Below are 98,526 nucleotides of genomic sequence, written 5' to 3' on the forward strand. Positions count from 1 at the left end.
CCGCACATCGGCCGGGCACGGATCGTCCGACGGGATCCGACCCGCTGATGGAGCCGGATCGTCCGACGGGCCCCGGCGGGTCGGCAGGCCCCGATTGTTCGACGACGAGACTCGACCGGCCGCCGCGACCCCCCGGGGGGCCACCGGGCAGCCGGGTCCGGTCCGGCCGGAGCAGGCGCCGGAGGAGTCCGAGCGCCTCGCACGGGCGGCCCTCACCCGCATCGAGGAGCCGGGCGACGAACTCGTCGGAAGGTGGCTGGCCGCGCATGGAGCATGCGCGGTGGTGGCGGCGCTGAGCGGGAGCGGTCCACCGCTCAGCGGCGCGGGAGAGCGACGATGGGCGGGGCTGAAGCTGCGGGCCGCCCGGGCGCGGCCGCATGCGGACCTGGCCGCCATCGCCGCGAGCGGCGGCCGTTTCGTCTGCCCCGGGGACTCCGAATGGCCCCGCCAGCTTGACGACTTGGGCCAGGCCGCGCCCTTCGGGCTGTGGCTGAAGGGCGAACCCTCCCTCCGGTTGTGGGCGCTGCGCTCGGTGGCCGTCGTCGGTGCGCGCGCGTGTACCGAGTACGGCGCGCACTGCGCCGCCGCGCTCGGTGCGGGGCTCGCCGAACGGGGATGGACCGTGGTGTCGGGTGCCGCCTACGGCATCGACGCCGCTGCCCATCGCGGGGCTCTGGCCGTCCGGGGACCCACCGCGGGGGTTCTCGCCTGCGGGGCCGATGTCGCCTACCCGCCGGGCAACCAGGAACTGATCCGCGCGGTGGGTGAGCGCGGCCTGCTGATCGCGGAGCTGCCGCCCGGTGACCACCCCACCCGCAGCAGATTCGTGCTGCGGAACCGGGTGATCGCCGCGCTCACCCGGGGAACGGTCGTGGTGGAGGCTGCCCTGCGCAGCGGAGCGCTGGTCACGGCCCGCCGCGCCCTGGGGCTGGGGCGGCAACTGATGGGCGTGCCTGGCCCGGTCACCTCCGGACTCTCCCAGGGGGTCCACGAACTTCTGCGCGGCGAGGCCACGGTGGTCACCGACGCCGACGAAGTGATCGAACAGGTGGGGATGGTCGGCGAGCTGGCTCCGGAGCGCCGGGCACCGGCCGTGCCGAGGGACGCGCTGAGTCCCGGCGCGGCGCGGGTCCTGGAAGCGCTTCCCGGCCGGGGAACGGGCGAGCTCGCCCGCATCGCGTGTTCCGCGGGTGTCCCGCCGGGTGAAGTGCTCGCACGCCTCCACGAACTGCGGGCCCTCGGCTTCGTTGAACGCGACGGTGAGTGCTGGCAGTTGACCGCGCTGGGCAAGGGGCACCCCATCGGGTGATGATGCGGTCCTTGACCTGGGGCTATCGGGTGAAAGGGTGAGCTGTGCGCGCTCGCCGGGGCGGCACGGGTCCCGCGGGCCGGGCCACCCCGGCCCCGTGCCCGGTCATCCGCGCCGCGTCCGCCTCCAGCACCGCCGGACAACCGGCGAAAGGAGCATGCCGACGCAGGGAAGAAAACAAGACGTCGCTTACCGCGACGTCACGGTCACGCTACGCTCACACCATCTCGCAACCAGACTCACGCTTCTGCACCGACAGACCACCACTACCCAGCAGAACGGCTCAAGGCGACGTATGCCTCAGCACATCTCCGGGCCCGACCGCACCGCCGCAGCCGCGCGCGTCGTGGTCGACGACGATACGCCCAGGACTGCGCCCAGCTCGCTGGATGAACTCTGGCGGTCCTACAAGGCCACAGCGGACAGCGGGCTGCGCGAACAGCTCATCCTGCACTATTCGCCGCTGGTCAAGTACGTCGCGGGCAGGGTCAGCGTCGGTCTGCCGTCCAATGTCGAGCAGGCCGACTTCGTCTCCTCCGGGATCTTCGGACTCATCGACGCCATCGAGAAGTTCGACCCCTCCCGCTCCATCAAGTTCGAGACCTACGCCATCACCCGCATCCGGGGCGCGATGATCGACGAACTGCGGGCGCTGGACTGGATCCCGCGGTCGGTACGGCAGAAGGCCCGCGCCGTGGAGCGTGCCTACGCCACTCTCGAGGCCCGGCTCCGGCGCAGCCCCTCCGAGTCGGAAGTCGCCGAGGAGATGGGGATCGAGACGGAAGAACTGCACGGCGTCTTCAGCCAGTTGTCCCTGGCCAACGTGGTGGCTCTGGAGGAACTGCTGCACGTCGGGGGGGACGGCGGCGACCGGCTGAGCCTGATGGACACGCTGGAGGACACCGCGGCTGACAACCCCGTCGAGGTCGCCGAGGACCGGGAGCTGCGGCGCCTGCTGGCGCGGGCCATCAACACCCTCCCCGAACGGGAGAAGACAGTGGTGACCCTCTACTACTACGAAGGTCTCACCCTCGCCGAGATCGGCCAGGTGCTCGGTGTCACGGAGAGCAGGGTCAGCCAGATCCACACCAAATCGGTTCTGCAGCTCCGTGCCAAGCTCGCCGACGCGGGGCGCTGACCCAGTCGGTCGCGCGGGACCCGTGCAACTTTCGACCGCCGCTCCGTAAGCTGGGGGCGTGCCCAGGATTCGAGCGGCCTCCGTGGCCGAGCACCGGACGATGCAGCGCGCGGCCCTGCTGGACGCCGCCAGGTCACTGCTGTCCGAGGGCGGTACGGAAGCCCTGACCTTCCCCGCCCTCGCGCAGCGCACCGGCTTGGCTCGCTCCTCCGTCTACGAGTACTTCCGCTCCCGCGCCGCGGTCGTCGAAGAGCTGTGCGCTGCCGACTTCCCGGTGTGGGCAGCCGAGGTCGAGTCGGCCATGCGGGCCGCACCGACGCCCGAGGGCAAGGTCGAGGCATATGTCCGCAGGCAGTTGGCCCTGGTCGGGGACCGCCGTCACCGCGCCGTCGTCGCGATCTCCGCAGGCGAACTCGACGCGGGGGCGCGCGAGCGGATCCGCGCCGCACACGGCGGGCTGATCTCGATGGTCGTCGAGGCGCTCGGCGAGCTCGGCCACGCCCAGCCCCGTCTCGTCGCCGTGCTGCTGCAGGGCGTCGTGGACGCGGGGGTGCGCCGTATCGAGCTCGGGGCCGCCGAGGACCCGGAGCAGATCGCCGAGGCCGCCGTCTCCATGGCGCTGAACGGCGTCGGGGGCTGACGGCGGGGAGGTGGTCGGCAGCAGGCGGACCTTCCGCCTCCCGGCAGTCGGCCGATCGGCCACCGCCTGCGGCACCCGCCCCGTTCCGCTGTCCGCCGTCTCCCGGCGCTGCGGTCCGCTGTCTTCGACCGGTACCGGCACTCCGCGGACCGGCAGCAGCCGGGAGGGTCCGCCCAGGAGCGCCGCGGGCAGCAGGGAGAGCGGGTCGAGATAGCGCTTGTCCCGCAGCAGCCCCCAGTGCAGGCAGGTGCGCGGACAGTGAGTGCCGCGCAGGAGCGTGCCCACGCGCTGGCCGGCCCGCACCCGCTCGCCCTCGCGCACGGAGGGCCGCACCGGCTGGTACGTCGTCCGCAACGGAGGCCGCCCCGAGCTGTTGAGCTCGATGGAGACCACCCACCGCCCCGCGACCCGGCCGGCGAACGACACCCGGCCCGCCGCCACCGCGCGCACCGGCCGCCCGGCGTCGGAGGCGAGGTCGACCCCGCGGTGGCCCGCCGCCCACGGTTCGGGCGGTGGATCCCAGCCGCGCAGCACCCGCGGCCGGCGGGCGCCGTCCCTTCCCCGGACCGGCCAGGCCCGCCCGGTCACGGGGAGGTCCGCTTCCCGGCCCTGGGGATCGCGGTCCCCGGACGCGTGGCTCGGCCCGCTCCCCTCTCCCGCGGGCTCACGGGCGTCCTCGGCGGCGGACAGCGCCGCCGCCGAGGACGCGGCGGGTGCGACCGCGGTGCCCGTGCGGGGAAGGGGGCTCAGCCAGACCAGCAGTCCCAGCAGCACGACGGCTCGCGCCGCCGCGTGTGCGACGGGGCGAGCCGCTCTCCGCTGCCGCGGAGTGCGGGAGCGGGAAGGCCGGGAGGTCGGGAGCGCGCGGCGCGAGCCGTCGCCCGGGGAGGGCCGCTGTTCCATGGAAGAACGGTGGCCCGGTTCGCCGTCGCGCGGGGATCATGGTCCGCAGCTGTGGACAACCGGTCGGCTGTGCACAGCTCCGTCACCCGGACGAGGGGGATCCGGGCTGCACCGGAGATGAGGGGATCCGGGCGGCTCGGGAGCGGCTGCGAAGCCGTTCCGCGCTCGTCACCCGTGCGGGGGGTCTGTCTGCGCCGGCGGCAGTCCGGTTCCCCCGGTTCCGTGCCCCGCGCCCCACCGCGGGGCCCTGGTGCCAGGCGCCCGCGCTACGGCCCCCCGACCCCGGCGGGCGCGGGGCCCCTTCGCGGTCCCGTACACTGCTGATGCGGCCCGGGCGACCGGGCTGACTTCGCACGCCCCGCCACCCTCACCCGGTGGCCGCGCATCTCGGTCCCAGGAACGGTCCCGGTCTCCGCACCGGAACCCTCCGGGCGGCGCGTCGGGGGCGTCAGGCAAGCGGGGGCGTCCGGCCTCCGCTGACGACAACCGAGTACACCAAGGAGAACGGCCATGGCCGTCGTCACGATGCGGGAGCTGCTGGAGAGCGGCGTCCACTTCGGGCACCAGACCCGCCGCTGGAACCCGAAGATGAAGCGCTTCATCTTCACCGAGCGCAATGGCATCTACATCATCGACCTGCTCCAGTCGCTGTCGTACATCGACCGCGCCTACGAGTTCGTCAAGGAGACCGTCGCCCACGGCGGCTCCATCATGTTCGTCGGCACCAAGAAGCAGGCCCAGGAGGCCATCGCCGAGCAGGCCACCCGCGTGGGCATGCCCTACGTGAACCAGCGCTGGCTCGGCGGCATGCTCACCAACTTCTCGACGGTCTACAAGCGGCTGCAGCGCCTCAAGGAGCTGGAGCAGATCGACTTCGAGGACGTGGCCGCATCCGGCCTCACCAAGAAGGAGCTGCTGGTCCTCTCCCGCGAGAAGGCCAAGCTGGAGAAGACCCTCGGTGGTATCCGCGAGATGCAGAAGGTGCCCAGCGCCGTCTGGATCGTGGACACCAAGAAGGAGCACATCGCCGTCGGCGAGGCGCGCAAGCTCAACATCCCGGTGGTGGCGATCCTCGACACCAACTGCGACCCCGACGAGGTCGACTACAAGATCCCGGGTAACGACGACGCGATCCGCTCCGTCACGCTGCTGACCCGCGTGATCGCCGACGCCGTGGCCGAGGGCCTCATCGCCCGTTCGTCCGGCGGCTCCGGCGAGGGCAAGGGCGAGAAGGCCGCCGGTGAGCCGCTGGCCGAGTGGGAGCGTGACCTTCTCGAGGGCGAGAAGGCCGCCGAGAAGCCCGCCGCCGAGGCTGAGCCCGCCGAGGCCGAGAAGCCCGCCGAGACCGAGGCGCAGCCCGCCGCCGAGGGCGCCGAGGGTGCCGAGGCCGAGGTCGCCGAGGGCGAGCAGGCGGCGACTCCCGCCGAGCAGCAGGGCTGACCCACGGGCCACGTGGAGCACGTGGGCCCACAGGTGCGCGGTGGGACGGCGGGGGCCGGGTGCCCCCGCCGTCCAGCCGTGAGCTGAGCCGGTCCCGTGTGACTCCGAACCAACCTCACCGACTTTCCGAGAAGAGATTCACAGACCATGGCGAACTACACCGCCGCCGACGTCAAGAAGCTCCGGGAGCTCACCGGCGCCGGCATGATGGACTGCAAGAAGGCGCTGGACGAGGCCGAGGGCAACGTCGACAAGGCCGTCGAGGTCCTGCGCGTCAAGGGCCAGAAGGGCGTGGCCAAGCGCGAGAGCCGCACCGCCGAGAACGGCGCGGTCATCACCCGCATCGCCGCCGACAGCGCCACCGGTGTGCTGGTCGAGCTCAAGTGCGAGACGGACTTCGTCGCCAAGGGTGAGAAGTTCCTCGCCGCCGCCGAGGCCATCGCCGCGCACATCGAGGCCACCTCCCCGGCCGACATCGACGCGCTGCTCGCCTCCGAGATCGAGTCCGGCAAGACCGTGCAGGCGTACGTCGACGAGGCCAACGCCGGCCTCGGCGAGAAGATCGTGCTGGACCGCTTCGCGCAGTTCTCCGGCGCCTTCGTCGGCTCCTACCTGCACCGCACCAGCCCGGACCTGCCTCCGCAGGTCGGCGTGCTGGTCGAGCTGGACGCCGCGAACGAGGAGATCGCCAAGGATGTCGCGCAGCACATCGCCGCCTTCGCCCCGGCGTACCTGACCCGCGAGGACATCCCGGAGGAGACGGTCGCCAACGAGCGCCGTATCGCCGAGGAGACCGCCCGCGAGGAGGGTAAGCCCGAGGCCGCTCTGCCGAAGATCATCGAGGGCCGGGTCAACGGCTTCTTCAAGGAGAACACCCTCCTGGACCAGCCCTTCGCCAAGGACAACAAGAAGTCCGTGCAGAAGGTCCTGGACGAGGCCGGTGTCTCGCTGAAGCGCTTCGCCCGCTTCCGCGTCGGCGCCTGAGGACCCCGTTACCGACGCGCCCCGCAGGCCGGTTCTGCTCGCTCGGGGGTGGAGCACACCGGGTAGCGCGCACGGAACCGGCACGGGCCCGATAAGGTCGGGCACAGGGCAGTTGTGACGAGGAGGCCATTGCCGCAGAGGGAACCGCGAGGATCCGACGGCAATGGCCTCTTTCGTATGTGCACGAGGAGATCTCCATGAGCAGCAATGACACCGACAACGACAGCGACGGCCGGCGGCGCTTCCTGCTGAAGCTCTCCGGCGAGGCGTTCGCCGGTGGCGGCGGACTCGGTGTCGATCCCGACGTCGTGCACAAGATGGCCCGGGAGATCGCCTCGGTCGTCCAGGACGGGGCCGAGATGGCCGTCGTCATCGGCGGCGGCAACTTCTTCCGGGGCGCCGAGCTCCAGCAGCGCGGCATGGACCGCGCGCGCTCGGACTACATGGGCATGCTCGGCACCGTGATGAACTGCCTGGCACTCCAGGACTTCCTGGAGAAGGAGGGCATCGACTCGCGGGTGCAGACCGCCATCACGATGGGGCAGGTCGCCGAGCCCTACATCCCGCTCCGCGCCATCCGCCACCTGGAGAAGGGCCGCGTCGTCATCTTCGGCGCCGGTATGGGGATGCCCTATTTCTCCACCGACACCACGGCCGCCCAGCGTGCTCTGGAGATCAACGCCGAGGTGATGCTCATGGGCAAGAACGGTGTGGACGGCGTCTACGACGCCGACCCGGCGCGCAACCCCGCGGCGGTGAAGTTCGACGCGCTCGAGTACGGCGAGGTCATCACCCGCGATCTCAAGGTCGCCGACATGACCGCGATCACGCTCTGCAGGGACAACAAGCTGCCGATCCTCGTCTTCGAGCTGCTGGCCGAAGGCAATATCGGCCGCGCCGTCAAGGGTGAGAAGATCGGCACCCTGGTCAGCAACCAGGGCACCCGGCCCTGACCGGCCCCCACTCCGGCTTCGGACCCGGCACCGGCCCGGTCGGCGGATCCGCGGATGCGGCCGGACACCCGGGTACCGGTCGGGTGGCGTCGGCGGCAACACCGTCACGCCGGAACGGCACGGTACGGGGATGGACAACAGCCTGCCGGTCGGACACCGTGCAGGCAGCAGGGCATCGCGGGGGCCGGGGCGGCCCGCGGGGCGGCCGTCAGCTCACAGCCCCGGATGAAGCAGTCAGGCTCATTCATCGAACCAGGAGCACGTGGTGATCGAAGAGACCCTCCTCGAAGCCGAGGAAAAGATGGAGAAGGCGGTCGTCGTCGCCAAGGAGGACTTCGCCGCTATCCGCACCGGCCGTGCGCACCCGGCGATGTTCAACAAGATCGTGGCCGAGTACTACGGCACGATGACGCCGATCAACCAGCTCGCGTCGTTCTCCGTACCGGAGCCCCGGATGGCGGTGGTCACCCCGTTCGACAAGAGCTCGCTGCGCAACATCGAACAGGCCATCCGCGACTCGGATCTGGGCGTCAACCCGTCGAACGACGGCCATATCATCCGGGTGACGTTCCCCGAGCTGACCGAGGAACGCCGCCGGGAGTACATCAAGGTCGCCAAGGCCAAGGGCGAGGACGCCAAGATCTCCATCCGGAGCATCCGGCGCAAGGCCAAGGAAGCCATGGACAAGGCCATCAAGGACGGCGAGGTCGGTGAGGACGAGGGCCGCAGGGGCGAGAAGGAACTCGACGACACCACCTCCAAGTACGTCGCACAGGTGGACGAGCTGCTCAAGCACAAGGAGTCCGAGCTGCTCGAGGTCTGAGCCCACCGTCCCAAGGTCCGAGGTCGAAGGCTGCTATCTGTGAACGACTCATCCTGGGGAGCACCGCAACCGGACGCGGGCTACTGGGGCCCTCCCGAGCAGGGCTCCGCCGCTCCCGCGGCGATGCCCCGCCCGGGCGATGGTCCGGTGTCCGCCCACGACGTGAGCGTCCCCGTGCACGATGTGGGCGGCGAGGCGTCGCAGACTCGGCGTATGCCCATTGCACCCGACCCCGGGAGCCCCGGTGACGCCGGAGACGGCCGTACCGGCCGGCGCGGCCCCGATGACCCCCGACCCACGGATCCCGCCAATCCCTCCGGCGGTGCGCGGCACGGCCAGGACGGGCCGGAACCGCCGCACACCCCACGGCAGCCCGAAGCGCCCGCAGCTGCGGAGGGGGGCAGGAAGCGCGCCGGGCGGGACCTGCCCGCGGCGATAGGGGTCGGTCTGGGCCTCGGCGCCGTCATTCTGGCTGCACTGTTCTTCTACAAGCCGGCCTTCCTCGGCGTCATCGTGCTGGCGGTCGTCGTCGGGCTCTGGGAACTGACCTCCCGGCTGCGGGAGCGCAAGGAGATCCAGGTCCCGCTGGTGCCGCTGGCGCTCGGCGGTGCGGCCATGACGGTCGCCGGCTATCTGCGGGGCGCGGAGGGCGCCTGGATCGCCATGGCGCTCACGGCGCTGGCCGTGCTGGCCTGGCGCATGACGCAGCCTGCGGCCGACTACCTGCGGGATGTGACGGCGGCCCTCTTCGCCGCTTTCTACGTGCCCTTCCTCGCCACCTTCGTCGCCCTGATGCTGGCGGCGGACGACGGACCCTGGCGGGTGCTCACGTTCCTGATCCTCACCGTGGTCAGCGACACCGGCGCCTACGCGGTGGGCTGGCGGTTCGGGCGGCACAAGCTGGCCCCCCGGATCAGTCCCGGCAAGACGCGGGAGGGACTGGTCGGCGCGGTGGCCTTCGCCATGGCGGCGGGTGCCCTGTGCACGCAGTTCCTGATCGACGACGGGCGCTGGTGGCAGGGCCTGCTGCTGGGCCTCGCGGTCGCGGTCAGCGCCACCCTGGGCGATCTGGGCGAGTCGATGATGAAGCGCGACCTGGGCATCAAGGACATGGGAACCCTGCTGCCCGGGCACGGCGGCATCATGGACCGGCTCGACTCGCTGCTCCCGACCGCGCCGGTGGTCTGGCTGCTGCTGGTGGTCTTCGTCGGCGCGGGCTGAGACCGCCCCGGCCCGGGAGGTCCCGCGAGCGTCCGCACTCGCGGGACGTGGAGCACAGGTGTCACACCGGAGAATGCGGAACCCGTTGACCCCCGGGTCGGCGAGGTCCGTCCGGGGACGTCGCCCTGGCCCACGTCGGCGGGCAGTCGCGCCGAGTTCCCGGAGGCGCGCGGTCAGGTCCGCCCGGCGGGCGGCAGAGCCGGTGGCGAGATCACGTGCACCCGGTTCTTCCCCGTCCTGGCTTCGGGGACGCGCAGGACGTCCACGCAGAGGGCGACGGGGCAGGGGTGACTGAAGCCGGGGGTCGACGTCGGCCACCTCCGGACCGTCATCCGCCACGGACCAGCCGAGCGCCTCCGCCCAGAAGCGGCCGAGCGCCGAGTTGTCCCGGGCCTTCATCGCAATCTGCACCAGCCGCGTCGCCATGCGCTGACCCAGGCCGGTCCTGTCCGGGGTCCTCGGCCTCTTCTCCCGACCGCCCGGCCTCCACCACCTCCGCACCCCGGGGGCGGCTCTCGGGCCGGGTGGTGCCGACCGGCGACGCCGGCCGACGACCGGGGGCGGCCGGCCCCTGCCCCGCTGACCAGCGGCACGCCAAGATGATCTGCGACACTGGTACGGCTATGCCTGCACCCGGAGAACTCACGTTCGTCGCCCCGCGCGGCGCCAAGAAGCCGCCCCGCCACCTTGCCGACCTCGCTCCCGAGGAGCGCCGTGCGGCGGTCGTGGAGCTCGGCGAGAAGCCCTTCCGCGCCAAGCAGCTCTCGCAGCACTACTTCTCGCGGCTGGCGCACGACCCGCAGCAGTGGACCGACATCCCGGCCGCTGCCCGCGAGAAGCTGGCGTCCGGGCTGTTGCCCGACCTGATGAGTGTGGTGCGGCACATCAGCTGCGACGACGACGCCACGCGCAAGACGCTGTGGCGGCTGCACGACGGGACGCTCGTGGAGTCCGTCCTGATGCGGTACCCGGACCGGGTCACCATGTGCATCAGCTCGCAGGCCGGCTGCGGGATGAACTGTCCGTTCTGCGCCACGGGCCAGGCCGGTCTGGACCGGAACCTGAGCACCGCGGAGATCGTCCACCAGATCGTCGACGGGATGCGCGCCCTGCGGGACGGCGAGGTGCCCGGCGGGCCGGCGCGGCTGTCGAACATCGTCTTCATGGGGATGGGCGAGCCGCTGGCCAACTACAAGCGGGTGGTCGGTGCCATCCGGCGGCTGACCGACCCCGAGCCGGACGGCCTCGGGCTGTCCCAGCGCGGCATCACCGTCTCCACGGTCGGTCTCGTGCCCGCGATGCTGCGCTTCGCCGACGAGGGTTTCAAATGCCGGCTGGCGCTCTCCCTGCACGCGCCCGACGACGAACTGCGGGACACCCTGGTGCCGGTCAACACCCGGTGGAAGGTGCGAGAGGTGCTCGACGCCGCCTGGGAGTACGCGGCCAGGTCCGGGCGCCGGGTCTCCATCGAGTACGCGTTGATCAAGGACATCAATGACCAGGCGTGGCGTGCCGATCTGCTGGGCCGGCTACTCAAGGGCAAGCGGGTGCACGTCAATCTCATCCCGCTCAACCCGACGCCCGGCTCCAAGTGGACGGCCTCCCGTCCCGAGGACGAGGCCGCGTTCGTGCGGACGCTGGAGTCGCACGGTGTACCCGTGACCGTACGGGACACCCGGGGTCAGGAGATCGACGGTGCGTGCGGCCAGCTCGCGGCAACCGAACGCTGACGCCTGACTGGTAGTGTTCGAACGGGCCGCCCGGTGCGGCCCGCACAACCGAACAGCCGACAGGGGAGCGCTCACAGCGCTGAGAGTGCGGCCGTACGCCCCGTATGTGTCGCAGACCCTCGAACCTCGCCCGGGTCATGCCGGGTAGGAAGTCGATGCACTGATGAAAAAGCACGCACGGCGGGCTGCCGCCGTAACCACCGCTGTCCTCACCCTCGCAGTTCTGGCCACCGCATGCGGCGGCTCGGACGACAGCGCGGACTCCAAGACGGTCACTCTCGTCACCCACGACTCGTTCGCCGTCTCGAAGTCCGTGCTGAAGGACTTCGAGAAGCGCAGCGGCTACAAGGTCGAGGTGCTGCGCGGCGGCGACGCGGGTGCCGCCGTGAACCAGGCCGTGCTCAACAAGGGCAACCCGCAGGGCGACGTCTTCTTCGGCGTCGACAACACGCTGCTCTCCCGCCCGCTGGACAAGGGCGTCTTCGCCCCCTACGAGGCCGAGGGCCTGGCGAAGGTGCCCGAGCGGCTGCAGGCGGACTCGGAGAAGCACCGGGTCACCCCGGTGGACACCGGCGACGTGTGCGTCAACTACGACCGCCGGTGGTTCGCCGACAAGAAGCTCGACCCGCCGCGTACCCTGCAGGACCTGGCGAAGCCCCGCTACAAGGACCTGCTGGTGACCGAGGACGCCGCCAACTCCTCTCCCGGCCTGGCGTTCCTGCTGGCGAGCGTCGCCGAGTTCGGCGAGGACGGCTGGCAGGACTACTGGAAGAAGCTGCGCGCCAACGGGGCCGAGGTCGCCGGGAGCTGGGAGCAGGCCTACAACGACCGCTTCAGCGGCTCCCGCGAGGGCAAGGGCAAGGGCGACAAGCCGCTGGTCGTCTCCTACGCCTCCAGCCCGCCCGCCGAGGTCATGGGCGAGAAGAACCCGCCCGAGCAGGCACCGACGGGCGTGGCCAAGGGGACCTGCTTCCGGCAGACCGAGTACGCCGGGCTGCTCCGCGGCGCGAAGAACACCGAGGGCGGGCAGGCGCTGCTGGACTTCCTGCTCAGCAAGCGGTTCCAGGAGGACCTGCCGCTGAAGATGTTCGTCAACCCGGTCCGCGAGGACGCCCGGCTGCCGGAGCTGTTCACCAAGTACGGCGAGACCGTGGACGACCCCGCCACCGTCGCCCCGCGGAAGATCGCGGAACACCGCGAGCAGTGGATCAAGACGTGGACGTCGCTCGCCGTGAAGTAGCCGCCCGCGACGCCGCGGCCCGGGCCCTCCCGGACTCTCCGGAGGGGCCGGTGACTCCCGGCGCCCCGGACGGCCCCACCGCGCGACCGTCCGCCGCCGCGAACCGCGGCGGCGGCACCGGCGTGCGGCTCGCACTGATGGCCGTCCCGGCGGCGTTCTTCGCGCTCTTCTTCGGCTACCCGGTGGCCGCGATCGTCTTCCGGGGGCTGCACGAGGGCGGCAGCTGGCAGTCCGGCCGGATCGTCCAGGTGCTCGGCGATCCCGACATCCTCCGGGTGCTCTGGTTCACGCTGTGGCAGGCCGGGGTCTCCACCGTGCTCACTCTCGCGCTGGCCCTTCCCGGCGCCTACGTGTTCGCGCGGTTCGACTTTCCGGGCAAGCGGCTGCTGCGCGCCGTGGTGACGGTGCCGTTCGTGCTGCCGACAGTCGTCGTCGGCTCCGCCTTCCTCGCGCTGGCCGGGCGTGGGGGAGCACTGGACGTCTGGTTCGGGGTACGGCTGGACACCAGCGTGTGGGCGATCCTGCTCGCGCACGTTTTCTTCAACTACGCGGTTGTCGTGCGCACCGTCGGCAGCCTGTGGTCGCAGCTCGACCCGCGCCAGGAGGAGGCCGCACGCGTTTTGGGCGCCGGCCGGTTCACCGCCTGGCGGCGGGTCACCCTGCCCGCGCTGGCGCCGTCCGTGGCGGCCGCCGCGCTGATCGTCTTCCTGTTCACCTTCACCAGCTTCGGCGTCATCCAGGTCCTGGGCGGGCCGCGATACGCCACGCTGGAGGTCGAGATCTACCGGCAGACCGCCACCCTGCTGGACCTGCCGACCGCCGCCGTGCTGACGCTCACCCAACTCGCCGCCGTCGCCGCCCTGCTGGCCGTGCACGCCTGGGCGCTGCGCAAGCGCGAGAGCGCGCTCAGCCTCGTACCCGCGGAGCACACCGCCCGCCGTCCGGCAAGGCCCGGACAGTGGACGACGGTGGGCACCGTGCTGGGCGTGATGCTCGTGCTGACGGTCGTCCCGCTGCTCGTGCTGGTCCAGCGGGCACTCGACGGACCCGACGGATACGGCCTCGGCTTCTTCCGCGCGCTGGGCGCCCACTCCGACAGCGCGACCTTCGTCGTCGCGCCCGTCGAGGCCATCGGCAACTCACTGGCCTACGCCGCCGTGGCGACGGCCATCGCCCTGGTGGTGGGCGGGCTGGCCGCCGCCGCCCTCACCCGGCGGGCCGGTCGGCTGGTGCGGGGCTTCGACGCGCTGCTGATGCTCCCGCTGGGCACCTCCGCCGTCACCGTCGGCTTCGGCTTCCTCGTCGCGCTGGACGAGCCGCCGCTGGATCTGCGGTCGAGCTGGATCCTGGTGCCGCTGGCCCAGGCACTGGTCGGCGTGCCGTTCGTCATCCGCACCATGCTGCCGGTGCTGCGTGCCGTGGACGTGCGGCTGCGCGAGACCGCGGCCGTGCTGGGCGCCTCCCCGCTGCGGGCCTGGCGGGAGGTCGACTTCCCGCTGGTGCGCCGCGCGCTCCTGGTAGCCGCCGGGTTCGCCTTCACCGTCTCGCTGGGCGAGTTCGGCGCGACCGTGTTCATCGCCCGGCCCGACGCGCCCACCCTGCCGGTCGCGGTGGCCCGGATGCTGGGGCGGGCCGGGGAGGCACATTACGGCCAGGCCATGGCCTTGAGCACGCTTCTCATGCTCGTCTGCGCGGGGGTACTGCTCGCGCTGGAGCGGGTGCGAACCGACGGCCGGAGGGAGTTGTAGATGCTGCGGCTGGACGGAGTGACCGTGAGCTTCGGCGAGCGGACCGCGCTGGACGCGGTCGACCTGGAGGTGGCCGCACACGAGACGGTCTGCGTCCTGGGGCCCAGCGGCAGCGGCAAGTCCACCCTCCTGCGCGTCGTCGCGGGGCTGCAGGAGGTCCGCAGCGGCCGGGTGCTGCTGTCGGGGCAGGACCAGACCGGCGTGCCGCCGCACCGGCGGGGCGTCGGCCTGATGTTCCAGGACCACCAGCTCTTCCCGCAGCGCGACGTCGCCGGAAACATCGGCTTCGGACCGCGTATGCACCGCATGGGCCGCGCCGAGGCCGACCGCCGGGTCGCCGAACTGCTGGACCTGGTGGGGCTGCCGGGCGCGGGGCGACGGGCGGTGACCGCGCTCTCCGGCGGCGAGCAGCAGCGGGTCGCGCTGGCCCGCGCGCTGGCTCCGGAGCCGAGGCTGCTGATGCTGGACGAGCCGCTGGGCCAGCTCGACCGCGGACTGCGCGAGCGCCTCGTCGTCGAGCTGCGCGGCCTGTTCCGCAGGCTGGGTACGACGGTGCTCGCCGTCACCCACGACCATGGGGAGGCGTTCGCGCTCGCCGACCGGGTCGTGGTGATGGAGCGTGGCCGCATCGCCCAGGCGGGCACCCCGCTGGAGGTCTGGCAGCGCCCCGCCTCCGAGTTCGTCGCCCGCTTCCTGGGCTTCGACAACATCACCCCGGCCACCGTCGACGGCACAACCGCGGACACGGTCTGGGGGCAGCTGCCCGTTCCGGACGGCACCCCGCGGGGCGGCGGCCACGTGCTCGTGCGCCCCGGCGGTGTGCTGCTGCGCGAGCCTGGGGAGGGGCTGCGCTGCACGGTGGAGGCGCGCACGTTCCGCGGCGGGGACGCCTCCACGGTCACCGTGCTGCTGCGTCCGGACGCGGGACCGCCTCTGGAGGCCGCCTGCACGCTGCGGGACGCGCCGCAGGAGGGAGCCGAGGTGGGGGTCGTCTTCGACCCGCGGGAGGTGGTCGCCCTGGGGGCCCCGCACGGCGCTCCGGACGCACGCCACACCCCCGCGCCGCGGAAGGCGAGCCCGGGACGCGGCCCTTCGCCCGGCTCGGGCCGGACCCGGTAGCCGCAGGAGCGGTCAGCCCGGAGGCACCGCCGTGAACAGCCCGGCAGCCGCCACGAGCGGCGCGCACACCGCCGCTACGGCAGCGGCCCGCAGCAGCGCCACACCCCGGCCCAGTTGCCGCGGCGCCCCGAGCCGGTCCAGGAGCTCCCGCACAGGGGCACGGGCGCGCCGGACCCGGGCGAGCGCCGCCAGCCCGGCCGCGACCGCGCAGCATCCGGTCAGGGCTGCGGCGAGCCCCACCAGCGGGCCCGGAGCGGGCACCCCCGCCCCGGTCAGGTGGGCCCGGAAGACCGCCAGCAGCGCCGCGGCCACCGCGCTCAGCGCACCCAGCGGGCGCCCGACGAAGGCCGCTTCGCGGACCAAGGAGCGGCCGGCCAGCAGCCGCACCGGGCCCGGTCGCGCGGCGCCCAGCAGATGACCGCTCAACGCCACCAGCCCGGGGCCGGCCACCACCAGGCCCACTGCGACGAGGGCCCACCCGGCGGCGAACGGCGAGCCCGCCCCGGCGCCGGGGGATTCCGCCGGGTCCCAGGCGCCGCGGCCGGTGCCGCGCGCCGCATGCGCCGCCAGCAGCAGGCCCGCAGCGCCGGTCAGCAGGCCGGAGACTGTGTGCAGGGCGCTGCGCAGCAGTCCGGCGCGGCGCGAGGTGCCCGTACCGTCCCGCCGCCGGGCCGCGTCCCGGCGGCTGTCCGCGAAGCGCCGGGTGTCCGGGGGCGCGGGTGCGGCGGCGCCGGGCCGGGCACCCCAGGCGGCCGCGAGGGCGGCCACCACCGGGAGCGCGCTCAGCAGCGTCACGGCGGCGGGGACGGGGAGCGGGGGACCCTGCAGCGGCAGCAGGGCCGACGGGCGGGGCAGGTTCAGTACCGACAGCGAGCCGCTCGCGCTCTCGACGCCTCCCCGTACGGTCAGCAGCAGCGTCAGCGCGCTGCCCGCCAGGCCGGGTACCGCTGCGGTGCGTGCGGCCAGCAGCGGCAGCCGGGCGGGCCCCAGCCCGGCGGCGTGCAGGCCGAGCCGGGTCTCGGCCCGCGGTTCGGTGCGCCCGAGGACCGCGGCCAGGTGCGCGGTGGCGGCGAGCGGGATCAGGCACCACAGCAGTCGCATCAGGACGGCCGCCCGGTGGCCGGGGTGCTCCAGGGCGTAGGAGAGCGCGGCGAGCAGCAGCAGGCCGCCGCCGGCGGAGGCGCACACCAGCAGCAGGCGGAGCAGCAGCGCCGCGGGCGTCGCGGTGAGCGTCAGACGGAGAGTGAGCACGCTGCCGCGCCTTCCGGTCCTGCGGACACTGCGGCCGGCCCGCCGGGCGCGGGGGTGCGTGCCCGGCGGCCGTCGGCGAGGGCGACGATGCGGTCGGCGAGCGCGGCACCGGTCGCCTCCGCGGTGCGTGCCGCCTGGTCGAGTGCGAAGTCGTGCCCGGCGAGGAGGACCGTGATGCCCTGCGAGCGGGCGGCGGCGCTGAGCGCCCGCAGCACCTGGGCGCGGTCGGTCTGGTGCAGCGGTGCCGTGGGCTCGTCGGCGAAGAGCACCGTGGGGGAGTGGACCAGCGCCCGGGCCACGGCGATGCGCTGGCGCTGGGCCTGGCGGAGCGTGGGCGGTCGCTTTCCGGCGCAGTCCGCGACGTCCAGCCGCTCCAGCCAGGAGCATGCCGTGCTGCGAGCCGTGCGGTATCCGTCGCCCTGCAGCAGGAGGGGGAGCGCGGCGTTCTCCCAGGCGGTCAGTTCGGGGATGAGACGCGGGGTGCTGTCGATCCAGCCGAAGCGGTGCAGCCGCAGCCGCTCGCGCGCTGCCCGGCCGAGGGTGTGCACGGGAGCGCTGTTGAACCACACCTCGCCCTGGTCCGGCAGCACCTGGCCGGACATGCAGCGCAGCAGTGTGGTCTTCCCGCTGCCCCGCGGCCCTGTGACGGCGAGGATCTCGCCTTCCCGGACGCCGAGCGAGACGCCCTGCAGCGCGGGTGAGCCGTCGTGGGCGTAGTGCAGTCCTCGCGCCCAGAGCACGTCGTCCGGCGGGGCGGCCATGGGGCACCTCCACTCAACATCGCGAGCCGTCATTCCCTCTGGAGGGTGAAACGAGGGGCGGGGGCATCGGTCACTGGATCGATGCCCCCACCCCTCGTGCGGCCCTGTGCGGTGCTCCCGAAGGTGTCGCGCCGCGGGTGCGGCTCAGAGCTTCGTCCACGCCTCCGTGAGGACGGAGCGGAGAATCTGCTCGGCCTCGTCGAAGACCTTCTGGTCGGAGATCAGCGGCGGGGCGAGCTGGACGACCGGGTCGCCCCGGTCGTCGGCGCGGCAGTAGAGGCCGTTCTCGAAGAGCGCCTTGGACAGGAAGCCGTACAGGACGCGCTCGGACTCCTCCTCGGTGAACGTCTCCTTGGTGGCCTTGTCCTTGACGAGTTCGATGCCGTAGAAGAATCCGTTTCCCCGCACGTCGCCGACTATGGGCAGGTCGTGCAGCTTCTGCAAGGTGCTGAGGAAGTCGGCCTCGTTGTCGAGCACGTGCTGGTTGAGGCCCTCGCGCTCGAAGATGTCGAGGTTGGCCAGCGCGACCGCGGCCGAGACCGGGTGGCCGCCGAAGGTGTACCCGTGCAGGAAGGTGCTGTCACCGTGGTAGAAGGGCTCGGCGATCCGGTCGGAGATGACCGCGGCCCCTATCGGCGAGTAGCCGGAGGTCATGCCCTTGGCGCAGGTGATGATGTCGGGTACGTAGCCGAACTTGTCGCAGGCGAAGACGGTGCCCAGCCGTCCGAAGGCGCAGATCACCTCGTCCGACACGAGCAGCACGTCGTACTGGTCGCAGATCTCCCGGACCCGCTGGAAGTATCCGGGCGGCGGCGGGAAGCAGCCGCCCGCGTTCTGCACCGGCTCCAGGAAGACCGCGGCCACGGTCTCCGGGCCCTCGAAGAGGATCTGCTGCTCGATCTGGTCGGCGGCCCAGCGGCCGAACGCCTCGGGGTCGTCGCCGTGGATCGGGGCGCGGTAGATGTTGGTGTTGGGCACCTTGTGCGCGCCGGGGACCAGCGGCTCGTAGGGGGCCTTGAGCGCGGGCAGGCCGGTGATGGCGAGGGCACCCTGCGGGGTGCCGTGGTAGGCGACGGCGCGGGAGATGACCTTGTGCTTGAGCGGGTTGCCGGTCAGCTTGTGGTACTGCTTGGCCAGCTTCCACGCCGTCTCGACGGCCTCGCCGCCGCCGGTGGTGAAGAAGACCTTGTTCAGGTCGCCCGGGGCGTGCTGCGCGAGGCGCTCGGCCAGCTCGACGGCCTTGGGGTGCGCATAGGACCAGATGGGGAAGAAGGCGAGGTCCTGGGCCTGCTTGGTGGCGGCCTCGGCCAGTTCGGCGCGGCCGTGTCCCGCCTGTACGACGAACAGGCCCGCCAGACCGTCGAGGTAGCGCTTGCCGTCGGTGTCGTAGATGTAGACGCCCTCGCCGCGGGCGATCGTCGGAACCGGCGCGTTCTGGTACGACGACATGCGGGTGAAGTGCATCCACAGGTGGTCGTTGGCGGTGCGGGAGAGGTCCTTGCTCACTGTTATCGCGTTCCCCATGTGTAGGTCTGCTTGCGCAGCTTGAGGTAGACGAAGCTCTCCGTCGAGCGCACGCCCGGCAGGGTCCGGATGCGTTTGTTGATCAGTTCGAGGAGATGGTCGTCGTCGTGGCACACGATCTCGACGAGCAGGTCGAACGAGCCCGCCGCGATCACGACGTAGTCGACCTCGTCGATTCCGGCGAGCGCGTCGGCGACCGGTTCGACGTCCCCGTCGACCGTGATGCCGAGCATCGCCTGGCGCATGAAGCCGACGGTGAGCGGATCGGTCACGGCGACGATCTGCATGACGCCCTGCTCCTGGAGTTTCTGGACGCGCTGCCGCACGGCCGCCTCGGAAAGCCCGACGGCCTTGCCGATGGCGGCGTACGGGCGCCGTCCGTCCTCCTGGAGCTGTTCGATGATTGCCAGGGACACGGCATCCAGGGACGAGGAGCCTGCTGTCTTCTTCGAGTCGCGAGCCACGGGTGCCACTGTGCATGAGACATCCGCCGTCCCGCAACCCTTGAGCGATGTAATCCGCAGCCAATCGACTGACTAAGCACTGATTCCGTTGTTCAGTGGCGGTGGGCGTATCGAAAACGTTGCTCGGCCGGTTAGGGTGGCGGTCTCACCCATTGGACAACGGAGCAGGAGGGGTGCGAAGTGACCACCGAGCTGCGTCGACTGCGCAACTACATCGACGGGGAGTTCAGGGACGCCGCGGACGGCCGGACCACCGAGGTGGTCAACCCGGCGACGGGTGAGGCGTACGCCACGGCGCCGCTGTCCGGCGCCGCCGACGTCGACGCCGCGATGGCCGCCGCCGAGGCCGCCTTCCCCGCCTGGCGGGACGCCACGCCCGGCACCCGCCAGCAGGCCATCCTCAAGATCGCCGACGCGCTGGAGGCGCGCGCCGACGAGTTCCTCGCCGCCGAGTGCGAGAACTGCGGCAAGCCGCTGGAGCTGACCCGGCAGGAGGAGCTGCCGATGATGCTCGACCAGATCCGCTTCTTCGCGGGAGCGGCCCGGATGCTCGACGGCAAGGCGGCGGGCGAGTACATGGAGGGCCTGACCTCGTTCGTGCGGCGCGAGCCGATCGGCGTGTGCGCCCAGGTCGCCCCGTGGAACTACCCGGCGATGATGGCCGTGTGGAAGTTCGCCCCGGCTCTCGCGGCGGGCAACACGGTCGTGCTCAAGCCCTCGGACACCACCCCGGCCTCGACGGTCTTCCTGGCCGAGGTGATGGGCGCGATCCTGCCCAAGGGCGTCTTCAACGTGGTGTGCGGCGACCGGGACACCGGGCGGCTGCTCGTCGAGCACAAGACCCCGGCGATGGCCTCCATCACCGGCTCGGTGCGGGCCGGCATGGAGGTGGCCGCCAGCGGCGCGAAGGACCTCAAGCGCGTCCACCTGGAGCTGGGCGGCAAGGCCCCCTGCGTCGTCTTCGACGACGCCGACATCCCGGCGGCCGTCGAGGGCATCCGCGACGGCGGCTTCTTCAACGCCGGCCAGGACTGCACCGCGGCCACCCGGGTGCTCGTCCAGGAGGGCGTCCACGACGAGTTCGTGCAGGCGCTGGCCAAGGCCGCGGCCGAGGTGAAGACCGGCGACCTGAGCGACGAGGACTGCTTCTACGGCCCGCTGAACAACCCGACCCACCTGGAGAAGGTGGCGGGCTTCATCGACCGCCTCCCCGCGCACGCCAAGGTCGAGGCGGGCGGCGAGCGGGTCGGCGACAAGGGCTACTTCTACGCCCCCACCGTCGTCTCCGGCCTCAAGCAGGACGACGAGATCATCCAGAACGAGGTCTTCGGACCGGTGATCACCGTCCAGAAGTTCACCGACGAGGCGCAGGCGGTCGGGTGGGCCAACGACGTGGAGTACGCGCTGGCGTCCTCGGTGTGGACCACCGACCACGGCACCGCCATGCGGATGTCCAGGGTCCTGGACTTCGGCTGCGTGTGGATCAACACCCACATCCCGCTCGTCGCCGAGATGCCGCACGGCGGATTCAAGAAGTCCGGCTACGGCAAGGACCTGTCGATGTACGGGCTGGAGGACTACACGCGGGTCAAGCACGTCATGACGGCGCTGTGAGCCGACCCGGCGGTGGCGGCGGCCGTCTCCGCCGCCGGGCCACGGCCGCAGCCGCGACAGGCCCGCACCCCGACCGGGGTGCGGGCCTGCCCGCCGTCCGGGCGGCTCCCGCCGGAGCGGACCGGGACCGGACTCGGGGCTTCAGGACTGGTACGGGTTCTGCGGCCCGCGGTCCGCGAAGGGGTTCTGGCCGTGCGCGCCCGGCTGCTGCGGAACACCGGCCACCGCCTGCGGAGCCGCACCCGCGGCCGGCGCCGCGCCCTGGGCCTGGCCCAGCATCTGCTCGGCGCTCTCCTTGGAGATCTCGGTGTGTGCACCGCAGAAGGTGCACTGGAGGGAGTGCTTCGCGGGTGCGATCGGGAACAGCGGGATGAAGAAGAGCGAGAACTTCGTCACCCGCTTCCGCAGCGCGTGCGCGGCCGGGTTGCCGCAGAATCCGCAGAGCAGGTTGAGCATGGCGAGCTGCATCAGCTTGCTGCTGGTACCGAAGATGATCACGGTGGTTCCATTCACGAGTGCGTAGCGAGCGGACAAGAGCCAATCACCCGCCGACGTCCTCCGGAAGCCGGTTCATGTAACAGGCGTGCGCCAACTCCGTGCGCGCCGCGGGCTGTCCAGCGCGCGCACCAGCCGCGCGACGTGGTTGGTGGTGATCCCGTCGACCCCCAGCGCGGCGAGCCTGCGCATGGTGCGTACCCGGTCGGCCGTCCACGCGGAGACCAGCCGCCCGTCCGCGTGCGCGCGGTCGACCAGCTCCGGGGTGAGCAGCCCGAAGCGGTAGTTCAGCCAGCGCGGCCGCAGCTCCGCGAGCAGCGTCGGCCGCACCGGAGCCGCGCGCTCCCAGGTGAGCGCCAACTCGGCGCCCGGCGACACGGCGCGCACCCGCCGCATCGCCTCCGGGCCGCCGCAGAAGTAGACGCGGCCGGCCGCGTCCGCGGCCCGCACGGCTGCGACAGCGGCCGCCACCGCACCGGGATCGGGCAGATCGACCAGGGTGCGGACCTCGCTGGTGGCCGCGAGCGCGTCGCAGAGCGAAGGGACGCCGGGAGCCAGCGCCGTCAGCCGCTCACGGGTGACCGCGGCCACGGCGGTGTCGAGCCCCCACAGCCGCTCCAGGGTGCGGTCGTGCAGCACCACGGGCACCCCGTCCCGGGTGAGTCGTACATCCAGCTCCACGGCGTCGGCCCCCGCGGCCACTGCGGCTCGGAAGGACGGCAGGGTGTTCTCGCGCGCCGCCCAGGGGGCGCCCCGGTGCGCCACCGCGGCCGGCCTGCGGCCGGAGGAAGCCGCAGGCCGGTCCGTTCCGGCCGCCTCTCCGGTCACCCCGTACGCTGCCAGGCTGCCAGGTGGGCGTCGATCTCCTCGCACAGCCGGGCCTTGCCGCCCTCGTCCAGGAAGGACACCCGCACCGCGTTCCTGGCCAGCGCCGCCACACCCGCCGCGTCCAGGCCCAGCAGCTTCGCCGCGATGCCGTACTCGGTGTTGAGGTCGGTGCCGAACATCGGCGGGTCGTCGCTGTTGATGGTGACCAGCACCCCGGCCTTGACCATCTCGGCGACGGGGTGGTCGGCCAGGGACTCCACCGCGCGGGTCGCGATGTTCGAGGTCGGACAGACCTCCAGCGGAATCCCGCGCTCGGCCAGGTGCTCCAGCAGCCGCGGGTCCTGGACGGCGCTGGTGCCGTGGCCGATGCGCTCGGCCCGCAGCGAGGTGAGCGCGTCCCAGATCGTGCCCGGACCCGTCGTCTCCCCCGCGTGCGGGACGCTGTGCAGCCCGGTGGCCAGTGCCCGGTCGAAGTAGGGCTTGAACTGCGGGCGGGGCACCCCGATCTCCGGACCGCCGAGCCCGAAGGAGACCAGCCCGTCCGGGGCCAACGCGGTGGCGATCCGCGTCGTCTCCTCGGCCGCCTCCAGTCCCGCCTCGCCCGGGATGTCGAAGGTCCAGCGCAGCACCACGCCCAGTTCCCGCTCGGCGGAGCGGCGGGCGTCCTCGATGGCCTCCAGGAAGGCGCCGTCGGGGATGCCGCGGCTCACGGAGCTGTAGGGCGTCACGGTCAGTTCCGCGTACCGGATCGACTGCCGCGCCATGTCGCGGGCGATCTCGTAGGTCAGCAGGCGTACGTCCTCGGCGTCCCTGACCAGGTCCACGACCGAGAGGTAGACCTGGATGAAGTGCGCGAAGTCGGTGAACGTGAAGTAGTCGGCGAGGGCCTCGGGGTCCGTCGGCACGCCCGCCTCCGGATGGCGGGCCGCGAGTTCGGCCACGATCCGCGGCGAGGCGGAGCCGACATGGTGCACATGCAGCTCTGCCTTGGGCAGCCCCGCGATGAAGGCGGCCAGATCTGAGGATTCGGACAAGGGGTGCCTCCGGCTCCGTTGCGGTCCCGGTCATCGTAGGCGCCCCGGTGCCGGACGTGGTGTCCGAGCTGCCGCATAGCATGAAGTGAAGGGACCATGCGGAAGGAGAGGGGACGCGATGGACAAGGGGGCGGGACCGCTGCCGCCTGCCGGAGCGCCCGGGCAGCCGAGCGGGGGGAGCGACGACGGTCAGGGGAGCGGGAAGCCGCCTCCGATACCCCCGGCGCCGGACGGCCCGGGCCGCTCCTACGGCGTACCGCCCGCGGCGGGGTACCCACAGGGCGGGCCCGCGGCGCCGGGGCCGCAGGGCGGCTACGGCGGCGGGCCACCGGGGTACGGCACGACGGGCGGATATCCGGGCTACGGCGCCCAGCCCGGCGGCGGCTACGGCTCGGGAGCCTACGCGCCGTACGGCTGGTACGGACCGCCGCCGCCGGTCGGCAAATCCGTGGCCGCCATGGTGGTCGGTATCGGCAGCGTGGTGCTGGTCCTCACCTGCTGGGGAAGTTTCCTCGCCGTCCTCTCCTCCCCGGTCGCGCTGGTCCTCGGCGTCAGCGCGCGGCGCGCGGTGGCCAGGGGGGAGCAGGGCGGCAGCGGGCAGGCGACGGCGGGGTTCGTCCTCGGTATCGTCGGACTGGCGCTGGCGGTGCTCGTCAGCACGTTCCTGATCCTCGGCCTGACGCTCTGGTCGGACGATTCCGGCGGCGGGCCGGGGGGTGGTGACGGCGGCTCCTTCGACGCGCGGGGCGCCCGTGCGCCGGTCGCGGCGGTGCGCTGAGCGGACTTCCCGAGCAGCACGACAAGGGGCGGCCTTCCGCACTCCGCGGAAGGCCGCCCCTTGTCTTGCCTCGCCTCGCCCGCGCGGGGCCTCAGCAAGAGGTAGAGGCCCGACGGGAGTATCGATTCCGTGGCGTAATCAAAAGATAACTACGGAATCCCTTGTTGGATGCGCAAAGCCCTGTCAGGATCTGCTGCCAACAGCGGCCTGTGCCACGGTGCCGCATCATGCGCACCGTGCCGCGGAGCTGCCGGAGCACGCCGCACCCCGCAGTGGTCAGGAGTCCCGATGGTCCAGCGCTTCGATGTGTCCGAGCGGTTCGCCGCAGGCGCCCAGTACGTCGCCGGCAGGCTCGGCCCCGGCACGTCGGGCCGCTCGCACGCCATCGTGGACCCCGCGACGGGCGAGGAGGTCCACCGGTTCGAGCTGGCCGGCGTGGCCGACGTCGACGCGGCGGTCCGCGCCGCCCGCGCGGCCTTCCCCGGCTGGGCGGGCGCCACTCCCGCCGAGCGCTCGGAGGCCATGCACCGCTGGGCCGCCCGGCTCGCCGAACTGACCGACGAATTCGTGTACGCCGAATCGCTGCAGTGCGGCAAACCGCTCAAGCTCTCCGCCGAGTTCGACGTCCCGGGCTCCTTCGACAACGTCGCCTTCTTCGCGGGCGCCGCCCGCCACCTCGCCGGTGCGGCGGCCGCCGAGTACAGCGGGGAGCACACCTCCTCCGTCCGGCGGGAGCCGCTGGGCGTCATCGGCTCCATCGCTCCGTGGAACTACCCGCTGCAGATGGCGGCCTGGAAGATCCTCCCGGCCGTCGCGGCGGGCAACACCATCGTCCTCAAGCCCTCCGAGCTCACGCCCCTCACCTCCGTGATGTTCGCGCAGGCCGCGGAGGAGGCGGGGGTCCCGGCCGGGGTGATCAACATCGTCACCGGCGCCGGGCCGGAGGCGGGCGAGGCGCTCGTCGCCCACCCCGGGGTGGCCATGACCTCCTTCACCGGCTCCACGGCCGTCGGCAGGCGGGTGGCCGAGATCGCCACCACCGCCTCCCGTCCCGCCAAGCGCCTGCACCTCGAACTCGGCGGCAAGGCGCCGTTCCTGGTGTTCGACGACGCGGACCTGGCCGCGGCGGCACACGGCGCGGTCGCGGGCGCCCTGATCAACAGCGGTCAGGACTGCACAGCGGCGACCCGCGCCTACGTCCAGCGCCCGCTCTACGACGCTTTCGTGGGCGCTGTCGCCGAACTGATGAACGAGGTGCGCGTCGGCGACCCGTTCGCGGCGGACACGGACCTGGGCCCGCTGATCTCCCATACACAACGCGACCGGGTGGCCGGCTTCGTCGACCGGGCCCGCTCCTACGCCACGGTCGTCACCGGGGGCGAGGCGCCAGGCGGAGAACTCGCCCGCGGCGCCTACTACCGTCCGACGCTCCTCACCGACGCACCGCAGGACAGCGAGGCCGTCCAGCAGGAGATCTTCGGCCCGGTGCTCGTCGTACTGCCCTTCGACACCGACGACGAGGGGATCGCGCTGGCCAACGACACGCCCTACGGGCTCGCCGCCTCCGCCTGGAGCCGGTCGGTCTTCCGCACCGGGCGCGCCGCGCGAGAGCTCCAGGCCGGCTGCGTGTGGCTCAACGACCACATCCCGATCATCAGCGAGATGCCGCACGGCGGATACAAGGCGTCCGGCTACGGCAAGGACATGTCCGCCTTCTCGTTCGAGGAGTACACCCAGATCAAGCACGTGATGGCGGAGACGACCGGCACCGTGCGCAAGGACTGGCACCGTACGGTCTTCGGCGACCGCTGACGCCCCGGCCTGCGCCGGCAGCACCCACCGCCGCCCCGGGGTGCCCGACCCCGATCCCGCCCCGCCCCCTCCCAGGAAGGCGGTCCCCCATGGACCTGTTCGAAGGACTGCCGGAGCCCGTCGCCAAGGCGTGGGAACGCAGTCTGACCGGTGGCCGCGCCGCGATGTCCCGGCGCCGGCTGCTGCGCGCCGCCTCCCTCGCCGCGGCCGGCTCCACCCTCGCCGCGTGCGGAATCCCGCCCGCGGCGGGCAACAAGAGCGGCAACGCGCCCGAGGACGCTCCCGACCACTCCCGCGAGGAGAAGGTCCTCAACTTCGCCAACTGGCCCCTGTACATCGACGTCGACGAGAAGAACAAGAAGAAGCGTCCCACTCTCGACCGCTTCGAGCGCGAGAGCGGGATCAAGGTGAAGTACATCGAGGACATCAACGACAACAACGAGTTCTACGGCAAGATCAAGCCGCAGCTCGCCGCAGGCCAGGACACCGGCCGCGACCTGGTGTGCCTCACCGACTGGATGGCCGGCCGCATCATCCGGCAGGGCTGGGCGCAGCGCCTGGATCCGGCGAACCTGCCGCACGCCGTCACCAACCTGGAGGACCGTTTCCGCGCGGCCGCCCACGACCCCGGACGGCAGTACAGCTACCCGTGGGCGGGCACGGCCTGCGTCGTCGCGTACAACAAGAAGGCCACCAAGGGGAAGAAGGTCACCAGCGTCACCCAACTGCTGGAGGACGATTCCCTCAAGGGCCGGATATCCATGCTGACGGAGATGACCGACACCATCGGGCTGACCATGCTCGACATGGGCGTCGACTCCGAGCACTTCTCGGCGGACGACTTCGACGCCGCCGTCGCCCGCATCCAGAGGGCCGTCGACCGCAGACAGCTGCGACGCTTCAGCGGCAACGACTACATGGACGAACTCAACTCCGGTGACATCGCCGCCTGCCTGGCGTGGGCCGGCGACGTCGTACAGCTCCAGCTCGACAACCCGGACGTGGAGTTCGCCGTCCCCGACAAGGGATACCTCTTCGGCACGGACGACCTGCTCGTTCCCGCCAAGGCCCGGCACCGCAGCAATGCCGAGGCACTGATCGACTATTACTACCGGCCCAAGGAGGCCGCCGAGCTGGCCGCCTGGGTCAACTACATCTGCCCGGTCACCGGCGCCCAGGCCGAGATGGAGAAGATCGACAAAGAGCTGGCCGACGCTCCGCTGATCTTCCCCGACGCGCGAATGATCGCCAAGGGAAAGAACTTCCGGCCGATGAGCGCCAAGGAAGAAGCCCGCTACGAGGGGAAGTTCTCCAAGCTCATCGGGGCCTGAGCCGCCCGCGTCCCTGTCCGCGCCAGCCCGCATCCCCGAGGACCGGCCATGACCATCACTCTTTCCGGTATCAGCAAGACCTTCGGCGACGTCACCGCCGTCCAGCCGCTCGACCTCACCGTTCCCGAGGGGACGTTCTTCGCCCTGCTGGGCGCCTCCGGCTGCGGCAAGACCACCACACTGCGCATGATCGCGGGACTGGAGGAGCCGACCTCCGGCAGCATCCTGCTGGGCGACGAGGACATCACCCACCTCCCGCCCCACAAACGCCCCGTCAACACCGTCTTCCAGAACTACGCGCTCTTCCCGCACCTGGACGTCGCCGAGAACATCGCCTTCGGACTGCGCCGCCGCGGGGTGAAGTCGGTACGCAAGCGGGTCACGGAGATGCTCGACCTCGTCCAGCTCGGTGACATGGCCCGCCGCAGACCCCGGCAGCTCTCCGGCGGACAGCAGCAGCGCGTCGCCCTCGCCCGGGCCCTGATCAACCGCCCCCAGGTCCTGCTCCTGGACGAGCCGCTGGGCGCCCTGGACCTGAAGCTGCGCCGCCAGATGCAACTCGAGCTCAAGCGCATCCAGACCGAGGTCGGCATCACCTTCGTGCACGTCACCCACGACCAGGAAGAGGCCATGACCATGGCCGACGGCGTCGCCGTGATGCACGGCGGACGCGTCGTCCAACTCGGGCCGCCCGCCGAGCTGTACGAGAACCCGCGCTCCACCTTCGTCGCCAACTTCCTGGGCACCTCCAACCTGATCGAGGCCGAACTGCTCTCCGGCGCCGCCGTGCCCGGCGGCGAGGCGACGGAGGCGGGTGCCGCGAACAGTTCCCCGGACGGCGCCGGAGACGGCACCGAGGTGCGGGTCGAGGTGGTGGAGACCGGCGCCCCGCTCCGGCTGCCCGTGGCCCGCTGTTCCGCCGAGGGCCTGCACCCGGGCGGCAGAGTGCTGGTCGGCGTGCGGCCGGAGAAGATCTCCCTCGCCCGCACCGACGAGACGGGCACGGTCCCGCCGGAGGTACCCGACGGCCGAAACCGGCTCACCGGCCGGATCCGGGAAGCCAGCTACCTGGGCGTCTCCTGGCAGTACCTCGTCGAGACCCCGACCTGCGAACTCACCGTCTACGAGCAGAACGTGGAGCGCGACAGCCGACTCGCGCCGGGCGCGCACGTCGTACTGCACTGGCGACCCGCTCACACCTTCGCGCTGGACGCGGACCAGGACGCGCGCGCGGGGGAGGAGGCCCTGTGACCGCCGTGGCCACACCCCCGCCCACCGGCCCCGCGCCCGGTGCGGCGCCGGGCACCGGCCAGGATCCCGGTACCGCGGACTCCGCAGCCGGCGGCCGGCGGTCGCGGCGCGGGCTGACCCCGTACTGGCTGCTGCTGCCCGCCGGTCTCTGGCTCGCGGTCTTCTTCGTCGCCCCGCTCTTCTACCAGGCATCCACCTCGGTGCAGAGCGGCTCGCTGGAGGAGGGCTTCCGCGTCACCTGGCAGTTCTCGAACTACACCGACGCGCTGGGCACCTACGGCGAACACTTCCTCCGCTCGTTCGGCTACGCGGCCGTCGCGACGACACTGTGCCTGCTCATCGGCTATCCGCTGGCGTACATGATCGCCGTCCGGGCCGGGCGCTGGCGCAATCTGCTCCTGGTCCTGGTGATCGCGCCGTTCTTCACCAGCTTCCTCATCCGTACCCTGGCCTGGAAGACGATCCTCTCCGACGGCGGCCCGGTCGTGGCCGTCCTGAGCTCCCTGCACATCCTGGATGTGACCAGTTGGCTGGGACTGACCGGTGACGACCGCGTTCTGGCCACCCCGCTCGCCGTGGTCTGCGGGCTGACGTACAACTTCCTGCCGTTCATGATCCTGCCGCTCTACAGCTCCCTGGAGCGGATGGACACCTCGCTGCTCGAAGCAGCCCAGGACCTGTACGCCACGCCGTCGACGACGTTCCGGAAGGTGACCTTCCCGCTCTCGCTCCCCGGTGTGGTCGCGGGCACGCTGCTCACCTTCATCCCGGCATCCGGCGACTACATCAACGCCCAGCTCCTGGGATCGCCCAACGAGCAGATGGTCGGCAACGCCATCCAGAAGCAGTTCCTGAACGTTCTCGACTACCCGACGGCGGCAGCGATGTCCTTCATCCTGATGGCGCTCATCCTGATCATGGTCAGCGGCTACCTGCGCAAGGCGGGAACGGAGGAACTCGTCTGATGTCCCCGACCTCTGCTTCGGCCCCGGCTGCGCCTGCTGCGGCCCGCCCCGGGCCGCTCGCCGCCGCACTGCGGCTGCTGCGCCGGAACGCCGTCGTCCTGGTGGGATGCGCGGCCCTGGCCTATCTGCTGGTGCCCAACCTGGTCGTCCTGCTGTTCTCCTTCAACAAGCCGGCCGGCCGCTTCAACTACACCTGGCGCACCTTCTCCACCGACGCCTGGACCGACCCCTGCAGCGTCGCCGGGATGTGCAACGCGCTGGGGCTCAGCCTGCAGATCGCGGCGCTGGCCACACTGATCGCCACGGCCTTCGGCACGTTCGCCGCCTTCGCACTGGCGCGATACCGCTTCCGGGGCAAGAGCACCACCAACGCACTGATCTTCCTGCCGATGGCCATGCCCGAAGTCGTGATGGGCGCCTCGCTCGGCACGCTCTTCCTCAACACCCGCGTCGAATTCGGGTTCATGACGATTCTGATCGCGCACGTCATGTTCTGCCTGAGCTTCGTCGTGGTCGCCGTCAAGGCCCGGGTGATGAGCATGGACCCCCGTCTGGAGGAAGCCGCCCGCGACCTCTACGCGGGACCCTTCCAGACGTTCTGGCGCGTCACCCTGCCGCTCGCCGCACCGGGAATCGCCTCCGGCGCCATGCTCAGCTTCGCCCTGTCGTTCGACGACTTCATCATCACCCAGTTCAACGCGGGTCCCTCGACGGTCACCTTCCCCATGTTCGTCTGGGGCGCGGCACAACGCGGGGTCCCGGTGCAGGTCAACGTGATCGGCTCGGCGATGTTCGGGCTGGCGCTGGTGATCGTCCTGGTAGGGCAGCTCGCGGCCGGCCGCCGCGGAAAGCCCTGACCATCGCACTCCGGTGCACTGCCCGCGACCAGCGCCGGCGCTCCGACCACCCTGCCCGGCCCCGCGCCGGACGTACGACCCGGCGCCACCCCTGCCGTGTGCCGCGCGGGGCACCCTAAGAAGGACGACCATGAACGACACCGGGACCGCACACCCGAGTACGACGAGGAGCCGATGACCATGAGTGACGCCGTGGCTGCTCCCGTTGCCCTCCGCTCCCTCGCCGACGCCCAGCCCACCCCCTTCTGGCTGGACGACCCGGCCCACCGCCCCGAGCGCCACCCGGCACTCGTCGGCTACGAGCACTGCGACCTGCTGGTGGTGGGAGGCGGCTACAGCGGCCTGTGGACCGCACTGCTCGCCAAGGAACGGGACCCCGCCCGCGACGTGGTGCTCGTCGAGAGCGAGGAGGTCGGCTGGGCCGCCTCAGGACGCAACGGCGGCTTCTGCGCGGCCTCGCTCACCCACGGTTTCGGCAATGGCCTCGCCCGCTGGCCCGAGGAGATCACCGAACTCGAACGCTTGGGCCGGCGCAACCTGGACGCCATCGAGGAAGCCGTCTCCCGCTACGCCATCGACTGCGACTTCGAGCGCACCGGCGAAATCTCCCTGGCCACCGAGCCCCACCAGGTCGCCGAACTGGAGGAATGGGCGCAGCAGGCCGGGGCACTCGGCGTGGGCGACGGGCTGACCCTGCTCGACCGGGACGCGGTACGCGCCGAGGCCGACTCGCCGACCTTCCTGGCCGGACTCTGGGACCGCACCGGAGTCGCCATGGTCAACCCCGCTCGCCTCGCCTGGGGGCTCAAGCGCGCCTGCGAACAGGCCGGCGTCCGCATCCACGAACACACCCCCGCGACCCGGCTGGACACCCGCGGCGCCCAGATCACCGTCGGCACCCCCTACGGCCGGGTGCGCGCCCGCAGCGTCGCCCTGGGCACCAACGCCTTCCCCTCCCTGCTGCGCCGGGTGCGGCCCTACATCGCCCCCGTCTACGACTACGCGCTGATGACCGAACCGCTCGACGAGCAGCAGCGGGCGGCGATCAACTGGCACAACCGCCAGGGCCTCAGCGACAGCGCCAACCACTTCCACTACTTCCGGATCACCACGGACAACCGCATCCTGTGGGGCGGCTACGACGTCCTCTACCACTACGGCAGCCGGATCTCCCGCGACTACCATCAGCGACCCGAGACCTTCGCCAAGCTCGCCCAGCATTTCTTCCGCTGCTTCCCGCAACTCGAGGGAGTGCGCTTCACCCACAGCTGGGGCGGCGTCATCGACACCTGCTCGCGCTTCTCCCCGTTCTTCGGCACCGCAGCCGACGGCCGCGTCGGCTACGCCGCGGGCTTCACCGGGCTCGGCGTCGGTGCCACTCGGTTCGGTGCCGAGGTCATGCTCGACCTGCTCGCGGGCGAGCGCACCGAGCGCACCGCACTGCGGATGGTGCGCAAGAAGCCGCTCCCGTTCCCGCCGGAGCCGGTCCGCTGGGCCGGGATCGGCCTCACCCAGTGGTCGCTGGCCCGCTCCGACGCGCATGCCGGACGGCGCAACCTGTGGCTGAAGGCCATGGACAAGGTGGGCATGGGCTTCGACAGCTGACGGTGCCGCCTGCGTCCACGGGAGGGTGCCCGCCGTACGTCAGCTCGCGGCCGGCGGCGTACGGCGGGTGCGCGGTGGGCTCCGGTCGGTCGGCATCCCGCTGCCGTGCGGCTGGTTCCGCTCGGTGTGCGGCAGGCGGGCGCCGGGCCCCGGCCGGTGTGCGGCCGTGCAGGCCGCACACAGCAGCAGCACGCTCAGACACCAGCCCGCCAGCACATCCAGCGGCCAGTGGTACCCCCGCCACACCAGCCCGAGGCCGTTCCCGACGACCAGGGCGGCGACCAGCGCCCCCGCCGCACGGCGTGCGGCACGGGAGAGCCCGCCGCTCAGCAGGAGCAGCGCGCCGCCGAGCGCCGCCGCCGTGGTGGCGGCGTGCCCCGACGGATAGAAGCCCCCACCGCCGGACGGACCGGCGCGGTCCGTCCACACCTTCAGGCCCAGCACAAGGGGAACCATCAGCGCCACGACCGCCCCGTAGCAGGCCACCGGCCACCAGCGGCGGCCTCCCGAACGCAGCAGCGCCAGCGCCATCGCGGCGGCGAGCAACGGCAGCGCCACCTCCGGATTGCCCAGATCCGAGAGCGCCTCGGCCGGCACCTGCGGGGGCGCCGCCCGGCGCACGGCCGCGCCCAGCTCCTCGTCCCGGCCCACCAGCGCGCCCTCCACCAGCACCTGCCAGGTGCCCAGAAGCAGTACGAGAGCGCACAGGCCGCAGGCCGACATCAGCAGCGGACGACGACGGCGCGGTGCTCCGGAGCCCGGAGGGGGTGTGAGCGTGGCCGGCCGCCCGGGAACCGGGGGGACAGTTCCAGGGCGGCCGTGTCGACCGGGTTCCCGCCGGTCCCGGGGGGTGTGGGACAAGCGGCTATCCGATCGGTGAGGAACGTGCGCGAGGGCACGACCGGGCCTGTCTTGGGGAGCGACCGGCTCGGACCGGGAACCCGGAGGTGGCCCTCCGCGCCTCCCGGCGACTCCAGAAACCGTACGGCAGCGGCTCGGGCCCCGACAGGCGCATTACGCACCGGACATCGGCCCCGCACACATTCTTCACCGGTGCTGCTCCCCTGCTGGTCACCGCCTGCTCGGGCGGTACGCGGCGCCGGTACGCGCGCGTCCCGGCCACGCTACCGGGCCCGGACGCGGTCGCGGGGAGGACCGGTCGCGCGGGGCGGCCGGTCCTCCCCGTCTCCCGGCGCGGTGGCGCGCGCGGCGCGCCGTTCGGCCGAAACGCCGTGAGCCGCCGACCGGTGGGAAGAACCGGCCGACGGCTCGTTCAGAAGGGCTCTGGGAGCCCTCGGCCCTCACAGGCCGGCGACTGCCTCCTCCAGGACGTCCAGGCCCTCGTTGAGCAGGTCCTCGCCGATGACCAGCGGCGGCAGGAAGCGTACGACGTTGCCGTAGGTGCCGGTCGTCAGGACGAGCAGGCCCTGCTGGTGGCAGGCCTTCGCGAGCGCGGCGGTGGCCTCCGGGTTGGGCTCCTTGCCGCCCGGCTTCACCAGCTCGACGGCGAGCATGGCGCCCCGGCCGCGGACATCGCCGATGATCTCCGAGCTCTCCGCCAGCTTCTCCAGCCGCGGCTTCATGATCTCCTCGATGCGCCGGGCCTTGGCGGGAAGGTCGAGCTCGCGCATCGTCTCGATCGACCCGAGCGCCGCCGCGCACGCCACCGGGTTGCCGCCGTAGGTGCCGCCCAGGCCGCCGCTGTGCGCAGCGTCCATGATGTCGGCCCGGCCGGTGACCGCGGCGAGCGGCATGCCGCCCGCGATGCCCTTCGCGGTGGTGATCAGGTCGGGCACGAGGCCCTCGTCCTCGCAGGCGAACCACTGGCCGGTGCGGCAGAAGCCGGACTGGATCTCGTCCGCGACGAAGACGATGCCGTTGTCCCGCGCGAACTGCTGGACGCGCGGCAGGAAGCCCTTGGCCGGGACGATGAAGCCGCCCTCGCCCAGCACCGGTTCGATGATGATCGCGGCGACGTTGTCCGGGCCGATCTGCTTGGTGATCTGGTCGATCGCCTGGGCGGCTGCCTCCTCGGCGCAGTTCTCCGGGCCGGTCAGCCAGCGGTAGGGGTAGGCGACCGGGACGCGGTAGACCTCGGGCGCGAACGGGCCGAAGCTGTGCTTGTACGGCATGTTCTTCGAGGTGAGCGCCATCGTCAGGTTGGTGCGGCCGTGGTAGCCGTGGTCGAACACCACGACGGCCTGGCGGCCGGTGTGCGCGCGGGCGATCTTGACGGCGTTCTCCACCGCCTCGGCGCCGGAGTTGAACAGCGCGCTCTTCTTGGCATGGTCGCCCGGGGTGACCGCGGCCAGCTCCTCGCAGACCCGCACGTAGGGCTCGTAGGGAACGACCATCGCGCAGGTGTGGGTGAAGTCGTTGAGCTGCTCCGTCGCCCGGCGCACGACCGCCTCGGCGCTGTTGCCGACCGAGGTCACGGCGATACCGGAGCCGAAGTCGATGAAGGAGTTGCCGTCCACGTCCTCCAGGACGCCGCCGCCGGCGCGGCGCGCGAAGACCGGCAGCACCGTCCCGATGCCGTTGGCGACCGAGGCCTGCTTGCGGGCCATCAGCTCCTGCGACACGGGCCCGGGGACAGCGGTGACCACACGCCGCTCCTGGGGGAGGGAAGGCCCTCCGGACAGTTCTGTCTTTCCGGTCATAGCGCACTCCTCGGGAGGAACGGGTGTCTGGCACTTCGCAGGCTAGGGGCACGCGGACGGAGGACACATGCACCGCTCCGGAGAAGTGCGGACCGCGTGTTGGCCACGACGGACATAGGTGCACAGGCGGCCGACCGCATCGGCCGCGCTCGTCCGCCTCCGCAGGGGTGCCGGCGTCCGCCGCCCGGCCGCCTGCGGGTACGTGTGCGCCGCGGTCCCGGCGATCCCACCGACAGGTCCGGGCCAACTGACATGGTCAGCCGCTAGATTGGAGGGCAGGAGGGCGCCGGTCGCGTACCGGACCGGCGCGTCGGGGCGTCAGGGAGCTGAGGCAGCACATGGACATGGGGCTTCCCCACCGGAAGCAGGGCACAGGCAGCACGTACCACACTGCCCCCACGCCCACCGGCCACCCTGCGGTCCCACCCCAACCCTCCGCGCCCCCCGACACGAGTGCCGCCCCCCGGGTCCCCGGCGTGGAGGCGGGCCCTCCACCCATGCCCTCCGGCGCCCCCCAGGGCGGCCCCCCGCTCGCGGACTGGCTGCGCCTGCCCCGCCCGGAGGCGGCCCCGGGCGTATGGCGCTGCGGCTATGAACAGCGCCCACCGGAAGACCCCGACCGCACCCCCGCCCGCCAGCTCGTCAGCGGCGCCCTCATCTCCTTCCTCATGGGGTGGCTGCTGTGGTCGCTGCTGTGGAACGGGTATCTGGGCAGCTACTGGCAGTGGCCGCTGGTCGCTCTCACCCCTGACTCGTGGCGGGAGGCCGGTGGCAACCAGGTTCTCTTCGTGTGGGCTTCCTGGATCTACAACGGAGGCGTCTTCATCGGCCTCGCCTTCTTCTTCGGCCGTGTGGGCCGCTGGGACGAGCTGGCGCGGCGTGTGTGGGCGCGGCTCACCGGGCAGGGAGCGCGGCCCTCCGGCGGATTCGTCCCCGACGAGGCAGCGGTGCCGGGGTCTGCGCACGCACCCGTCCCCCCACCGCACCTCGACCCCGCCCAGTGGCCTGAGCTGCGGGCCGGTGGTGCCGGGCGGGCGGCCGAGGTGCTGGCCGGGGAGCTGGGCGCCGGCCGGATGACGGATGTCGACCATGCCCGGCTGGAGCGCGCGTGGCAGACCGTACGGGCGCGGCCGCAGCGGCTGGAGGCGTTCGTCGAGAGTGTGCTCGCGCAGGGCGCGGAGGCATGCGCGCACCCGTCGGGGGCCCGGGACCTGTCGGTGCGGGCGGCCCGGCACGATCTGTCGCTGCGCCAGGTCCGCATCGGGCGGGCCGCCGACTCGGAGCGCAATCCGCACGAGTACCGCGGGGCCGGTATCGCGCTGGACCCCACGTTGCTGGGCACGTCGGCGCTGGCCGTCGGTCCGCCCGGCACCGGCAAGACGAGCAGGCTGGCCCGCCCGGTGGTGGAGTCGCTCTGTCTGCAGGCGCTGGCCGGGCAGGCGGCGGTGATCGCGGTGAGTCCGGCGGGTTCGCAGTTCGTGCGCGACGACTCCTTCGACCTCGTCATCCGGGTCGGGCACCCGGGCTCGACGCACGACCTGGACCTGTACGGCGGTACGACGGATCCGGACGAGGCCGCGGGGATGCTCGCCGAGGGCCTGGTGGGGGACCTGGCCGCCACGCTGCCGGGGGGTGACAGCCGCCGCGCCGCGACGTCGCTGGCCCAGCTCATCGGCCCGTTCGCTGCGGTGCACGGCCGGTTCCCCACCGTCCCTGAGCTGCGTGAACTGCTGGACGGCGGTCCGGGTGCGCTCGATGCGCTGCGGGAGGCGCTGCGGGCCGAGGGGCAGGGCGGGCAGCTTCGGGAGCTGGATGCCTTCGAGCGGCAGTCCGGGCGCGCGGGGGACATCGCCGCGCTGCTGGCTGACCGGATCGCGCTGCTGGACCGGCCCGCCTTCGCCGACTTCTTCCTGCCCGAGGGCAGCCCGAAGGCGGCGGGTCGGCGACCGTTCTCGCTGCGTGCGCTGGAGCATCCGCTGCGGGTCCGGGTGGACCTGCCCGAGCGGGGGCATGCGGAGGCGTCGCGGATCCTGGCCCGGCTGCTCCTCGCGCAGTTCACCGAGTGCGCCGTGGCGCGGGGTGACCAGTCGCTCTTCGCCTGCCTGGTGCTGGACGACGCGGCGCAGACCGTCACCCCGCAGGCGCTGCGGGGCCTGCAGCGGCTGCGCTCGGTGCACGCGGGCGTGCTGCTGACGCTGCGGGCGCTGGACGATGTGCCCGAGCCGCTTCGCGGGCCGCTGCTCGGTGCCGTGGGGTGCCGGATGGTGTGTGCGGGTGTCACACCGTGGGATGCCGAGCGGTTCGCCGAGGTGTGGGGTACCGAGTGGGTGCAGACCCGTACGGTCACCAATCGGCAGCTTGTCTCGGACGAGCCCGTCACCCGGGTCCTGCACGCGGTGCGGCGGCTGGCGACCGGCAAGCACGTGACGGCCGAGTCGGTGACCGTGCGCAGCGAGCAGCGGGAGCGCTGGTCCGCCTCCGACCTGGCCAACGAGCTGCAGCCGGAGCACGCCGTGCTCTCGGTGACCACGGTCCGCGGGGAACGGACGCCGCCGATCCTGACGAAGCTGGGGGAGTGACGCGCGTCCCGTTGCAGGGGCGTACATCGGGGGCCCGAATGCGGGCCGGCGGCTGTACGGTGAAGTGCGTTATGCCACCGACTCTTGCCGCGCTCGTCCAGAACTCCGCGCTCCGCCTCTCCGTGCTCGCGGGGCACGGGAGGCTGGATGCCACCGTGCGGTGGGCGCACTCCAGTGAGCTGGCCGATCCGACCCCGTACATGGACGGCGGGGAGCTCATCCTCTTCACGGGGCTCAAGCTCGACGCGGACGACCGCGGCGCGATGCGCGCCTATGTGGACAAGCTGGTGAGCAAGGGCGTGGTCGGGCTCGGCTTCGCGGCGGGTGTCAACTACGAAGGGGTGCCGCAGGCCCTGGTCGACGCCTGCCGGGGTGCGGACCTCCCGCTGCTCGAGGTGCCCAGGCGTACCCCGTTCATCGCGATCAGCAAGGCGGTGTCGGCGGACATCGCCGCCGAGCAGTACCGCGCGGTGAGCGCCGGGTTCGATGCGCAGCGGGAGATGACCCGCGCCGCGCTCTCCCGGGAGGGTCCCTCCGCGCTGCTCGCGCGGCTTGCCTCGCAGGTCGACGGGTGGGCGGCGCTCTACGACGCCTCCGGTTCGGTGGTCGCCACGGCGCCGGCCTGGGCGGTGCGCCGGGCGACCCGCTTCGTCGGCGACGCCGAGCGGCTGCGGGACCGTCCCGCGCCCGCCAGCGCGGTGGTCAGCGAGGGGGACGGTGGGGACGACCGGGTCGAACTCCAGTCGATCGGCAGCGGGCGCCGTGCCAAGGCGGTACTGGCCGTCGGGACGGCGGCGCCATTGGGTACGGCCGAGCGCTATGCCGTGAACTCCGCCATCGCGCTGCTGACCCTGACCATGGAGCGGTCCCGGGCGCTGCAGGAGGCGGAGCAGCGGCTGGGTGCCGCGGTGCTCAAGATGCTGCTCGTCGGCGAGGGCGAGCACGCTCGTGCGGTGGCCGGGCAGCTCTACGGCGGCCTGCTGGACGCCCCGATGCGGGTGATCGTCGCGGAACCGGCGTCGGCGGCTGCCGCGAGGTTCGCGCAGGAGGGCATCGCGGCGGTGCAGTCGGCCCAGTCCGCCGGGCCGCCCCCGGTGCCCACGGCCTCCGCGGTCCGGCCGTCGTCGTCGGCACCCGCCGGGTATCTGGCGCGCGCGGGTGAGCTGTGCGGGCTGGCCGACCTGGCAGCCGCGGCGGGCACTCCCACGGTGGTGCCCGCGTCGTCGGAGGCGGCGCGGCCCGGCGGCGTGAAGGCGTCCACCAGGGCGTCCGCCAGGTCTTCCGCCAAGCAGTCCGTGCAGCCGTCCGCCGCCCGGCCGTCCGCGACGCAGTCGGCAGCCTCGAAGCAGGCCGCCGGGAAGCCGTCGGCCGCCGGCGCGTGGGACGGTTCGACAGGGGCGGCCACCGGGGCGGGGGCTTCCGCGGCCTCCGGTGTGGTGGTCGGCGCGGGAGGCCCGCAGGCCGACCCGTCGGACACGGGGCGGCTGAGCCGCATCGTCTGGCCGCTCGAGGAGCTCGCGGATGCGGTCGAGACCGCTGCGGCGCGCAACGGCGAGGCGGTGCTGGTGGTGCCGGACGGGGCGCGACTGGTCGTGCTGGCGTCGGACGGCGGCGCGGCGGTGGCCGGGTGCGCGGAGTTCGCCGGGACGGCGTCCGCGGCGCAGCCCGGACGGCGGTCCGGCGGGGGCGGCGAGGAGGGGCTGGCCATCGGCGTCTCGGCCCCGGTCGGTCTGGCCGCGGCCGCGGTGGCCTTCAAGCAGGCGGATCAGGCGCTGTCGGTCGCCCGGCGGCGCGGGGTGGCGCTGGTGGAACACGAGGACGTCGCCGCGGGGTCGGTGCTGCCGCTGCTGGCCGATGACGCCGTCCGCGCCTTCGCCGACGGGCTGCTGCGCGCGCTGCGGGAGCACGACGCGAACGGCAGGGGCGACCTGGTGGCGTCGCTGCGCGCCTGGCTGTCCCGGCACGGGCAGTGGGACGCTGCGGCGGCCGAACTCGGTGTGCACCGCCACACGCTGCGGTACCGCATGCGCCGGGTGGAGGAGATCCTGGGCCGTTCCCTCGACGACCCGGATGTGCGCATGGAGCTCTGGCTGGCTCTCAAGGCCACCGGCTGACCCCGCGCATCGGCTGCTCCGCCCGGCGCGGCACACCGCCGGGGGAGCCCGGGCACTTCGCGGTGTCGTCGATCCCGTCTCCGAGTCGTCGCCGGTCCGGCTGCCGCGGAGCTGACGGGTGGAGCCCTCGGTGGTTGCCGTCCCGGGGACCGCGTCGGGTACCGGGGCGTACGGGGACAACCCACGCGGACCGCAGTGCGCCGCGTACAGTGACAATCCGTATGACGGCACAGTCGAAGTACTCCACCCCGGCGAAGAAGCGGACGGGCTGCGACGCCCTACCGTGGACGCTGGAACCGAGGCACTCTCCCGCATCCGGAAGGCGATCCGCCGTGACGACAGCGACTTCTCCGCACGCATTCTGGCTCGCCGGCCGCAAGGCCACCGGCGACACCACGCTCGACGTCACCTCGCCCTGGGACGGCAGGCACGTCGGCACCGTCAGCATCCCCACCTCCGCGCAGGTGGAGGAGGCCGTGGCCGCCGCCGCCGCGGTGGCCGGCGAGTTCTCCGCCACCCCCGCGCATGTCCGCGCCGCCGCGCTGGACCACCTCACCCGCCGCCTCGTGGAGCGCACGGACGAGATCGCCGAGCTGATCTCCGCGGAGAACGGCAAGCCGATGAAGTGGGCGCGCGGTGAGGTGGGCCGCTGCATCTCCGTCTTCCGCTGGGCGGCGGAGGAGGCCCGCCGCTTCAACGGGGGCGAGGCGCAGCGCCTGGACTCGGACGCGGGCGGCACGGGCCGGCTGGCCTTCACCCGCCGCTTCCCCTACGGCCCGGTCCTGGGGATCGCGCCGTTCAACTTCCCCCTCAACCTGTGCGCCCACAAGGTCGCCCCGGCGCTCGCCGTGGGCACCCCGATCATCCTCAAGCCGGCGCCCGCCACCCCGCTGTCCGGGCTGATCCTCGGTGAGCTGCTGGCCGAGACGGACCTGCCCGCGGGGTCCTGGTCGGTGCTGCCGGTGCCGAACGAGCAGATGCCGGGCCTGGTGCAGGACGAGCGGCTGCCGATCATCTCCTTCACGGGTTCGGCTCCGGTCGGCTGGTCGATCCTGGACTCCGCACCGCGCAAGCGCGTCACCCTGGAGCTGGGCGGCAACGGCGCGGCGGTCGTGCTGGCCGACTACGCCTCCGAGGCGGATCTGGACTGGGCGGCCCAGCGCATCGCGACCTTCTCCAACTACCAGGCGGGCCAGTCCTGCATCTCGGTCCAGCGGGTCGTCGCCGACGCCTCGGTCTACGACCGGCTGGTCCCCAAGGTCGTGGCGGCCGTCGAGGCGCTCACCACCGGTGACCCCTCGGACGAGGCGACCGATGTGGGCCCGCTGGTGAGCGAGGACGCCGCACGCCGGGTCGAGTCGTGGATCGGCGAGGCCGTCTCGCGCGGCGCCAAGGTGCTCACGGGCGGCAAGCGGGACGGTGCCTCCGTGGAGCCGACGGTGCTGGAGAACGTGCCGGCCGACACGCAGATCGGCTGCGAGGAGGTCTTCGGGCCCGTCATGTCGTTCGTGAAGGTGAACGGCGAGCAGGAGGCGTTCGAGATCGTCAACGACTCCAGGTACGGCCTGCAGGCAGGTCTGTTCACCCACGACGTGCAGGCAGCCTTCCGTGCGCACCGCGCGCTGGAGGTCGGCGGGGTCGTCGTCGGCGACGTGCCGTCCTACCGGGCCGACCAGATGCCCTACGGCGGTGTCAAGGACTCCGGTGTGGGCCGCGAGGGCGTGCGGTTCGCGATGGAGGACTACACCTACGAGCGCGTCATGGTGCTCACCGGTCTCGACCTCTGAGCTGTCCCTTCCGGCGTCGCATGCTGCCGGGTGCTGCTGCGGAACCGCGGCGGTGCCCGGCAGCGGTGCGTCGGGGCGGGCTCTCCGCTCCGTGGTGCCAGGTGTCGGCGACTCTGTACCTACTGGTATGTACATTGCGGGTATGGACGGTAAGGACACGGCGGACAGGCTGATCGAGGCCACCCAGGAACTCCTGTGGGAGCGCGGTTATGTGGGCACCAGCCCGCGGGCCATCCAGCAGCGTGCCGGGGTGGGCCAGGGCAGCATGTACCACCACTTCGGCGGCAAGCCCGACCTGGCCCGGGCCGCCGTGCACAGGAGTGCGCAGGAGCTGCGGTCCCGGGCCGAGGCGGACCTCTCCGGCGCGGGCGGTGCGCTGGAGAGAGTGCGCACCTACCTCACCCGTGAACGCGCGGTGCTGCGCGGCTGCCGGATCGGCGGACTCGCCCAGGACCCGGACGTGGTCGCCGACCCCGGCCTGCGGGCCCCGCTGCAGGAGACCTTCGACCGGCTCCGCGCCCGGCTGGCGGAAGTGCTCGAAGAAGGCCGCGCCGACGGGGAGTTCCGGCCGGACCTCGACCCGGCGGGAACAGCGGCGACCGTCGTCGCCGTCGTCCAGGGCGGCTATGTGCTCGCCCGTTCGGCAGGGCACCCCGGACCGTTCCATGAGGCCGTCGACGGTCTGCTGCGGCTCCTGGAGGCACACACCGCCGAGCCGGACGCCCGCGCATGACCGGCGAGGACACCGGGGCCGCCGCCGCCCCGCACGCCGCGAGCGGCCCGCCCCGACCCGGTCCGGCGGTCCGCACCGTCGAAGGCGATCTCCCCGGAGCGGAGCTGGGCGTCTGCGACGCGCACGACCACCTCTTCCTGCGCAGTCCGTGGCTGCCGGGGCAGGAACTGGCCGACGTGGACGCCGCGGAGCGGCAGTTGCGGGCCTTCGCCGAGCACGGTGGCCGCAGCCTCGTGCAGTGGACACCCCACGGGATGGGCCGTCACTCCGGTGCGCTGGCCGACCTCGCCCGGCGCACCGGGGTGCGGCTCGTCGCCGCGACCGGACTGCACCAGGCCCAGCACTACACCGGGGAGCTGCCGTCCGACCCGGCGGCCCTGTTCGTGCAGGAGCTGACCCGCGGGATGCGCGGCGGGGTGTGCGGCGAAGCGCCGCGGGCCGGTCTGATCAAGGTCGCCGGCGACTTCCACGGGCTCGGCCGGTACGCACGGTGGACGATGGCGGCCGCGGCCGAGGCGCACCGGGCGACGGGGGCGCCGATCGCGGTGCACCTGGAGCTGGGCACCGGCGCAGCCGAGGTGCTGGACTTCCTGTGCGGGCAGCAGGAGGTGCCGCCCTCCGGGGTGCTGCTGGGCCACTTGGGACGGTGCCCGGACCCGCGCATGCAGCGGGCGGCTGCCGCCTCCGGTGCCTGGCTGGTCTTCGACGGACCGTCGCGCACCCATCACGCGACGGACTGGCGCCTCTTCGGCAGCCTCGCCGAGCTGCTGGAGCACGGGTACGGAGACCGGGTGCTGCTGGGCGGGGACACCGTCACGGCGGCAGCCCGTGCGGAGACGGGAGTGCCGTATGTGGCGCACACTCTGCGCCCCCGTGTCGCCGACGAGTTGGGCGCCGCCGCGGCACGGCAGATCTTCGAGGTCAACCCTCGGCGCGCTTTCGCCGTCCGTTGGAAGGGCTGAGCAGCCGCATCCGGCTCGAGTACTGCTGCAACGACCGAGAGCGACCCGAACCGAGCCGAGTACGGCCCGAACGCCGCCGAACAGGACCTGAACCGAGTCGAGTGAGGACCCACTCATGTTCACCTTCGCGCAGTTCAGCGACATTCACCTGGGTCAGGACCGGGGCGACGGCGGCGCACGCGCCCGCGAACGCACCGAGCGCGTGCTGGCCTGCCTCTCCGAGGCGCTCGACGGGCTCGACGCCGTCCTGCTCACGGGGGACATCGCCGACCACGGCCGGGAGGACGAGTACACACTGGCGGCGAAGCTCTTCGCCGACCACGGGGTGCAGCCGCTGATCTGCCCCGGCAACCACGATGCGCGCGCCGCCTACCGCACGGTGCTGCTACACGGCGACGCCGCCGACCCCTCGCCCGTCAACGAGGTGCACCGGCTGCCCGGCGCCACCTTCCTGATGTGCGACTCCAGCGTGCCCGGGAAGGGGCACGGCCGCCTCGACGACGCCACACTCGGCTGGCTCGACCGGGAGCTCGCCGGGACGCCGGACGACGCGCCCGCGTTCGTGTGCTTCCACCATCCGCCCGTACCGTTGTACGGCCAGTACGTCGACCCCATCCGGCAGTTCGGCGAGGAGCGGCTGGCCGAGGTCGTCGGCAGGCACGGCACGGTGGCGGGGTTGCTGTGCGGGCACAGCCACACTCCGGCCGTGACCACCTTCGCCGGGGTGCCGCTGGTCGCCGCACCCGGTGTGGTCTCCACGCTGAAGATGCCCTGGGAAGGCGAGGAGGGCGGGCCGATCGACTACACGCTGCCCCCGATGATCGCCTTCCATGTCCTCGACGGGGAGGGCAGGTTGACCACCCACTTCCGGGTCGTCCCCTGAGCCGTGGACCGGTCGGGGGGTACCGGTACCGCGAGGGCGGGTGGCTGCCGCAACCCGCCGCTTCGCATCGGCCGGCCGCACTACAGTGCTCGGGGGAACGTGATTCCGGGACACTCGTGTGCGAGGCGCGGAACCGGGGGTCCGCAGGAGGGGTGGGAGCCATGCGTCCGGGCAAGGAGTGGCGGCAGCGGCGGATCTGCCGCGTCCTGACCGTCGCCGTGGCGGCTGTGGCATTGCTGCTGCTGATCGTCACCGTCGTGCTGACACTCGGAGGCCATCCGGCCGCCGGGAGCAGCGCCACGCCCTGAGGCGCTCATCGGCCGTGGACTCCCCCTGTCCGTGGCCCGTCCCCCGTGCCCGGGGCGTGGCGCTCTCCCTGGTGCCCGACAGTACGCGGGGCGCTTGTGCCCGTCGTCACCGTTCGGCGGTAATCGTGGATGAGTGGAGGTCGACCTGCTGCGGTAGCCGGGGCCCGGTCTCGTACCAGGGGGGTAGTGCGCGGACGGCGCACCCGGAGGATGAGCACCCCGCCGAGGCGCCGCTACGCTGCGGCGATGCGGAGTACGACGGTCTGGACCCGGGTGCGTCTCGGGGCTGAGCGCGTGCCGGCATGGGTGTACGACAGTGTGATCGCGCTCGCCATCACGGTGGTCAGCCTGCTGCTGGGCAACGACCGCGTACCGCAGGGCTGGTCGGGCCTCGACCCGCGGGGCGTCGCGCTGACCTGTGCGGTGAACCTGCCGCTCGCCGCCCGCCGCCGGTTCCCGAGCACGCTGTGCCTGCTGGTCCTGGCCGTCTGGGCGGTGTACGTGGCGCTCGACTACTGGCCGGTCGTCAACTCCCTGGGGCCGCTCCTCGCGCTCTACACGGTCGCGTCCCAGCGTCCGATGCGCCAGGCGGTGCTGTGCGCACTGCTGCTCGCGGCGGTGTGGAACCTCGCCGGGACGACGGGTCTGGAGAGCTCCTGGGCCACCGTCCTGGGGCAGAGCGTGCTCTACCCCGGTGTCCTGTGCGGTTTCGGCCACCTCGCCCGCAAGGCGGCCCGGCGCAACGTGGAACTGGCCCGGCTGACCGACCAGTTGCGGCGCGAGCGAACGGGAGCCGAGCGGCGTGCCGTCGCCGAGGAGCGGGTCCGCATCGCCCGCGATCTGCACGATGTCGTCGCGCACCACATGTCGGTGATATCCGTGCAGGCGGGCCTGGCGGGCTATGTCTTCGACAGCGATCCGCGCACGGCGCGTGGTGCGCTGGGCACCATAGCCGACACCTCCGGCGAGGCACTGGCCGAACTCCGCCGGCTGCTGGCCGTGTTGCGGGTGGAGGGCGGTGACCGGTCGGACGACCGCGGTCCGCACGGCGGCGGAGACGGCGACCGGCCGGAGTTCGGTCCGGCGCCCGGCCTCGGCCAGTTGCCCGAGCTGGTCGAGCGGGTACGCGGCGCGGGTGTGCCCGTGCGGTTCACCGTCACCGGCGAGCCGCGCTCCCTGGCGCCCGGCGCGGGGCAGTGCGCCTACCGCGTGGTCCAGGAGGCGCTGACGAACGTGCTCAAGCACGCCGGTACCGCCCGCGCCGACGTCACCCTCGCCTACCGGCCCCGGCAGCTCACCGTGGCGGTCGTCGACGACGGCCCGGGGAGCGCGGGCCCCGAGGGTGGCCGGATCTCGCTTCAGCCCGCGGCCGGCTCCCGCCAACCGGGCGGGCACGGCTTGATCGGGATGCGCGAGCGCGCCAGGATCTACGGGGGCCGGCTGCACGCCGGGCCCCGGGCGAGCGGCGGATTCGAGGTGCGGCTGATCCTCCCCGCCTGACGGGGCGGAGAGGACACAGGCGGTGGCGACCAGAGTGCTCGTCGTCGACGACCAGGTGCTCATCAGGGCCGGGGTCGCGGCGCTGCTGCGCGCCGCACCGGGCACGGAGGTGGTCGGCGAGGCGTCGGACGGGGACGAGGCGGTCCGGCTCGCCGCGCAGCAGCGGCCCGACGTCGTTCTCATGGACATCCGGATGCCCGGCACCAGCGGTATCACCGCGACCGAGCGGATCCTCGCGCAGAGTACCGAGCCCCGCCCCCGCATCCTGGTGCTGACCACGTTCGACCTGGACGAGTACGTCTACGCGGCGCTGCGCGCGGGAGCCAGCGGCTTCCTGCTCAAGGACACCGGGCCGCAGCGGCTGCTGGCCGCCGTCGCCGCCGTCGCGGAGGGCGACACGCTCTTCGCGCCGAGCGTCACCCGGCGGCTCGTCGAGGCGTACGCGCCGCGGACCGAACGGCCGGCCGCGCCGGGCGGGACCCTCGAGCAGCTGACCGGGCGGGAGCTGGACGTCCTCCGCCTGGTGGCGGGTGGACTGTCCAACCCCGGGATCGCCCAGACCCTGGTGATCAGCGAGTCGACCGTCAAGACGCACCTCAACCGGACGATGGCCAAGCTCGGCATCGGCAGCCGTGCCCAGGCCGTCGTGCTCGCCTACGAGACCGGACTGGTCGTCCCGGGCGGCGGCGGGCCGCGGAAGCCGGGCGGATAGCGTCCCCGGTCCGGGCCCCACCGGCCCTCGCCGACTCTCCGGCCCGGCCCGCCCGCGCCGCCTGCGGTCCCGCTGCGTGCTGTCTGCCGCCGGTCGCCGGTCGCCGGTCGCCGCCGCCCCGCGGGAACCCCTGCTCTGCTCCGCCGGGCCAGCGTGCGGGGCCGCACCCGGACCGGTCCGGCGAACAGCCCGGCGGGCGGCGCGGAGGAGCTTCTCCTGCGCGGCGTCTGGTAGGTCCGGGGCGAATCGGGTACATACGACCGAGTAGCACCCGGCGGTGGTCCGGACGGTTCCGGCAGTGCGGCCGGCTCCCGTCGGTACCGTCCCGCACCGCGTGTCCGCCTCCACACCGTTTCGAGGTGAGCGAGATGACCGTCTCCGAGCGTGAAGCACGCGAAGTGGCCGAGGCAGCCCGGGAGAAGGACTGGCGCAAGCCCAGCTTCGCCAAGGAGCTGTTCCTCGGCCGCTTCCGCCTCGACCTCATCCACCCGCACCCGGAACCGGCGGCCGAGGATGTCGCACGGGGCGAGGAATTCCTGGCACGCCTGCGCGAGTTCGCCGGCACGAAGATCGACGGTGCGCTGATCGAGCGCGAGTCCCGGATCCCGGACGAGGTGCTCGGCGGACTCAAGGAGCTCGGCGCGCTCGGCATGAAGATCGGCACCGAGTACGGGGGCCTGGGGCTCACCCAGGTGTACTACAACAAGGCGCTCGCGCTGGTCAGCTCCGCCAGCCCCGCGGTCGGGGCCCTGCTCTCCGCGCACCAGTCAATCGGCGTGCCGCAGCCGGTGAAGCTGTTCGGCAGCCCGCAGCAGAAGGACGCCTATCTGCCGCGCTGCGCGCGCACCGACATCTCGGCCTTCCTGCTGACCGAGCCGGACGTGGGCTCCGACCCGGCGCGGCTGGCGACGACGGCCGTCCCGGACGGGGACGACTACGTCCTCGACGGCGTGAAGCTGTGGACGACCAACGGGGTGATCGCCGACCTGCTGGTGGTCATGGCCCGGGTCCCCGAACCGGACTCCGACGACCCGCGGCGCGCCGAAGGACACCGGGGCGGCATCTCGGCCTTCGTCGTCGAGGCCGGCTCGGAGGGCATCACCGTGGAGAACCGCAACGCCTTCATGGGGCTGCGCGGCATCGAGAACGGCGTCACCCGCTTCCACCGGGTGCGGGTCCCGGCCGCCAACCGGATCGGTCCCGAGGGCGCCGGGCTCAGGATCGCGCTGACCACCCTGAACACGGGCCGGCTGTCGCTGCCCGCCACCTGCGCGGGCAGCGGGAAGTGGTGTCTGAAAATCGCCCGCGAGTGGTCCCGGGAACGCGTCCAGTGGGGCAGGCCGGTCGCCGAGCACGAGGCCGTCGGCAGCAAGATCTCCTTCATCGCGGCGACGACCTTCGCGCTGGAGGCGGTCCTGGACCTGTCCTCGCAGATGGCCGACGAGGACCGCAACGACATCCGGATCGAGGCCGCGCTCGCCAAGCTCTACGGCAGTGAGATGGCCTGGCGGATGGCGGACGAGCTGGTGCAGATCCGCGGCGGCCGGGGCTATGAGACAGCCGAGTCGCTGGCGGCCCGCGGCGAACGCGGCGTCCCGGCCGAGCAGTTGCTGCGCGATCTGCGGATCAACCGGATCTTCGAGGGCTCGACCGAGATCATGCACCTGCTCATCGCGCGGGAGGCCGTGGACGCGCATCTGTCGGTGGCCGGGGACCTGATCGATCCGGACAAGACGCTCGCCGACAAGGGCAGGGCGGCGGTCGGTGCGGGTGCGTTCTACGCGAAGTGGCTGCCCGGGCTGGTCGCCGGGCCCGGCCGGATGCCGGGCTCCTACGGGGAGTTCGCCGCCCTCGCGGGGCATCTGCGCTACGTCGAGCGCGCCGCCCGCAAGCTGGCCCGCTCCACCTTCTACGCCATGTCCAGGTGGCAGGGCCGGATGGAGACGAAGCAGGGGTTTCTCGGCCGCGTCGTCGACATCGGCGCCGAGCTGTTCGCGATGAGCGCGGCCTGCGTGCGGGCGGAGAAGTTGCGGCGTGACGGTACCGAGGGGCAGGCCGCGCACCAACTGGCGGACGCTTTCTGCCGGCAGTCCCGCCTGCGGGTCGAAGAACTCTTCGGACGCCTGTGGAGCAACACCGACGACCTGGACGGCACGGTCGTCCGCCAGGTCCTGGACGGGGCCTACACCTGGCTGGAGGAAGGCGTCGTCGACGCGTCCACCGAGGGCCCCTGGATCGCCGACGCCGCGCCCGGACCCGCGGAGAAGGAGAACGTGCACCGCCGCGTCCCGTGACCGGGCGACTTCCGGGCGCTCCGGGGCGACGGGATGGGGGAGGCCGGGCGTCCCGGGGCGCTGCGCGCGTGCCGGATTCCCGCGCGCACCCGGCTCCGCCCCGGTGCGCTGTCCGGTCCCGTCCGGGGAGCGGACACAATAGGGGCATGACCGACTCCCTCGCTGACCCGCATCTGCGCCACCCCGGTACCGGGCCGTCCGGCGACGGCACGGCGGCAGCGTCGCCGGCGGGCGCACCGCGCGACATCGTGATCCTCGGCTCGACGGGTTCGATCGGCACGCAGGCCGTCGACGTCGTACTGAAGAACCCCGGCCGGTTCCGGGTGACCGCGCTGGCGGCCTCGGGCGGCCGCGTGGACCTGCTCGCCGAGCAGGCGCGGCTGCTGCGGGTGGGCACGGTCGCCGTGGCCCGTACGGAGGCGGTGCCCGACCTGCGCACGGCCCTGCGCGCGGCGTACGGCAGCGGAGAGCCGCTGCCCGAGGTGCTGGCCGGGCCGGACGCGGCGACGGAACTGGCCGGCTCGCCGTGCCACACGGTGCTCAACGGCATCACCGGTTCCATCGGCCTGGCGCCCACCCTGGCGGCGCTGGAGGCCGGGCGGGTTCTGGCGCTGGCCAACAAGGAATCCCTCATCGTCGGCGGACCGCTGGTCAAGGCGCTGGCGCGGCCGGGCCAGATCGTGCCTGTCGACTCGGAGCACTCCGCGCTGTTCCAGGCGCTGCTCGGCGGTACCCGGGCCGAGGTGCGGAAGCTGCTGGTCACCGCCTCGGGCGGTCCGTTCCGGGGGCGCAGCAGGTCCGAGCTGGCCGAGGTGACCCCCAGTGAGGCGATGGCTCACCCGACCTGGGAGATGGGCCCGGTCATCACCGTCAACTCGGCCACCCTGGTCAACAAGGGCCTGGAGGTGATCGAGGCCCACCTGCTGTACGACATCCCGTTCGAGCGCATCCAGGTGGTGGTCCATCCGCAGTCCGCGGTCCACTCGATGGTGGAGTTCACGGACGGCTCCACCCTCGCCCAGTGCGGACCACCCGACATGCGGCTGCCGATCGCGCTCGGCCTCGGCTGGCCCGAGCGGGTACCGGACGCCGGACCAGTCTTCTCCTGGACGGAGGCGATGTCCTGGGACTTCTACCCGCTGGACGAGGAGGCGTTCCCCGCCGTGCCGCTGGCGTGCCGGGTGGGCGCGCTGGGCGGAACGGCCCCCGCGGTGTTCAACGCCGCGAACGAGGAGTGCGTCGAGGCGTTTCTGGCCGGAAGGCTGCCGTTCACGGGCATCGTGGATACGGTGGCCGCTGTGGTCGAGGAGCACGGCACGCCGGACGGAACCGGGCTGACCCTCTCCGATGTCCTCGCCGCAGAGAAGTGGGCGCGTGCCCGCGCCCGTGACCTGGCGGCACGTTCCGCCACAGCAACAGCGGAGGCCCGCGCATGACGGCGCTCATGACCATCCTCGGCATAGTCGTCTTCGTCGTCGGCCTGCTGTTCTCCATCGCCTGGCACGAGTTGGGCCACTTCTCAACGGCCAAGATGTTCGGCGTCCGGGTTCCGCAGTTCATGGTCGGCTTCGGCCCCACCCTGTGGTCCAAGCACAAGGGCGAGACCGAGTACGGGATCAAGGCCGTGCCGCTCGGCGGCTACATCCGCATGATCGGCATGTTCCCCCCGGGGGACGACGGGGCCGTGCGGCAGCGCTCCTCCTCGCCGTTCCGCGGCATGATCGAGGACGCCCGTTCGGCCGCGTACGAGGAGCTCAAGCCGGGGGACGAGCACCGGATGCTCTACACCCGCAAGCCGTGGAAGCGCGTCGTCGTGATGTTCGCCGGGCCGTTCATGAACCTGGTGCTGGCCGTGGTGATCTTCCTGTTGGTGCTGATGACCTTCGGCGTCAACACCCAGACCACCACCGTCTCCACAGTCTCGGAGTGCGTGATCCCCGCCTCGGCACAGACCGACAAGTGCCCCGAGGGCGCCAAGGACTCCCCGGCCAAGGCCGCCGGGCTGCAGCCGGGTGACAAGATCGTCTCCTTCGACGGGAAGCGCGTCGAGGACTGGGGCGCACTCCAGCGGAGCATCCGCGACACCACCGGGCCCGCGACCCTGACCGTCGAGCGGGACGGCGCACGGCGCACGCTGCGCGCCGACCTGATCGAGAACAAGGTGGCCAAATCCGACGGCCACGGCAGCTATGTGCCCGACGAGTACGTCTCCGCCGGGTTCCTCGGCTTCACCCCGGCCAGCGGGATCGTGCAGCAGTCGTTCCCGCAGGCCGTGGACCGGATGGGCGACATGATGGCCAACGGCGTGGAAGCGCTGATCGCCCTGCCGGGCAAGGTGCCCGACCTGTGGAACGCGGCCTTCGACGGCGCCGAGCGCAAGCAGGACTCGCCGATGGGCGTGGTGGGCGCGGCGCGGGTCGGCGGGGAAGTCTTCTCGCTCGACATCCCGCCGAGCCAGCGGGTGGCGACGATGCTCTTCCTGGTGGCCGGATTCAATCTGAGCCTGTTCCTGTTCAACATGCTGCCGCTGCTGCCGCTGGACGGCGGACACATCGCGGGGGCCGTGTGGGAGTCGCTCCGGCGGAATCTGGCCAAGGTCTTCCGGCGGCCCGACCCCGGTCCCTTCGACGTCGCCAAGCTGATGCCCATCGCCTACGTGGTGGCGGGGATCTTCCTGTGCTTCACGCTTCTGGTGCTGGTGGCGGACGTGGTCAATCCGGTCAGACTCACCGGCTGACCGGACCCCGGTCCGACACGCGGACGCCCATACGATTCCTGTATGAGCGTCATGGAATGCGGCATATTTCCCCGACGATGTGCCCGGTGCGACGGCAGTGCCGTAATCTCGGGGGCCGGAGCCCGCTGAACCCGGGACTTGAACGACACCGTTGGGGTTGCACGCTGATGACAGCGATTTCGCTCGGAATGCCGGACGTCCCGGCCAAGCTCGCCGACCGCAGGGTGAGCCGGAAGATCCAGGTAGGACCGGTCGCGGTGGGTGGGGACGCGCCCGTGTCCGTGCAGTCCATGACCACGACCCGCACCGCGGACATCGGCTCGACGCTGCAGCAGATCGCGGAGCTGACGGCGTCCGGCTGCCAGATCGTCCGCGTGGCGTGCCCCACCCAGGACGACGCCGACGCACTCGCCACGATCGCCCGCAAGTCGCAGATCCCGGTCATCGCCGACATCCACTTCCAGCCGAAGTACGTCTTCCAGGCCATCGACGCCGGCTGTGCGGCCGTCCGGGTGAACCCCGGCAACATCAAGCAGTTCGACGACAAGGTCAAGGAGATCGCCACCGCGGCCTCCGCCGCGGGCACCCCCATCCGGATCGGCGTCAACGCGGGCTCCCTGGACAAGCGGCTGCTGGAGAAGTACGGCAAGGCCACCCCCGAGGCCCTGGTCGAGTCCGCGCTGTGGGAGTGCTCGCTCTTCGAGGAACACGGCTTCCGCGACATCAAGATCTCGGTCAAGCACAACGACCCGGTCGTGATGGTCAACGCCTACCGGCTGCTGGCCCAGCGCTGCGACTACCCGCTGCACCTCGGCGTCACCGAGGCCGGTCCCGCCTTCCAGGGCACCATCAAGTCGGCCGTGGCCTTCGGCGCCCTGCTCAGCGAGGGCATCGGCGACACGATCCGGGTCTCCCTCTCGGCACCGCCCGCCGAGGAGGTCAAGGTCGGCATCCAGATCCTGGAGTCCCTCGGGCTGCGCCAGCGCGGCCTGGAGATCGTCTCCTGCCCCTCCTGCGGCCGCGCCCAGGTGGACGTCTACAAGCTCGCCGAAGAGGTCACCGCGGGCCTGGAGGGCATGGACGTGCCGCTCCGCGTCGCCGTCATGGGCTGCGTCGTCAACGGCCCCGGTGAGGCCCGGGAGGCCGACCTCGGCGTCGCCTCCGGCAACGGCAAGGGTCAGATCTTCGTCAAGGGCGAGGTCATCAAGACCGTCCCCGAGTCCAAGATCGTCGAGACGCTCATCGACGAGGCCATGAAGATCGCCGAGCAGATGGAGAAGGACGGCGTCACCTCCGGCGAGCCCGTGGTCACCACGGCGGGCTGAGCCGGCCCCGGTCCCGGCGCTCCGCCGGCCGGCCCGGGCCTTCCTGCGGCGTCGCAGCCGCCACCGCAGCGTCGCAGCCGTCGCGCGGCCGGAGACGGTCGTGCGGCGGCGCGCTGCTGAGTGCCCGGGTACAGTGCCAGCAGATCGTTCTTCACGCCCGCGGGCCGCACGGTGAGGCACCGAGACCGTTGTTGACCACCACCTCCACCAAGGTCGTCGAACCGGCCGAACTGCAGGAAGCGCTCGCCGTCCTGCGCCGGGAGCCGGTCAACAACGCGTTCGTCACGGCCCGTGTGCAGGCCGCCGGGCTCGACCCATGGCGGCTGGGCGGCGAGATGTGGGGCTGGTACCGGGACGGCAGCCTGGAGGCCCTCTGCTACAACGGCGCCAACCTGGTCCCGCTGTGCGCCGGCCCCGAGGCCGTCCGCGCGTTCGCCGAGCGGGCGCGCCGCCAGGGGCGTCGCTGCTCCTCCATCGTCGGCCCCGCCGGCCCGACCGCCGCGCTGTGGTCGTGGCTGGAGCCGCACTGGGGCCCCGCCCGCGAGGTGCGGGCCAACCAGCCGCTGCTGGTCACCGACCGGGTGCCGTCCGACGTCCCGCCCGATCCGCTGGTGCGCCGCGTCGCCAAGGACGAGATGGACCTCGTGCTGCCCGCCTGCGTGGCCATGTTCACCGAGGAGGTCGGCGTCTCCCCGCTCGCGGGCGACGGCGGACTCGTCTACCAGGCACGGGTCGCCGAGCTGGTCGGCACCGGACGCTCCTTCGCCCGCATCGAGGACGGCCGGGTCGTCTTCAAGGCGGAGATCGGCGCCGTCACCCCCTACGCCTGCCAGATCCAGGGCGTCTGGGTGGCACCGGACCGGCGGGGCGAGGGCCTCTCGGAGACCGGCATGGCCGCAGTCGTCGACCATGCGCTGCGCGACGTCTCCCCGCTCGTGAGTCTGTACGTCAACGACTTCAACGCGCCCGCCCGTGCTGCCTACCGCCGAGTCGGCTTCCGCGAGGTCGGCGCGTTCATGAGCGTCCTGTTCTGAGCCCGCGCCCCGGAGCGGCCGCGCTGCGCGGCCTCTTCGCGCGGGCCCGGCCGAGGAAGTAGCCTCCCGGCCATGCCGCACACAGCCGGGGGATCGCTCCCGGACCCCCGGAGCGTGGTCACCGGCCCGCTCGACCTCGCCGTCCGCGTCGACGAGGCGCTGGCCGTCCAGGCCGTCGCCTTCGGACTGACCGACGACGAGATCGGCGTCCGCAGGCACATCGTGCTGCGGCACATGACCTCACCGGGGGCGCGGGCGCTGGGCGCCGCCACCGAGGAAGGCCGGCTGGTCGGCTTCGTCTACGGGATGCCGAACGACCGCTCCCAGTGGTGGTCGACGGTGGTGGAGCCCTATCTGGCCCAGCACGGCTGCCAGGACTGGCTGGACGACACCTTCGTGATCACGGAACTGCATGTGCACCCCGCCTTCCAGCACCGCGGCATCGGACGCGAGCTGATCACCCGGCTCACCGACGCCGCAACCGAACCGCGTTCCCTGCTGTCGGCCCTCGACCTCGACAGTCCGGCCCGCGCCCTCTACCGCAGCCTGGGATACCGCGACCTGGCCCGCCGGGTGCAGTTCCCCAGCGCCCCGCAGCCGTACGCGGTCATGGGCGCGTGGCTGCCGCTGGCACGGGACTGAGCGCGGCGGCCGGCGCGGCCGCCGCCGCGGCATCTCGTTTCCGTGCTGCCGGTCCGGGCCGATAGGCTCCGCACCGACGTGTTCCGTCACTCATCGCGAGTACAGCCCCGAGCAGGAGTCCCCATGGCAGCCCGTGTCCAGCGTTTGTCCAGGTCGATGCTGAAGACGCTGCGTGACGACCCGGCCGACGCGGAGACACTCAGCCACAAGCTGCTGGTCCGTGCCGGATTCGTGCGCCGCACCGCAGCCGGGATCTGGACGTGGCTCCCGCTGGGCAAGCAGGTGCTGGAGAACGTCACCCGCGTCGTCCGCGAGGAGATGGACGCCATCGGCGGTCAGGAGGTGCTGCTCCCGGCGCTGCTGCCCAAGGAGCCCTACGAGGTCTCCGGCCGCTACGAGGAGTACGGCGACCTGCTCTTCCGTCTCAAGGACCGGAAAGGCGGCGACTACCTGCTCGGCCCGACGCACGAGGAGATCTTCACCCAGGTCGTCAAGGACCAGTGCACCTCGTACAAGGACCTGCCGGTCACCGTCTACCAGATCCAGACGAAGTACCGTGACGAGGCCCGCCCCCGCTCCGGCATCCTGCGCGGGCGCGAGTTCACCATGAAGGACTCCTACTCCTTCGACGTCTCCGACGAGGGCCTGGCGGAGTCCTACGCCGCGCACCGCGTCGCCTACCGGCGCATCTTCGAGCGCCTGGGCCTGGACTACCGCATCGTCTCGGCGGTCTCCGGCGCCATGGGCGGCTCCGCCTCCGAGGAGTTCCTGGCGCCCGCCGCGGCCGGCGAGGACACCTTCGTGCAGTGCCCGCAGTGCGGCTACGCGGCCAACACCGAGGCCGTCTCGGTCACGCTCCAGCCCTCCTCGACCGAGGGCCACGATCCGGTCGAGAAGCTCGACACCCCCGACACGCCCACCATCGAGACGCTCGCCGAGCACCTGGGCGTGCCCGCCTCGGCGACGCTGAAGAACCTGCTGGTCAAGGTGGACGGCGAGATCACCGCGGTCGGCGTCCCCGGCGACCGCGAGGTGGACCTGGGCAAGCTCGGCGAGCAGCTGGCCCCCGCCACGGTCGAGCTGGTCACCGCGGAGGACTTCGAGGACCGCGAGGACCTGGTCCGCGGCTACGTGGGACCGCAGGGCGGAATGGCCGGCAAGGCGTTCCGCTATCTCGCCGACCCGCGGGTGGCGCCCGGCACCTCCTGGGTCACGGGTGCCAACGAGGAGGGCAAGCACGCCCGCAACGTGGTCTGCGGACGGGACTTCGAGGTCGACCGGTACCTCGACGTCGTCGTCGTCGAGCCGGGCGATCCCTGCCCGAACTGCGGCGCCGGCATCGAACTGGACCGCGCCATCGAGATCGGCCACATCTTCCAGCTCGGCCGCAAGTACGCCGACGCGTTCGAACTCGACGTGCTCGGCCAGGACGGCAAGCCGGTCCGCGTGACGATGGGCTCCTACGGCATCGGCGTCTCGCGCGCCGTGGCCGCGCTGGCCGAGCAGCACGCCGACGAGCACGGCCTGTGCTGGCCGCGCGAGGTGGCGCCCGCCGATGTGCACGTGGTCGCGGCGGGCAAGGCCCAGCAGACCGAGGCCGCGCTGGAGATCGCCGACCGGCTCGGCGCCGCGGGCGTGCGGGTGCTGGTGGACGACCGCACGAGCGTCTCCCCGGGGGTGAAGTTCACCGACGCGGAGCTGATCGGGGTGCCGACCATCCTGATCGCCGGGCGGGGCATCAAGGACGGCCGCGTCGAGCTCAAGGACCGGCGCACCGGCGAGCGCGAGGAACTCCCCGTCGAGGAGGCCCTCGCGCGGCTCACCCGGGGCTGACCGCGCTCCTCGGCCACTGACCCGGTCCGGCCCGGTGCGGATCCCGCACCGGGCCGGACGTCACAGCCAGGCCGCGAACTCCAGCAGCATCTCCGCGTCGGCGGCGCCGCCGCCCGCGTACTGCCGGCACGCGGACTCGACCGCGCGGTAGAGCGTCCAGTGGCGTACCCGTTCGCGCGGGACGTCCAGCGCGTCGGCGAGCTTGTTGACACGGCGCCGGGTGGCGGCCGGGGCCCCGCTGGAGGCCATCAGGTCGTGCAGCCGGTCCCGCACCAGCCGCGCCAGGTCGTAGGCGGGCTCGCCGACCAGGGGATCGGGTCCCACCGTGAGCCAGTGCGCCCGCTCGCCGGAGCCGGAGGAGGCCAGCACGGCGCCTTGGCGGAAGTCCCCGTGCAGCAGCACCTGCTCGCCCTCGGCGGGTTCGGCCAGCATCGCCGCGCGCGCCTCCAACGCGGCGGTCACCAGCGGTTCGGCGTCCGGGGGCACCCAGGAGCGCATCTGCGCCGCCTCCAGCGCGGTGTGCTCGGCGACCGTCTCCAACCCGTGTCCCGCGGCCGGCGGCACCCACAGCCGTCGCACCACCGAGACCGCCTCCAGCGTCGCCTTGGCCTCCGCCAGCGACCGCAGCGACACCTCGCAGCGCAGCCGCTCCAGCAGCAGCACGCCCTCCTCCGGCGCGGCCCGCAGCACCCGTACGGCACCGAGTCCGTGCCACGCGGTCAGCGCCGCGTACTCGCGCGCGGTCCGCACCTGCGCGGGCGCACCGTCGGGTGCGGGCAGCTTGAGGGCCGCGGGGGTGCCGTCGGCCTGCCGCACCAGCACCACCACGCTGCTGCGCCCGCCCGGAGTCACCACCCGCTCGGCCTCCAGCTCCCACTCCCGGAGCCACCGCTCCAGCAGTGCGGGCAGCTCCCGCAGCCAGTTCTGCGCCGCGGCGGCCGCCGGCGCGCCCTGCTGGGCGGCCAGGGCGCGCGACAGCCGCTGCGGGGGTTCGAGGGGCAGCACGGAAGCCATTCCGGACGGGCCTTTCGTCAGGACTCTCGGGAGCGTTCTCGGGGAGCGCGCACGGGCTGCGCGCACGGCGGGATCACAGGGCGCCGGGCACGGCGGAGCGGTCCGGCGCCGAGGGGGAGGCCGGTGAGTCCCCGGCGCCCAGTTCGGTCAGGCCCGGGAAGGCAACCCCGCCGCCCTTCCAGCGGACCGAGCGGACCGCGGCCTCGCGCAGTGCGTCGGCAGCCGTGCGCCGCCGTGCCCCCTCGCTTGCCCGCACCAGGTCCGCGTACACCCCGGCGACCCGGTCCTCCACCTGGGCGGCGAGCCGCACGGCCGCCGCGCTGTCGGGCACGGCGAAGGGCAGCGCGTAGGCGGCGGCGGCCGGTTCCGGCTCGCCGCCCAGCGCGCGGACGGTGCGGCGCAGCGCGTCCCGGCGCGCCCGGTGCGCCTCATAGCACTCCCGGGCCTCGCCCTCGCGGTCCTCGTCGATCCGGCCGCCGACGACCCCGTAGCCGTAGACGGCAGCGTGTTCGGCGCGCAACGCCGCCTGCACAGCGGCCAGTTCCGTCATCCTTCCGCCGCCTCCTCCCGGCGCGGCCCGGCCTCGTCGGCCATGCCGTCGTCCGCGCTCCCGCCGTCGTCCGCGGTGCTCTTCCCGTCGTCGCCGCTGCCGCTGTCCTTGCTCCGCTGGTCGAGGAGGTAGCCGTGTGCCGAGCCGCAGGCGGCCACCGAGGCGAGCAGCCGGGCCAGCTCGGGTGGCGCGCCGTCCAGCGCCTTGGTGCGGGTGTCGGCCAGCTTCCGCTCCGCTCTGGCCAGTGCTGTGAGCGCCGCTGCGGGACTCTTCGGCACGGAGGCGGTGTCCGGGGCGGGCGGGCGTTCGGAGGCGTCGCTCCGACCGCCGGGCTGCGCGGAGCGGTCGGTGCCGGGCGCGCCGGAGGGGCTGCGTGAGCCGCGCGGGCCGGGGGAGGGGGAGCGGGTGCCGGACTCCCCGCCGCGCAGCACCCGCACATGGCGGACGATCTCCTCGCGCAGCGGGCGCAGCGGTGCGGCCAGTGCCGGGTGCACCTTGGCCGTCCCGTCGTAGCGGGCCAGCAGGTGTTCGCTGTCACGTGCCGCGCCGCTGCGCAGCCGTCGTGCCGCGCCGGTACTCGCGCCGTCGGTGTCTCCCGCCGTCTCCCCGCCCGAGCAGGCCGAGAGGAGCGGCAGTCCGAACGCCGCTCCGGAGGCGCCCAGCGCGCCGGTCAGCAGCGCTCTGCGGCGCGGTCGCGCCGCCGCCGGCGACGGCATCAGCGACATGTGCACTCCCTGGGTGTGGGCGAACGGACGGCCAGACGGACTGCGGCCTCGCCCGGGCCCGTGACCGCGGTGGGGCGCCGGTCACGCCCCGCGAGGGTACCCGGGGTCCTTCCCGCGGCTGTCCGCGGCCACCCCTGCCGGGCCGGGGCAGTACCCGGACGCCGCACACGGCGGCCGGGCGGTGAGGCTGCGCACAGCCGTGCGTTGTGCCACCGGGTCGGCGCAGCGCGCCACAGACGATAGGCTTGGTCGGCGACACGCCCTTGTCACAAGGCCCCCCTACAACAGCACACGCGGCCGAGGAGTCACCCGGATGAGCACCACCCAGAGCGAGAGGCTGCGCGGACTGCTGGAACCGCTTGTCAGCAAGAGGGGGTTGGATCTCGAAGAGATCGATGTGACCCCGGCCGGGAAGCGGCGCGTCCTGCGTGTCGTGGTGGACGCTGACGACGGGGTCCAGTTGGACACCTGCGCGGAACTGAGCCGCGCCTGCTCCGAAGTGCTCGACGAGAGCGACGCGATGGGCGGCGCCCCGTACGTGCTGGAAGTCACCTCTCCCGGGGCCGACCGGCCGCTGAGCGAGCTGCGGCACTACCGCCGCGCCGTCGGGCGGCTGATCAAGGCGCAGCTCACCGAGGCCGCCGGCGGCGGGGAGCTGACCGCCCGCCTCACCGCTGTCGACGACGAGGGCCTCGACCTGGAGGTGCCCGGGGTCAAGGGGCGCAAGCCCACCGCCCGCAGGCTCGCCTTCGACGAGATCGCCAAGGCGCGGGTCGAGATCGAGTTCAACCCCAAGGCCGCGGAGCAGCGGCGCATGTCCGCGGACGGCGACGCCGAAGCCGCCGGGAACGAGAACGAGGAGGAGGCGTAGCCGTGGACATCGACATGAGTGCCCTGCGCGGGCTGGTCCGGGAGAAGGAGATCTCGCTGGACCTGCTGGTCGAGGCGATCGAGTCGGCCCTCCTCATCGCGTACCACCGCACGGAGGGCAGCAGGCGCGACGCGCGCGTCGAGCTGAACCGCAAGACGGGCCACGTCACGGTGTGGGCCAAGGAGAGCGCCGAGGAGCTCGAAGAGGGCGCGGAGCCGCGGGAGTTCGACGACACTCCCACCGGGTTCGGCCGGATCGCCGCGACGACGGCCAAGCAGGTCATCCTGCAGCGGCTGCGGGACGCCGAGGAGGAGGTCACCTTCGGCGAGTACGCCGGCCGCGAGGGCGACGTCGTGGCGGGCGTCGTCCAGCAGGGCAAGGACCCCAAGAGCGTGCTGGTGGACATCGGCAAGCTGGAGGCCATCCTGCCGCCGCAGGAGCAGGTGCCCGGCGAGGAGTACGGGCACGGCACCCGGCTGCGGACCTACGTGGTCCGGGTGGTCAAGGGCGTGCGCGGTCCCTCGGTGACGCTGTCGCGCACCCACCCCAACCTGGTCAAGAAGCTGTTCGAGCTGGAGGTCCCGGAGATCGCGGACGGCTCGGTGGAGATCTCGGCCATCGCCCGGGAGGCGGGCCACCGCACCAAGATCGCCGTACGGTCGGCCCGCTCCGGGCTCAACGCCAAGGGCGCCTGCATCGGTCCGATGGGCGGCCGGGTGCGCAACGTGATGGCGGAGCTGCACGGTGAGAAGATCGACATCGTGGACTGGTCCGAGGACCCGGCCGAGCTGGTCGCCAACGCCCTCTCCCCGGCGCGGGTGAGCAAGGTCGAGATTCTCGATCTCGCGGCGCGGTCCGCCCGCGTCACCGTGCCCGACTACCAGCTCTCGCTGGCGATCGGCAAGGAAGGGCAGAACGCCCGCCTCGCCGCGCGTCTCACGGGCTGGCGCATCGACATCCGCCCGGACACCGCCGACGCGGCGGGGGGCGAACCGGCTCCGGAGCGTCCCGCCGAGCACGGCTGAATCAGGAGCGGTCCGATCACCCCGCGCGGTCGGGTGTGCACGGAACGGGTCGCGGACGAGTGACGGCGCCCTTACCCCCCAACGGGTTCCGGGGCTTCGGGGAGGTAGACTTAAGCAGTGTCTGGCCGGACGCGTGGTCGGGCGTGCCCTCAGCGGACCTGTGTCGGTTGCCGGGAGCGCACCGACAAGCAAGGTCTGCTGCGGGTGGTACTGATCGGGGGCAGCGTGATCCCCGATCTTCGCGGTAGGCTGCCCGGTCGGGGTGCGTATGTGCACTCTGTGCCGTCCTGCCTCGAGCAGGCGGTTCGGCGCCGGGCATTCAACCGGGCCTTCCGGGGTCCGGGTCCGTTCGACCTCGCAGATCTGCGGGAGCACGTGGAGCGGAACGCACAGCAAGCACCGTAGGAACCCGTACGGAACCTCCGTACCGGGAGAGGTACCTCGCGAGTGGGAAGTAGGTCGAGATTGCGATGAGCACTCGATGAGTACGCGATGAGTACGCCCATGCATCAGTAGCGAAGGTCCGGCGGACGACCCCCCGGGCCGTAAGGAGCGAAGTGGCTAAGGTCCGGGTATACGAACTCGCCAAGGAACTTGGAGTCGAAAGCAAGGTCGTCATGGCCAAGCTCCAGGAACTCGGTGAATTCGTCCGTTCGGCGTCCTCGACGATCGAGGCGCCGGTAGTCCGCAAATTGACAGACGCGTTCGACGCGGGCTCTGGCTCAGGTGCCAAGAAGTCCGCGGCGAAGCCTGCGGCGCCGAAGAAGGCCGCCGCCCCGACCCCTGCGCCCAAGCCGGGCGCACCCAAGCCGGGCGCGCCGAAGCCCGGCGCCCCCAAGCCGGGGCCCGCGGCCCCGGTGACCCCCGCCCCGAGCCCCGCACAGGGTGAGACGGGCGCTGCCGAGGCACCCAAGCCCGGCGCCCCGAAGCCCGGTGCGCCCAAGCCGGGGCCCGCACAGCCCGCCGCGCCCGCGAAGCCGGACTTCCAGGCGCCGCCCGCCGCGCCGGGAGCTCCCAAGCCGGGCCAGGCCCCGAAGCCGGGCCAGGCACCCAAGCCGGGCCAGGCACCCAAGCCGGGCGGCCAGGGCCGTCCGCAGGGTGGCCAGGCGCCGAAGCCGGGTCAGGCACCCAAGCCGGGCGGGCGCCCCTCCGGCCCGCGCCCGGGCAACAACCCCTTCACCTCCGGTGGCTCCACCGGCATGGCGCGTCCCCAGTCGCCGCGCTCCGGCGGTGCCCCCAAGCCGGGCGCCCCGAAGCCCGGTGCCCCCAAGCCCGGCCAGGGCCAGGGCCAGGGCGGAGCCGGCCAGTCCGGTCCGCGTCCGCAGGCTCCCGGTGGCGGTCGCGCCACGCCGGGCAACATGCCCCGTCCGCAGGCCCCGCAGGGCGGCGGCCCGCGTCCCGGCGGCGCCGGCGGCAACCGTCCGAACCCGGGCATGATGCCGCAGCGTCCCGCTGCGGGCCCGCGTCCCGGCCCCGGCCGCGGCGGCCCCGGCGGCGGTGGCCGTCCGGGTGGCGGCGGTCGTCCGGGTGGCGGCGGCGGTTTCGCCGGTCGTCCCGGTGGCGGTGGCGGTGGCCGTCCGGGTGGCGGCGGCGGTTTCGCCGGTCGTCCCGGTGGCGGTGGCCGCCCCGGTTTCGCCGGTCGTCCCGGCGGTCCCGGTGGCCGCGGTGGCACCCAGGGCGCGTTCGGCCGCCCCGGCGGTCCGGCCCGTCGCGGCCGCAAGTCGAAGCGGCAGCGGCGCCAGGAGTACGAGCAGATGCAGGCGCCGTCGGTCGGCGGCGTGATGCTGCCGCGCGGCAAGGGCGAGATCGTCCGGCTGTCGCGCGGTGCCTCGCTCACGGACTTCGCGGAGAAGATCAACGCCAACCCGGCGTCGCTGGTCCAGGTGATGTTCAACCTGGGCGAGATGGTCACCGCGACCCAGTCCGTCTCCGACGAGACGCTGAACCTCCTCGGCGAGGAGATGAACTACGTCGTCCAGATCGTCAGCCCGGAGGAGGAGGACCGCGAGCTTCTCGAGTCCTTCGACATCGAGTTCGGCGAGGACGAGGGTGGCGAGACGGCACTCGTGGCGCGTCCGCCGGTGGTGACCGTCATGGGTCACGTCGACCACGGTAAGACGAGGCTGCTGGACGCGATCCGGAAGACCAACGTCATCGAGGGCGAGGCCGGCGGCATCACCCAGCACATCGGTGCCTACCAGGCGTCGACCGAGGTGAACGACGAAGAGCGCAAGATCACCTTCATCGACACCCCCGGTCACGAGGCGTTCACCGCCATGCGTGCCCGCGGTGCCAAGTCGACCGACATCGCGATCCTCGTGGTCGCGGCCAACGACGGCGTGATGCCGCAGACGATCGAGGCGCTCAACCACGCCAAGGCGGCCGAGGTGCCGATCGTCGTCGCGGTCAACAAGATCGACGTCGAGGGCGCCGACCCCACCAAGGTCCGCGGCCAGCTGACCGAGTACGGGCTGGTGGCCGAGGAGTACGGCGGCGACACGATGTTCGTCGACATCTCCGCGCGCCAGGGGCTGAACATCGAGGAGCTCCTCGAGGCCGTGGTCCTGACCGCGGACGCCTCGCTCGATCTGCGGGCCAACCCCGACCAGGACGCGCAGGGCCTCGCCATCGAGGCCCACCTCGACCGCGGCCGCGGCGCCGTGGCGACCGTCCTGGTCCAGCGCGGCACGCTGCGGGTCGGCGAGACCATGGTCGTGGGCGACGCCTACGGCCGGGTGCGCGCGATGCTCGACGACAAGGGCGAGAACATCAAGGAAGCGGGTCCCTCGACCCCCGTCCTGGTGCTCGGTCTCACCAACGTCCCGGGCGCCGGCGACAACTTCCTGGTGGTGGACGAGGACCGCACGGCACGGCAGATCGCCGAGAAGCGCGCGGCGCGCGAGCGCAACGCGGCCTTCGCCAAGCGGACCCGCCGCGTCTCCCTGGAGGACCTGGACAAGGTGCTCAAGGCGGGCGAGGTGCAGCAGCTCAACCTCATCATCAAGGGCGACGCGTCCGGTTCGGTGGAGGCCCTGGAGTCCTCGCTGCTCCAGCTCGACGTCGGCGAAGAGGTGGACCTGCGCATCCTGCACCGCGGGGTGGGTGCGGTCACCGAGACCGACATCGACCTGGCGACCGGCTCCGACGCCATCGTGATCGGCTTCAACGTCCGCGCCGAGGGGCGTGCGACGCAGCTGGCCGAGCGCGAGGGTGTGGACGTCCGCTACTACTCGGTGATCTACCAGGTCATCGAGGAGATCGAGGCGGCGCTCAAGGGCATGCTCAAGCCCGAGTACGAAGAGGTCGAGCTGGGCACGGCGGAGATCCGCGAGATCTTCCGTTCGTCCAAGCTGGGCAACATCGCCGGTGTCCTCATCCGCTCCGGCGAGGTGCGCAGGAACACCAAGGCCCGCGTCATCCGGGACGGCAAGGTCGTGGCGGAGAACCTCAACATCGAGGGCCTGCGCCGCTTCAAGGACGATGTCACCGAGATCCGCGAAGGCTTCGAGGGCGGTATCAACCTCGGGAACTTCAACGACATCAAGATCGACGACGTCATCGCGACGTACGAGATGCGGGAGAAGCCGCGCGGCTGATCCCTGCGCAGGGCAACCCGTGCGGAGCGCCGTTCACCGCGAGTGGTGATCGGGCGACGTACGGGACCGGGGCCGACCGGCGGAGTATTTCCGTCGATCGGCCCCGGCCGTTGCGTGTACGGTGCCAGTGCATTCCACGCCCCCCAGCCACCGCTGGGTGGCACCCCAAAGGCCCCACGGGTGGCTTGACCCGGACTGTATGTACGTAGGGACGCTGTCCTTCGACCTGCTTCTCGGCGACGTGCGGTCGCTCAAGGAGAAGCGCTCCGTCGTCCGCCCCATCGTCGCCGAGCTGCAGCGCAAGTACGCGGTCAGCGTCGCCGAGACGGGCGAGCAGGACCTCTACCGCAGAGCCCACATCGGACTGGCGGCGGTGTCCGGCGACGCCGGGCACCTCAGCGACCTGCTGGACCGCTGCGAGCGGCTGGTCGCCGGGCGCCCCGAGGTGGAACTGCTCTCCGTGCGGCGACAGTTCCACGGTGACGACGCATAGCACCACAGCCGCCGCGGCAGACCCGCGGCGGGGGACACAGAACGTCAGCAGACGCAGCAGACGAAGAGAGAACGCAGCAGCGCGTGAGCGCGAGGCGCAGAGCAAGGAGACGGACCAGTGGCCGACAATGCGCGGGCGAAGAGGCTGGCGGACCTCATCCGTGAGGTGGTCGCCGAGAAGCTGCACCGCGGGATCAAAGACCCCCGGCTCGGCACCCAGGTGACCGTCACGGACACCCGGGTCACCGGGGATCTGAGGGAGGCGACGGTCTTCTACACCGTGTACGGCGACGAGGAGGACCGCAAGGCGGCCGCGGCCGGACTGGAGAGCGCCAAGGGTGTGCTCCGCTCCGCCGTCGGTTCGGCGGCGGGCATCAAGCACACCCCGAGTCTGACGTTCGTCGCGGACGCGCTCCCGGAGAACGCCAAGACGATCGACGAGGCGCTGGCCCGCGCGCGGGCCGCCGACGAGGAGGTCCGCAAGGCGTCCTCCGGCGCCTCCTACGCCGGTGAGGCCGACCCCTACCGCAAGCCGGGCGAGTCCGCCCTCGACGGCGGAGACGGCGGAGACGGCGGGGACGGCCGGGACGGCGAGGACGAGAGCGCCTGATCCGTGGCACGCAGGAGAGACAACGGCCCCGGCGGGCTGCTCGTCGTCGACAAGCCCGCCGGGTTCACCTCGCACGACGTCGTGGCCAAGCTGCGCGGTATGGCCCGCACCCGGCGAGTCGGCCACGCGGGAACACTCGACCCGATGGCCACCGGTGTGCTGGTCGTCGGCACCGAGCGGGCCACCCGGCTGCTCGGCCACCTCGCCCTGACGGAGAAGGAGTACGTCGCGACCCTCCGGCTCGGGCAGGAGACCGTGACGGAGGACGCCGAGGGCGAGATCACCGCCGCGCGGGGCGCCGAGGACGTCGACCGGCAGCGGCTGGACGCGGCCGTCGGCGCGCAGACCGGTTCCATCTCGCAGGTGCCCTCCACGGTCAGTGCCGTGAAGGTGGACGGCAAGCGCGCCTACGCGCGGGTCCGCGAGGGCGAGGAGGTGGAGCTGGCCGCCCGCCCGGTCACCGTCTCCTCGTTCCAGGTGCACGATGTGCGTCCGGACACCGCCGAGGACGGCACACCCGTCACGGACGTACTGGTGTCGGTCGTGTGCTCCTCCGGCACCTATGTGCGCGCACTCGCCCGCGACGTGGGCGCGGAACTGGGCACGGGCGGCCATCTGACGGCGCTGCGGCGCACCCGGGTCGGCCCCTACGCTCTGGACGGCGCGCACACCATGGAGCGGTTGCAGCAGTTCGTGGACGCCGAGGAGCCACTGCCCGTGCTGCCGCTGGGTGACGCCGCGGCGGCGGCGTTCGCCCGCTGGGACATCGACGAGGAGCAGGCGCGCCGTATCGGCAACGGCGTGCAGTTGCGGATGCCCCGCGGCAGCGGACCGGGCCCCGTCGCGGTCTTCGGCCCGGGCGGGCAGTTCGTCGCACTGGTGGAGGAGCGGGAGGGCAGGGCCAAGAGCCTGGCCGTCTTCGTGTGAGGCCCGCCGACGCCGCCGGGGCAGCTGCCCCGTGCGGCGGCCGCGACATGCAGAGCGGGCGGGTGCCGCGCAGGCCCCGGCGCCCGGAGTCCTGAGCTGGCGGGTGCCACGCCACCGGGCACGTCCCGGGGTGGGTCCCTGCGGGCCGCACCGGTGGGGCATGGCACCCTTGGACCGGCGGCGGAACCCGCCGTCATCACCAACGGCACAGGCACTGGCGAACTAGGTAGCGACGAGGAGCAGACGTGCAGCGCTGGCGTGGCTTGGAGGACATCCCCGAGGGCTGGGGGCGCAGCGTCGTCACCATCGGCTCGTACGACGGGGTGCACCGGGGGCACCAGCTCATCATCGGCAGGACTGTGGAGCGAGCTCGGGAACTGGGTGTCCCCGCCGTCGTCGTCACGTTCGACCCGCACCCCAGCGAGGTCGTCCGGCCGGGCAGCCATCCCCCGCTGCTCGCACCGCACCACCGGCGGGCGGAACTCATGGGCGAACTGGGAGTGGACGCTGTCCTCGTGCTCCCCTTCACCTCCGAGTTCTCCAAGCTGTCCCCCGCCGACTTCGTGGCCAAGGTCCTTGTGGACAAGCTGCACGCGCGCAGTGTCGTGGAGGGCCCGAACTTCCGCTTCGGACACAAGGCGGCCGGCACCGTCGACTCTCTGGCCGAACTCGGCGGGACCTACGACTACGACGTGCTCGTCGTCGACCTCGTCGAGCGCACGGACGGCGGCGAGGCGTTCTCCTCCACGATGGCGCGTCGGCTGGTGGCCGAGGGCGATGTGCGCGGCGCCGCGCAGGTGCTGGGCCGTCCGCACCGCGTCGAGGGCGTGGTGGTGCGCGGTGCGCAGCGGGGCCGCGAACTCGGCTACCCCACGGCGAACGTGGAGACCCTTCCGCACACGGCCATCCCGGCCGACGGCGTGTACGCCGGCTGGCTGACGGTGGACGGCGAGGCGATGCCCGCCGCGCTCTCGGTCGGTACGAATCCCCAGTTCGACGGCGTCGAGCGGACAGTGGAGGCGTACGCCATCGACCGGGTGGACCTGGACCTGTACGAGTTGCACGCGGCGGTGGACTTCCTGGAGTACATCCGGGGCCAGGAGAAGTTCGAGACGCTCGAGGCGCTGAAGGCTCGGATGGCGCAGGACGTCGAGGAGTCCCGGCGGCTGGTGGCCGCGGCGGAGAACTGAGCCGTACCCCGGGCCTCCCGGTCCGGGGTGCGGTCCCGTCCGGATCGGACGGGCGGAAGCAGGCGAGGGGCGGGGGGGCCCCGTGCCACCCCCCCGCGCCCGCGTTTGCGGGTTGGGGGGGGGGGGGGGGGGGGGGGGGCCCGCCCCCGCCCCGCCGCGACAGCTGCCAGCCGCTGCCGGGCTGGGGTTGCCCCGGCTGTCCGGGACCGCCCGGGTGGCCCTGCTGCGCGGGCCCGGGATAGCCGTAGCCGCTGCCGCCCGCCCCGTACGGCGGCTGCTGAGCGGGCGGTGGGCCGCCGGGCACACCGCCCGGGTGCCCCGGCTGAGCGCCTTGCCCCGGTACCCCGCCCTGGCCCGGCATCGGGGGAGCGAGCTGCGGTGGCGGGTTGCCGTCCGCCGTCCACAGGCCCTGCTGATGCTGGGCTCGCGCGAAGTCCTCGGCCACCATGGCGGACAGGTTGAAATACGCCTCGCGCGTCCTCGGCCGCATCATGGTCAGGTCCAGCTCGGCTCCGGCGGAGAGATGCTCGTCGAACGGGACGGTGACCACACCGCGGCACCGGGTCTCGAAGTGCGCCACGATGTCCTCGACCCGGATCATCTTCCCCACCTCGCGGACCCCGGAGATGACGGTGATGCTCCGCTGCACCAGCTCTGAATAGCCGTGCGCGGCCAGCCAGTCGAGCGTCGTGCTCGCGCTGCTCGCGCCGTCCACCGACGGCGTGGAGATGATGATGAGCTGATCGGCCAGGTCCAGCACGCCCCGCATGGCCGAGTACAGCAGACCCGTGCCCGAGTCGGTCAGGATGATCGGGTACTGCCTGCCCAGCACGTCGATGACGCGTCGGTAGTCGTCGTCGTTGAACGTGGTCGAGATGGCCGGGTCGACGTCGTTGGCCAGGATCTCCAGCCCGGACGACGCCTGGGAGGTGAACCTGCGGATGTCCATGTAGCTGTTCAGGTACGGGATCGCGGTGACCAGATCGCGGATGGTGGCACCGGTCTCGCGCCGCACCCGGCGGCCGAGGGTGCCCGCGTCCGGGTTGGCGTCGATGGCGATCACCTTGTCCTGGCGCTCGGTGGCCAGGGTCGAGCCCAGCGCCGTGGTGGTCGTCGTCTTCCCGACGCCGCCCTTGAGACTGATGACGGCGATCCGGTAGCAGGACAGCACCGGCGTACGGATCACATCCAGCTTGCGCTGCCGCTCGGCCTCTTCCTTCTTGCCGCCGAGCTTGAACCGCGAACCCTTGTTGCCCGACTGGGGACGCGGCTTCTTCTTGTTGTTGATCAGACGGTCCGAGGACAGTTCGACCGCCGCTGTGTAGCCCAGCGGTGAGCCGGACTGGTCCACCCGACGCGGATCGACGGCGCCGGGATGCGGCTGGAGCGGCGGCTGCCCCTGCGCGGGCGGCTGTACCTGACCGGGATGCGGAGCCTGCGCGGGCGGCTGCCCCTGTCCCGGCGGCTGGGCCTGACCGGGGTGGGGTGCCTGCGCGGGCGGCTGCTGGCCCGGTGCGGACTGCGGCGCGGGTGCCTGCTGCTGGGCCGGCGCCAGCGCGGCCGCCGCAGGCGGATACCCGGGGGTGTGGCCGGGCGTGTGGCCGGCCGGGCCGGGCCGAGCTGCCTCCGGCTGTGCCGGGAACTGCTCCTGACCGGGCTGGGGCCGACCGGGCTGTGCCTGGCCCGGCTGAACCTGACCGGGCGGCTGATGGCCCTGCGGCGGCACAGGTTGGCCAGGCCCGGGTCCGTACGGCGAGCCAGGCTGCACCTGCCCCGGAACCGGATGCCCCGTCTGCTGCTGCGCCGGCGGCACCGCGGCGCCGCCGGGCTGCTGCCCTGCCTGCGGGTAGCCGTAGTGACTCCCCGGCGACTGCTGCTGCGGCTGCTGTCCCGGTAGCTGCTGCGGCTGCTGCGGATTCCACGGAGCATGCGGCTGCGCCGCTGCCTGCGGTGCCCCGGGCGGTGCCTGCGGGGCCGGGACCCACGGCGCCTGTCCCTGGTGCGTGCCGAGCCGCTGATCAGCGTTCGGCGCGCCACCGGTCTGCTGCGGCGGTACGGACGGCACACCGCCCGGGTGCCAACCCTCCGGCGCGGTACCGGCGTTGTCGTCCTGCGGCGCACCTCCCCCTGGTGCTCCGGAGCCGCTGCCCGGCCAACCGGTGCCGGCCGCCGGTGCAGTCGCGGCGGGCTGGAAGTCCGGCGGCAGCGGAGGCAGCCCCTGCCCGTCCCCCAGCGTGCTGCCGCTGCCCTCGACAGGCGGGCCGTTCTCCCGCTGCAGCGGGTGCGGTGGCATCGCGTCCTGCGGCTCGTCGCCCTGCGGCTGCGGCGTCGTCCGCGGGGGCGGAGCGTCCACGAGCCGTTCGCTGGAAGGCGCCTCCAGGTCGAAGTCGTAGGAGGCCGGGATCGCGTCCTCCGGTTCCGCCGCTCCCGCCTGGCCGACCGCACGGTCGTCGCCCGCGGTCTCCGGCGCCGGAGCGGTTCCGCTGTGCTCGGCATGCGCCGCATCGGTCCGAAGACGCGCCGAGTGGTCCGTCGTGCCGTCGTCGCTCTGCGGTGCGTCGGCGCCGGAGGCGTCGTCGGCGTGCTCCGCCTCGGCGTGTGCGGCGATCTCGCGTCGCAGCGCCGCGGCGGGGAAGCGCATGGTGGCGCCGTCCTCGATCGCGCCCGGGACCTCTGGTACCGCCGATGGGACCGGCGGCTGCTGTGCTTCCTCGGGTTCGGGTGCGGACTCCGGCTCGGCCTCGGTCAGCTGCTCGGGCTCCGGCGCGGTGTCCGGCGCGGGCGCGGCCGCGGAGGGCGCGCGCCAGCTCGGCGGGGCGGTGTCGCGCGATGCGTCCTCCGCGTCCGGCTCGGCCCGGTCGGCTTCGGCGCCGAAGGAGTCGGGCCCGAGCGCGTCAGCTGCTTCCTCCATGTCCCGGGCCTCGGGGGCCGGGTCCGGTTCGGCAACCGCGACGTCCGCCCCGCTGTCCTGGCCGCCCGCGTCGGCCGCAGCGGGCGCCAAGTGCTGCTCCGGCCGCTCGGCCGGGTCGCGTTCGGCGTCCGCTCCGACCGGTTCTGCCTCGGCCGGGGTCGTCGCCGCAGCCGGTTCCTGCTCGCTCAACGGCGTCAGCGAGGGGAAGGCTGCCAAGTCCGCCGCGGGCTCGGCAGCGGAACCGCCGTACGGTCCGGTGGCCTCCCCAGCCCCCTCGGGGGTACCACCCGGGTCCTGGCGGTCCGCCTGCGGCGGCGCCTCGGGCGGGGCCGGGGCCGCCGCGTCCGGCGAACTCGCCCACCAGTTTCCGTCGTACCGTGCACCGTCGTGGTCCGGCCCGGCCGCACCGGCGGCTCCGGCAGGCGGAGCGGGTGGAGCGGCGGGCGCCGCCTGCGGGGGCTCCGGCCTGCCGGCCGCGTCCTGCGTGTACCAGGCAGGCGGCGTGTAGTCGATGGTGAACTGGCCCGTCGACTCCGTTTCGCCCTCGGCATCCGCTTCCGCGTCGAGCTGGTCGGAGCCGGGCATGGTCCCGCGGACGCGGATCTCGTCCCGGTCGCTGCTCACAATGCCTCCTGCTGTGGTCATTCACCCCGGTTTTGCCGCGCGTCCGCCCACGCGCGTAAGTCCAGCCTAATCATCGCAACTGTCGTTCGGGCACCGCGGTCGTGCGCCCTGCGTCAGTCCAGTCGGCGCGGAGATCCCAGCAGCCCCGACTCCGCGTCGGTCGGCTGCGTCAGCGCGTACTGCCTCTCCCGTCGCGTGCACCACAGGGTGACGCCGTCGCCCAGTGTGGAGAGCGCCTGTACTTCCTGCGGCGGCAGTTGCATGATGCGTCCGACCTGCTGCGCCTCGTCCGGCGAGACCCGCTGGACACCGACCAGCGACGCACTCCGCAGCAACCGGGGCGCCACCGGGCTCAGATAGGGCAGCAGCGTCAGTACCGACTGCCACGGCATCGACGCCACCCGGCCCCGCGGAGGCCGCATCCCGCAGTCCCGGACGACCAGCACCGGGCTGCTCACCGTCGGCCCCATGGGCGGCACCCGCCCCACGTCGTAGAGCGAGATGCACTCCTGGCCCGCGCCCGCTGCCTGCACCAGGTTCGTCCACACCGGCGCCCGGCCCGTCTCCACTGCGACCCGGGCGCCCGCCCCGGCAAGCCGCAGCGCCAGCACCTGTGCCGTCCACAGACCGCCGACGAGCACCACGTCGTAGGGGGACGGGTGGTGGAAGCCGACCACCTGGGGGCGCCCTTCCGCGTCGTTGCCGACCACCACGCCGTCGTCCCCGATGGGGAGGGACAGTGCGGCCAACTGCTCGGCGGGCACCCCGTGTTCCGTGCGGCGCGGACCCATCAGTCCGCGCGACCAGCGGTCGGCCATCAGTGCACACCTCCCAGCGGCAGCGTCGCGAAGGCACCCGGCAGCTGCTCCCGGTCCAGCCGCACCAGCCCGACCCGCGCCGAACGCGCGCCGCGCTCCAGCTGCTGCCGGGCAGCCGCCAGTTCGTTGTCCGAACGCGCGGTCACCCGCACGTGCCCGCTCACCGTGACCGTGCCACGGCGCGTCGAGCGGCCCAGCGTCAGGCTGAAGGTCGTCGTCAGTGTCGGCGTCGAGGTCAGCAGCGCGACCAACCGGGGGAGCGGAGTGGCGGCCCGGCCCAGCTCGGGCCAGCGGCCGATCCCGTAGGTGGTGTGCCACCGGTCGTCGCACCGCCAGGCCCGCGTCGACTCGCTGGTCCGCCGGGTGGGAGCCGCATCCGGCCGGCTCGCCCTGGCCGTCGCCGCCGGGCTCACACACGCGGAGGTCGCCACCGCGGCCGTCAGATCCTGCTCGTTGAGCACCGTGGCGACGAAACCGGTCCCCGTCACCCGGCTGGCCAGGTGGTCGGCGGCGCGTATCAGGCAGCGCTGAGCGCCCTCCAGCCCACCGCCGCGCGCCTCGACCGCGTCGGGGCACAGCTCCGGGTCGAACTTCAGCGCCACCCAGGTCAGCCGCATCGCGGGCGAGCCCGTCTGCTCCTGCAGCGGCCCGTAGCTGCGACGGGCGACCGACTGCTCCGGCAGATGCGGGGCGGGTGCCGGCTGGACGTGCTGCACGATCTGCACGGACTCCAGGGTGATCCCGTCCACCTCGAGTGCGTCCTGCATCAGCTCCAGTGGCAGGGCGCGAGCCCCGAAGGCCGGGCGCAGCGCGCTGGGCGCGGCCTCGATCCGCACCAGCGCGGTGAGGAACGTCCCGTCGCCCAGCATCCCGACGGTGCGGCGCTTCTTGTCGACGTACGCGTATGTGCGCAGTGCCGGAGCACACTCCACCAGAGGCAGGAAGCTGGCGTCGATCCGCTCGCCCTCCTCGTCCAGCACCATCGCGGGCGTCAGCGGCTGCGCCGCAGCCCGCCGCCGGGCCCGCAGCGCCAGCAGCGTGCCGATCCAGTCGTGGACCGAGCGCTGGTGCCTGCGCATCACCGCCAGCGCGACCAGCAGGGCGGCGACCACCACGGCCGGGACCAGCAGCAGGCGGTCGACGGCGGCCGCGATCAGCAGCACCGCAACGGCCAGCTCCAGCAGCACAAGTTGTTGCAACTGAAACGGTCCGAGCCGACGGGTGCGCGATTCGGTGCGCAGGGTCGTCGAGGCGGGCACCCGGGGTCCGGGCCGGGGCGTCCGGGAGGCGGGCGCGGTGCCCTCCGGGCGCCGGGGGGCGCCCGGCCCCGAGCGGCTCGCGGTGCCTGCCGCGCCCCGCGCCCGCGTCGCAGATCCCATCCGAGAAGGCCCCCTCATGTCCGAATTCGCCCCCCTCGTCCGGGGTGTTGGGCGGGCGATCACGATACCGGAGCGGCACAAGGCAATCCCCAACCGGCATAGTAGGGGCCCGGCCCGACAATCGGCAGCGCCCGCGGGCGCCCGCCGGGCCGGTGGGCGGTACCGTTCCGGACCGGCCACCGCCGTCCGGGCCCCGGGCCCGGCGGCTGCGGGGGACAGCAGGGACTTCAGGGGAGCGTCTTTCACTCATGGCATCACGGCGCGACGAGCTCAATGCCTACACCTTCGCGAAAAAGCGGTTGGTGGCGGCGTTCCTCCAACCGTCACCGACAGGCAGCGAGGAAGGCGCGCCCCGGCCGCTGCGCGGGATCCTCCCGGGAGTCGTCGTCGGTGCGCTGATCCTCGCCGGTTTCGGCGCCTGGGGGATGTTCAAGCCGAAGGCACCCGAGGGCTGGGACACTCCGAAGGAGAAAGTCATCATCGGCTCGGAGTCGACCACCCGCTACGTCGTCCTCAAGACCGACGGCAAGGCGCAGCTCCATCCGGTGCTCAACCTGGCATCGGCCAAACTGCTGCTCGACCCGGGCAAGGGCGAAGTCGTCAAGGTCGACGAGAAGGTCCTCGACAAGGGCGACATCCCGCACGGCGCCACCCTCGGCATCCCCTACGCGCCCGACCGGCTCCCCGAGGGCAAGGAGGCCGGCGAGAAGAAGCGCTGGGCGGTCTGCGAGCGGCCCAGCCAGGGAGAGCGGGCCGTGCAGAAGGCGGCCTTCGTCCTGGCCGACCGCGACAAGGACGCGGTCGAGGGCGCCGACCGGCTGCACGGCGGCGAACTCATCTACGTCCAAGGGCCGGACGACCGGCTCTACGTCGTCGACCGGTCCGGCAACAAGTACCGTGTCGCCCGCGACGAGACCCTGCTGCGCGTCCTCGTCGGCGACCGCCGTCCCCAGCGCGTCTCCCGGGAGTGGCTGGCCACGCTGCACCCCGGCGACAACATCTCCTTCCCCCAGATCCGCGGCCAGGTGGGCGAGGAGGCGGGCGTCTCCGGCCTCGACCCGAACACCAACCAGGTGGGCACCGTCATCCGGTCGACCTCCGGCAACCACATGCAGCAGTACCTCGTGCTCTCCGGCAGGGTCCTGAAGATCAGTGACTTCATGGCGCAACTCCTGCTCGCCTCCGAACAGCTGCTGCCCCTCAAGCAGAACGGCGAGGCCACCACGGTGAGCGCCAGCGCCTTCTCGCCGTCCGGCAGCTACGGCGACAAACTCCGCTGGCCCGAGGAGAAGAGCTACGCCGTCAACTCCGCCAGCACCCGTTCCGGCAGCCGCAACGTGGCCTGCAACGTACTGCGCAAGGTCGACGGCAAGAGCGGCGCCACCACGCTCTCCACCTGGCTCGGCAAGGAGTTCCCCGAGCAGCTCCCCACCGGTACCTCCAGCGCCTACGTCACGCCCGGAACCGGCCAGCTGCTGCGGCAGTTCAAGGGCCGCAGTCCGGGTGTCGGCGGGATCTTCCTGGTCACCGACACCGGGCTGCGCTATGCGATGCAGAGCAACACCGACAGCGAGCAGGGCGACTCGGGCATCGGCGAGGACAGCAGGAAGTCCAAGCAGCAGAAGCAGCAGGCAGAGAGCCAGAACGCGCAGCGCAGGCTCGGGTACGAGAAGGTCAAGCCCGCGCCCGTGCCCGCCGAATGGGCCGCCTTCCTGCCCATGGGCCCGCGCCTGTCCACAGGTGACGCACAACAGCCGCAGGGCTCCTGAGCGGGGTGACGAGGACGATGCACAGCAGCGAGACGACACCCCCGGCCCCGGACGCCCGGCGCGGTGTCCGCCCGCCCCTGCTGCGGCAGCGCACCCGGCGTGCCCTGCGCCGAGCGGCGGCGACAGCGGCTGCCACGGCGGTCACGGCCTCCACACTGGTGATCACCGCCGCGCCTCCCGCCGCGGCGGACGTCAGCACTCAGTGCACCTTCCCCGCGAAGCCGTTCAAGGGCCGTCCCTGGTCGCTGCAGCGGGTCCTCCTCAACGAGCTGTGGCGGGACACCGACAAGGGCGCCGGTGTCCGGGTCGCGGTCATCGACACGGGCGTCGACATCGAGAACGAGCAGCTCACGGATGCCGTCGATGCCGACGCGGGGAAGAACCTGCTGCCCAAGAAGCCGAAGAAGGACAAGCAGACCGGACGCGCCACCCCACGCGGCAAGGCCAACGGGACCTCGGACGAGGTCGGCCACGGCACCAAGGTGGCGGGCATCATCGCCGCGCGCCCGGCCGACGACACCGGCTTCGTCGGCCTCGCGCCCAAGGCGACGATCATCCCGATCAAGCAGAACGACGCCAACGGCAGCGGCACCGCCCTCTCCCTCGCCGACTCGATCGACTACGCCGTGAAGGCCGGTGCCGACGTCATCAACATCTCCCAGGACACCGCCGAGGCCCTGAAGCCGGACTCCTCACTCGAGCGCGCCGTCCAGCGCGCCGTCCGCGCGGACATCGTCGTCGTGGCCTCCGCGGGCAACGATGGACTGGGCGGCAAGAACAAGGCCACCTACCCGGCCTCCTACCCCGGCGTCCTCGCTGTCGCCTCCTCGGACCGCAACAACGAGCGCGCACCCTTCTCGCAGGCCGGCGACTTCGTGGACGTGGCGGCCCCCGGCGTTGACATGGTCTCGACCGTCCCCAAGGGCGGCCACTGCGTCGACAACGGCACCAGCTTCTCCGCGCCCTATGTGGCCGGCGTCGCCGCACTGCTGCGCGCGAAGCACGACAAGGGCGCCGACAAGTGGTCCCAGCAGAACATCGTCGCGCAGATCGAGCAGACCGCGGAGCGCTCCATCCCGGGCCACGACCGCCTCGTCGGCTGGGGAGTCGTCGACCCGGTGGCCGCCCTGACCGAGGACAGCAAGCGCCTCGAACGCCCCGAGGCCGAAGAGGGCGTCGCAACGGGCAAGAAGCCGACACCCGCCAAGCTCCAGCTCGGGGAAACCGAGCAGGAACGGAACGAGAGGCTGGGAACCTACGTCCTTGTCGGCGGCGGCACCCTCGTCGCGGTGGTCGCCGGCACTTCGGTCGTCCTCCGCGACCGGCGCCGCAAGGGCGCCTCGGCGGGCGGCTGACAGCGGGCGCAGCCACCGGGCGACCGCCCGGCCCGTCGCTGTCGGAGGGGGTTGAGAGAATGTGAGCAGTGTGCCGCTTGCGTGTCACACGTTACGGTCCTGCTACACCAACTGCTGGCACCCTGTTTGCAGTTGGAACGTGCTGGACTCGCTACTACAGTGATGTGAGCGCTGTTTCCGCGGAACCGCCGAGCGCCGGAACCGCCGGAGAACGCGCAGAGGACCTGGCAGAAGGGGGGAGCCATGGGGGAGTTGGGTCCGGACGGCAGGGAGAGGCCGCCGCCGGTGCTGCCGCCGAAGAAGGCGTCGTCCTCCTCGAGCGGGGAAGGGGAACTGGAACGACGTGCTGAAGCGCTGAAGAAGCTGAAGAAGCGGATCGATGGTGTCATCGCGGAGCTGGACACCTCACCCGCCGCGAAGCACAAAGTCTCCAGTAGGCGCGTCACCCGGAAGTCACTCAGCGGGGAGAGCATCCGCTACGTGGAAGCGGACGACCTCTTCGCCAAATACGGAGAGGTACACGACACCCTCACGCTCCTCTCCTCCACCCTCCGGGACCAGATCGACGCGACGGGTATCGCCATCAAGGGCGTCGATCAAGGCTTCGACACCCTGGACGAGGACGAGAAGCGTCGCTTCTGGCAGATCCAGGCTAGGGCGCAGGCCGCGGAGGAGAAGTTGAAGCATCCGGACGGCGAGGGGGGCCGGGGCGAAGAAGGGCAGGACAAGGGCGGCAAGGCGCCTGCGGACAAGAAGTTCGAAGGAGACGCCGACGACGCCGAACGGTGATCGGCAGGCTTACGCCCGGGAACAGGAGGATGCATGGGCGGCAAGGGGAACAACGAATCGGTTGACCCATTCACAGGGAAGGGGTACACCGCTGATGAGATGCCGGAGGACCCTACACTCCCGGCGGAATTCAGCCCTTTTCTCAACCCGCCGACCACGCGGAAGCCTGAGCTCTTCCGTGCTCCTGGCGCCGGACCCTTGGCCCCACCGGCCGGCTCGGGTGGCACGGACTTCGAGCCCTACCGCCTCAACCAGATCGTGGACCTCGTCCAGGACGCCGTCCCGGAGGAACTGGAGAACGTCGGGGACGCTCTCTGGGACGCTGCCCGCGCCATCAGGAAGGCCGCGGAGGAGCTGAAGACCTACTTCGACGGGGCGGATTCCGGGTGGAAGGGGGAGGCGAAGGAACACTTCTCCAAGTGGGCCACGGGCCTTCACCGGGACACCCTCAAGCTCAGCGAATACGCGGGTGCTGCCGGTACGCAGCTCAAGGCGGCCGGCTTCGGTCTGTCCATGGTCCAGTCGTCGATGCCGGACCGGGACCCGAAGGAGGACAAGATCTTCGGGCCCTACGTCCCTCCCAAGATCACCGGCAAATCCACGCCTGAGCTGCGCGAGCGGGAGAAGAACCGCCAAGAGGCCATCCAGTTGGCGGACAAGCTGAGTTCGTATTACACGGTGGCGCTCACGAACATCAAGGCTGCGGAAAAGAGCAAGCCAACGTTCGGGGTGATGCCGCATGTGGGAGTGCCGCCGGTGTCTCCGGGCTTTGATCCAGACCACACGGGCGGTCCTGGCGGGGGAGGCGGTCAGGGACCGGTAGCAGCAGCGGCGCCCTATGCTGCCGGAAACTCTCCAGAAACGACGGATCACGCGGCCGCGGCTTATGTGCCTCATGGTGAGGAGGGAATCAGCAGGACCGACCCCCTTGCTCCCCACCACCGTCTCGAAGAGCCGATGCGCCCGGAGATGTCTGTGGCTACGGATATCGACAGCGCTCCTCCCGGGCCCGTCGTGAAGCCGATGGAGCCCGGCGCTCCGCCCCAGTTCCCTCCGACAACTGGCCAGCCCGGCATGCCGTCCGGTGGGCCTCCGAGCCCCGGCCCTGTTGTCGTTCCGCCAGGTAGCCCGCCGCCTGTAGGGCGGATGGTTCCGCCGATCGGCCGGGTTACACCTCAGCCCCCTGGCCGAATGGGCCCCGGTACGTCTGGGCCCCAACGGCCCTACATGCCGCCGACCAACGCTGGGCGGACCGGGCAGACGGGTCCCACCGGTCCTGGACGTCAGGCTCCGATACGGCCGGGGCCTGTGAGCCCGGGCACTTCAGCACCCACAAATCGGGACGCCGGTCGAACGGGACCCCGGGCGCCCGGACGTCCCGGACCGATGGGGGTTCCGCCGGGCACGACGGGCCCGAACGCGGGTGGTCGTGGAACGGACTCCGGCTCTGCTCGCGCATCGCAGCGTGGCGGGGTTGTGGGCGGTACACCGAGCCGCTCCGGTACCCGTGAGACTCCCGCAAGCTCGTCGAGGCAGCGTGGAACGGTCATCGACGGGCAGGGTGCGGCGGCCGCACGGCGGCCCATGGGAGTGACCCCGCCCGTCAATGCTGTGGGCTCGGGCGGAGCCTCCGGCGCGAGCGGTGGGCGGAGTGGGTCCGGCAAGAAGAAGGCGACCGGTCGTGAGGGCGTCGTGGGGGAACCTCGCGGCGACGAGTCCGGACAGCCGCTGGACGCGCGGGTTGCCATGCCCGGAGGCGCTGGTCTGGTGATGGGGGCCGGGCGGCCGTCGTCGGAGAAGGAACGGCGTCGGGAAAAAGGGCGCTCGGACACGTCTACGGGAGAGGAACCGCAGAGGCCGACCGAGCGGCGTGGCAGCGTGCCGCCGGTAATCGAGTGACCCGGTGAGAGCGTTCATGGCAGCAGGAACACGAGAGCATCGAAAAAGGCGCCGCATCCTTGCCGGAGTCGCCGCAGTCGGGGCGTGGACGGCCTGTTTCGTCGGACTCGCCACGAATGCGGGCGCGGAGGACGTCCAGGCCCAGGAGTGGCATCTCAAGGCGATGCAGGCCGAGAAGATATGGAAGGTCAGTACCGGTGAAGGGATCAAGGTGGCCGTCATCGACACCGGCGTCGATCCGACCACTGAGTCCCTCCAAGGCCGAGTACTTCCAGGCAGAGATGTCTCCGGCGCTCCCGGTGACGAAACACGGGATGACGTGGGCCACGGTACGACCATGGCCGAACTCATCGCAGGCTCCGGGAAGGGCGGAACCCTGAAAGGGCTTGCACCGGGCGCGAAGATCATTCCGATCCGCACCAACCTCAATGGCATGAAGGGTGCTGACAAAAAGAAAGAGCACCTCGGGGAAGCCATCAGGGCGGCGGCCGACAGCGACGCCCGCATCATCAATATGTCTCTTGGGGGGAGAGCTCCTCATCCTTCCATTCAGGAAGCGGTGGAGTATGCGGCTAAGAAGGGTAAGCTTCTGTTCGCGAGTACCGGGAATGACGCCCAGAAAGGCAATGAGGAGAACTGGCCTGCGGAGTATCGAGACGTAGCAGCCGTGGCGGCGACCAACAAGGCGGGTAAGGTTGCCGACTATTCCAACTATGGTGGGCACACGATCCTAGCCGGGGCGAGTGAAGGTCTTCCCGAATGGTGTGACGGCAAGAAGCTGAGCTACTGCCCTGGAGGGGGCACCAGTTCTGCCACCGCGATTGTCTCGGCCTCCGCGGCCCTGATCTGGTCCCATCATCCGGACTGGACGTCGAATCAGGTACTCCGGGTCATGATCAAAACCGCTGGCCTGAAAGGTGATGAGCCCAGCAAGTATCTGGGCTTTGGAGAGGTTCGCCCTCGCATGAACCTCCTTGAGGGCAAAGGCGATCCCGGCGACCCGGATATCAGCCCGCTCACCTGGGAGCGGACGCTGCACACGAAGCCGAAGGAGTCCGGCCAGAACTCGGACGCCAAGGGCCCCGGCAAGGAAGACTCGGACAAAGGGGCTGCCCCCGACAAGGTCGAGGTGGCAGACTCAGAGCGCGAAGACAGTGGCAACGCGCAGCTCTGGTGGGCAGTTGGGGCCGGCGCAGCGGTGCTTGTCATCGGCTGGGGGGCTGCTTTCGCGATCAGGCGAGCTCGTCGCGGATGACCGACCATGACCAACCACCACATCACCGTTCAACCGATGCGCCGAAGGCGCAACGATCCGTAGGGAGGCGCAATGGGTGACAAGCAGAATGTAGATGACAAGACTCTCAAGTCGCTGGCCAATGAGCTGGAAGAAATGATGGGGGCCATCTCCGGGCGAGTCACGCGCCTGAACCAGCTCATCGACAATCTCGAGGGCGCTTGGCAGGGTGTCGCCAAGGGAGCCTTCGACCGGGTGCAGCGGGGAATGAACGACGACCTCCGGGTCCAGCGCAGGATCATGGAAGGCTTCGTCGGGTCGATCCACGGGAACCTCGGCATCAAGGACTCGAACGAGGACGACATCGTCCAGAGCATGAACAAGCTCGGGAGCGGTGAGAACCCTCAGCACTTCTCGGCGACCGGGCCCGACACCACGCAGGGTTCACTGGCCGGGGCCTACTCCTCCAAGCTCAGCCAGATGTGACGGTCACGCCGCGCAGACCGTTCAGAAGCGAGCCCGTGTAACACAAGTAGCGCAGCGCGGCAGCACGACCGCGCTCCTTTCAGCCGCGAGCCGAGATGTAGGGGAATCACATGGGGTACAACAACGGCGATCACCTCAAGGTCACATACAGCAGTCTGGACGCTGCCGCCGACGCCATCATGAAGGAAGCGAAGCAGCTTCGCGCCGACATGGAACGGGTGCAGCAGAAGGTTCGCTCCGTCTCCGAGATCTGGGAAGGCGAGGGACAGCGGGCCTACCAGCAGGCCCAGCACGGCTGGGACCAGAAGGCCGACGACATCCAGAACCGCCTCCTGGCGATTGCTGCTGAAGTCCGGCAGGCCAGCGGCACATACCTCGCAGGTGACAAGCGCGGAGCGGCGATGTTCGACCAGTTCAACAGCCGCGGGTAACTGTCTCAGCGAATCCCGGCCCGAACGAACAGAAGGTGGGCGCGTGCGGGAGGCGCCCACCTTCTGCATCGTCATGTCAACCCGGTGAACATTGTGCTCGCCTTCAGCGGGTCACCTTTTCCCTCGTATCTGCGAGAGAGACCGGAGACGACCGCCGTGCCTGCCTTCTGACGCGTCGCCTGACGCGGACGGCGAGTCCGGCGAGCCTTAGCCGTTAAGCCCCCGTCGTCCCCCCGCCCTCGCGCGCACCCGGCTCCAGATCGAACTCCCCGTCCCGCGCGCCCAGCACGAACGCCTCCCACTCGGCGGCCGTGTAGCGCAGCACCACGTCCGGCTCTTTCGAGTTGCGCATGGCGACGGCGCCGCCGGCCAGGTGGGCGATCTCCACGCGTTCCTCCTCCGGACTGCCCGGGGCGCTCTCCCAGACCGCGTCGGAGATGTCCATCGCGTACAGCTCGTCCTTCTCCTGCTGAGTCCCCACCTGTGGCTCTCCCTTCGGGGCGTGCGTGCGGGCTCCAGCGTACGTGTGCCGGAGCCCGCCAACAGCGCTTTCCCGCCAGCGCCTCAGCGCCTCAGCGCCTCAGCGCCTCAGCGCCTCAGCGCCTCAGCGCCTCAGCGCCTCAGCGCCTCAGCGCCTCAGCGCCTCAGCGCCTCAGTCCCTCAGCCCCTTCTCGCAGGCGGGGACGCTCACGTCTCGTCCGGCAGCCAGCCCAGCTGCACCAGCGGTGTGCCCCGCTTGCGGGAGACGAAGAAGCCGCGGCCGGGGGGCATCGGGCGGGGGCGGACATTGCCCAGGAGGTCGCCCTCGCTCGGATCGCCGGAGAGCAGGACGCCCTGGGCGCCCAGCTCCTTGATGCGGGTCATGAACGACTCGAACATCGACCGGGAGGCACCTGCGGCGTTGCGGGCGATGATGAACCGGACGCCGACGTCCCGGGAGAAGGGCAGGTGCTCGGTGAGGACGGTCAGCGGGTTGCCGCTGGAGGTGGCGACCAGTTCGTAGTCGTCGACCACGATGAAGATCTGCGGGCCGGTCCACCAGCTCCGGTCGCGCAACTGCTGCGGGGTGACGTCCGAGGAGGGCGCGCGCCGGTCCATCAGGTCGCGGAGCGCGTTCATGTGCGTCTCCATCGTGTTGGACATCGGCGCATACTCCAGCAGATGGCTGTCCGGGATGGCGCCGAGCAGTGCCCGCCGGTAGTCGCCCACGACGATCTTCGCCTCGTCGCCGGAGTACCGCTCGCTGATCTGCTTGATGAGCAGCCGCAGCAGTGCCGTCTTGCCGGACTCGCTCTCGCCGAAGACGAGGAAGAAGGGGTCGGTGTCGAAGTCGACGAAGACCGGTTCCAGGTTGTTCTCGTCGATGGCGAAGGCGACCCCGCGTTCGGGGTGCTCCCCGCCGCCGGGCAGCCGGGCGGCCGGCAGTTCCCGGGGGAGCAGCCGTACCTGCGGTGCGGGCTCGCCCGGCCACTGGGAGGCGACCGTGGTGCACATCTCGGCGCTGGCGTCGGCGAGCTCTTCGTCGGAGCCGACGCCGTCCATGCGGGGGACGCCCGCCATGAAGTGCAGCGCGTCCATGGTCTGGCCGCGGCCCGGGACTCCGGGCGGGACGTTGGCGGCGACCTTGCGGTTGAACTCGGAGTCCATGGTGTCGCCGAGCCGCAGCTCCAGCCGGTTCATCAGGAGGTCCTTGAGGGCTGCGCGTACCTCCATGTTGCGGGAGGCGGTGATGACGAGGTGGACGCCGTAGCCGAGGCCGCGGCCCGCGATGTCGTTGACGACCTCGGTGAGGCCCTCGTAGTCGTTGCGGAAGTTGCCCCAGCCGTCGATGACCAGGAAGACGTCGCCCCAGGGCTGGTCGGTGATCTGGCCGCGTGCCCGGCGCCTGCGGTAGGTCGAGATGGAGTCGATGTTGTTCGCCCGGAAGTACTCCTCGCGGCGGTTGAGGATGCCGTACACCTCGGCGACCGTGCGGCGTACCCGTTCGGGGTCGAGGCGGGAGGCCGTACCGCCCACGTGCGGAAGGCCGGAGACGGACGACATGCCGCCGCCACCGAAGTCGAGCCCGTAGAACTGCACTTCGGCGGGGGTGTGGGTGAGGGCGAACGACGAGATCAGGGTCCGCATCAGGGTGGACTTGCCCGACTGGGGGCCGCCCACGACCAGCATGTGACCGGCGGCTCCGGAGAAGTCCAGATACAGCGGGTCGCGGCGCTGCTCGAACGGTTTGTCGACCAGGCCGACCGGTACCACGAGCTGGCCCTGCCGCGGATAGTCGGTGGCGGCCAGTCCGCGCCCCTCCACCGGGGCGAGCGGCGGCAGCAGTTCGTCCAGCGGCGAGGCGCTGTCCAGCGGGGGCAGCCACACCTGGTGGGCCGGGGTGCCCTGGCCTTCCAGGCGCCGTACGACCACGTCCAGCACGGTGTCGGCCAGCGCGTCGTCGTCCGCCGCGGCGGGGGCGGGCTGCGCGGGTACCGGCACGGTGTCCGGATCGGGGCGCTGCACGGCGACCTCGGCCGCGGTGAACAGGACGGGCCGCCGGTTCGGGGCCAGCGGGCCGGCGGGAAGGTCGTCGCCTCCGGTGCGGTGGACGCCGGAGACGTAGGCCGCCTTGAAGCGGGTCATCTCGTCGGTGCCGAACTTCAGATAACCCGAGCCGGGCACCGAGGGGAGGTGGTAGGCGTCGGGGACGCCGAGCGCGGCGCGGGACTCGCCGGAGGAGAAGGTCCGCAGCCCGATCCGGTAGGAGAGGTAGGTCTCCAGTCCCCGCAGTCGGCCTTCCTCCAGGCGCTGTGAGGCCAGCAGCAGGTGCACGCCCAGCGATCGGCCGATCCGGCCGATCTGGATGAACATGTCGATGAAGTCCGGCTTCGCGGTGAGCAGTTCGCTGAACTCGTCGATGACCAGCACCAGCGAGGGGATGGGGGAGAGCGGGGCGCCGGCCGCGCGGGCCTTCTCGTAGTCGTGGATGTTCGCGTAGTTCCCCGCGTCGCGCAGCATCTCCTGGCGCCGGTTGAGTTCGCCGCGGATGGAGTCGCCCATCCGGTCGACGAGGGTCAGGTCGTCGGCGAGGTTGGTGATCACGGCGGCGACGTGCGGCATGTGCGCCATTCCGGCGAAGGTGGCGCCGCCCTTGAAGTCCGCGAGGACGAAGTTGAGGGTCTCGGAGGAGTGTGTGACAGCCAGTCCGAGCACCAGGGTGCGCAGCAGTTCCGACTTGCCGGAACCGGTCGCGCCCACGCACAGCCCGTGCGGGCCCATACCGTCCTGTGCCGCTTCCTTCAGGTCGAGCATCACCGGCTGGCCGTCCTCGCCCACGCCGATGGGCACCCGCAGCCGTTCGGCCTGCGAGCGGGGCCGCCAGGTGCGGGAGACGTCGACGGAGGCGGCGTCTCCCAGGTTGAGCAGGTCGGTGAACTCCAGCTTGGCCAGCAGGGGCTCGTCCCCGTCGTCGCCCGAGCCCACCCGCAGCGGGGCGAGCTGCCGGGCCACGGCCTCGGCGGCCGGGTAGGAGAGGGCGTCCGGCGTCCCCTCGTAGACCAGGCCGTGCCCCGACTCCAGGCGCAGGCTGCGCGGGCCGACCACCACGGACAGGCTGCCGCGGGCCACGTCGATGTCGCCGGGGACGATCTCGACGATGGTGACGCCCTGCAGACCCTCGGGCGCGGACAGCAGCGAGTTGGGCAGTACCGAGGTGCCGTCCAGTACGACGACGAGGTGGGGCTGGTCCGGTGCCGGTTCGGCCGCGCCGTTGAACCGGGGGCGTCCCTCCAGCCGGGCGGCCAGGAGTTCCTCCAGTTCGAGGGTGTCGCCCACGATCAGCCGCCGCGAGCCCGCGCCGTCGGTCTCGCCCCTGGCCTGGGCGTGGGGCAGCCACTTCGCCCAGTCCCAGGCGGCGTAGGACTCGCGGCCCGACGCGACCGCGACCACCAGGTCCTCGGGGGAGTGCATCGCGCACAGCGAGCAGAGCAGTGCGCGGGCCGAGGCGTACACGGCATCGGGGTCGCCGCTGACGGTCATGTGGTAGAAGGCCCGCAGCGAGATGGCCATGGGCAGTCCGTCGAGGGTGGCGTGGGTGTTGATGAACTGGTGCATGGCACCGGCCGTCAACGGCTCCAACTCGTCCACCGGTGCCGTTTCCGGACTGACCAGCGGTGTGGCCAGTTGCTGCACGCCCAGGCCGATCCGGACCTGGCCGAAGTCCAGATCCGAGGGCCGCCGCTCCCACACCCGGCTGCCCTCGGCCACCAGGGACCACAACTGGTCCGGTGCGGGGTGCAGATAGAACTGGGCATCCCGTTGCTTGACCGCCGTCCTGCGCACCGTACGCCGCGTCTGTGCCAGGTACTTGAGGTAGTCGCGGCGCGACTGCGCCATCTCGCCCTGCGTGCCCCGGCGCATCCGGACGACCATGGCGATGACCATGGTGAGCGTCGAGAACAGCATCATGACGCCCATGATCTTCATCATCGGGTGGGAGTTCATGCCGGGCATGAGGAAGTACACGCTGGATCCGCCCATGCCGAGCATGGGCAGGAGCTGCATCCACATGCCCTCCTGCTTGCTCTTGGGCAGTTCGGGCGGCGGCTGCAGCTGCAGCTCCTCGGCGGGCACATCGGGAGGCAACGCCCGAGGCGGTCGCTTGACGACGATCTGGGTCACTCGCGCACCAATTTCCCTTGCGTTCCCTTGTGTTTCCTTGGGTTTCCTGCGTCCCTGGCACGGAAGGGGCGGTGCGGTGCCGGCACCCCGTGGTGACGTTCGCTCCTGACGGTCCCCCTCCGCGGCTGGCGATCCTAGTGGCACAGTGAGTTGACCGGGAGCGGTAGGGTGTCGCGCGCTGCCGCGGTGGCCGTGACGGCACGTCGGCGGATGGTGCGGCCGACGCCCGGCGGACGGTTGCACAGCCCATTGTCGAGCAGGTGCTCAGCAGGATCTTCGAGGGGGACACACAGGTGAGTACGACGGCTTCCGCCGCGGCCACCGGATCCGGCGGGCAGCCGGGCTCCGGCGGCGCCCGAGGTGCGGCCGGTGCGTCCGGCCGGGCGGCCGGATCGGCACTGGACACCGGTTTCAGCCGGGTGACCATCGTCGCCCCCGACAGCCGGATCGACGTCGCACTGCCCGAGGACATCCCGGTCGCCGACCTCTACCCCGAGATCCTGCGGCTCTCCGGCCAGAGTCCCACCGAGGGCGCACCCGTCGGCTACCACCTGGTGCGCCGCGACGGCACGGTCCTGGACAGCTCCCGGTCGTTCGCCGCCCAGCGCATTCTGGACGGCGAGGTGCTGAGCCTGCGCCCGTTCGCGGAGTCGCTGCCGCCCGCCGTCTTCGACGACGTCTCCGACGCCGTCGCCTCGGCCGTCACCCGCGACCGGCGGCTGTGGGGCGACGACATGATGCGCGCCGCCGGACTGATCGGCGCCGGGGTGCTGCTGTCGCTGACGGCGGTCGTGCTGTGGTTCTCCGACCCGGCCGGCCACGACATGCACGGGCTGGCCGGCGTCCTGGCCGCCGTCACCGGGGTGCTGCTGGTGGCGCTGTCCGCGGTGCGCGCCCGCGTCTACGAGGACCGGCCCACCTCGATCACCCTGGGACTGACGGCCATGCCGCACCTCATGGTGGCGGGCAGCGGCCTGCTGCCCCTGGAGGACGGGCTCGGTATCGGCAAGCTGCAGTTCCTCCTCGGCTGTGTGAGCGTCCTGCTGGCCGCCACCCTGCTGATCGCGCTCACCCCCGACGGGGACGGCCCGTTCGTCGCCGCCGCGTTCACCGCGACCCTCGGCACCCTGATCACCTTCATCGCGATCGTCGCCGATCTGCCCCCGACGGAGACGGCCGCCGTCTGCGCGCCCGTCGCCGTCGGCGTCCTCGCCTTCCTGCCGAGCCTCTCGACCCGTTTCGCCCGGCTGCCCATCGGCTTCGAGGCCACCCGCACCCGGATGAGCGACTACGACGCCGACCCGGACGCGGCCCCCGAGACCCAGGGCCCGATCGACGGCGAGCGGATCGCGGCACAGGCGCGGCGCGGCCACGAGCTGCTGGTCGGCCTGGTCGGCGGCTGCGCCGCCGTGGTCGTCGTCTCCACTGCCGTGCTCAGCTTCTCCGCCTCGGGCTGGGGGCAGCTCCTCGCCCTCGCCACGGGGCTGGCGATGCTGCTGCGGGCCCGCCTCTTCCGCTACACCTCCCAGGTCAGCAGCGCGCTGGTGGCGGGCCTGGGGGCGCTGCTGCTGCTCGGCGCGGGGCTGGCGGCAGACTTCCCCGCCGAGGGCGACGCACTGCGCACCGTGTGGCTGAGCGCCGCGCTCGCCATGGCGGCCGTGCTGGCCGTCGCCGTCGGCCTGGCCGTCCCCCGCAAGGGTGTGACACCGTTCTGGGGCCGGTTCGTGGAGATCCTGGAGACGTTCGTCCTGCTCACCCTGATTCCGCTGTGCCTGGCCGTGATGCAGGTCTACTCGGCGGCCCGCAGTCTCACCAGCTAGCCACTGGTACCCTGTACCGGCCTCCCGAGTATCGAAGTCTCCCCTGTGAAGCAGACCAGGGGCGCTCGGCGGCTGGAATCCCTGAGGAGTACGAGTGTCGTCTCTCGACGCCGCGACGAAGAAGCAGATCATCTCCGAGTTCGCCACCAAGGAGGGTGACACCGGCTCCCCCGAGGTCCAGGTGGCGCTGCTCTCCCGTCGCATCAGCGACCTGACCGAGCACCTGAAGACCCACAAGCACGACCACCACTCGCGCCGTGGTCTGCTGCTGCTGGTCGGCCAGCGTCGCCGCCTGCTGCAGTACCTGGCCAAGAAGGACATCCAGCGCTTCCGCGCGCTGGTCGAGCGCCTCGGCATCCGCCGCGGCGCGGCGGGCGCCCGCTAGCACATGACGAAGGGAGCGGTTCCCGGACCCGGGGGCCGCTCCCTTCGCCGTATCGCAGTACGGCAGCTCGCCGTATCGCAGTACGACGGCCTCTCGCGGAGCGTGGAAGCTTTGTAGTCTTGTCCACGCGAGACGAAGCCGGACAGACATCACTGACAGTATGGACCAGGAGCGCACCCGAGACGCCGGTCCTCGGTAGTGGCCCCCGGGACCCGCGGCGAACCCGCGGAACCGCCGGGAGCTTCGATCGAAGACCGGCCCGCACCGGGAGCGCTCCTGAGTACACAGTCCGCCGCGGACGAGCGGTGGACGCAGACGAGGAGATATTCCTGGTGGAGAACGAGACCCACTACGCCGAGGCCGTCATCGACAACGGCTCCTTCGGCACCCGCACGATCCGTTTCGAGACCGGGCGGCTGGCCAAGCAGGCCGCCGGTTCGGCCGTGGCCTACCTGGACGACGACACCATGGTGCTGTCGGCGACCACCGCCTCGAAGCAGCCCAAGGACCAGCTCGACTTCTTCCCTCTGACGGTCGACGTCGAGGAGCGGATGTACTCGGCCGGCAAGATCCCCGGCTCCTTCTTCCGACGTGAGGGCCGCCCGTCCGAGGACGCGATCCTCACCTGCCGGCTGATCGACCGCCCGCTGCGCCCCTCGTTCAAGAAGGGCCTGCGCAACGAGATCCAGATCGTCGAGACGATCATGGCGCTCAACCCCGAGCACCTCTACGACGTGGTCGCCATCAACGCCGCCTCCTGCTCCACGCAGCTCGCGGGGCTCCCCTTCTCCGGCCCGATCGGCGGCACCCGTGTCGCCCTGATCAACGGCCAGTGGGTCGCCTTCCCGACCCACTCCGAGCTGGAGGACGCGGTCTTCGACATGGTCGTCGCGGGCCGGGTGCTGCCCGACGGCGACGTGGCCGTGATGATGGTCGAGGCCGAGGCCACCGAGAAGACCATCGAGCTGGTCAAGGGTGGCGCCGAGGCGCCGACCGAGGAGGTCGTGGCCGCCGGTCTGGAGGCCGCGAAGCCGTTCATCAAGGTGCTGTGCAAGGCGCAGGCCGACCTCGCCGCGAAGGCCGCCAAGCCCACCGGCGAGTTCCCGATCTTCCTGGACCACCAGGACGACGTCCTGGAGGCCCTCACCACGGCCGTCCGCGACGAGCTCGCCCAGGCGCTGACCATCGCGGGCAAGCAGGAGCGCGAGAGCGAGCTGGACCGCGTCAAGGCGCTGGCCGCCGAGAAGCTGCTCCCGCAGTTCGAGGGGCGCGAGAAGGAGATCTCCGCGGCCTACCGGTCGCTGACCAAGACCCTGGTGCGCGAGCGCGTCATCAAGGAGAAGAAGCGCATCGACGGCCGCGGCGTCACGGACATCCGTACGCTGGCCGCCGAGGTCGAGGCCATCCCGCGGGTGCACGGCTCGGCGCTCTTCGAGCGCGGCGAGACGCAGATCCTGGGCGTCACCACGCTCAACATGCTCCGTATGGAGCAGCAGCTGGACACCCTCTCGCCGGTGACCCGCAAGCGCTACATGCACAACTACAACTTCCCGCCCTACTCCACGGGTGAGACGGGCCGCGTCGGCTCCCCCAAGCGCCGCGAGATCGGTCACGGCGCGCTCGCCGAGCGTGCGCTGATGCCGGTGCTGCCGACCCGCGAGGAGTTCCCGTACGCGATCCGGCAGGTCTCCGAGGCGCTGGGCTCCAACGGCTCGACGTCCATGGGCTCGGTCTGCGCCTCCACGATGTCGCTGCTGAACGCCGGTGTGCCGCTCAAGGCCCCGGTCGCCGGCATCGCCATGGGCCTGATCTCCCAGGACGTCGAGGGGGAGACGCACTACGTCACCCTCACCGACATCCTCGGCGCCGAGGACGCCTTCGGTGACATGGACTTCAAGGTCGCCGGCACCAAGCAGTTCGTGACCGCCCTCCAGCTCGACACCAAGCTGGACGGCATCCCGGCGTCCGTGCTGGCCGCGGCGCTCAAGCAGGCCCGCGACGCGCGGATGCACATCCTCGACGTGATGACCGAGGCGATCGACGTTCCGGACGAGATGTCCCCGAACGCGCCGCGGATCATCACCGTGAAGATCCCGGTGGACAAGATCGGTGAGGTCATCGGCCCGAAGGGCAAGATGATCAACCAGATCCAGGAGGACACCGGCGCCGACATCACCATCGAGGACGACGGCACCATCTACATCGGTGCCGCCGACGGTCCCGCGGCCGAGGCGGCCCGCTCGACCATCAACGGCATCGCCAACCCGACGATGCCCGAGGTCGGCGAGCGCTACCTGGGCACCGTCGTCAAGACGACCACCTTCGGCGCCTTCGTCTCGCTGCTGCCCGGCAAGGACGGTCTGCTGCACATCTCGCAGATCCGCAAGCTGGCCGGCGGCAAGCGGGTGGAGAACGTCGAGGACGTCGTCGGCGTGGGCCAGAAGGTCCAGGTCGAGATCGCCGAGATCGACCAGCGCGGCAAGCTGTCCCTGATCCCCGTCCTGGACGAGGAGGAGGGCGGCGAGTCCGAGGGTTCCGCCGACTCCGAGGACGAGACCGCGAAGTGACGCGTACGTTCCGTACGACGGCCCGCCCCGCCGCTTCGGCAGGGCGGGCCGTCGCCCGTCCCAAGACCCGCACCCGGACCCTGATCCCGGGGCAGAACGGTGCGGGCACCGTCCGCAGGAGCGTGCTGCCGGGCGGACTCCGGGTGATCACCGAAACGCTGCCGACGGTGCGCTCGGCGACCTTCGGCATCTGGGCGCACGTCGGCTCCCGCGACGAGACCCCCGCGCTGAGCGGCGCCACCCACTACCTGGAGCATCTGCTCTTCAAGGGCACCGAGCGGCGCAGCGCACTGGAGATCTCCGCGGCGGTCGACGAGGTGGGCGGTGAGATGAACGCGTTCACCACCAAGGAGTTCACCTGCTACTACGCACGGGTCCTGGACGCGGACCTGCCGCTGGCCATCGACGTCGTCTCCGACATGCTCACCGGCTCCGTCATCGACCCGGCGGAGGTCGAGGCAGAGCGCGGCGTCATCCTCGAAGAGATCGCGATGACCGAGGACGACGCGGGTGACTGCGTCCACGACCTGTTCGCGCACACCATGTTCGGCGACACCCCGCTGGGCCGTCCCGTGCTGGGCACCGTGGACACCGTCAACGCGCTCACCAGGGACCAGGTGGCCCGCTTCTACAAGAAGCACTACGACCCCACCCGGCTGGTGGTCGCCGCCGCCGGAAACCTCTCGCACACCGAGGTCGTCAACCGGGTGCGGGACGCCTTCGACCGGGCCGGCGCGCTGCGGCGCACCGAGGACGCCGAGCCGGTCGCACCCCGCTCGGGCACCCGCACCCTGCGCGCCGGCGGCCGGGTCGACTTCCTGGACCGGCCGACCGAGCAGGCGCACCTGGTCCTGGGGATGCCCGGAGTCTCCCGGCACGACGAGCGCCGCTGGCCGCTCGCCGTGCTCAGCACGGCGCTCGGCGGCGGTATGAGCTCCCGCCTCTTCCAGGAGATCCGCGAGCGCCGGGGCCTGGCCTACAGCACCTACGCCTACACCTCCGGATACGCCGACTGCGGCCTCTTCGGGGTCTACGTGGGCTGCCGTCCCAGCCAGGTGCCCGACGTGCTCAAGATCTGCCGCGAGGAGCTGGAGAACGTCGCCCGGCACGGACTGGACGACGACGAGGTGCGGCGCGCCGTCGGGCAGCTCGCCGGCTCCACGGTGCTCGGGCTGGAGGACACCGGGGCACTGATGCACCGGGCCGGCAAGAGCGAGTTGTGCTGGGGGGAGCAGATGTCCACCGACGCGATGCTCGCCAAGATCACCGCAGTCACTCCCGACGACATCCGCGCGGTCGCCCGCGAGGTTCTGGACCGCCGCCCCTCGGTGTCCGCCATCGGGCGGCTCACCGACCGCCAGGCAGCGCATCTGCACGAGGCCGTGGCCTGAGCCGGTCCGCCGTGGCCTGAGGCCGGTCAGGCCGTCCCACCGTCCCATTCACACGTAAGGAACCAGCACAATGAGCAAGCTGCGGGTCGCTGTCCTCGGCGCCAAGGGCCGGATGGGCTCCGAGGCCGTACGGGCCGTCGAGGGAGCCGAGGACATGGAGCTGGTCGCGGCTCTGGGCAGCGGCGATCCGCTCCGGACGCTGACCGACGCGGGCGCCGAGGTCGCAGTCGACCTCACCCGTCCGGACGCCGTCATGGGCAACCTGGAGTTCTGCCTTGCCCACGGCATCCACGCCGTCGTCGGCACCACCGGCTGGACGGACGACCGGTTGGCGAGCGTACGCACCCAGCTCGCCGCCGCCCCGGGCACCGGCGTGCTCATCGCCCCGAACTTCGGTATCGGGGCCGTGCTGACGATGCGCTTCGCGCAGCAGGCGGCCCGTTTCTTCGAGTCCGTCGAGGTCGTCGAGCTGCACCATCCCGGCAAGGCCGACGCCCCCAGCGGCACCGCCGTGCGCACCGCCCAGCTCGTCGCCGAGGCCCGCGGCGCCGCCGGGCTTCCCGCGCAGCCCGACGCCACCACCACCGCACTGGAGGGAGCACGCGGCGCCGACGTGGACGGTGTGCCCGTGCACGCGGTGCGGCTGCGGGGTCTGGTCGCGCACCAGGAGGTCCTCTTCGGCGACGAGGCCGAGACCCTCACCATCCGACACGACTCCCTGCACCGCAGCTCCTTCATGCCGGGCGTGCTGCTGGGCGTCCGCAAGGTCCCCGCTTCCCCGGGGCTCACCTTCGGGCTCGAGCACTTCCTCGACCTGGACTGACCGGACGACGGAGCTCAGCAGCATGCGCGCGAAGATCACTTACTTCCTCCTGGCCGCCGTCCTGGTCGTCTACTTCGTCCTGGTCGGCAGCCGGGGTGTGCTGCTGATCCAGCAGGGCACGGTCGTCACCGTCGCCTTCGGCGGCGCCGTCCTGGTGCTGCCCTTCATCGGCGGGTGGTTCCTGTGGCACACCACCCGGTTCGCGCGGCGTGCCGGACGGCTGGCGCGGCTGCTGGAGGCCGAGGGCGGACTCCCGGTCGACGAACTCGCGCGCACACCCTCGGGGCGCATCGACCGCGCCTCGGCGGACGAGGTCTTCGCCCGGCGCCGGGCCGAGACGGAGGAGCAGCCGGACGACTGGCGCTCCTGGTTCCGGCTCGCCGTCGCCTACCACGACGCCCGGGACACCCCCCGCGCCCGCAAGGCGATGCAGCACGCGATCGCTCTGCACGAGGCGGCCCCCCGGGACAGGACGGGCTCCGGCTGACGGGCTCCGCCTGCGGGCCGCCCGGGTGCTCCGTCTGCGGGCCGCCCGGGCGCTACCGGGACTCGGCGGCCCAGCTCTCTATGACGTCGGCGGCCCGCTCGAAGGCACGTGGCCGGGTGACGAAGTCGGCGTTGCGGCTGGTGAGCAGCGTCCTGTCGGCCTGCGCCGAGTCCGCGGACCGGGAGGAGGGGGTGCGGGCCAGCACCAGGGCCTCGCCCTGCACCGTGCGCGGCATCCCCAGCCACCGCACGGGGCGCTGCACCGTGCGCAGCCTGCCCGCCTCCGACCAGCGCAGCGTGGTGGTCCGCAGCAGTCCGACATGGCGCAGCCCGTGGGAGCTCACCCACACGCCCGCGCGCAGCAGCCGCACGGCGAGGACGATCAGCAGCAGACCGCAGCCCGCGCATATCGCGCCGCTGGGCAGCAGCCCCTCGGCCAGCGAGATGATCAGGGCGGAGAACAGCACGTAGGAGGCGAGCAGCAGCAGCAGTGCGCCGCCGCCGACCCGGCAGGGGCCGGGGCGGTAGGGACGCCGCCACAGATCGCGGTCGGCCTCGGCGAGGGTCACCGACTGGGCCGCGAGTACGTGATCCTCGCGGTCGGCTGTCACAAAGGGCAGGGGCACGGCACAGTCCTCGCTCGCTCACGACAGGGTCTTGTCCAGCGGCTGCTCGCCGCAGCGGTATGAGCGGTGACATTAGCGAGACCTGGTCGGTGCGGTCACCCCCGGGTGGCGTTCCCGAAGGTGACCGCACCGCGGTCAGCGGCCCTCGGCCGCAGCCGGAGGCTTGTTCGAGGGACTCTGGTCCTCACTGAGGGCCGGAAGGCCGAGGAGGACCGAGCCCACGAGCCCGGCGACGACGGTCAGCCCCACCAGGGCGCTGCCGGCTACCTCCCGGAAGCTGCGCCGTGCTGCGGGCGGGGGAGTGACATTGCTGCGGAACCGGTCTGCCTCGGCTATGAAGGCGAACGGGACGGACTCTCCGCGGCGGGACATGACGGTGTGCTCCTGCGTGATCGTTCTGGTCGGTTACGAGGACAACGCCCGGGCGGGCTCGGAAGTGCCCGTCGTCGCCGGACGCATGTGAAAAATATCAACAGGCACGGCGAGGTATGTCACCGGGGTCGCGTTTCTTCGACATGAGAGCCGTTTGTCCTGCTAATAGCAGTCAAAACGGACTACCGGATCCGCCATGGCCCGACTGTCGGACCCTCCCCTTAGGCTGGCCCCGCTCTGGCATACGTACGTGGAAGGACCAGCCGGTGACCGAAACCCCCGCCCCGCCCGCCCCCAGTTTCCGCAGCGACATGACGGTCGAGCTGGTGAAGCACAGCGCGTCCGACACCGATGTGCTCTGGGCGGCCCGGGTCTCCACCGCGGGCGAGCTGTCCCTGGACGAGCTGAACAAGGACCCGGAGCGCTCCAAGGGGCTGATCAACTTCCTGATGCGGGACCGCCACGGAAGTCCTTTCGAGCACAACTCCCTGACGTTCTTCATCAGCGCCCCCCTCTTCGTCTTCCGGGAGTTCCACCGGCACCGCGTCGGCTGGTCCTACAACGAGGAATCCGGCCGCTACCGCCGGCTTCAGCCGGTCTTCTACGTCCCCGACGCCGACCGCAAGCTCGTCCAGCAGGGCCGTCCGGGGAAGTACGAGTTCGTCCCCGGGACCGAGGAGCAGCACGAGCTCACGAGCCGTTCCATGGCGGACGTCTACCGGAAGGCGTATGAGACCTACGAGGAGATGCTGGCGGCCGGTGTCGCCCGCGAGGTCGCCCGCGCGGTGCTGCCGGTGGGTCTCTACTCGTCGATGTACGCCACCTGCAACGCCCGGTCGCTGATGCACTTCCTCGGTCTGCGCACCCAGCACGAGCAGGCCAAGGTGCCCAGCTTCCCGCAGCGCGAGATCGAGATGGTGGGCGAGCTGATGGAGCAGCAGTGGGCCAAGCTGATGCCGCTGACGCACGCCTCCTTCAACGCCAACGGCCGAGTCGCACCCTGACGCCGTCCACGCCCGCTCGGGGTCTTCCGGCCGCCTCGTCCCGAGCCGCCTACCGCCGGTCGGCGGGGTCCGGGAGGTGTCCGTATTGCGACGTTTGAAGAAGTTCATCTAGGGTGATTGTGCGGCCCCGGCACTGCCTGAACCCCCGAGCAGGCAGTGCCGGGGCCCTCTTCGCACACTCCCCGCGCCGGAACCCCACCGTTTCCCCGGCGCACCGCCGCCGCATCGACGGCCCCGAGGGAGCATCGCGGGGTGCGCTGCGAGTAGCGTGGACCCTATGGCTCCGACCTCCACACCGCAGACGCCCTTCGGGCGGGTCCTGACCGCGATGGTCACGCCGTTCACCGCGGACGGCGCGCTCGACCTCGACGGCGCGCAGCGGCTCGCCGCCCACCTGGTGGACGCCGGCAACGACGGCCTCGTCGTGAACGGCACCACCGGAGAGTCCCCGACCACCACCGATGCGGAGAAAACCCAGCTCGTCCAGGCGGTCGTGGAGGCCGTGGGAGAGCGTGCACACGTGGTCGCCGGAGCCGGCACCAACAACACGGCGCACAGCCTCGAGCTGGCCCGCGCTGCCGAGAAGGCAGGTGCACACGGCCTCCTGGCCGTGACGCCCTACTACAGCAAGCCCCCGCAGGAGGGTCTCTACCAGCACTTCACGGCGATCGCCGACGCCACGGACCTCCCGGTGATGCTCTACGACATCCCGGGCCGAAGCGGTGTGCCGATCAACACCGAGACCATCGTCCGGCTCGCCGAGCACCCCCGCATCGTGGCCAACAAGGACGCCAAGGGTGACCTCGGCCGCGCGAGCTGGGCCGTCGCCACCAGTGGGCTGGCCTGGTACAGCGGGGACGACATGCTCAACCTGCCGCTGCTGTCGGTGGGCGCCGTCGGGTTCGTCTCCGTGGTCGGCCACGTCGTCACGCCGGAGCTGCGCGCCCTGCTGGAGGCACACCTCAGCGGTGACGTCGCCAAGGCCACCGAGATCCACCAGAAGCTGCTCCCCGTCTTCACCGGCATGTTCCGCACCCAGGGTGTGATCACGACCAAGGCCGCGCTCGACCGGCTGGGCCTCCCGGCCGGACCGCTGCGCCTTCCGCTGGTCGAGCTGTCCCCGGAGGAGCTGGAGCAGCTCAAGCACGATCTCGCCCACGGCGGGGTACATCTGTAGATCTCAGACTTCAACAACTGCATACCGCCGGACACCGGCTGTCGTGCACGACGGACTGTGCCGCAGCCTCACCGAACAAGCACGACACGCGCGAACGACACGCGCCGCTGCGTGCGCATCATGAATATCGCGCGCCACGTACCCAGGCGGGTGCGTGGCGCGCGTGGTAAGGAGAGTCTTTTGAGTCATCCGCACCCTGAGCTGGGCCCGCCGCCGAAGCTCCCCAAGGGGGGCCTGCGCGTCACCCCATTGGGTGGGCTCGGTGAGATCGGCCGCAACATGACCGTCTTCGAGTACGGCGGCAGGCTCCTGATCGTCGACTGCGGCGTCCTCTTCCCGGAGGAGGAGCAGCCGGGCATCGACCTGATCCTCCCGGATTTCACCTCCCTGCGGGACCGGCTCGACGACATCGACGGCATCGTCCTCACCCACGGCCACGAGGACCACATCGGTGGCGTCCCCTACCTCCTGCGGGAGAAGGCGGACATCCCGCTGATCGGCTCCAAGCTGACCCTCGCCCTGATCGAGGCCAAGCTCCAGGAGCACCGGATCCGCCCCTACACCCTCGAGGTCGAGGAGGGGCACAGCGAGCGCGTCGGCCCCTTCGACTGCGAGTTCCTCCCGGTGAACCACTCCATCCCCGACGCGCTGGCCGTCGCGATCCGCACCCCTGCGGGCATGGTCGTCCACACGGGCGACTTCAAGATGGACCAGCTGCCGATGGACGGGCGCCTCACCGACCTGCGGGCCTTCGCCCGTCTCGGTGAAGAGGGCATCGACCTGCTGCTGAGCGACTCGACCAACGCCGAGGTCCCCGGCTTCGTGCCGCCGGAGCGCGACATCTCCTCGGTGCTGCGCCAGGTCTTCTCCAGCGCCCAGAAGCGGATCATCGTGGCCAGCTTCGCCAGCCACGTCCACCGCATCCAGCAGATCCTGGACGCCGCGCACGAGCACGGCCGCCGGGTCGCCTTCGTGGGCCGCTCCATGGTCCGCAACATGGGCATCGCCCGGGACCTGGGCTATCTGCGGGTTCCCGCCGGTCTCGTCGTCGACGTCAAGACCCTCGACGACCTGCCGGACGACGAGGTGGTGCTGGTCTGCACCGGATCCCAGGGCGAGCCGATGGCGGCCCTGTCCCGGATGGCCAACCGCGACCACCAGATCCGCATCGTCCAGGGAGACACGGTCATCCTGGCCTCGTCCCTCATTCCGGGGAACGAGAACGCCGTCTACCGAGTGATCAACGGGCTGACCCGCTGGGGCGCCAACGTCGTCCACAAGGGCAATGCGAAGGTGCATGTCTCCGGACACGCCTCCGCGGGCGAGCTGCTGTACTTCTACAACATCTGCCAGCCGAAGAACCTCATGCCCGTGCACGGCGAGTGGCGGCATCTGCGTGCCAACGCGGAGCTGGGTGCGGCGACCGGTGTGCCCCACGACCGCATCGTGATCGCCGAGGACGGCGTCGTGGTCGATCTGCTCGACGGCAAGGCGAAGATCAGCGGCAAGGTGCAGGCCGGCTACGTCTATGTCGACGGCCTCACCGTCGGCGACGTCACCGAGTCCTCCCTCAAGGACCGGCGCATCCTCGGTGACGAGGGCATCGTCTCGATCTTTGTCGTCGTCGACAGCACCACCGGCAAGATCGTGGGCGGACCCCATCTGCAATCCCGCGGCTCCGGTATCGACGACGCCGACTTCGCCGCGGTCATCCCGAAGCTCGACGAGGCGCTCGCCAAGTCCGCCCAGGACGGCGTGGCGGAGACCCATCAGCTCCAGCAGCTGGTGCGGCGCACCGTCGGCAAGTGGGTCTCGGACACCTACCGCCGGCGTCCGATGATCCTGCCGGTCGTCGTCGAGGTCTGACGCCCCGTCGGGCCGCAGCACAGGCCCACGGGAGGGCGGGGCGCCTCGATTTGCTTCCAGGCGCCCCGCTCCAGTACGTTTACATCTCCACCGCAACGGGAAACCGGGCGCACTACGGCCCGGAACCATCCCGATGCCAGGAATCCGAAATCGGCTCGGAAACGAGCAGGATCAAGATTCTGGTAAGGTTGGAGACACCGAAAGGGCAAACGTCCGGAGAAACCGGTACTGCATCGTCAGAACCGATTGGTTTCGAAGGAAGCGTCCGTTCCTTGAGAACTCAACAGCGTGCCAAAAGTCAACGCCAGATATGTTGATACCCCGACCTGCCGAGTTTTCGGTGGGTTGAGGTTCCTTTGAAATACACAACAGCGAGGACGCTGTGAACCGGGGGATTATTCCTCCTCTGGTTCCGCTCTTCCTGTGGATGGAAGCATTCACGGAGAGTTTGATCCTGGCTCAGGACGAACGCTGGCGGCGTGCTTAACACATGCAAGTCGAACGATGAAGCCGCTTCGGTGGTGGATTAGTGGCGAACGGGTGAGTAACACGTGGGCAATCTGCCCTGCACTCTGGGACAAGCCCTGGAAACGGGGTCTAATACCGGATATGATCACCGGCCGCATGGTCTGGTGATGGAAAGCTCCGGCGGTGCAGGATGAGCCCGCGGCCTATCAGCTTGTTGGTGGGGTGATGGCCTACCAAGGCGACGACGGGTAGCCGGCCTGAGA

79 protein-coding genes, 1 rRNA gene, 4 pseudogenes and 1 riboswitch are annotated in these 98,526 nt (G+C 71.8%); of the genes and pseudogenes, 62 read left to right on the forward strand and 22 right to left on the reverse strand.

The genetic code is table 11. The features are described from left to right. Nucleotides 1-94 precede the first annotated feature (94 nt). From dprA to ACFYNS_RS19205, 3 genes are all read left to right on the forward strand, one after another. Nucleotides 95-1,309, forward strand: coding sequence for a DNA-processing protein DprA (gene dprA / locus ACFYNS_RS19195; RefSeq protein ID WP_388604003.1), 1,215 nt, complete (start codon nt 95-97; stop codon nt 1,307-1,309). 295 nt (nt 1,310-1,604) lie between these two features. Then, on the forward strand, nt 1,605-2,447 hold the full coding sequence (gene whiG, locus ACFYNS_RS19200) for an RNA polymerase sigma factor WhiG (RefSeq protein WP_360297257.1): 843 nt from the start codon (nt 1,605-1,607) through the stop codon (nt 2,445-2,447). A 100-nt stretch (nt 2,448-2,547) separates the two neighbouring features. After that, nucleotides 2,548-3,087 (forward strand): helix-turn-helix domain-containing protein, encoded by a 540-nt coding sequence (locus tag ACFYNS_RS19205; RefSeq protein WP_360297297.1) that lies wholly within the window; start codon nt 2,548-2,550, stop codon nt 3,085-3,087. Nucleotides 3,088-3,348: 261 nt separating this feature from the next. On the opposite strand, the pseudogene ACFYNS_RS19210 reads toward ACFYNS_RS19205, so the two are convergent. Continuing rightward, nucleotides 3,349-3,990: pseudogene (locus ACFYNS_RS19210) on the reverse strand (peptidoglycan DD-metalloendopeptidase family protein); the annotation flags it as partial. 510 nt (nt 3,991-4,500) lie between these two features. On the opposite strand from ACFYNS_RS19210, the gene rpsB reads away from it, so the two are divergent. The 5 genes from rpsB to ACFYNS_RS19235 all read left to right on the forward strand — a co-directional run bounded on the left by rpsB (nt 4,501) and on the right by ACFYNS_RS19235 (nt 9,411). After that, on the forward strand, nt 4,501-5,430 hold the full coding sequence (rpsB, locus tag ACFYNS_RS19215; protein WP_388604006.1) for a 30S ribosomal protein S2: 930 nt from the start codon (nt 4,501-4,503) through the stop codon (nt 5,428-5,430). A 147-nt stretch (nt 5,431-5,577) separates the two neighbouring features. Then, entirely contained in the window at nt 5,578-6,414 is an 837-nt protein-coding gene (tsf, locus tag ACFYNS_RS19220; protein WP_360300919.1) for a translation elongation factor Ts, read from the forward strand. A gap of 197 nt (nt 6,415-6,611) precedes the next feature. Then, nucleotides 6,612-7,367 carry a UMP kinase gene (gene pyrH / locus ACFYNS_RS19225; RefSeq protein ID WP_360300922.1) on the forward strand — a complete coding sequence of 252 codons (756 nt, stop codon included), beginning with the start codon at nt 6,612-6,614 and terminating at the stop codon, nt 7,365-7,367. A gap of 265 nt (nt 7,368-7,632) precedes the next feature. Further along, complete coding sequence (gene frr, locus ACFYNS_RS19230; RefSeq protein ID WP_019355851.1) at nt 7,633-8,190, forward strand: ribosome recycling factor; 558 nt, start codon at nt 7,633-7,635, stop codon at nt 8,188-8,190. 39 nt (nt 8,191-8,229) lie between these two features. Further along, entirely contained in the window at nt 8,230-9,411 is a 1,182-nt protein-coding gene (locus ACFYNS_RS19235) for a phosphatidate cytidylyltransferase (RefSeq protein ID WP_360300925.1), read from the forward strand. 84 nt (nt 9,412-9,495) lie between these two features. Here the strand turns inward: ACFYNS_RS19235 and ACFYNS_RS19240 are convergent. Then, nucleotides 9,496-9,837, reverse strand: a pseudogene (locus ACFYNS_RS19240) (VOC family protein); the annotation flags it as partial. Nucleotides 9,838-10,034: 197 nt separating this feature from the next. Here ACFYNS_RS19240 and rlmN point away from each other — a divergent pair. The 4 genes from rlmN (at nt 10,035) to ACFYNS_RS19260 (ending at nt 15,248) form a co-directional block, all read left to right on the forward strand. Further along, nucleotides 10,035-11,141 (forward strand): 23S rRNA (adenine(2503)-C(2))-methyltransferase RlmN, encoded by a 1,107-nt coding sequence (gene rlmN / locus ACFYNS_RS19245; protein WP_388604011.1) that lies wholly within the window; start codon nt 10,035-10,037, stop codon nt 11,139-11,141. A gap of 51 nt (nt 11,142-11,192) precedes the next feature. After that, nucleotides 11,193-11,309: riboswitch (TPP riboswitch) on the forward strand. Beyond that, on the forward strand, nt 11,305-12,381 hold the full coding sequence (locus ACFYNS_RS19250) for a thiamine ABC transporter substrate binding subunit (RefSeq protein WP_388604014.1): 1,077 nt from the start codon (nt 11,305-11,307) through the stop codon (nt 12,379-12,381). (Overlaps the previous riboswitch by 5 nt.) A 137-nt stretch (nt 12,382-12,518) precedes the next feature. Then, nucleotides 12,519-14,129 carry an iron ABC transporter permease gene (locus ACFYNS_RS19255; RefSeq protein ID WP_360300937.1) on the forward strand — a complete coding sequence of 537 codons (1,611 nt, stop codon included), beginning with the start codon at nt 12,519-12,521 and terminating at the stop codon, nt 14,127-14,129. Further along, entirely contained in the window at nt 14,130-15,248 is a 1,119-nt protein-coding gene (locus tag ACFYNS_RS19260) for an ABC transporter ATP-binding protein (RefSeq protein WP_360300933.1), read from the forward strand. Between the two features lie 12 nt (nt 15,249-15,260). On the opposite strand, the gene ACFYNS_RS19265 is transcribed toward ACFYNS_RS19260, so the two are convergent. The 4 genes from ACFYNS_RS19265 to ACFYNS_RS19280 form a co-directional block, all read right to left on the reverse strand. Beyond that, nucleotides 15,261-16,499 carry a hypothetical protein gene (locus ACFYNS_RS19265; protein ID WP_388604017.1) on the reverse strand — a complete coding sequence of 413 codons (1,239 nt, stop codon included), beginning with the start codon at nt 16,497-16,499 and terminating at the stop codon, nt 15,261-15,263. Further along, nucleotides 16,481-17,260 (reverse strand): ABC transporter ATP-binding protein, encoded by a 780-nt coding sequence (locus tag ACFYNS_RS19270; RefSeq protein ID WP_388604019.1) that lies wholly within the window; start codon nt 17,258-17,260, stop codon nt 16,481-16,483. The genes ACFYNS_RS19265 and ACFYNS_RS19270 overlap by 19 nt, the downstream gene beginning before the upstream one ends. A 144-nt stretch (nt 17,261-17,404) precedes the next feature. Further along, complete coding sequence (locus tag ACFYNS_RS19275; protein WP_388604021.1) at nt 17,405-18,784, reverse strand: aspartate aminotransferase family protein; 1,380 nt, start codon at nt 18,782-18,784, stop codon at nt 17,405-17,407. Beyond that, nucleotides 18,769-19,257 carry an Lrp/AsnC family transcriptional regulator gene (locus tag ACFYNS_RS19280; RefSeq protein ID WP_388604023.1) on the reverse strand — a complete coding sequence of 163 codons (489 nt, stop codon included), beginning with the start codon at nt 19,255-19,257 and terminating at the stop codon, nt 18,769-18,771. The genes ACFYNS_RS19275 and ACFYNS_RS19280 overlap by 16 nt, the downstream gene beginning before the upstream one ends. A gap of 171 nt (nt 19,258-19,428) precedes the next feature. Between ACFYNS_RS19280 and ACFYNS_RS19285 the strand changes: the two genes are divergently transcribed. Next, nucleotides 19,429-20,862 (forward strand): gamma-aminobutyraldehyde dehydrogenase, encoded by a 1,434-nt coding sequence (locus ACFYNS_RS19285; protein ID WP_388604025.1) that lies wholly within the window; start codon nt 19,429-19,431, stop codon nt 20,860-20,862. Nucleotides 20,863-21,003: 141 nt separating this feature from the next. Here ACFYNS_RS19285 and ACFYNS_RS19290 read toward each other — a convergent pair whose 3' ends face one another. The 3 genes from ACFYNS_RS19290 to ACFYNS_RS19300 all read right to left on the reverse strand — a co-directional run bounded on the left by ACFYNS_RS19290 (nt 21,004) and on the right by ACFYNS_RS19300 (nt 23,219). Continuing rightward, on the reverse strand, nt 21,004-21,360 hold the full coding sequence (locus tag ACFYNS_RS19290; protein ID WP_360302602.1) for a zinc-ribbon domain-containing protein: 357 nt from the start codon (nt 21,358-21,360) through the stop codon (nt 21,004-21,006). A gap of 72 nt (nt 21,361-21,432) precedes the next feature. Continuing rightward, nucleotides 21,433-22,185 carry a glycerophosphodiester phosphodiesterase gene (locus tag ACFYNS_RS19295; RefSeq protein ID WP_388604027.1) on the reverse strand — a complete coding sequence of 251 codons (753 nt, stop codon included), beginning with the start codon at nt 22,183-22,185 and terminating at the stop codon, nt 21,433-21,435. Further along, nucleotides 22,182-23,219 (reverse strand): adenosine deaminase, encoded by a 1,038-nt coding sequence (locus ACFYNS_RS19300; protein WP_360302608.1) that lies wholly within the window; start codon nt 23,217-23,219, stop codon nt 22,182-22,184. Before ACFYNS_RS19300 ends, ACFYNS_RS19295 begins: the two co-directional genes overlap by 4 nt. A 118-nt stretch (nt 23,220-23,337) precedes the next feature. Here ACFYNS_RS19300 and ACFYNS_RS19305 point away from each other — a divergent pair, with 118 nt between their 5' ends. The 7 genes from ACFYNS_RS19305 to ACFYNS_RS19335 all read left to right on the forward strand — a co-directional run bounded on the left by ACFYNS_RS19305 (nt 23,338) and on the right by ACFYNS_RS19335 (nt 31,818). Beyond that, the gene (locus ACFYNS_RS19305) at nt 23,338-23,997 is read left to right on the forward strand and encodes a DUF4190 domain-containing protein (RefSeq protein WP_388604029.1); all 660 of its coding nucleotides are present in this window, start codon (nt 23,338-23,340) and stop codon (nt 23,995-23,997) included. A 288-nt stretch (nt 23,998-24,285) separates the two neighbouring features. Then, entirely contained in the window at nt 24,286-25,809 is a 1,524-nt protein-coding gene (locus ACFYNS_RS19310; protein ID WP_388604031.1) for an aminobutyraldehyde dehydrogenase, read from the forward strand. 89 nt (nt 25,810-25,898) lie between these two features. Further along, the gene (locus ACFYNS_RS19315) at nt 25,899-27,140 is read left to right on the forward strand and encodes a spermidine/putrescine ABC transporter substrate-binding protein (RefSeq protein ID WP_388604032.1); all 1,242 of its coding nucleotides are present in this window, start codon (nt 25,899-25,901) and stop codon (nt 27,138-27,140) included. Nucleotides 27,141-27,188: 48 nt separating this feature from the next. Next, nucleotides 27,189-28,391, forward strand: coding sequence for an ABC transporter ATP-binding protein (locus ACFYNS_RS19320; protein ID WP_388604035.1), 1,203 nt, complete (start codon nt 27,189-27,191; stop codon nt 28,389-28,391). After that, a complete protein-coding gene (locus tag ACFYNS_RS19325) occupies nt 28,388-29,356 on the forward strand; it encodes an ABC transporter permease (RefSeq protein ID WP_388604038.1) in 969 nt (322 codons plus the stop codon). The genes ACFYNS_RS19320 and ACFYNS_RS19325 overlap by 4 nt, the downstream gene beginning before the upstream one ends. Beyond that, on the forward strand, nt 29,356-30,213 hold the full coding sequence (locus ACFYNS_RS19330) for an ABC transporter permease (protein ID WP_388604041.1): 858 nt from the start codon (nt 29,356-29,358) through the stop codon (nt 30,211-30,213). The genes ACFYNS_RS19325 and ACFYNS_RS19330 overlap by 1 nt, the downstream gene beginning before the upstream one ends. Nucleotides 30,214-30,387: 174 nt before the next feature. After that, on the forward strand, nt 30,388-31,818 hold the full coding sequence (locus tag ACFYNS_RS19335; protein WP_388604043.1) for an NAD(P)/FAD-dependent oxidoreductase: 1,431 nt from the start codon (nt 30,388-30,390) through the stop codon (nt 31,816-31,818). Nucleotides 31,819-31,857: 39 nt separating this feature from the next. Here the strand turns inward: ACFYNS_RS19335 and ACFYNS_RS19340 are convergent, their stop codons facing one another. Both ACFYNS_RS19340 and gabT read right to left on the reverse strand, forming a co-directional pair. Then, entirely contained in the window at nt 31,858-32,541 is a 684-nt protein-coding gene (locus tag ACFYNS_RS19340) for a phosphatase PAP2 family protein (protein ID WP_360301263.1), read from the reverse strand. Between the two features lie 578 nt (nt 32,542-33,119). Continuing rightward, nucleotides 33,120-34,478, reverse strand: a complete 1,359-nt coding sequence (gene gabT, locus ACFYNS_RS19345; protein ID WP_360301266.1) for a 4-aminobutyrate--2-oxoglutarate transaminase — start codon at nt 34,476-34,478, stop codon at nt 33,120-33,122. 338 nt (nt 34,479-34,816) lie between these two features. Here gabT and ACFYNS_RS19350 point away from each other — a divergent pair, with 338 nt between their 5' ends. The 16 genes from ACFYNS_RS19350 (at nt 34,817) to ACFYNS_RS19425 (ending at nt 55,921) form a co-directional block, all read left to right on the forward strand. Next, a complete protein-coding gene (locus tag ACFYNS_RS19350) occupies nt 34,817-37,057 on the forward strand; it encodes an ATP-binding protein (protein ID WP_388604045.1) in 2,241 nt (746 codons plus the stop codon). 71 nt (nt 37,058-37,128) lie between these two features. After that, nucleotides 37,129-39,171, forward strand: a complete 2,043-nt coding sequence (locus ACFYNS_RS19355; RefSeq protein ID WP_388604048.1) for a PucR family transcriptional regulator ligand-binding domain-containing protein — start codon at nt 37,129-37,131, stop codon at nt 39,169-39,171. 332 nt (nt 39,172-39,503) lie between these two features. Next, nucleotides 39,504-40,958, forward strand: a complete 1,455-nt coding sequence (locus tag ACFYNS_RS19360; protein WP_360301593.1) for an aldehyde dehydrogenase family protein — start codon at nt 39,504-39,506, stop codon at nt 40,956-40,958. A gap of 142 nt (nt 40,959-41,100) precedes the next feature. Beyond that, a complete protein-coding gene (locus tag ACFYNS_RS19365) occupies nt 41,101-41,691 on the forward strand; it encodes a TetR/AcrR family transcriptional regulator (RefSeq protein ID WP_388604050.1) in 591 nt (196 codons plus the stop codon). Further along, nucleotides 41,688-42,653, forward strand: coding sequence for a phosphotriesterase (locus ACFYNS_RS19370; protein ID WP_388604052.1), 966 nt, complete (start codon nt 41,688-41,690; stop codon nt 42,651-42,653). The genes ACFYNS_RS19365 and ACFYNS_RS19370 overlap by 4 nt, the downstream gene beginning before the upstream one ends. Before the next feature lie 115 nt (nt 42,654-42,768). Further along, the gene (locus ACFYNS_RS19375) at nt 42,769-43,536 is read left to right on the forward strand and encodes a metallophosphoesterase (protein ID WP_388604055.1); all 768 of its coding nucleotides are present in this window, start codon (nt 42,769-42,771) and stop codon (nt 43,534-43,536) included. Between the two features lie 161 nt (nt 43,537-43,697). Then, a complete protein-coding gene (locus ACFYNS_RS19380; protein ID WP_360301581.1) occupies nt 43,698-43,844 on the forward strand; it encodes a hypothetical protein in 147 nt (48 codons plus the stop codon). A gap of 246 nt (nt 43,845-44,090) precedes the next feature. Next, on the forward strand, nt 44,091-45,344 hold the full coding sequence (locus ACFYNS_RS19385; protein WP_388604058.1) for a sensor histidine kinase: 1,254 nt from the start codon (nt 44,091-44,093) through the stop codon (nt 45,342-45,344). A gap of 22 nt (nt 45,345-45,366) precedes the next feature. Then, nucleotides 45,367-46,056: a response regulator gene (locus tag ACFYNS_RS19390; RefSeq protein WP_388604060.1), complete on the forward strand. Its 690-nt coding sequence runs from the start codon at nt 45,367-45,369 to the stop codon at nt 46,054-46,056. Nucleotides 46,057-46,424: 368 nt separating this feature from the next. Further along, a complete protein-coding gene (locus ACFYNS_RS19395; RefSeq protein ID WP_388604123.1) occupies nt 46,425-48,350 on the forward strand; it encodes an acyl-CoA dehydrogenase family protein in 1,926 nt (641 codons plus the stop codon). Nucleotides 48,351-48,496: 146 nt separating this feature from the next. Continuing rightward, nucleotides 48,497-49,786 carry a 1-deoxy-D-xylulose-5-phosphate reductoisomerase gene (dxr, locus tag ACFYNS_RS19400; RefSeq protein WP_388604063.1) on the forward strand — a complete coding sequence of 430 codons (1,290 nt, stop codon included), beginning with the start codon at nt 48,497-48,499 and terminating at the stop codon, nt 49,784-49,786. Continuing rightward, nucleotides 49,783-51,087, forward strand: coding sequence for a site-2 protease family protein (locus ACFYNS_RS19405; protein ID WP_360300645.1), 1,305 nt, complete (start codon nt 49,783-49,785; stop codon nt 51,085-51,087). The genes dxr and ACFYNS_RS19405 overlap by 4 nt, the downstream gene beginning before the upstream one ends. A gap of 167 nt (nt 51,088-51,254) precedes the next feature. After that, nucleotides 51,255-52,412: a flavodoxin-dependent (E)-4-hydroxy-3-methylbut-2-enyl-diphosphate synthase gene (gene ispG, locus ACFYNS_RS19410; RefSeq protein WP_388604065.1), complete on the forward strand. Its 1,158-nt coding sequence runs from the start codon at nt 51,255-51,257 to the stop codon at nt 52,410-52,412. Between the two features lie 188 nt (nt 52,413-52,600). Next, entirely contained in the window at nt 52,601-53,446 is an 846-nt protein-coding gene (locus ACFYNS_RS19415) for a GNAT family N-acetyltransferase (RefSeq protein WP_360300651.1), read from the forward strand. A 72-nt stretch (nt 53,447-53,518) separates the two neighbouring features. Continuing rightward, on the forward strand, nt 53,519-54,088 hold the full coding sequence (locus tag ACFYNS_RS19420) for a GNAT family N-acetyltransferase (protein ID WP_360300654.1): 570 nt from the start codon (nt 53,519-53,521) through the stop codon (nt 54,086-54,088). Nucleotides 54,089-54,211: 123 nt separating this feature from the next. Further along, nucleotides 54,212-55,921, forward strand: coding sequence for a proline--tRNA ligase (locus ACFYNS_RS19425; protein ID WP_360300657.1), 1,710 nt, complete (start codon nt 54,212-54,214; stop codon nt 55,919-55,921). Between the two features lie 60 nt (nt 55,922-55,981). On the opposite strand, the gene ACFYNS_RS19430 is transcribed toward ACFYNS_RS19425, so the two are convergent. From ACFYNS_RS19430 to ACFYNS_RS19440, 3 genes are all read right to left on the reverse strand, one after another. Further along, complete coding sequence (locus ACFYNS_RS19430) at nt 55,982-56,935, reverse strand: aminoglycoside phosphotransferase family protein (RefSeq protein ID WP_360300660.1); 954 nt, start codon at nt 56,933-56,935, stop codon at nt 55,982-55,984. 73 nt (nt 56,936-57,008) lie between these two features. Next, nucleotides 57,009-57,485: a ferritin-like domain-containing protein gene (locus ACFYNS_RS19435; RefSeq protein ID WP_360300662.1), complete on the reverse strand. Its 477-nt coding sequence runs from the start codon at nt 57,483-57,485 to the stop codon at nt 57,009-57,011. Beyond that, nucleotides 57,482-58,210, reverse strand: coding sequence for a hypothetical protein (locus tag ACFYNS_RS19440; protein WP_388604071.1), 729 nt, complete (start codon nt 58,208-58,210; stop codon nt 57,482-57,484). Before ACFYNS_RS19440 ends, ACFYNS_RS19435 begins: the two co-directional genes overlap by 4 nt. A 313-nt stretch (nt 58,211-58,523) precedes the next feature. On the opposite strand from ACFYNS_RS19440, the gene rimP reads away from it, so the two are divergent. The 9 genes from rimP to ACFYNS_RS19485 all read left to right on the forward strand — a co-directional run bounded on the left by rimP (nt 58,524) and on the right by ACFYNS_RS19485 (nt 67,579). Further along, on the forward strand, nt 58,524-59,081 hold the full coding sequence (rimP, locus tag ACFYNS_RS19445) for a ribosome maturation factor RimP (protein WP_388604073.1): 558 nt from the start codon (nt 58,524-58,526) through the stop codon (nt 59,079-59,081). Between the two features lie 2 nt (nt 59,082-59,083). Next, entirely contained in the window at nt 59,084-60,106 is a 1,023-nt protein-coding gene (nusA, locus tag ACFYNS_RS19450) for a transcription termination factor NusA (protein WP_360300671.1), read from the forward strand. A gap of 117 nt (nt 60,107-60,223) precedes the next feature. After that, nucleotides 60,224-60,511 carry a YlxR family protein gene (locus ACFYNS_RS19455; RefSeq protein WP_360300674.1) on the forward strand — a complete coding sequence of 96 codons (288 nt, stop codon included), beginning with the start codon at nt 60,224-60,226 and terminating at the stop codon, nt 60,509-60,511. A 152-nt stretch (nt 60,512-60,663) separates the two neighbouring features. Further along, nucleotides 60,664-63,702 carry a translation initiation factor IF-2 gene (infB, locus tag ACFYNS_RS19460; RefSeq protein WP_388604077.1) on the forward strand — a complete coding sequence of 1,013 codons (3,039 nt, stop codon included), beginning with the start codon at nt 60,664-60,666 and terminating at the stop codon, nt 63,700-63,702. 199 nt (nt 63,703-63,901) lie between these two features. Continuing rightward, nucleotides 63,902-64,195 (forward strand): DUF503 domain-containing protein, encoded by a 294-nt coding sequence (locus tag ACFYNS_RS19465; protein ID WP_075002555.1) that lies wholly within the window; start codon nt 63,902-63,904, stop codon nt 64,193-64,195. Between the two features lie 117 nt (nt 64,196-64,312). Continuing rightward, entirely contained in the window at nt 64,313-64,804 is a 492-nt protein-coding gene (gene rbfA, locus ACFYNS_RS19470; protein WP_388604080.1) for a 30S ribosome-binding factor RbfA, read from the forward strand. A 3-nt stretch (nt 64,805-64,807) separates the two neighbouring features. Then, nucleotides 64,808-65,731 carry a tRNA pseudouridine(55) synthase TruB gene (gene truB, locus ACFYNS_RS19475; RefSeq protein ID WP_360303208.1) on the forward strand — a complete coding sequence of 308 codons (924 nt, stop codon included), beginning with the start codon at nt 64,808-64,810 and terminating at the stop codon, nt 65,729-65,731. A 245-nt stretch (nt 65,732-65,976) separates the two neighbouring features. Next, the gene (locus ACFYNS_RS19480) at nt 65,977-66,921 is read left to right on the forward strand and encodes a bifunctional riboflavin kinase/FAD synthetase (RefSeq protein WP_388604083.1); all 945 of its coding nucleotides are present in this window, start codon (nt 65,977-65,979) and stop codon (nt 66,919-66,921) included. 415 nt (nt 66,922-67,336) lie between these two features. Further along, a complete protein-coding gene (locus tag ACFYNS_RS19485) occupies nt 67,337-67,579 on the forward strand; it encodes a hypothetical protein (RefSeq protein ID WP_388604085.1) in 243 nt (80 codons plus the stop codon). 294 nt (nt 67,580-67,873) lie between these two features. On the opposite strand, the pseudogene ACFYNS_RS19490 reads toward ACFYNS_RS19485, so the two are convergent. Next, a pseudogene (locus tag ACFYNS_RS19490) lies at nt 67,874-68,272 on the reverse strand (AAA family ATPase); the annotation flags it as partial. A gap of 24 nt (nt 68,273-68,296) precedes the next feature. On the opposite strand from ACFYNS_RS19490, the gene ACFYNS_RS19495 reads away from it, so the two are divergent. Beyond that, nucleotides 68,297-68,818, forward strand: coding sequence for a hypothetical protein (locus ACFYNS_RS19495; RefSeq protein ID WP_388604087.1), 522 nt, complete (start codon nt 68,297-68,299; stop codon nt 68,816-68,818). A gap of 1,497 nt (nt 68,819-70,315) precedes the next feature. Here ACFYNS_RS19495 and ACFYNS_RS19500 read toward each other — a convergent pair. From ACFYNS_RS19500 to eccE, 3 genes and pseudogenes are all read right to left on the reverse strand, one after another. Then, a pseudogene (locus ACFYNS_RS19500) lies at nt 70,316-70,477 on the reverse strand (SCO5717 family growth-regulating ATPase); the annotation flags it as partial. A gap of 92 nt (nt 70,478-70,569) precedes the next feature. Beyond that, nucleotides 70,570-71,274, reverse strand: a complete 705-nt coding sequence (locus ACFYNS_RS19505; RefSeq protein ID WP_360296261.1) for a hypothetical protein — start codon at nt 71,272-71,274, stop codon at nt 70,570-70,572. Next, entirely contained in the window at nt 71,274-72,653 is a 1,380-nt protein-coding gene (gene eccE, locus ACFYNS_RS19510; protein ID WP_360296258.1) for a type VII secretion protein EccE, read from the reverse strand. Before eccE ends, ACFYNS_RS19505 begins: the two co-directional genes overlap by 1 nt. A 248-nt stretch (nt 72,654-72,901) precedes the next feature. On the opposite strand from eccE, the gene eccB reads away from it, so the two are divergent. The 6 genes from eccB to ACFYNS_RS19540 all read left to right on the forward strand — a co-directional run bounded on the left by eccB (nt 72,902) and on the right by ACFYNS_RS19540 (nt 80,616). Continuing rightward, entirely contained in the window at nt 72,902-74,422 is a 1,521-nt protein-coding gene (eccB, locus tag ACFYNS_RS19515; RefSeq protein WP_360296255.1) for a type VII secretion protein EccB, read from the forward strand. 17 nt (nt 74,423-74,439) lie between these two features. After that, nucleotides 74,440-75,777 carry a type VII secretion-associated serine protease mycosin gene (mycP, locus tag ACFYNS_RS19520; protein ID WP_360296252.1) on the forward strand — a complete coding sequence of 446 codons (1,338 nt, stop codon included), beginning with the start codon at nt 74,440-74,442 and terminating at the stop codon, nt 75,775-75,777. 243 nt (nt 75,778-76,020) lie between these two features. Continuing rightward, the gene (locus tag ACFYNS_RS19525) at nt 76,021-76,566 is read left to right on the forward strand and encodes a hypothetical protein (RefSeq protein WP_360296250.1); all 546 of its coding nucleotides are present in this window, start codon (nt 76,021-76,023) and stop codon (nt 76,564-76,566) included. Nucleotides 76,567-78,481: 1,915 nt separating this feature from the next. Continuing rightward, nucleotides 78,482-79,720, forward strand: coding sequence for a S8 family serine peptidase (locus tag ACFYNS_RS19530; protein WP_388604092.1), 1,239 nt, complete (start codon nt 78,482-78,484; stop codon nt 79,718-79,720). A gap of 72 nt (nt 79,721-79,792) precedes the next feature. Next, nucleotides 79,793-80,185 carry a WXG100 family type VII secretion target gene (locus tag ACFYNS_RS19535; protein ID WP_019355908.1) on the forward strand — a complete coding sequence of 131 codons (393 nt, stop codon included), beginning with the start codon at nt 79,793-79,795 and terminating at the stop codon, nt 80,183-80,185. 110 nt (nt 80,186-80,295) lie between these two features. Beyond that, entirely contained in the window at nt 80,296-80,616 is a 321-nt protein-coding gene (locus ACFYNS_RS19540) for a WXG100 family type VII secretion target (protein WP_388604094.1), read from the forward strand. Nucleotides 80,617-80,830: 214 nt separating this feature from the next. Here ACFYNS_RS19540 and ACFYNS_RS19545 read toward each other — a convergent pair whose 3' ends face one another. Both ACFYNS_RS19545 and eccCa read right to left on the reverse strand, forming a co-directional pair. After that, on the reverse strand, nt 80,831-81,097 hold the full coding sequence (locus ACFYNS_RS19545; RefSeq protein ID WP_360296239.1) for a DUF397 domain-containing protein: 267 nt from the start codon (nt 81,095-81,097) through the stop codon (nt 80,831-80,833). Nucleotides 81,098-81,303: 206 nt separating this feature from the next. Next, nucleotides 81,304-85,278 carry a type VII secretion protein EccCa gene (gene eccCa, locus ACFYNS_RS19550; RefSeq protein WP_388604096.1) on the reverse strand — a complete coding sequence of 1,325 codons (3,975 nt, stop codon included), beginning with the start codon at nt 85,276-85,278 and terminating at the stop codon, nt 81,304-81,306. 293 nt (nt 85,279-85,571) lie between these two features. On the opposite strand from eccCa, the gene eccD reads away from it, so the two are divergent. The 6 genes from eccD (at nt 85,572) to ACFYNS_RS19580 (ending at nt 92,751) form a co-directional block, all read left to right on the forward strand. Beyond that, entirely contained in the window at nt 85,572-87,098 is a 1,527-nt protein-coding gene (gene eccD / locus ACFYNS_RS19555; RefSeq protein WP_388604126.1) for a type VII secretion integral membrane protein EccD, read from the forward strand. Nucleotides 87,099-87,192: 94 nt separating this feature from the next. After that, nucleotides 87,193-87,483 (forward strand): 30S ribosomal protein S15, encoded by a 291-nt coding sequence (gene rpsO, locus ACFYNS_RS19560; RefSeq protein WP_016470189.1) that lies wholly within the window; start codon nt 87,193-87,195, stop codon nt 87,481-87,483. 332 nt (nt 87,484-87,815) lie between these two features. Then, nucleotides 87,816-90,050 carry a polyribonucleotide nucleotidyltransferase gene (locus ACFYNS_RS19565; protein ID WP_360296267.1) on the forward strand — a complete coding sequence of 745 codons (2,235 nt, stop codon included), beginning with the start codon at nt 87,816-87,818 and terminating at the stop codon, nt 90,048-90,050. Next, a complete protein-coding gene (locus ACFYNS_RS19570; protein WP_360296233.1) occupies nt 90,047-91,441 on the forward strand; it encodes a pitrilysin family protein in 1,395 nt (464 codons plus the stop codon). The genes ACFYNS_RS19565 and ACFYNS_RS19570 overlap by 4 nt, the downstream gene beginning before the upstream one ends. 70 nt (nt 91,442-91,511) lie before the next feature. Then, a complete protein-coding gene (gene dapB / locus ACFYNS_RS19575) occupies nt 91,512-92,264 on the forward strand; it encodes a 4-hydroxy-tetrahydrodipicolinate reductase (protein WP_388604098.1) in 753 nt (250 codons plus the stop codon). 22 nt (nt 92,265-92,286) lie between these two features. Further along, nucleotides 92,287-92,751 carry a hypothetical protein gene (locus ACFYNS_RS19580; RefSeq protein ID WP_360303073.1) on the forward strand — a complete coding sequence of 155 codons (465 nt, stop codon included), beginning with the start codon at nt 92,287-92,289 and terminating at the stop codon, nt 92,749-92,751. Nucleotides 92,752-92,803: 52 nt separating this feature from the next. On the opposite strand, the gene ACFYNS_RS19585 is transcribed toward ACFYNS_RS19580, so the two are convergent. Together ACFYNS_RS19585 and ACFYNS_RS19590 are read right to left on the reverse strand one after the other, a co-directional pair. Beyond that, nucleotides 92,804-93,376 carry a hypothetical protein gene (locus ACFYNS_RS19585; RefSeq protein ID WP_360303071.1) on the reverse strand — a complete coding sequence of 191 codons (573 nt, stop codon included), beginning with the start codon at nt 93,374-93,376 and terminating at the stop codon, nt 92,804-92,806. 135 nt (nt 93,377-93,511) lie between these two features. Next, on the reverse strand, nt 93,512-93,748 hold the full coding sequence (locus tag ACFYNS_RS19590) for a hypothetical protein (protein ID WP_360303069.1): 237 nt from the start codon (nt 93,746-93,748) through the stop codon (nt 93,512-93,514). A 266-nt stretch (nt 93,749-94,014) separates the two neighbouring features. On the opposite strand from ACFYNS_RS19590, the gene thyX reads away from it, so the two are divergent. From thyX to ACFYNS_RS19610, 4 genes are all read left to right on the forward strand, one after another. Further along, nucleotides 94,015-94,752 carry an FAD-dependent thymidylate synthase gene (gene thyX / locus ACFYNS_RS19595; RefSeq protein WP_360303067.1) on the forward strand — a complete coding sequence of 246 codons (738 nt, stop codon included), beginning with the start codon at nt 94,015-94,017 and terminating at the stop codon, nt 94,750-94,752. A 277-nt stretch (nt 94,753-95,029) separates the two neighbouring features. Continuing rightward, complete coding sequence (dapA, locus tag ACFYNS_RS19600; protein ID WP_388604101.1) at nt 95,030-95,929, forward strand: 4-hydroxy-tetrahydrodipicolinate synthase; 900 nt, start codon at nt 95,030-95,032, stop codon at nt 95,927-95,929. A gap of 180 nt (nt 95,930-96,109) precedes the next feature. Then, on the forward strand, nt 96,110-97,795 hold the full coding sequence (locus ACFYNS_RS19605) for a ribonuclease J (protein WP_360303063.1): 1,686 nt from the start codon (nt 96,110-96,112) through the stop codon (nt 97,793-97,795). A 436-nt stretch (nt 97,796-98,231) separates the two neighbouring features. Further along, nucleotides 98,232-98,526: ribosomal RNA gene (locus tag ACFYNS_RS19610) — 16S ribosomal RNA — on the forward strand; the annotation flags it as partial.

The organism is Streptomyces sp. NPDC006925 (genome assembly GCF_042869575.1).
Classification (GTDB): Bacteria; Actinomycetota; Actinomycetes; order Streptomycetales; family Streptomycetaceae; genus Streptomyces.

Coding starts and splice junctions, on each gene's coding strand:
- ACFYNS_RS19535 (WP_019355908.1), top strand. CDS start 79,793: ATGGGTGACAAGCAGAATGTAGATGACAAGACTCTCAAGTCGCTGGCC.
- ACFYNS_RS19380 (WP_360301581.1), top strand. CDS start 43,698: ATGCGTCCGGGCAAGGAGTGGCGGCAGCGGCGGATCTGCCGCGTCCTG.
- ACFYNS_RS19430 (WP_360300660.1), bottom strand. CDS start 56,935: ATGGCTTCCGTGCTGCCCCTCGAACCCCCGCAGCGGCTGTCGCGCGCC.
- tsf (WP_360300919.1), top strand. CDS start 5,578: ATGGCGAACTACACCGCCGCCGACGTCAAGAAGCTCCGGGAGCTCACC.
- ACFYNS_RS19495 (WP_388604087.1), top strand. CDS start 68,297: ATGCGGCTGGAGCGGCGGCTGCCCCTGCGCGGGCGGCTGTACCTGACC.
- ACFYNS_RS19275 (WP_388604021.1), bottom strand. CDS start 18,784: ATGGGGAACGCGATAACAGTGAGCAAGGACCTCTCCCGCACCGCCAAC.
- ACFYNS_RS19270 (WP_388604019.1), bottom strand. CDS start 17,260: ATGGCCGCCCCGCCGGACGACGTGCTCTGGGCGCGAGGACTGCACTAC.
- whiG (WP_360297257.1), top strand. CDS start 1,605: ATGCCTCAGCACATCTCCGGGCCCGACCGCACCGCCGCAGCCGCGCGC.
- ACFYNS_RS19580 (WP_360303073.1), top strand. CDS start 92,287: ATGCGCGCGAAGATCACTTACTTCCTCCTGGCCGCCGTCCTGGTCGTC.
- rpsB (WP_388604006.1), top strand. CDS start 4,501: ATGGCCGTCGTCACGATGCGGGAGCTGCTGGAGAGCGGCGTCCACTTC.
- ACFYNS_RS19405 (WP_360300645.1), top strand. CDS start 49,783: ATGACGGCGCTCATGACCATCCTCGGCATAGTCGTCTTCGTCGTCGGC.
- gabT (WP_360301266.1), bottom strand. CDS start 34,478: ATGACCGGAAAGACAGAACTGTCCGGAGGGCCTTCCCTCCCCCAGGAG.
- pyrH (WP_360300922.1), top strand. CDS start 6,612: ATGAGCAGCAATGACACCGACAACGACAGCGACGGCCGGCGGCGCTTC.
- ACFYNS_RS19425 (WP_360300657.1), top strand. CDS start 54,212: ATGGCAGCCCGTGTCCAGCGTTTGTCCAGGTCGATGCTGAAGACGCTG.
- ACFYNS_RS19525 (WP_360296250.1), top strand. CDS start 76,021: ATGGGGGAGTTGGGTCCGGACGGCAGGGAGAGGCCGCCGCCGGTGCTG.
- rlmN (WP_388604011.1), top strand. CDS start 10,035: ATGCCTGCACCCGGAGAACTCACGTTCGTCGCCCCGCGCGGCGCCAAG.
- ACFYNS_RS19590 (WP_360303069.1), bottom strand. CDS start 93,748: ATGTCCCGCCGCGGAGAGTCCGTCCCGTTCGCCTTCATAGCCGAGGCA.
- ACFYNS_RS19315 (WP_388604032.1), top strand. CDS start 25,899: ATGGACCTGTTCGAAGGACTGCCGGAGCCCGTCGCCAAGGCGTGGGAA.
- ACFYNS_RS19365 (WP_388604050.1), top strand. CDS start 41,101: ATGGACGGTAAGGACACGGCGGACAGGCTGATCGAGGCCACCCAGGAA.
- ACFYNS_RS19355 (WP_388604048.1), top strand. CDS start 37,129: ATGCCACCGACTCTTGCCGCGCTCGTCCAGAACTCCGCGCTCCGCCTC.
- ACFYNS_RS19465 (WP_075002555.1), top strand. CDS start 63,902: ATGTACGTAGGGACGCTGTCCTTCGACCTGCTTCTCGGCGACGTGCGG.
- dapB (WP_388604098.1), top strand. CDS start 91,512: ATGAGCAAGCTGCGGGTCGCTGTCCTCGGCGCCAAGGGCCGGATGGGC.
- rimP (WP_388604073.1), top strand. CDS start 58,524: ATGAGCACCACCCAGAGCGAGAGGCTGCGCGGACTGCTGGAACCGCTT.
- ACFYNS_RS19435 (WP_360300662.1), bottom strand. CDS start 57,485: ATGACGGAACTGGCCGCTGTGCAGGCGGCGTTGCGCGCCGAACACGCT.
- ACFYNS_RS19250 (WP_388604014.1), top strand. CDS start 11,305: ATGAAAAAGCACGCACGGCGGGCTGCCGCCGTAACCACCGCTGTCCTC.
- ACFYNS_RS19370 (WP_388604052.1), top strand. CDS start 41,688: ATGACCGGCGAGGACACCGGGGCCGCCGCCGCCCCGCACGCCGCGAGC.
- ACFYNS_RS19530 (WP_388604092.1), top strand. CDS start 78,482: ATGGCAGCAGGAACACGAGAGCATCGAAAAAGGCGCCGCATCCTTGCC.
- ACFYNS_RS19375 (WP_388604055.1), top strand. CDS start 42,769: ATGTTCACCTTCGCGCAGTTCAGCGACATTCACCTGGGTCAGGACCGG.
- ACFYNS_RS19440 (WP_388604071.1), bottom strand. CDS start 58,210: ATGTCGCTGATGCCGTCGCCGGCGGCGGCGCGACCGCGCCGCAGAGCG.
- ispG (WP_388604065.1), top strand. CDS start 51,255: ATGACAGCGATTTCGCTCGGAATGCCGGACGTCCCGGCCAAGCTCGCC.
- ACFYNS_RS19420 (WP_360300654.1), top strand. CDS start 53,519: ATGCCGCACACAGCCGGGGGATCGCTCCCGGACCCCCGGAGCGTGGTC.
- ACFYNS_RS19320 (WP_388604035.1), top strand. CDS start 27,189: ATGACCATCACTCTTTCCGGTATCAGCAAGACCTTCGGCGACGTCACC.
- mycP (WP_360296252.1), top strand. CDS start 74,440: ATGCACAGCAGCGAGACGACACCCCCGGCCCCGGACGCCCGGCGCGGT.
- ACFYNS_RS19205 (WP_360297297.1), top strand. CDS start 2,548: ATGCAGCGCGCGGCCCTGCTGGACGCCGCCAGGTCACTGCTGTCCGAG.
- dxr (WP_388604063.1), top strand. CDS start 48,497: ATGACCGACTCCCTCGCTGACCCGCATCTGCGCCACCCCGGTACCGGG.
- dapA (WP_388604101.1), top strand. CDS start 95,030: ATGGCTCCGACCTCCACACCGCAGACGCCCTTCGGGCGGGTCCTGACC.
- ACFYNS_RS19255 (WP_360300937.1), top strand. CDS start 12,519: ATGGCCGTCCCGGCGGCGTTCTTCGCGCTCTTCTTCGGCTACCCGGTG.
- eccE (WP_360296258.1), bottom strand. CDS start 72,653: ATGGGATCTGCGACGCGGGCGCGGGGCGCGGCAGGCACCGCGAGCCGC.
- ACFYNS_RS19310 (WP_388604031.1), top strand. CDS start 24,286: ATGGTCCAGCGCTTCGATGTGTCCGAGCGGTTCGCCGCAGGCGCCCAG.
- ACFYNS_RS19340 (WP_360301263.1), bottom strand. CDS start 32,541: ATGTCGGCCTGCGGCCTGTGCGCTCTCGTACTGCTTCTGGGCACCTGG.
- ACFYNS_RS19335 (WP_388604043.1), top strand. CDS start 30,388: ATGACCATGAGTGACGCCGTGGCTGCTCCCGTTGCCCTCCGCTCCCTC.
- ACFYNS_RS19540 (WP_388604094.1), top strand. CDS start 80,296: ATGGGGTACAACAACGGCGATCACCTCAAGGTCACATACAGCAGTCTG.
- ACFYNS_RS19260 (WP_360300933.1), top strand. CDS start 14,130: ATGCTGCGGCTGGACGGAGTGACCGTGAGCTTCGGCGAGCGGACCGCG.
- ACFYNS_RS19395 (WP_388604123.1), top strand. CDS start 46,425: ATGACCGTCTCCGAGCGTGAAGCACGCGAAGTGGCCGAGGCAGCCCGG.
- ACFYNS_RS19485 (WP_388604085.1), top strand. CDS start 67,337: ATGCTGGGCTCGCGCGAAGTCCTCGGCCACCATGGCGGACAGGTTGAA.
- ACFYNS_RS19330 (WP_388604041.1), top strand. CDS start 29,356: ATGTCCCCGACCTCTGCTTCGGCCCCGGCTGCGCCTGCTGCGGCCCGC.
- ACFYNS_RS19385 (WP_388604058.1), top strand. CDS start 44,091: ATGCGGAGTACGACGGTCTGGACCCGGGTGCGTCTCGGGGCTGAGCGC.
- ACFYNS_RS19350 (WP_388604045.1), top strand. CDS start 34,817: ATGGACATGGGGCTTCCCCACCGGAAGCAGGGCACAGGCAGCACGTAC.
- eccB (WP_360296255.1), top strand. CDS start 72,902: ATGGCATCACGGCGCGACGAGCTCAATGCCTACACCTTCGCGAAAAAG.
- ACFYNS_RS19505 (WP_360296261.1), bottom strand. CDS start 71,274: ATGGCCGACCGCTGGTCGCGCGGACTGATGGGTCCGCGCCGCACGGAA.
- ACFYNS_RS19305 (WP_388604029.1), top strand. CDS start 23,338: ATGGACAAGGGGGCGGGACCGCTGCCGCCTGCCGGAGCGCCCGGGCAG.